The organism is Pseudomonas oryzicola, assembly GCF_014269185.2.
GTDB classification, from domain to species: Bacteria; Pseudomonadota; Gammaproteobacteria; order Pseudomonadales; family Pseudomonadaceae; genus Aquipseudomonas; species Aquipseudomonas oryzicola.
In genome coordinates this window covers 2,974,628-3,089,970 of sequence record NZ_JABWRZ020000001.1, presented here as the reverse complement: position 1 = coordinate 3,089,970, position 115,343 = coordinate 2,974,628, and the positions used below count along the sequence as shown (strand labels likewise).

Here is a 115,343-nt window from a genome sequence, read left to right as displayed (position 1 = left end):
ACGAATGTGCAGATAGTGCCCCGTCGGCAGGCCCAGGCACTTGGCCTCGGCTGCTGCGAGATCGGCGTTTTCACAACCGATGCGCAAGGTGCCGCCCAGCGGCATGGCGTCACGGGCATTGATGCACAGGTTGAGCAGAGTGTTCTCCAGCTGTTGCGGGTCGATGCGGATCGACCACTGCGCGGCCAGCGTCCGGTCCTGGAAGTCAATGTGCGGGCCGGTCGAACTGCGGATCAGGTCATGCATGTCGGCGACCAGGCATCGCACATCCACCGCTTGTGGCGTCAGCGTCTGCTGGCGCGAAAAGGCCAGCAACCGTTGCACCAGGGCTACGGCGCGCATTGCGTTGCTGCGGCACAGCCCGAGCATGCGGGTGGTCTCGGCAAGGTGTTGCTCGCCCAGGCGTTGCTCTGCCAGCTCCAGTGCGCCAAGCAGACTACCCAGCAAGTTGTTGAAGTCGTGGGCTATGCCCCCGGTCAACTGGCCGACCGCCTCCATTTTCTGCGACTGGCGCAGGGCTTCTTCGGCCTGGCGCAGGCGTTCCTGCTCGGCCATGCGCTCGGTGATGTCATAGGCGAACAGGTACCCGCCCTGGACTTGCTGTTGTGCATCGAGCAATGGGTGGTAGCGGATTTCGTAATGGCGGGGAGCATCGGGGGAGCCGAGGGAGATGATGTCGATGAAGGCCTCGCCGGCCAGCACGCGTGGCCACACCGGTGCCAGGCGGCCCATGATGTCCGGCTGGTTGAGCAGAAATTGTGGCACGTAATCGCCGATCTGCGGCACGAAGCCCCGGTAACGCTGGAAGGTTTCCCGGGCCGTGCGGTTGATCGCGACCAGGCGCATCCTGCTGTCGGCGGCAAACACGTTGGCCAGGCTGTTGTCGAGCAGTTCACCCAGCAACTGGATGTGGGCCTGTGCAGTGTCGTCGCGCTCTGCCAGGCGAGCTTCCAGTTCTGCGACACGCGCTTGCAGTTGTGCCAGTGACGGGAGCGAATCTGCTTGCATGGCAATGGCCCAGTGAGCGGATCGGGCAACTATAGCCGCCCACCGGGGCGCCAGCCATCAGAACGAGCGGATGATCCGCCCCAGGGTTTCCATGGCCCGTTCGGCATCCTCATGCCAAGGGCTGCCGTAGTTCAAGCGGATGCAGTTGCCGAAGCGCCGGGTGGGCGAGAAGATCGGCCCGGGTGCGATGCTGATGCCTTGGGCCAAGGCCATGTGGAACAACTTGAGGGCGTCCATCTGTTCGGGCAATTCCAGCCACAGGAAGTAGCCGCCGGACGGTTGGCTGACCCGCGTCTGCGCTGGAAAGTGCCGGGCGATAGCCGCCAGCATGTTGGCTTGCTGGCCTTCCAGGGCATAGCGCAGCTTGCGCAGGTGGCGGTCGTAGCCGCCGTGCTGCAGGTAGTCGGCGATGGCCGCCTGGGCCGGCATCGAGGCGCACAGCGAGGTCATCAGCTTGAGCCGCTCGATCTTCTGCGCAAAGCGCCCGGCCGCCACCCAACCGATGCGGTAGCCAGGTGCCAGGCTTTTGGCGAACGAGCCGCAGTGCATCACCAGCCCCTGGGTGTCGAAGGCCTTGGCCGGTTTGGGTGCCTGTTGCGCGTAGTACAGCTCGGCATACACGTCGTCTTCGATCAATGGCACCTGATGACGCGCCAGCAGCTCTACCAGTGCCTGCTTTTTCGCCTCCGGCATGCTGGCGCCCACCGGGTTCTGGAAGTTGGTCATGCACCATACGGCCTTGATCGGGTGCCTTTCCAGCGTTTGCGCCAGCAAGCCCAGGTCCATGCCTTCACGCGGGTGCACAGGGATTTCCACGGCCTTGAGCTTGAGCCGCTCCAGTACCTGCAAGCAGGCATAGAAGGCGGGGGCCTCGATGGCCACCAGGTCACCGGGCTGGGTGACGGCCTGCAGGCACAGGTTCAGGGCTTCCAGCGCGCCGTTGGTGATCAGCAGCTCCTCCATCGGCAGCATCAGCCCACCGACCATGTAGCGCAGGGCAATCTGCCGGCGCAGTTGCGGGTTGCCGGGTGACAGGTCGGTCACCACCATGCGCGGGTCCATGCTGCGGCTGGCGCTGGCCAGCGAGCGCGACAGACGTTGCAGCGGAAACAGCTCGGGGCTGGGGAAGGCCGAGCCGAACGGAATGGTGTTGGGGTCCTTGATCGAGTCGAGGATTGAGAACACCAGCGCGCTGACGTCGACATCGGTGGACTCGCTGACTGGCTGCAATGCCTGCGGCTCGCTGAACTGGCGCGGGACGTGGGCGTTGACGAAATAGCCCGAGCGCGGTCGGGCGCGGATCAGCCCGCGCCGCTCAAGCAGGTAGTAGGCCTGGAACACGGTGGACGGGCTGACCCCGTGGGTCTGGCTGGCATAGCGCACCGAGGGCACGCGCTGGCCGGGGCCCAGCACCCCGGAGCGAATCAGTTCGGCGATGTCGTCGGCAAAGCGTTCGTAGCGTTTCATTCTGGCCTTCTGTCGAAGCCTGGCAGGCAAGGTGGAATCAGTGTAAGGGATCAACGCTTCATCGGTGCGACGAAGCGGCTGTGGGCCACGCTGCGGATGGTGGGGTCGTTGCGCTCGCTGATTTCGAAGCTGAGCACCTGCGAGCTGCTGGCCGGGCGCTCGGCTAGCATCGCCACCGACACCGGCAGTTCACTCATTTCGCCGGCTGGAATCATGAATGAAGTCTTGCCCTGCAGGCTGAAGCCGTCGGCGTCCAGCAGGCGCAACTCGTAGTGCCGGATGCGCTCGGTCTTGTTGATGACCTTGAGCAGGTAGATGTTCTCGATCTGGCCCTGGGCATTTTCGCGGAACAGGCCGCGGTCCTTGATCACGTCCAGCGACACCATCGGGCGCAGCTGCAAGGCCACCACCAGCGCCGCGATCATCACCCCAAGCGCGATGGCGTAGCCCAGCAGGCGCGGGCGCAGCCAATGGGTGGTGCCGCCTTGCAGGCTGCGTTCGGACTTGTAACCGATCAGGCCACGGGCGTAGCCCATCTTGTCCATCACCCCGTCACAGGCATCGATGCACGCCGCACAACCGATGCACGCCATTTGCAGGCCATCACGGATATCGATGCCGGTCGGGCACACCTGCACGCACAAGGTGCAGTCGATGCAGTCGCCCAGGCCCTGGATTCGGAGGTCGCTGCCTTTCTTGCGCGGGCCACGGGCTTCGCCGCGACGCGGGTCATAGGCGACCGCCAGGGTGTCCTTGTCGAACATCACGCTCTGGAAACGTGCATAGGGGCACATGTGCAGGCACACCGCTTCGCGCAGCAGGCCTGCATTGATGTAGGTGGCGGCGGTGAAGAACAGCACCCAGAACAGCGCCACGCCGCCCAGTTGCAAGGTGAGCAGTTCCGCGGCCAGGGGGCGGATCGGGGTGAAGTAGCCGACGAAGGTCAGCCCGGTGAGCACGCCAATGGCCAGCCACAGGCTGTGTTTCAGCGTGCGCCGGGCCAGTTTGTTCAGGCTCCAGGGCGCGGCGGCCAGCTTGATACGCTGGTTGCGGTCGCCTTCGGTGACCTTTTCGCACCACATGAACAACCAGGTCCAGATGCTCTGCGGGCAGCTGTAGCCGCACCACACGCGGCCGGCATACACGGTGATGGCGAACAGGCCGAAGGCGCAGATGATCAGCAGTGCCGACAGCAGGATGAAGTCCTGCGGCCAGAAAGTGGCGGCGAAGATGTGGAATTTGCTGTTGCCCAAGTCCCACAGCACGGCCTGGCGGCCATCCCAGTTCAGCCAGGCGGTGCCGAAGAACAACAGCAACAGGGCGCCGGCGAAGCCGATGCGCAGGTTGCGGTACAGCCCGGTGAAGCTGCGGGTATGTATGCCATTGTCGGGGCGGCGCGGCTGAGGACTGGCTGGGGCGGTGGCGATCTCGGTGAAAGGGATTCTATCGGTCATGGCTCGGTGCTCGTCAGGCCTCGATCAGGCACGAGCACTATGGCCCTGGGGCTGTGATCAGCACAGGCTCAGGTTTTGCGATTAAAACCGTATCAGATTTCCGGGCAGGCCCCGCCAGGCCTCAGATTACCGAGCCTGGCGTGCTGGCCTTCAGATGCCTGCGGCTATCCACCGCACCCGCCACGGTCAGTGCATCGGCCTCGGCTTCGGTGATGGGCACACGCTGGCCGGCGAGCAGGGCCACGGACATGCGCAGCTGTTCGTCGGTGACGATTTCGATGGACGGGCCATCACCCACGATGCGCAGGTCTTCGGCGATCAGGGTGCAGCGGCGGGTGGTTTCGTCGATTTCAATGGGCATGGGGTGGTCCTCCTGGGGGTTACAGGGGTGGACCACAGGGCGGGGTGGGTTGCTGCATCCGGAAGCTGAGCGGCACTTTGTCATTTGCCCGGAGGTCAACCCTTGCAGATGGCAGGCCCGGCCTCTTCGCGGGTAAACCCGCTCCCACAGGGTTTGCACAGGTTTCAATGCAGTGCAGTACCTGTAGGAGCGGGTTTACCCGCGAAGAGGCCGGGCCTGACAACACAATGCTCCACATGGGAAGAAAGCAATGGACCTCATCTGGCAAGCAATCCAGGCCGAATTCGCCGATATCACTGATGAGCGCGAGGTCACGCAAATCCTCGTACGCCTGCTGATGGCAGCCCTGCTTGGCGCTGTGCTGGGATTCGAGCGCGAGCACAAGGGCAAGGCCGCCGGGGTGCGTACGCATATGCTGGTTTCGCTGGGCGCCGCGCTGTTCGTGCTGGCACCGAGCATGGCCGGGGCCGACGAGCAAGCGCTGAGTCGCGTTATCCAAGGCATTGTCGCCGGTATCGGTTTTCTGGGTGCGGGCACCATTCTCAAGGGTAACGGCCAGGACGCCAGCCATGTGAAGGGGCTGACCACTGCCGCCGGGTTGTGGATGACCGCCGCCATCGGCACGGCCGCGGGCATGGGCCGCGAAGCCACGGCGCTGATCAGCACGGTGCTGGCCCTGCTGGTACTGGGCACGATGCCGTTGCTGGTGGAAAAACTTGAAGGGCACGACGAGGGAAAGCAGGAGGAGGAAGAGGGCAGGAAGCACTGAGGGGAGCCGAAGCTCCCCTCAAAGCGTTGTTGCCTGCTCTTTTTTTATTATTGGGACCGGCCTGTTGTTGTTTTTGTCAGCCTGTCCTGGTGTTGCGGGCGACCCCCATGCGGGGTCAAGAGCAAACGTATTTTTTTGAGCGCTGACCTGCCTTCATCATTGCTGATCCGAACCTGGCTGCCGCTACCTGGAGGTAGTTTTATTGTTCTGTGCCAGACCGCGGGGCGTACCCCGGAAAAGCGTGTCGACTCCAAAAAAATCTGCTTGCTACGCCTCTGCCGTGTTGTTCTTGTTATGTCAGAGCCGTTACCTGTTGTTTTTATTGGGTGTCACATTCTTTTTGTTGTTGTGCCAGAGATATAGCAGGGTGCGTGCCAACTTTTGCAAATCCTTTAAAATCAAGCACTTGGCGATTCTGGTCGAAATCGACCGACCTGAAATTCTGCCGATTTGTTTCCCTGTTACCCGATTTTTTGCTGCAAAACGTGGGAGCGGTAACACTTCACCCACGCGCATGTGACACCCGTATGACTTATTGCGCGCTGCGCGCCCGCGCGACCCGCGACCCGTTGTCGCGGCCCAGCACGCTGCTGATGCGGCGGCCGGCGGCGATCAGCCGGTCCAGGTCGATGCCGGTTTCAATGCCCAGCCCCTGCAGCAGGTACACCACGTCTTCACTGGCGATATTGCCGGTAGCGCCTTTGGCATAGGGGCAGCCGCCCAGCCCGGCGACCGAGCTGTCGAACACGCTGATGCCTTCGAGCAGGCTGGCATACACGTTGGCCAGGGCCTGGCCATAGGTATCGTGGAAGTGCCCGGCCAGTTGCTCGCGCGGTACCTGTGCCGCGACCACCTCGAACAGGCGCCGGGTTGCGCCGGCGGTACCGGTGCCGATGGTGTCGCCCAGCGATACCTCGTAGCAGCCCATGTCGTGCAGGGCACGGGCCACCGGGGCGACCTGTTCGGCGCTGACCTTGCCTTCATAGGGGCAGCCGAGCACGCACGACACATAGCCGCGCACACGCACACCGTGGTTGCGCGCGGCTTCCATGATCGGCTCGAAGCGCTTGAGGCTGTCGCTGATCGAGCAGTTGATGTTGCGTTGCGAGAAGGCTTCGGAGGCGGCCGCGAACACCGCCACTTCCTTCACGCCGGCGGCCAGGGCGTCCTCGAAACCCCGCAGGTTGGGGGCCAGCGCCGCATAGGTGACACCCGGGCGCTGGTGGATGCCGGCGAACACTTCGGCGGAGCCGGCCATCTGCGGCACCCACTTGGGCGAGACGAAACTGCCCACTTCGATATAGGCCAGGCCCGCTTCGGTGAGGTCGTCCACCAGGCGCACCTTGTCGGCGACACTGATGGGCTGGGCTTCGTTCTGCAGGCCGTCGCGGGGGCCGACTTCGACCAGGCGAACGTGTTTGGGCAAGGACATGGCGGGTTTCCTGTGGCGTTCAGCGGTTGTCTTTGTTGTTCAGGGTGGCGGCCAGGGCCTGTTCGCAGCGCTCCTGGGCGGTGTCCAGTTCCAGTTGCATCTGGTGGATATCGAGCATCTGCTGTTCCAGCTGGGCGCGCCGCTCGGCGATTTTCGCCAGCATGCTGTTGAGCTGCTTGAGGTTGCCGCTGGACGGGTCGTACAGCTCGATCAGCTCACGGCATTCGGCCAGCGAAAAGCCGATGCGCTTGCCGCGCAGGATGAGCTTGAGGCTGACCTTGTCGCGCGCCGAATAGATACGCTCCAGGCCACGGCGTTCAGGGCTCAGCAGGCCCTGTTCCTCATAGAAGCGGATGGCGCGGGTGGTGATGTCCAGCTCGCGGGACAGGTCGGAAATGCTGTAGGTCTGGGTGCTCATGCTGGGGCTCGGCGTGGTCTATGCGGGTATCCTGACGGCAGGTTGACGTATACGTCAAGCAGGGCCGAGATGTAGCTTGCCCATGCAGGCCTGTTCGCGGGCGAATCCCACATCAGTCCCGTTGCACCGCCCGCCGATAGCCATTGGGTGTCTGCCCACTCAAGCGCTTGAACCAGCGGGCAAAGTACGTCGGGTCGGTAAACCCCAGGCTATCCGACAACTGGCCGATGCTCATCCGCGTGTAGACCAGATTGCGCCGCGCCTCCAGCAGTAGCCGCTGGTGCACCACCTGCAGCGCTGTTTGCCCACTCAGTGCGCGGCACAGCTGGTTCAGTTGCAGGCTGGGAATGTTCAGCCGGGCAGCAAAGTCCTCCACCGACAGGTGCTCGCGATAATGCGCCTCGACCAGGCGCAGATACTGCCCCAGCAAGTGTCGGTCACGCTCATCCCGGTTGCGCGGGGCCTGCCCCGACTGCTGGCGACGGCTGATCCACACCATCAGCGCGGTCACCAGGGCCTCGAGCAGCGCCGCGCGTGCCGGCGCGTTGCCCTGGTATTCCTGCTGCAGGGTGTCGATCAGGCTGCGCAGGCGCACACGGTCCTGGCCCAGCGGGTAACACGCCGCTTTCGCCAGCACGGCCAGTGGTGTCTCCAGGCGCTGTTCCAGGTTCGCCACCAACGCCGTACCGAAGGTCAGCACATGCCCCTGGATATCGGCGCTGAAGCGAAAGCCGTGCACGGTCATCGGCGGTACCACCTGGATTGCCGCTTCGCTGATGGCGCTGCGCACCCCCTCGATCTCCACCTCGGCCCGGCCGCGTTGCACATACAGCAACTGGAACAGCTCCGCGTGCTGGTGCGGTCTGATTTCCCAGTGATGCAAACGGCTACGCGCCGGGATCGACTCGCAGTGCAGCAGGTCGGTGCCGGGCCAGGCCTGGTTTTCGCCGTACAGCTTGAACAAGGGGACGCCGGGGAGGGTGGATTTCATGCGTGCAGGCCTGTCCGTTAATCGAACGTTTTTCGTAAAAGTGCAGGTTATGCATGGAATAGCACACTTCAATGGCTGTTTTTGCCAGTAAAAATGCAAGGGCAAACCCTAACAGCAGATGCCGCTCCACTGCCAGTCCAGGGCCGGCATCGTTCGCACAGAGACAACAACAATGAAAACTCAGGTCGCAATTATTGGTGCAGGTCCGTCTGGCCTGCTGCTCGGCCAACTGCTGCACAAGGCCGGTATCGATAGCGTCATCGTCGAACGCCAGACGCCCGAATACGTGCTTGGCCGCATCCGTGCCGGGGTGCTGGAGCAAGGCACGGTCGACCTGCTGCGTGAAGCCGGTGTGGCCGAGCGCATGGACCGCGAAGGCCTGGTCCATGAGGGCGTCGAGTTGCTGGTTGGCGGGCGTCGCCAGCGCCTGGACCTCAAGGCCCTGACCGGCGGCAAGACGGTGATGGTTTACGGCCAGACCGAGGTCACCCGCGACCTGATGCAGGCACGTCAGGCCAGTGGCGCGCCGATCATCTACTCGGCGAGCAACGTCCAGCCGCATGAACTCAAGGGCGAGCGGCCCTACCTGACGTATGAGAAGGACGGCCAGGTACACCGCGTGGACTGCGACTACATCGCTGGCTGTGACGGTTTCCACGGCGTCTCGCGGCAAAGCATCCCCGACGGTGTGCTGAAGCACTACGAGCGGGTCTACCCGTTCGGCTGGCTGGGCCTGCTGGCCGATACCCCGCCGGTCAATCACGAGCTGATCTATGCGCACCACGCGCGCGGTTTCGTGCTGTGCAGCCAGCGCTCGCAGACCCGCAGCCGCTACTACCTGCAAGTCTCGCTGGACGAGCAGGTGGAGGCATGGTCCGATGAGCGCTTCTGGAATGAGCTCAAAGCGCGCCTGCCAGAAGACGTGGCAGCGCGACTGGTGACTGGCCCGGCTCTGGAGAAGAGTATCGCGCCGCTGCGCAGCCTGGTGGTCGAGCCAATGCAGTACGGTCGCCTGTTCCTGGTCGGTGATGCCGCGCACATCGTCCCGCCGACCGGGGCCAAGGGCCTGAACCTGGCGGCCTCGGACGTCAACTACCTGTACCGCATCCTGCTCAAGGTGTATCGCGAGGGGCGCACCGACCTGCTGCAGCAATATTCGCCGCTGGCCCTGCGCCGGGTGTGGAAGGGCGAACGCTTCAGCTGGTTCATGACCCAGCTGCTGCATGATTTCGGCAGCCACAAGGACGCCTGGGACCAGAAGATGCAGGAGGCCGACCGTGAGTACTTCCTGACTTCGCCGGCGGGGTTGGTGAACATTGCCGAGAACTATGTGGGCCTGCCGTTCGAGGAAGTGGCCTGAAGCCGTGCCTGGCTGCCGGCAGGCTGGAAAAACCACGAGGACTTGCAGCCCGGTTCGCGGATGACCGACAGTGCCGTGCTGAACAGGTAATCGCAGGAAGCTAACGATGACATTCTTCACGCCCCTGACGGGCGCCCTGTGCCTGCTGGCTGCCAGTGGTTGGGCGTGTGCCGACCCGGTGCTGCCAGCCCCCCCGGAACTGGCCTCCGGCTACCGCTCAGGCCTGCAACCGGTGCACGTCAGCCGCCACATGGTTGCAGCCGCCAACCCGCTGGCCAGCGAGGCGGGGCGGGCGATGCTGCGTGCCGGTGGCAGCGCCATCGACGCGGCCATCGCCATGCAGATGGTGCTGACCCTGGTCGAGCCGCAATCCAGTGGCATTGGTGGCGGGGCGTTCATCCTTTACTGGGACGGCCAGCGTGTGCAGGCCTACGATGGCCGCGAGGCAGCCCCGGCGGCGGTATCGGAAAATCTCTTCCTGCAAGCCGACGGCTCACCCATGCCATTCAGGGCCGCGCAGATCGGTGGGCGTTCGGTGGGGGTGCCCGGGGTCTTGCGGGCGCTGCAATTGGCCCATGAGCAACATGGCAAGCTGCCCTGGCGTGAGTTGTTCACGCCGGCGATCACGTTGGCGCGCAACGGTTTCCCGGTTTCCGAACGCCTTCATGCCCTGGTGGCGAGCGACCCGTTCATTGCCCGGGCACCAGCCATGGCCCACTACTTCCTGGATGAGCACGGCAAACCGCTGGCGGTCGGCACGACCTTGCGCAATCCCGAGCTGGCGCAAACCTTCGAGCAGATTGCCACGCAGGGGCCCGAGGCGTTCTATACCGGTGCAATTGCCGAAGCCATCGTGGCCAGGGTGCGCAGTCATGCCAATCGCGGCTACCTGGCGTTGCAGGACCTGCAGCAGTACCAGGCCAAGGTGCGCGAGCCGGTATGCGGCCCCTACAAGGCCTGGCGCATCTGCGGTATGCCGCCGCCTTCGTCGGGTGGGGTAGCGGTGTTGCAGACCCTGGGCATTCTCGAGGCGCTGCAGCGGGCTTCGCCGTCACGCGACCTTGCCGCCCTGCGGCCGTTGCGCACGGCGTCCGCTGCCGGGCTGGAAGCTCCGCCGCTGGCCGTGCACCTGGTTGCCGAGGCCGAGCGCCTGGCCTATGCCGACCGTGCCCAATACCTGGCCGACAGCGATTATGTGCCGGTCCCGGTCAAGGCGTTGACCGACCCCGCCTACCTGGCCGCCCGCGCCGCTCAAGTCGGCGAATACAGTATGAAGCGCGCCCGCCCTGGCCAGCCGCAGGGCGCCGACCTGGCCATGGCCCCCGACCGCTCGCCACTGCGCATTGCCACTTCGCACCTCAGCGCAGTGGATGACCACGGCCAGGCCCTGGCCATGACCACTTCGGTGGAAGCAGCGTTCGGTGCACACCTGATGGTCAAGGGCTTTCTGCTCAACAACCACCTGACCGACTTCTCGTTCATCCCGCAGGAGCAGGGCAAGCCGGTGGCCAATCGGGTACAGCCGGGCAAGCGGCCGCTGTCGTCCATGGCGCCGACCCTGGTGTTCTCGCAAGCCTCCGGCGAACTGGTGGCCAGCCTCGGCTCGCCCGGCGGCTCGCAGATCATCGGTTACGTCAACAAGGCGCTGATCGGCCTGCTGGATTGGCAGCTTGATCCGCAGCAGGCCGCTGGCCTGCCCAACTTCGGCAGCCGCAATGCCGACACCGAAGTGGAGGCGGGGCTGGCCAGCCCGGCGCTGATCCGCCAGTTGGCAACCTGGGGCCATGCGGTAACGCCGATGACCATGACCAGTGGCATGCAGATCATCCAGCGCAGCGGCGAGGGCTGGTCGGGCGGTGCCGATCCACGGCGTGAGGGCGTGGCACTGGGTGACTAGCGGTGCGCGTTGCGGCATAGGGAGGGGCGTGATAGAAAACAGCCTTGCCATTCAGAAGTTGAATACCGGGATGTCTACTGGCGTGAAATCGAATAGGGCCCTGTTCGACCTCGACCTGCTGCGTGCAATCGTGGTGGTGGCCGATTGTGGCAGTTTCACCACGGCTGCGGCCCGCCTGCACTCGACCCAATCGACCATCAGCCAGAAAGTGCGGCGCCTCGAAGACATGGTTGGCCATCGCCTGTTGGTGCGAGGCAATCGTGATGTGTTGCCGACCGACGCCGGGCAGACCTTGCTCGGCTATGCCCGGCACATGCTGGCCCTGAACGACCAGATGCTCGAAGCCCTGGCCGGGGCGATGGTGGGAGTGACCGTGCGCCTGGGGGTGCCCGAGGACTTCGTCGGCGGGCGTACCACCAACGCGCTGTCGGCATTCAGCAGGCGCAACCCGCAGGTAAAGCTGGAGGTGACCAGCGGCCTGTGCCGCGACCTCAGCCAGGCCTACGACAACGGGGAGCTCGACCTGGTGCTGCTCAAGCAGCGGCGCAACGCCCGCGAGGGCGTGGCTTGCTGGCCGGAGCGCCTGCAATGGATCGACAGCGCGCGCACGCCGGCCTTCGAGCTGGACCCGATCCCGCTGGTGACCTTCCCGCCCCGGGGCCTGTACCGCGACGATATGATCAACGCCATCGAGGGCATCGGCCGGCGCTGGCGCATCAGCTTCACCAGCTCCAGCCTCAGTGGTATCCAGGCCGCAGTGGCCGACGGCATGGGCATCAGCTTGCTGCCACCGCGGGCGGCGACCGGCGAGCACCGAGTGCTGGGGGCAGGCCAGGGACTGCCGGAGGTCGACAGCTACGAAATCGTCATCGTCCACCGGCCGACGGCGGATGTCATGGTCAAGGCCCTGGCCGAGGTGATGACGCAATTGTTGGCGGGTGGCGGCATCTGAGCGCTGCAGCTGCGGTAGCGGGGTTCGGTGACGTGTCGAATGCGGTGTCTTTCCCTTGGAACGATGGCTGCTGCCTCGATCGTTCCCACAAGGTAGGAGCGGGTTTCTGATTGATTCGCGGGGAATCTGGCTAAAGCCATCCAGGCTGGGCGAAACATAGGATCTGCTGCGCAACCCCCTTTGATCTCATTCCGGAGACCCTATGAAAAAGATTGCAATCATAACCCTGCTGGCCGCCGCAGGCCTGGTTCAGGTAGCCCATGGCAACGAGCCTGAGGATGCGGATACTGCTGTCAGCGAAACGACTGCAGCGTCTACCGAGCAGCCTGAAGCCCGTCGCCGGACCATCCGCAGCGTTGGCGTGCCAAGCACATCCTGCCCTGACGGCACTTACCCGACTGGAGCTGGCCATTGCAACCCGTCCTACGAGTTTGACTGAGGCCCAGGCGCCCTGGCGGACGGCCGTCCGCCAGGCATTCGCCGGGGCGCTTGCCTTCCGCGCAGAACGCCTCAAGGTTGACGCTCGGCTACCGCCCTCAGGGTTCTGAGGGTGACCACCGGCGCATCCACCACGAACCGATTAGCCAGCCAACCCGGCACATCCCCTGCCGGGTCGGCTTGCAACTGGTAGATCACCTCGGTTTCCCGTTTGCCGAGCGGCTTCATGATCCATTCGCCCGCCAAATGCTGCACGCGGACCAACCCGGGCTCCTCTGGCAAACGGCCCGGCTCGGCGCTGAGATGCCGCACCAGGGTACCGTCGTCAAGCCTCTCGGTGGTTACCTTCAGCACGATGTCGCGCGGCATCGTTGGCCACGGCAGGTCGGTGGTCAGGTAGACCCAGGTATCGGCACCGTTTACCTCCAGCAGGCGCATCTGGGCACAGGCATACAGCCATTTGCAGGCGACCCGCAGGTTCTCCTGCAGGTCGGTGAGCGTGCGCAGGCTGGCTTTCATGGTGCTGACACCGCGAAATTGCTGGTACGGCGAACCGGCGACACCACTCAGGTACACGCGAATGCCTTCGCGATCATAGGCCAGGTTCCAGTCATCGGCGGCCGGGGCGCGGGACCACAGCAGCAGGGCGGCGAGCAGCAGGCAGCGGTTCATGACAAGTACCGCGCGGGGACGAGGTTCCAGTATGCGCGGTCAAAAGAAAGCCCGCCAGATTGGCGGGCTCGTGTGCATCAGCCTGGGCTCAGCGCTTGGGGTTCAAGGTCAGGTGCACGTGGCGGTTCACGTCCTTGTACAGCAGGTAGCTGAACTTGCCTGGGCCACCGGCGTAACAGGCTTGCGGGCAGAAGGCGCGCAGCCACATGAAGTCGCCGGCTTCCACTTCGACCCAGTCCTGGTTCAGGCGGTACACCGCCTTGCCTTCGAGCACGTACAGGCCATGCTCCATCACGTGGGTTTCAGCAAACGGAATCACACCGCCCGGCTGGAAGGTGACGATGTTCACATGCATGTCATGACGCATGTCGGCCATGTCGACGAAGCGGGTGGTGACCCAGCGGCCTTCGGTGCCTGGCATTTCGATGACGGTGGCGTTGTCGCGGTGGGTCACGAAGGATTCCGGAACGTCCAGACCTTCGACTTTCTGGTAATGCTTGCGCAGCCAGTGGAAGGTGACGTTGGCCTTGCTGTTGTTGCGCAGGCTCCATTCGGCGCCAGGTGCCAGGAAGGCGTAGCCGCCCGGTACCAGGGTGTGGTGCTTGCCTTCGACGGTGATGTCCAGTTCGCCTTCGACGATGAACACCACGGCTTCGGCGTTCGGGTCCAGCTCAGGGCGCTCGCTGCCGCCTTCCGGGGCGACTTCGACGATGTACTGCGAGAAGGTCTCGGCAAAGCCGGTCAGCGGGCGGGCGATGACCCACATGCGCATCTTGTCCCAGAACGGCAGGTGGCTGGTGACGATGTCACGCATCACGCCCTTGGGGATGACGGCATAGGCTTCGGTGAACATGGCACGGTCAGTCAGCAGCTCGGTCTGAGCCGGGTGCCCACCGTGGGGGGCGAAGTAGGAATGGTTCGACATGGACGATCTCGACTTGTTGTTCTCTCCCCATGCCGTGAACCGCACCGGCCGGTGCGGCGCAGGGGATGTGGCGACAGAATAGGGGCGAGTGCGTGCCATCCACAAATTAAATGTTGGAATACCCGGTATTTGCCAGCTAAATGCAGACCTGACGGCCTGGGTGTGCTGTCGGCAAATGGGCACCCTGGCCGAACAGCTTGTGACGCAAGCTGCCCTCGGCGTAGCTCAGCGGGTAACGGCCACGGCGCTGCAACTCGGGCACCAGCAATTCGACTACCTGGGCGAGGTCGTCCGGTTGCACGGCATAGGTCAGGTTGAATCCGTCGATACCGGTCTGCTCCAGCCAGTCTTCCAGCTGGTCGGCGACCTCTCCAGCAGCGCCGACCAGCACCGGACCACGGCCACCCAGGCCGATGAACCCGGCCGCCTCGCGCACGCTCCAGCGACGGTTCGGGTCGGCGGCAGTAAAGGCGGCCAGGGCTGCGCGGCCGGCATCGTTCTCGACGTATTCGATCGGCGCATCGGGATCGAGGCCGGCGAAGTCGATGCCGGTCCAGCCCGACAGCAGCGCCAGGGCGGCGTCCAGGTCCACATAACGGCGGTATTCGGCGAAGCGTGCTTCGGCTTGTTCCCGGGTGGGCGCGACAATCACCAAGGCCTGGGCGTAGATAAGTACTGCGTCACGGTCACGCCCGGCGGCCTCGCGGGCCTGGCGGATGCCGTCGACGTAGCGGCGCAGCACGGTGGGTGTCGGCCCGCTGATGAACACGCATTCGGCGTGCCGTGCCGCGAACTGCTGGCCGCGTGTCGAGGCGCCGGCCTGGAACAGCACCGGCGTGCGTTGGGGAGACGGCTGGCACAGGTGCATGCCGGGCACCTGGAAATGCTCGCCGGCATGGTTGATAGGGCGTACCCGGGATGGCTCGATATACCGCCCGCTGTCACGCTCCAGCAGCACGGCGTCTTCGTCCCAGCTCTTTTCCCACAGTTTGTACAGCACCTGCAGGTATTCCTCCGCCAGGTCGTAGCGCTGGTCGTGGCCCAGTTGCTGCGCCAGGCCCAGGTTCCTCGCGGCGCTGTCGAGGTAGCCGGTGACGATGTTCCAGCCGACCCGGCCATTGCTCAGGTGATCGAGCGTGGACATGCGCCGGGCGAACGGGTAGGGGTGTTCGTAGGTGAGCGAAAAGGTAACGCCAAAACCCAGGTGTTCGGTAACCCCGGCCATGGCCGGCACCAGCAGCAGCGGGTCGTTGACCGGTACCTGCACGCCGCCGCGCAGGGCGGCTTCGGGGCCGCCCTGGTATACGTCGTAGATGCCCAGCACATCGGCAATGAACAGGGCGTCGAACAGGCCGCGTTCGAGCAGGCGGGCCAGGTCGGTCCAGTAGTCCAGGCGGTTGAAGGCCACACTGGTGTTGCGCGGGTGACGCCACAGGCCGGGCGACTGGTGGCTGGCGGCGTTCATGCTGAAGGCGTTGAAGCGGATCGGGCGGGGCATGCTGGAGGCTCCGTTCAAGGCAACACGGAAGCCGGGTAGACCGCGTCGGCCACCTGCAGCTTGCGCGGAATCAGGCCCAGGCCCTGGAAGGTATCGGCCAGCTTCTGCTGCTCGGCAACGATCTGCGGGGTGATCGCCACGGCGTTGTAGTTGCGGCGTTCGCTGGCCACTTGCAGAACGCTGGCGCTGATCCCCAGTTGGGGGGCCAGCAGCGCGGCGACTTCGCCAGGCTTGGCATTGGCCCACTGGCTGACCTTGCCCAGTTCGCTGAAGAAGGTTTTCAGCAGGTCGCGGTGCTGGTCGGCGAAGCTGGCGGTGGACAGGTAGAAGGTGCGGTTGTTGGACAGGCCGCTGCCATCGCGCAGGTTTTTCAGGCCTGGCTGGCTTTCTGCCGCAGCCAGGAACGGGTCCCACAGGGTCACGGCCTGGACGCTGCCTGATTGCAGGGCGGCCACGGCATCGGCGGCGTTGTTGACGTAGGCTGGGGTGATGTCACGGTAGCTGAGGCCGGCCTGCTCCAGGGCAACCGCGAGCAGGTACTGGGCATTCCAGCCGCGACCTGTGGCGACGCGCTTGCCCTTGAGGTCCTGGACGCTGGCCAGGTGGTCCTGCTCGCGCACCACCAGGCCGATGCCACGTGGGTAGGGTTGCTCGGCAGCCAGGTACACCACCGGCTTGCCTGCGGCCTGGGCGAACACCGAGGGGGCGTCGGCGGCATGGCCAAGGTCGATGGCGCCGGTGCTCAGCGCTTCGAGCAGTTGCGGGCCGGCGGCGAACTCATGCCAGCTGACGGTCACGCCTTGAGGTGCCAGGGCCTTCTCCAGGGCGCCGCTGCCCTTGAGGATGTTGATGCTGTTGAACTTCTGGTAGCCGATGCGCAGGGTCCTGGTGTCGTCGGCCAGGGCTTGCGACCAGGGCAACAGGGTGCTGACGACACTGGCCAGCAAGCCGCCGAGCAACAGGCGGCGCAAGGGAGAGAAAGCACGGGCGGGCATGGGCGTGGCTCCTTGGATCGGTTGGGAAGCGATGCAACCAGACTAAGGAGGTGGCGTTTGGCTTTCAATTTTTATATTCCATTTAATTAGATCATTTAGGCATGCCTATATCGTTTTGTTTTATGTCGATCGGTCCACGCCAGCGGGCACTCCATCAACAGCGTGCTTCCCTGCGTGGCCGCGCTCACGGATAATCCGCTCAATCCAATAAGCAGCTTGTGAGTGGGTATGAGTGATTCCGTAGTCAGCCTCGGCCAGCCTGAAATCGAAGGGGGGCGCAAGACGCGCAAGAACAACCCCGAGAAAACGCGTGAGGACATCCTTCAGGCCGCCATCAACGAGTTCGTCCAGCAAGGGCTGGCCGGTGCCCGGGTTGACGCCATCGCCGAGCGCACCGCCACCTCCAAGCGCATGATCTACTACTACTTCGGCAGCAAGGAACAGCTGTACTGCGAATGCCTGGTCAAGTTGTACGGGGATATTCGCAAGACCGAGCAAAGCCTGGACCTGGAGTCGCTGCCGGCCGAGCAGGCGATCCGCCGGCTGGTGGAGTTCACCTTTGATCACCACGACCGCAACGTCGATTTCGTGCGGATCATCTGTACCGAGAACATTCACTACGGCGAGTACGTGAAGCAGTCGCCGGTGATCCGCGAAATGAGCAGCCTGGTGCTCGAGGCCCTGGGCAATACCCTGCGCCGTGGTGTCGAGGAAGGTGTGTTCCGCGCCGGCATCGAGGTACTCGACCTGCACATGCTGATGAGCTCGTTCTGCTTCTACCGGGTGTCGAACCGCCATACCTTTGGCGAGATCTTCCAGATCGACCTGTCCGCTGACGAGGTCAAGCAGCGCCACAAAGCCATGATCTGTGATGCGGTGCTGCGGTACATCCGCGCCTGATCGGCATTGGTGAATAGCTGAGCGGGCCCGGTCACTCGCCCAGCCGCTGCTCACGCGACGGCGGGTAGCCGAAGTACGCCGCATAGCACTTGCTGAAGTGCGATACCGAGACGAAACCGCAGGCCACTGCCACCTCCATCACCGAGAGGTCGGAGTATTGCAGCAGGCGGCGGCTCTTGGTGATGCGCAACTCCATGTAGTAACGCCGCGGCGAGGTACCCAGCTGGGCCTGGAACAGACGGTCGATCTGCCGGCGCGAGCGCCCGCTGTAGGCGGCCAGCTGGTCGAGGCTGAGGGTTTCCTCGAGGTTGTTCTCCATCAGTTCGACGATGGTGCGCAGGTGCAGGCTCATGGATTTCTTCGCCCCCGGGCCAACCTGGCGGTAGCGGGCGCCGGAGAACGACAGGATCTCTTCCACGCCTTCGGCCAGGCCGTCGCCATACAGCCGGCGCACCAGGCCCAGCATCAGCTCCATGGCGCCATTGGGGCTGGCGGCACTGAGGCGGTCGCGATCGAGGGTGAAGCTGGCCGGGGTGATGCGCGTTTGCGGGCTGCGTTCGCACAGGCTGGCGCGCTGCTCAGGGTGGATACTGCAGCCATAGTCGTCCAGCACCCCGGCGCGGCCAAGGAACCAGGCACCGTTCCACAGGCCGCCCAAGGCCATGCCGTGGGCAGCGCAGTCACCCAGCAGGCGGTCCAGCTCGGGGTACTTCAGCGGTGTGCGCAAGCCGCCGCAGATAATCAGCAGGTCCAGTTCTTTCAGCGCCTCGGCAGCCACCTCGGTGGCCACCAGCTCCAGCCCCAGGTCGCTGAGCACACGGTCGCCATCCAGTGACAGCGGGGTGAAGCGGAAACTGTCGGCACGCAGCAGGTTGGCCGTGACCAGCACGTCCATGGCCACGGTGAAGCTGGCCATCGAGAAGTGTTCGAGCAATACGAAATCGACCCGGTAAGGGGCCTGGGCACTGGCGCTGGTGGACTTCAGCCTCAGCATGTTGCTGGTACTGGTCTTCTTGCTGAACTGGCGTGGCGTGGGCACTCTGGACTCCGCTTCCGGGCTGGCCTGGAGAGTGTGGCGGGCGGCCGTGAGAAAGACAATCTCGTGGGTGGCGCTGGCATATCGAGGTCGTGTTCAGACAAGCTGTCTGGCTTGGCCGGTTACCGTTATGCTGATGCTCCCGTCGCTGAGGATGCCTTTGATGAAATACGCCGCTGCCGTGTTGCTTTGCCTGATGCCATTGTTGGCCAATGCCCTGGAACCGGGTGAAAAGCTCGCACCGTGGACCTTGCTCGACCAATACGACCAGGCCTACAGCCTCGATGCCGGTACGCATATCCTGCTGGTGGCGCGCGATATGGACGGTGCCAGGCTGGTCAAGGCGGCGCTGGCCGAACAGCCCACGGGCTACCTGGAAGCGCGTGATGCGGTATTCGTCGCCGACATCCAGCGCATGCCGGCGCTGATCAGCAAGCTGTTCGCCATTCCCGCCATGCGTGACTACCACTACCGCGTGCTGCTTGACCGTGATGGGCGGGTAGCCAGCCGTTATCCCGGGCAGGACGGCCAGGTGCAGTGGCTGCAGCTGGAGCAGGGCAAACTGGTGAGCCAGCAGGCGTTTGCCGATGCGGCGGCGTTGAAGGCGGCGCTGGACAATGCACCCCGCCACTGAAACCGGCCTGGGGCGGCCTTGTTGTCGGTGAGCCCGGACAAATCAATCTGAACCCCTGGCGTCCTCCGGAACCCAAATGCATTACATGCCATTGGGAGGATGCTCATGGAAATCGGAACGATCTGGTTCATCGTCGCCATTCTGGTGATCGTGCTGGAAATCTGGGCCATCTGGCACATCATCGGCAGCGACCGGCGCGCCGAGCGCAAGATGCTGTGGATTGTCTTCGTGGTGTACGCGCCATTCCCCGGTCTGTTGTTCTGGGCCTGGCGTGGGCCGCGGGCGGTGAAGGGCAGGGCGGTACTGGAGGAAAAATAAGCTGATCGGCATCAGGCGCGGGGGCGCCTGATGCCATGCCGTACTAGCGGATATCAATGCGGATGGCCGGGCCCAGGCCACTCACCATCAAGCTGCCATAGAACTTGACGCTCGACAGTACATGCAAGCGCTTCAGCTCGGCATGGATCCGCTCGCGGACCACCCGCTCCGCTTCCCTGGCTCGATCATCCGTCGTTGTGCTTTCGAGCTGCACCAGGCCCAGCAGGGTGGTCTCGATATGCTCCACGGTGTCCAGGCCCAGGTTTTCCCGCAGGTGATGGCGCGCCTGGGCTGCATCCGGCTCATCCCGCTCAGGGTCACGTGGCTTGATGGTGTAGGCGAGTTGAAAGTCGTGTTTGCTCATGGTTTTTCCTTGTTGCGTGCAGGCCTCCGTGCCGGGGCATGCACTCTAGCGCGTAGCCGCCATCGCGCATACATACGCGTGGTTCACAGGCGGCTGTGCCCTGTGCGAAACATCCTACGCATCGCCCTTGACCTCGAGTTAACTCGAGGTCCGATACTGCGTCACGCTTTCAACCGATCGAGGACTGACCGTGACCCATTCAAGCGCGTTCCAACTGAGCAATCCCGAAGGCCTGTACGACCCCAGCGACAATGCCTATTCCCATGTCGCCGAGGTCCGGGCCGGCAGCCATCTGCTGTTCATCGCCGGCCAGGGCGGGGAAGACCGCAACGGGCAGCTGTCGCCGCTGTTTGCCGAGCAGGCACGCCAGGCGCTGGCCAACCTGGAGGTGGCCCTGGCCTCGAAAGGGGCCAAGCTGGCCCAGGTATTCAAACTGACGCTGTTGATCGTCGACCACTCCGAAACGCGCCTGCGAGAGTGGGTCGCCGAGGCTGACAAGGCTTGGGGCCCGCACCTGAAGCCGACCTGCACGTTGATACCGGTAGCGAGGCTGGCGCTGGACGGCATGTTGGTGGAGATCGAAGCGGTCGCGGCGCAGTAGAGCCCAGGTTGCGCTGGTGGCGGCAAAGGCACGGGCTGTTGTATATCGGTGCTGGTCATATCAGCATGGTCGCCATAACAATAATTCCTTCTCAGAGGTGACCACACCATGAGTACCGGCACCACCACGCTCTACCAACGCAAGGCGCGGCCCTGGTTGTGGCCCGCACTGTTCAGCCTGGTGGCCTTTGCAGCCAACTCGGTGTTCTGTCGCCTGGCGCTTAAGGACGGCGCCATCGACCCGGCATCCTTCACCGTGGTGCGCCTGGCCAGTGGCGCACTGTTCCTGCTTGTGTTGATACGCTTGCGCAAGCCCGCGTTAGCCATGGGAGGCAGCTGGCGGGGTGGCCTGGCCTTGTTCCTCTATGCGTTCCTGTTTTCTGCGGCGTACCTGCAACTGGGCGCCGGTGCCGGTGCATTGCTGCTGTTCGGGGCGGTGCAGATCACCATGTTCGGTTTTGCCTGGTACACAGGTGAACGCATCACTGCGCGGATGTTGCTGGGCATGCTGATTGCGTTTGCCGGCCTTTTGCTGCTGCTGTTGCCCGGCACTGCAGCGCCACCCTTGGCCAGTGCCTTGCTGATGGCCGCGTCCGGCGTGTCCTGGGGGGTGTACTCGCTGCTGGGCAAAGGCTCGCCCAGGCCGCTGGCGGATACCGCTGGCAATTTTGTTCGGAGCTTGCCGTGCCTGGTACTGCTGGCGCCGATGCTGTTGCTGGACGCCGGCCTGCATCTGACCCCGCTCGGCCTGTTATATGCCCTGGGCTCTGGCGTCCTGGCATCGGGTGCGGGTTATGCCGTGTGGTACAGCGTGGTCAGGCAGATCAGCGCACAGCAGGCGGCAACCTTGCAGCTCAGCGTGCCAGTGATCGCCGCACTGGGTGGGGTCACCCTGATCGGTGAAACGTTGTCTTTGCGCTTGCTGCTGGCGTGCGTCGTTGTGCTGGGCGGTATAGCCCTGGCGTTGATGCAGAAACGCTAGGCTCTGTGTGCAAAGCCTTGATACTCGGTGATGCTGCGTTGAAAACAGCCTCGGAATGCTCATTTACAACCCGTAAACTCCGCTTCCTCGGCTGTTTTCGCCTTGCCTGACCTTCGTCTCAAGACTTTTCACACAGAGCCTAGAAGAACCTGCGTTGCGCCTTGAGCGTGACCATGCTGTCGCAATAGGTGTTGCTGCCGGAGTACGCATCGCAACCACTACCACTGAGGTCGGAGTCGCTGTAGATCAGGTCCAGGTCAATGCCAAGCCAGGGCCGGGAAAACGCCAGCGACCAGTCGGAAAAGCCGGTCACCTGGCTGCCATCGCCAAGGGTGAAGGGTTTGCCCAGGCGGTGATGGGCGAGCTTGGCGGTAACGTCGACGCCGAGCAGCGGCAATTGACCGAAGTCAGCGAACAGCGTGCCGGTGCGATGATCAGGGGTATCGCGCAGCGCACCACCGAAACGGCTGCCCAGTACCGACACCCCACCGTACAGGGCATAACTGTCGGGGCCGGCGATGTTCGGCTGGCTATACTGGATCAATCCGACCTCGTAGCCCAGGCTGCTGTCGAAGCGGTGCTTGTAGCCCAGGTAGCTGTCCAGGCGCAGGGTGGAATCAGGAGATAGGCCCATGCTCGGGGCGTATTGGCCGAGGTACCAGCCGCTGGGGTGGCTGAAGTCGAGACCGCCGTGGAACGCACCGATGGCACCGGGCGAGATCAGCCCTTGGGCCATGCTGCGTGAGGGGGTAGTGCCGAGCGTGAAGTCGAAGTCGCCCAGTTCGCGTTTGATCTGTTGGGCCAGCAGCACAGGGCAGAACAGCAGTGCCGCACCCAGCAACAGAAGGGGCCTGGTCATGGTCTCCGTCCTGGAAGGCTTGCGGTTGAGCGGTAAAGCATACCGGTGCAGGTGCGCGGAGGGAACCTTTGGCTGGTCCGTTCAGCCTTTGCTCGAACCGCCGCTGTCGGCGGCTTCGGTGACCACCGGCAGGCTGCCGGCACGCTGGATCACCCGCCGTTGCTGCTCGTAATCGTCCAGCGACAGGCCACGCCGTTGCAGCGCCTCGAGTTGCAGTTGGCGGGTTTCTTCGGCGCTGTAGGGGCGCAGTTCGGGGTGGTTGGCACAGCCGCTGGCGCTGGCGATCGCAACAGTGGCAAGGGTGGCGGACAGCAGGCGGGCCAGGGTGTTCATCGGGCAGCTCCAGGGACCGGTGTGGGGAAGGTCAAGTCGATGAAGTCAGGGTATTCGGCCAGGCCATCGGGCAGAAATTGCCATTCTCGATAGTGACTATCGATGGTTCCTGCGGAACCGGGAGGGCGTGATGGGGCAAGACGAGCAACCGCGCAAATGGGGTGTGCTGGAGCCGATTGACCGGATTACCGAAGTGATCTTCGGGCTGTTGATGGCCATGACCTTCATCGGCTCGCTGAGCGTGGCCACTGCGGGGCGCGAAGATGCCCGACTGATGCTGATTGCCGCGTTCGGCTGCAACCTGGCCTGGGGCCTGGCCGATGCGGTCATCTACCTGCTGCGCACCTGGACCGAGCGTACCCGTAGCCGTACGCTGCTGGCCCGCATGCAGGCCAGCGAGGGCAGCCAGGGGCGCAGCCTGATTGCCGCTGCGTTACCGGCGCGCATCAGCCTGGCACTGGACGAGGACGGGCTCGAAGTGCTGCGCCAACGCATGCTGCGCGATGCCGCCCGCCCCATACCGGCACGCCTGGGCCTGGATGATTTCAAGGCCGCCCTGGCCACGTTCCTGCTGGTGGTATTGGCGACGTTCCCGGTGGTGATCCCATTCTTGCTGATCGATACCACCGCCACGGCCATCCGCGTATCGCATCTGGTGGCCCTGGCCATGCTGTACCTGGCGGGCTGGCTGCTGGCACGTTATTCCGGTGGTCGCACCCAGTTGACCGGTGTGGTCCTGGCGGCTGTCGGGGCGGCGTTGATCCTGGCGATCATTGCCCTGGGCGGTTGAGGCGCCTTCACCCACTTCCTGAGCGGGGTTGCGGCACCTGCACTCCACGGCACCCTTGGTGCACGAAAAGTTTGCGCCCGCGCATCTGGCCAAAAGCATGGCCGTTGCTACCCTTAACCCACGCAGTCCGACCTCACGGAGAGAAGCGATGCGCATGCCATTGTCAGCGGTGTTGTCGGTAGCCTTGTATCTGATCGCGATGCCTGGCCTGGCATCGGCAGAAGACGTGCCAGCCCCGAACCCGGCACCGCAAGCCGAGACGGTGGTGGCCAAGGACCCGGTGTTCACCGAGGAACAACTGGACCAGATGCTCGCGCCCATCGCCCTGTACCCCGATGCCTTGCTGGCTCAGGTGCTGATGGCATCCACCTACCCGGGGCAGGTCAGCGAAGCGGTGACCTGGTCCAAGGCCAACCCCAAGGCCTCCGGCGACGATGCGGTCAAGAAAGTGGCGAACCAGCCCTGGGACCCGAGCGTACAAGCCTTGGTCGCCTTCCCCCAGGTGCTGGCCACGCTGGGCCAGGACCCGGTCTGGGTGCAACGCCTGGGTGACGCCTTCCTCGCTCAGCCCGACGATGTCATGGGCGGCGTGCAGCGCCTGCGCCACCAGGCCCAGGCCGCTGGCAACCTGCAGAGCAACCAGTACCAGAACGTGACTGTGCAGGCCGCCCCGGCGCCAGCTCCAACCGCCAGTGGAGGCACGACCCAGGTAGTCGCGGCCAGTAGCCCGCCTACCACCATCGTCATCGAGCCGGCCGACCCGCAAGTGGTGTACGTGCCCAGTTATAACCCGACCACTACCTATGGCACCTGGGCCTACCCGGCCTCGCCGCCGCCCTATTACCCGCCGCCGCCCATGTATTACCCCGGTTCTGCGCTGGTTGCCGGCCTGGCCTTTGGTACCGGCGTGGCGATCGTCGCCTCGTTGTGGGGCGACTGCGACTGGGACAACAACGACATCGATATCGACGTCAACCGCTACAACAACATCAATGCCAACAACCGCATCGGCAACAACCAGAACAAATGGCAGCACAATGCCGCCAACCGCGACGGTGTGCCTTACCGCGATGCCCGTAGCCGCCAGCAGTATGGCCGTCAGCTCGACGGTGCCAGCCAGCGCACCGCCTTCCGCGGTGACGATGCCCAGCGCGCCCAGGCCCGTGACAAGGCCCGCGCGTCCATGGACCGGGCCGGCATCGAACGGCCAGCCACCAGCAACCGCCAGGCTCGCCAGCAGATGCGCGAGGCACAAGCAGGCAATACGGTCGGCAACCGCATGCAACCGCGTGACGACAACAGCAGGGTAGCTGAGCGCCGCCAGGAGGCCCGCAGCACCCAGGCCCGCCAGCAGAACAACCAGGTGACCCCGCGCAGGCAGGGTGAAGGCCAGGCGCGGCAGCTTGCGCAGAGCCGGCCCGGCAGCAGCGCCGGTCGGGCCCGCAACAATGCCTTTGATGGCGTACGTGCACCGTCGCGCACCAGTATGCAGGCCAGCCGTGGTCGCACCAGCCAGTCGTTCGCCCAGCGGCCGAGCGCGTCGCGAGCCGCCGGGCATACGATTTCTCGGCCCAGTGCGCCTGTACGCCGCAGCGGAGGTGGCCGTCGATGAACCGTCAATCGATAGCGGCACTGGCAATCGCGGCCGGCATGCTCTGGTCAACCGTGGTTGCTGCGCAGGAAGCCTTCCCGACACCGGAAAAGGCCGTGGAAGCCTTCGTCGCGGCGCTCGGCCAGGCGCAACCCGACGAAGCCCGCCTGGCCGAGTTGCTGGGCGATGACTGGCGTATCTACATACCGCGCGGGGGTGTGCAGCGCGCTGACGTGGACACCTTCCTGGAACAATATCGCGCCCGGCACAGTATCGACATGTCAGGTGAGGGCAAGGCCATCCTCGCGGTCGGCAGCGAGCACTGGACCCTGCCCATTCCGCTTACCCGAGGCAGCCAGGGCTGGCGTTTCGACCTCAAGGCCGGCAGTGCCGAGATCCGCGCCCGGCGCATCGGCCGCAACGAGCTGGGGGCCATGCAGTCGCTACTGGCCTACCACGACGCGCAAATGGACTATGCCTCCCAGGACCATAATGGTGACGGCGCGCTGGAATACGCGCAGAAGATCTTCAGCGAGCCCGGCAAGCATGACGGGTTGTATTGGGATGATGACGGTGACGGGCAAGTCAGCCCATTGGGCCCGCTGTTTGGCCAGGACGTGATCGGCGACGCGTGGTATGGCTACCATTTCCGCATCCTCGACGGCCAAGGCCCATCCGCCCCCGGTGGCGCCTACAGCTACCTGATCGGCAACCACATGAGCCGCGGCTTTGCCATGGTCGCCTGGCCGGCGAAGTACGACGACAGCGGGGTGATGAGCTTCATGATCAGCCATGACGGCGAGGTGTTCGAAAAGGACCTCGGGCCGCACGGTGACCACCTGGCCAGGCAGATGAAACGCTTCGACCCGGATGACAGCTGGAAGGTGGTGGAGGTGCCGGCGGGGGATTGAGTGCTCGAGTCCCGTGATGGTTCAGGGTGCGGTTCGCGATTCCAGGTCCATGCCGGCTGGCCAGGTAACCTTGGGGGCCAGGCGCAATGCGATTTCACACCACAGCAGATCGTTGTGGTCCTTGGGTTCGCCGGGAAGCGGCAAGGCGGACGGGCCTTTCTGCATGTACGTGCAGATATAGGCCCAGGCGTACTGGTCGGCGCCCATCGTCACCAGAGGGAAACGGTCGATCACATTGTTTGTGCCGGGCGCGACGATGGAAAGTGTGACACCCCATTTGAAAATGACCCCATTTGGCAGGGGACTGGCCTGGGACCAGCGCTCGGCGCGTACTTGCGACCAGTCGTAACTGACCGGAACGACCTTGCCTTTGTCGAACGGATTCCACCATTGGTGTTTGAAGTTGTAGGCGTAGATTTTCTGGCGGGCTCGGTTGAAACGGATGGGGAGATCCCTGGGTGGGGCAAGATCAGCACGGAACAGGATAATGATGCTCATGAGTACAATGCGTACATGAACACTAGCAGGAGGACACTCTCAAGAATTGTTGGGTCCGTATGGTTGATCATCCAAGGGAGATCGCTCAAGACCCAGATAAAATGGCGATGTGGATGGTCTTGCTGATGCTCATGAGGAGTTCCTTTCCAGTGATCTGACGCAATGGCCAGAACACTAGCGAGGAACGCCTTCGCCGGGGAGCAATGGGCTTCCTAAAACGTTGTAGGAATCTTCGGTTTAACGCCCTTGAATGCAAAAAAAATGAGGCATGCCATTGCTGGCATGCCTCATTGTTCAAACCGCCGAGGCGCTTCAGGCGACTTTGACGATCCAGCCTGCCGGTGCTTCGATATCACCGCTCTGGATGCCGGTCAGCTCGTTGTAGAGCTTCTGGGTAACCGGGCCGACCTTTTCCAGGTCATGGAACACGTGCAGCTTGCCGTTGTACTCGATGCCGCCGATCGGGGTAATCACCGCAGCAGTACCGCAGGCGCCGGCTTCGACGAAACGGTCCAGCTTGTTGATTTCGACATCGCCTTCGATCACGGTCAGGCCCAGGCGCGATTGCGCCAGTTCCATCAGCGACAGGCGGGTGATGCCTGGCAGCACCGAGGCCGATTTCGGTGTGACGAACTCGTTGTTGGCGGTGATGCCGAAGAAGTTGGCCGAACCGACTTCCTCGATCTTGGTGTGGGTCAGCGGGTCGAGGTAGATGGCATCGGCGAAGTTGGCCTTCTTCGCTTCGGCACCCGGCTGCAGGCTGGCGGCGTAGTTGCCACCGACCTTGGCCGCGCCAGTGCCTTGCGGGGCCGCGCGGTCGAAGCTGGAAATCTGGAAGTTGTGCGGCTTCATGCCGCCCTTGAAGTACGAGCCCACCGGGATGGCGAAGATCGAGAAGATGAACTCGGGGGCGGTGCGCACGCCAATATTGTCACCGGTGCCGATCACGAACGGGCGCAGGTAGAGGGCGCCTTTGCCGTGTGGCGGGACGAACTTCTCGTTGGCCTTGACCACTTGCTTGCACGCCTCGATGAACACATCGGTCGGCACCTGCGGCATCAACAGGCGGGCGCAGCTGCGTTGCATGCGCGCGGCGTTCTGGTCCGGGCGGAACAGGTTGATCGAGCCGTCCTTGCAGCGGTAGGCCTTCAGGCCTTCGAAGCATTGCTGGCCGTAGTGCAGGGCCGTGGAGCCTTCACTGATGTGCAGCACGTTGTCTTCGGTCAGGGTGCCTTTGTCCCACTCGCCATTGCGCCATACGGACAGGTAGCGTTTGTCGGTCTTGATGTAGTCGAAACCCAGCTTGTCCCAATTAATGCTTTCGTTGCTCATGACACCCTCATTGTCTTGCAAGTGCCCAATCACTCGGGCTGCTGTTATATGCGCACCACGCCACCATAATACATCCGCGGCAGATCGGGAACGGCCAGTCACGAAACTCCCTGCTGACCGGAGGTCCTTCAGCGCCCGGTCTCCCGGCGCTGAACATATCGAGGCAAGCCCCAGCGGCAATGGTTGACCACCCGCCAACCACTGCGTAGCCTTGCCACTTCGAGGTTCTTCGGCGAGGCCGAAGCTAAGACGGGAACGCGGTACAAGCCGCGGCTGCCCCCGCAACTGTAAGCACCGACAACGGATCGACACAGCCACTGCGCCAGCGCGCGGGAAGGCGTCATCCTGCCAGCCTGCCGCATTGGCGAGCAGCTGGAACGGTGCGAGCCAGGAGACCTGCCTCGTCACGTTTTCGACTTTCAACCGGGCGGGGTGATCCGGTGGCGAACAAGCCCGGCCGGCCTGGCCTGCGGGCTGTCGTCCTGCATGCCCGCGCCATTCTGCCAAGGGCACCGCGACATGAAAACACTGGCCAAGCTCCCCGTCACCATCGTCACCGGCTTCCTCGGCTCGGGCAAGACCACCTTGCTGCGCCACATGCTCGACAACGCCCAGGGCCGCCGCATCGCGGTAATCGTCAACGAGTTCGGCGAACTGGGCATCGACGGTGAAATCCTCAAGCAGTGCAGCATCGGTTGCACCGAGGAAGAAGCCAGCGGTCGGGTCTACGAACTGGCCAACGGCTGCCTGTGCTGTACCGTGCAGGAAGAGTTCTTCCCGGTGATGCGCGAGTTGGTGGCACGCCGTGGCGACCTGGACCATATCCTCATCGAAACCAGCGGCCTGGCGCTGCCCAAACCGCTGGTGCAAGCCTTCCAGTGGCCGGAAATCCGCAATGCTTGCACAGTCGACGCGGTGATCACTGTGGTCGACAGCCCTGCGGTGGCCGCCGGCACCTTCGCCGCCTACCCGGACCAGGTCGATGCCCAGCGCAAGCTCGACCCCAACCTGGACCACGAGTCGCCACTGCACGAACTGTTCGCCGACCAGTTGGCCAGCGCCGACCTGGTGGTGCTGAACAAGGCCGACCTGATCGACGCCGAAGGCCTGGCCAAGGTCCGCACCGAGGTGGCCGAAGAACTGCCTCCGGCGGTCAAGGTTGTCGAGGCCAGCAGCGGCAAGCTGCCGCTGGAGGTGCTGCTGGGTGTGGGCGCCGAGTCCGAGGCGCACATCGATGGCCGCCGTACCCACCATGATTCCCACCATGACGGTGATGACCATGACGATCATGACCACGACGCCTTCGACTCCATCTCAATCGACCTGCCCGAAGCCGACGAAAGCCTGCTGCTCGATGCCCTGACCCAGCTGGTGGTGGAGTTCGGCATCCTGCGCGCCAAAGGCTTCGCTGCCATCCCGGGCAAACCGATGCGCCTGCTGGTGCAAGGCGTGGGTACCCGTTTCGACAAGCACTTCGACCGCGCCTGGCGCGCCGACGAGCCGCGCATCACCCGCCTGGTGCTGATTGGCCAGGACCTCGACGCCGCCCAGCTGGAAGCGCGCCTGCGCCAGGCACTGGGCGCCTGACCCATGCACCTGCTGCGGACCCAGCCCGGCGGCTTCGTGCCGGATGACAGCATTGCCGACCTCGGCCAGACGCCCGCCGAGCTGGTGATTCTCTGCAGCGGCGATTCGCACCTGGCATTGCTCGCCGATACTGCCGAGCAATTGCCCGAGGATTACCCCAGCCTGCGCCTGGCCAACCCGATGCAGGTACAGAACCATGCCTCGGTCGACCTGTACGTCGACCAGGTACTGCGCCATGCCAAGGTCATCCTGGTGTCGCTGCACGGTGGCGTCGGTTACTGGCGCTATGGCGTCGAGCAACTGGTCGAACTGGCCGGCCGTGGCGTGCAACTGATCCTGGTGCCGGGCGACGACCGCCCGGACCCGGAGCTGACCAGCCTGGGCAGTGTCAGCGGCGAGCAGGCCGAGCGCCTCTGGCACTACTTGCGCCAGGGCGGCAAGGCCAATGCCATCAACCTGTTCAACTGCCTGGCCAGCCAGTGGCTGGGCCGCGACTATGCCTGGGACGAGCCGCAGCCTTTGCCGCGCACCGCCGTGTATCACCCGGCCAAGGGCAGCGCCACGCTGGAGGACTGGTACCCGCAGTGGCATCCCGAACAGCCGGTGGCGCCACTGCTGTTCTACCGCTCGCACCTGCAGGCGGCCAACACCGCGTTCATCGATGTGTTCTGCCAGCGCCTGCAGGCCGCCGGGCTCAACCCGTTGCCGATCGCCGTGGCCAGCCTCAAGGAAAGCGCCTGCCTGGAGCAGGTCGAAGCCTGGCTGGACGAGGTGGGTGCCGAAGTGCTGGTCAACACCACCGGCTTTGCCCTGTCCAGCCCCGAACGCCCCAACCTGCGCCCGTTCCGGCGCGACATCCCGGTGCTGCAGGCCATCTGTGCGCAAGACAACCAGCCCGGCTGGGAAGCCAGCGAGCAGGGCCTGGGGGCGCGTGACCTGGCCATGCACATCGCCTTGCCCGAGCTGGACGGGCGCATCATCACCCGCCCGGTCAGTTTCAAGGACATGGCCTGGCGCAGCGAGCGCAGCCAGTCCGACGTGGTCTGCTACCGCGCCCACCCCGAGCGCATGGACTTTGTCGCCGAACTGGCACGCCGCTGGGTCGAACTGGCGCGCCTGCCGAATGCGCAAAAGCGCGTGGCCCTGGTGCTGGCCAACTACCCGACCCGGGATGGCCGCATTGGCAACGGCGTTGGCCTGGACACGCCAGCGGCCGCGCTGAACATCCTCAAGGCCCTGCAGGCCGAAGGCTATCCGCTGGCCGACTTGCCGGGCAGCGGCACGCAACTGATCCACCAGTTGCTTGGCGGCGTGACCAACGACCTCGACCATCTGGACCTACGCCCCTGCGCGCAGAGCCTGAGCCTGGCCGACTACCAGGCTGCCTTCGAGCGCCTGCCAGAGGCCAACCGCCAGGCCGTGCTGGAACGCTGGGGGCCGCCGCAGCAGGACCCGATGTACCGCAGTGGCCGGCTGATGGTGGCCGGCCTGCGCTTTGGCTTGACCTTCGTCGGCATTCAGCCGGCGCGGGGCTACCAGGTGGACCCCAGCGCGGTGTACCACGACCCGGACCTGGTGCCGCCGCACGGCTACCTGGCGTTTCACTTCTGGCTGCGCCATGCCTTTGCCGCCGACGCGGTGATCCACGTCGGCAAGCACGGCAACCTCGAATGGCTGCCCGGCAAGGGCGTCGGGTTGTCGGCGCAGTGCTGGCCGGACGCCTTGCTCGGCCCGCTGCCGAACATCTACCCGTTCATCGTCAACGACCCGGGCGAGGGTGCCCAGGCCAAGCGCCGCACCCAGGCAGTGATCATCGACCACCTGATGCCGCCGCTGACCCGTGCCGAAACCTATGGCCCGTTGCGCCACCTGGAGCAATTGGCCGACGAGTTCTACGAAGCGCAGCTGCTCGACCCGCGGCGCGCCCGCGAGCTGCAGCGCGACATTCTCGAACTGGTCAAGGCCAACCACATCGACCGCGAACTGCAGCTGGAAGGCCAACTGGACGATGCTGCCGTGTGGCTGCCGCGCCTGGACACCTACCTGTGTGACCTGAAGGAATCGCAGATTCGCGATGGCCTGCATGTGTTCGGCCAGTCCCCGGAAGGCCGGCTGCGCCTGGATACCCTGCTGGCGCTGTTGCGGGTCGAGCGTGGTGACGGTCGCGGCGGCAATGCCAGCCTGCTGCGTGCCCTGGCCAAGGTGCTGGTGCCGGGTTTCGACCCGCTCGATTGCGAACTCGGGCAGCCGTGGCAGGGCGCACGCCCTGAGCAGTTGCAGGCCATGAGCAGCGAGCCCTGGCGCACCTGTGGCGATACCCGCGAACGCCTCGAACTGTTGGCGCTGCAGGTAATCGACCAGGCGCTGGGCGGCACCGCACAGTTACCTGCCCTGAGTGAATGGCAACCAGTCCACGACGTGGTGCAGGCCCTGCGTGAAGCGGTGGCACCCAGCCTGGACGCCTGCGGTAACGCCGAAATCAGCGGCCTGCTGGCTGCGCTGGCAGGGCGTTTCGTGCCTGCCGGACCCAGTGGTGCACCTAGCCGCGGACGCCTCGATGTGCTGCCCACCGGTCGCAACTTCTATACCGTGGATGTGCGCAACCTGCCCACCACCACCGCCTGGCGCCTGGGCTTCGCCTCGGCCAACCTGATCCTCGAACGCCACCTGCAGGACCACGGCGACCATCTGCGTCAGCTCGGCCTGTCGGTATGGGGCACGGCGACCATGCGCACCGGCGGCGACGACATCGCCCAGGCCATGGCGTTGATGGGCGTACGCCCGGTATGGGCCAGCGGCAGCCAGCGCGTCGACGATTTCGAAATCCTGCCGTTGAGCCTGCTCGACCGTCCGCGGGTGGACGTGACCTTGCGCGTTTCCGGGTTTTTCCGCGATGCCTTCGGCAACCTTATCCGCCTGTTCGATGCCGCTGTGCAGGCAGTCGCTGCACTGGATGAGCCGGACGATCTCAACCCCTTGGCTGCCCGTGTGCGCAGCGAGCGTGCCGCGCTGCAGGCGCAAGGGCTGGATGCCGAGCAGGCCGCGCGCCAGGCCGGTTGGCGGGTGTTCGGCGCCAAACCCGGGGCCTACGGCGCCGGAGTACAGAACGCCATCGACGGGCGCCTGTGGCACAGCCGCGACGACCTGGCCGAGGTCTACCTCAACCATGGTGGCTATGCCTACGGCGGCAGCGACGACGGGACACCGGCCCGCGCCCAGTTCGCCGAGCGGCTGGCCAGGGTGCAGGCGGTATTGCAGAACCAGGACAACCACGAGCACGACCTGCTCGATTCCAACGACTATTACCAGTTCCAGGGCGGCATGCTGGCGGCGTCGGAAACCTTGTCCGCTACGGCCGTGGCCAGCTATCACGGCGACCACAGCCAGGCCGACCGACCACGCATCCGTACCCTCAAGGAAGAGCTGAACCGGGTGATCCGCGCCCGTGCGCTCAACCCGAAGTGGATCGACGGGGTCAAGCGCCATGGCTACAAGGGCGCGTTCGAGATGGCGGCGACGGTCGACAACCTGTTTGCCTTCGATGCCACCACGCATCTGATCGACGATCATCATTACCAGTCGCTGGCCGATGCCTATGTGCTCGATCCGGCGACTCGCGACTTCATGCGCGAGCACAACCCCGAGGCCTTGCGCGACCTTACCGAGCGCCTGCTGGAGGCCCAGCAGCGGGGCCTGTGGCAGGCGCCGGGCGATTACCGCGAAGCCCTCGAGGAGCAACTGCTCGACGGCGAGGAACAGGCTTGAAATGAGTGAACCCGTGCAATTTCCGCTGGCAGCCGTAGTCGGTGCCGATGACCTCAAGCTGGCGCTGTGCCTGACGGCCATCGACCCGAAGATCGGCGGAGTGCTGATCGAGGGGCCGCGTGGCATGGCCAAGAGCACCCTGGCCCGTGGCCTTGCCGACCTGCTGGGGGAGGGGCCGTTCGTTACCCTGCCTCTGGGGGCCAGCGAGGAACGGCTGGTCGGCACGCTCGACCTGGATGCCGCGCTCGGGCAGGGCAAGGCGCAGTTCTCCCCGGGCGTGCTGGCCCAGGCCGATGGTGGCGTGTTGTATGTCGACGAGGTCAACCTGCTGCCCGACACCCTGGTCGACCTGTTGCTCGACGTGGCGGCCAGCGGTACCAACCGGGTCGAGCGTGACGGCATTTCGCACCGGCACAGTGCCCGCTTCGTATTGATCGGCACCATGAACCCGGAGGAAGGCGAGCTGCGCCCGCAACTGCTCGACCGCTTCGGCCTGAACGTGGCCCTCGAAGGCTTGCCCGAGCCCGCGGCGCGTCAACAGATCATTCGTCGCCGCCTGGCGTTCGACAGCGACCCGCAGGCGTTCTGCGCGCAATGGGCCCAGGCCCAGGCGCAATTGCGCGAACGCTGCCAGGCCGCCCGCCACGCCCTGGCCGCCATCGCCCTGGACGACCAGGCGCTGGCCTGGATCACCGAGCGCTGCTATGCCGCCGGGGTCGATGGCCTGCGCGCCGACCTGGTCTGGCTGCGGGCTGCGCGCGCGCACTGCGCCTGGCGCGGCGGTGCAGCCATCGAAGAGGCCGATATCGAGGCGGTGGCCGAGTTCGCCCTGCGCCATCGTCGCCGGGTTGCACCCCAGGCCAACCCGCCTTCGACGCCGTCGCAGGCTCAACAGCAGCCTGTGCCGCAGGGTCCCCGCGCCCCGGGCGAGCAGGCCGGGCAGGGCGACTGGGGGGCATTGCCGGCGCAGCCAGTCGCCAGCGGCGCCCGCCGCGAGGTGCCGAACTGGGCAAAAAAGCCCTGAGCATCCCCCAGCCAACTGCCAAGGGGTCGGATGCCAAAGCAGGCGCAGGCAAGCAGGACGGCACCCGCGCAGGCCGTGCGCGCATTGCCACCACCGGTCGGGTGGCCTGGCTGCCGACCTTGCTCAAGGGCCGGCCACGGCTGCGCCAGGACCTGTGCTGGCAGCTGCGCCAGGCCAGGCCTGCCGAGTTGTGGTTAGTCATCGTCGATGCCTCGGCCTCGACCCGGCGTCACCAGGCGTTGACGCAAACCAAGGGGCTGCTGGCGACACTGTTCGACCAGGCGTACCGCCAGCGCGCCAGGCTGGCCCTGCTGACTGCCAGCGGGCGCACGCCGCAGTGGCAACGTCACGGCCTGAAGGCTTCGGCCGCCTTGCAGCCGTGGCTGCACGCCTTGGGTGCCGGTGGCGGAACGCCGTTGCTTGCCGCACTGGAACAGGCCCGGCATTGGCTCCAGGTACGGCAACGCGCCCACCCGCAGGAAGCGTTGCGTTGCCTGGTGTTTACCGATGGCCGCCTGCAGCATTGCAATGGTGTACAGCCGATGCCGTGCACCACGTTGCTGGTGGATATGGAAATGGCGCCGGTGCGCCTGGGGCGCGCGCAGCGTCTGGCGGAACAACTGCAAGCGGATTATCAGCACTTGCAACAGTTCAAGATCCGGGACTGAAAAGTACCGGCGCGACACAATGTCGCAACAAGCAGCGTTGCCAGAACAGCAACTGAGGAAGTTATACAAGTGCGTGGCAAGCACGCACTTGGTTTTTGCCGGCTTATATTATTTCGGCATCGACCACGGTTGCAGGTCGTAACCTTTTTCGCAGAGTTCCGCGCGCACTTCTTCAATCAGGCTGGCCCACTGGGCCGGGTCGGAATAGATGCTCGACGACACTTGCTTGCTGCCGATGCGGGTGCTGGTCCGGTCGATCACTGCCAGGCTCAGTTCACCAGTACCGTTGGGGGCATCCCAGGCTACGCACTGGAAGGGTTCGAAGGCGTGGTCGGCAATCAGCAGTGCTTCGTTGACACGGAGCGGGGCATTCATGGTTCGGTCTCTCTATGGTCCCAAACATCCAGATGAAGTCCGCGTTGCTTTGAAGTCGCCTCGGTGATCGCGAAGTGCAGCGCGGGGTTATGTGTACTGATGCTCAATGTCCGGGGGCAAGTCACACAGGGGTTGTAAAAAATTTTTCGGGGCGGGTTTTCATCCCGACCCTTGCCGCCATGTGATGTCGATAAAATGCGAAAATTCCCATGGCGGATTGTAAAAAAATGATTCGGCAGACAGACGGTACTGGGCACCGTCAACTTCGTTGCTACTGTTAATCGGGCGCCACAACTTGCTGTTTTATTTCACAAAACCAAAAACTGGCGCCAAGGATCGGTCATGCAACAGCCTGCCGCCCAACGCCGTTTGCTCATCGTCGACCCTTGCGACGACTGTCATCGCTTGTTGCCTGGCCTGCGCAGCGCAGGCTGGGATGTGGACAGCTGCAGGCTTGGGGACGCGCTGGATCAGCCTTGCGATGTGGGCCTGTTACGCTTGCAGGCTGTGCACCTGAGGCATCCGGATGCGGTCAAGGACCTGATCACCCGCAGCAATACCGAATGGATTGCCGTGCTCAGCGCCGAACAGTTGCGCATGCCGGCGGTCGGCGATTTTGTCTGCGAGTGGTTTTTCGACTTCCATACCCTGCCATTCGACGTATCCCGGGTGCAGGTAACCCTGGGCCGTGCCTTCGGCATGGCCCGCCTGCGCGGCAGGGGCGTGCGCAAGGTCGAGGAAACCACCCACGAGCTGCTGGGTGAAAGCCGCCCGATCCGCGAGCTGCGCAAGCTGCTGGGCAAGCTGGCACCCACCGAGTCGCCGGTGCTGATCCGGGGTGAAAGTGGCACCGGCAAGGAACTGGTGGCCCGCACCCTGCATCGCCAGTCGCAGCGCAGCGAGCAACCGTTCATCGCCATCAACTGCGGGGCGATACCCGAGCACTTGATCCAGTCGGAATTGTTCGGCCACGAAAAAGGCGCGTTCACCGGTGCTCACCAACGCAAGACCGGGCGCATCGAAGCCGCCCACGGCGGCACGCTGTTTCTCGACGAAATCGGCGACTTGCCGCTGGAGCTGCAGGCCAACCTGCTGCGCTTTCTGCAGGAAAAGCATATCGAGCGCGTGGGCGGCAGCCAGCCGATCCCGGTGGACGTGCGGGTGCTGGCGGCTACCCACGTCGACCTGGAAAAGGCAATCGAGCAAGGGCGCTTCCGCGAGGACCTGTATTACCGTCTCAACGTCCTGCAGGTGGTCACCGCGCCACTGCGTGACCGGCATGGTGACTTGTCCATGCTGGCCAGCCACTTTGCCCAGTTCTACAGCCTGGAAACCGGGCGCCGCCCGCGTTCGTTCAGCGACAACGCCCTGGCGGCCATGGGCCGGCATGATTGGCCGGGTAATGTGCGTGAGCTGGCCAACCGGGTACGCCGCGGGCTGGTCCTTGCCGAAGGCCGGCAAATCGAAGCGCAGGACCTGGGGCTGGAGACGCTCGACCCGGCACAACCGCCACTGGGCACGCTGGAGGAGTACAAGCACCGGGCCGAGCGCCAGGCGCTATGCGACGTGCTCAACCGGCACAGTGACAACCTGAGCGTGGCGGCCAGGGTGCTGGGCATTTCGCGGCCGACGTTCTATCGGTTGCTGCACAAGCACCAGATACGCTGAGGGCGGGTTCGCCCGGCCCTTGCCGGATCGGGCGAACCCGCTGGCGCTACGCTCAATGCGGCCCGCGTGGAATGGTCTTGAGCAGGTCTTCCGGGCTGATGTGCCCCACCACCTGGGCCACCGCGCTGCCTGGGGTCGGCAGGTCGATGATGTGGCTCTTCATCTTGCCGATCACATGCATTTCGCACGGTTTGCAGTCGAACTTCAGGGTCAGCACTTCGTCGCCCTGGATCAGCTGCATCGGCGCCACCTTGGTGCGCACGCCGGTCACGCCCTTGGCCTGCTTGGGGCACAGGTTGAAGGAGAAGCGCAGGCAGTGCTTGGTGATCATCACCGGCACTTCGCCGTGCTCTTCATGGGCCTCGTAGGCGGCGTCGATCAGTTGCACACCATGGCGGTGGTAGAAGTCACGGGCTTTCTGGTTGTACACGTTGGCCAGGAACGACAGGTGCGACTCGGGGTACACCGGCGGTGGCGTGGTCTCGGCCTTGCGCCCACCACGCGGGTGCGCCTGGACACGTGCGGCGGTCAACGCCTCGATGGCTTCGCGGCGCAGGGCCTTGAGCTGCGAGTTGGGGATGAAGTACGCCTGCGGGGCGTCCAGTTCGATGCTGTCGGCGTGGTACATCGTGGTCCCCAGCTGGCCGAGCAGGTCGTGCAACTGCTCCAGCGCCCGCTGCGGCTTGTTGGCCGGGCCGAACGGGCCGTCCAGCGCCACCTGCGCGCTCACGCCTTCCTCGCTGGTGACCGTCAGCGCCAGGCGCTGTTCACGCAACACCGCGTGCCATTGCACGCCGACCCGGCGTTCGGCCGAGGTGCGTTGCAGGGCCTGCTGCCAGTTGTGGTCGAGGTTGCGCGACAGCGGGTGGTTGGGCCGCAGCTTGTGCAGGCCTTCAGGCATCTCGTTGGGCTCGACGCGGTAACGGTAGCGCTTCTCGCCTTCTTCCTCGAACGCGCTGCGCAGCTCAGCGATGTTGGCGCGAAAACCCACCACTTCGCGCTTGACCAGCACGTTCAGGCCGTCGCCATTGGTCAGTGGCACTTCGGTGACTACTTGCAGGTCGCGCTTGCCGACCTTCTCCACCACACCCACCGGCAGGCCGGTGAAGGTTGGCGAGTCGAAGGCGCCGATGTCGACCTTGCGGTCGGTGACGAAGTAGTCGGTGCTGCCGCGATGGAAGGTCTTGTCCGGGTCGGGCACGAAGAAGTGTTCGGTGCGGCCGCTGGAAGCGCGGGCCAGGTCCGGGCGGTCCTCGAGGATGGCGTCGAGTTCCTTGCGGTAGTGGGCAGTGATGTTCTTCACATAGCCCATGTCCTTGTAGCGGCCTTCGATCTTGAACGAGCGCACGCCGGCATCGACCAGGTCGCGCAGGTTGGCGGTCTGGTTGTTGTCCTTCATCGACAGCAGGTGCTTCTCGAAGGCCACCACGCGGCCCTGGTCATCCTTCAGGGTGTAGGGCAGGCGGCAGGCCTGGGAGCAATCGCCACGGTTGGCGCTGCGGCCGGTCTGCGCGTGGGAGATGTTGCACTGGCCGGAGAAGGCCACGCACAAAGCACCGTGGATGAAGAACTCGATGGCGGCGTCGGTCTCGGCGGCGATGGCACGGATCTGCTGCAGGTTCAGCTCGCGGGCCAGCACCAGCTGGGAGAAGCCGGCCTGGTCGAGGAACTTGGCCCGTGCCAGGGTGCGGATGTCGGTCTGGGTACTGGCGTGCAGCTCGATCGGCGGGATGTCCAGTTCCATCACGCCCAGGTCCTGCACGATCAGGGCGTCGACGCCGGCGTCGTACAGCTGGTGGATCAGCGTGCGCGCCGGTTCCAGCTCGTTGTCGTGGAGGATGGTGTTGATGGTGGTGAAAACACGGGCGTGGTAGCGATGGGCGAACTCGACCAGTTCGGCGATATCGCTGACTTCGTTGCAGGCGTTATGGCGCGCGCCGAAGCTCGGGCCGCCGATATAGATGGCGTCTGCGCCGTGCAGGATCGCTTCGCGGGCGATGGCGACGTCACGGGCAGGGCTGAGCAGTTCCAGGTGATTCTTTGGAAGGGACATGTCGTTATAGGTTCGGGCTGTCACGGTTTAGGCGGGCATTGTAGCGGTGAAAGCGGCTGGCGGCATCATTGCGGTGCCGAGAGGTGCAATGCCCGCACTGGCCCTATCGCCGGCAAGCTGGCTCCCACAGGTACTGCAGCGCGGTCGGGGTGGGAGCTGGCTTGCCGGCGATAGGGCCCTTGCAGGTGAATCAGCGCTTGGCGGCCATCGCGGTCACTTCCACGCGCATGCCTTCGACTGCCAGCGCAGCCACGCCGACGGCGGCGCGTACCGGCCAGGGCTTGCTGAAGTAGCGCTGGTACACCTCGTTGAACGCCGCGCGGTCGGCCATGTCGGTCAGGTAGATGGTAAGGTGCAGCACGCGGTCCATGCCGCTGCCGGCTTTTTCCAGCGCCACCTTCAGCGCCTGCAGGGTGCACTCGCTCTGCTCGACGATGCCACCCAGCTCCAGGCTGCCGTCGGCGTGGGTCGGGATCTGAGTGGTGACCAGCACGCCATTGTATTCGGCGACGTCAGAAGAGATCGACTCGGCGTCCGGGTCCGGGGTGTAGATGATGTCTGCATTTGCCATGGTGTGTCTTGCCTTGCAACGGAAGGAAAGCGGCAAGCCTACGCGAGCGCGCTGGCCCGGTCGAGGGCGCCCCGGTGTTTGAAATGCCTGGCGTTCGCCGTCACAATCGCGCCCCATTGCAAAGCCAGGGGTTTACCGTGAACGAACAGACATTGTCCAGGCGCCTGGAGCGCGTGGCCGCCTATGTGCCACAGGACGCGCGCCTGGCCGACATCGGCTCGGACCACGGCTACCTGCCGGTGGCCTTGATGTTGCGCGGGGTGCTGGCGGCGGCAGTGGCCGGCGAGGTGGCACAGACGCCATTCGCCTCGGCCCAGCGAAACGTGCGCAGGAACGGCCTGGAAGGTCGGGTCAGCGTGCGCCTGGCCGATGGCCTGGCAGCGATCGAGCCAGAGGACCGCATCTCGGTGGTCAGCATCTGTGGCATGGGCGGCGACACCATGTGTGACATCCTCGAGGCCGGTAAGCAACGCCTGGCTGGCGTCACCCGCCTGGTGCTACAGCCCAATGGCGGTGAGCGCGAACTGCGCCAATGGCTGATGGACAATGGCTTGCGCATCGTCAACGAAGAACTGTTGCGGGAGAACCGCTTCGACTACGAGATCATCGTCGCCGAGCCAGGGGCGGCAGCGTACAGCGCTGAACAGCTGTATTTCGGCCCGATGCTGCTGCAGGAGAAAAGCGAGGCGTTCCTGGTCAAGTGGCGGCGCATGCTGCGGCAGAAGCAGCAGACCCTGGCCAACTTCGAGCGGGCTCGCGATGCCGTGCCTCAAGCGAAGCTCGACAACTTCAGGCAACAGGTGGGCTGGATCAACGCAGTACTGGCCTGATTCATTGCTGCGAGCAGTTGCCCATCTCCCGGTAGTCGATTTCACGCTGCTGGCCCTGGTGGTCGACATACACCATGTGCGCGGTGCCGACCTGGCAGTCGGCGGCGTTGCTGGCCGGGGTGATGGAAATGACCTTGGCCACGTCCAGCGGCATGCCGTATTCGTAGTGGGTACTGGCGGGCTGGCTGCTGGCGGTGTCGGCGAGAGCGCCGAACGAGGCGAGGCTGGCGGCTATGGCAAGGACAGTGATCGAGCGTTTCATGGCAGGCTCCTTTCAGTGGATGACTCATGATCCATTCATTGGTCATCCACAATAAATGGGCTAATCCGTGATAGATTCCTGCCTATGGCGCAAGAATAATGTAAACGAGGAGCCCATTCATGGACATGCTGCATGCCATGCGTACCTTCGCCCGGGTAGTGGAATGCGGCAGCTTCGCTGCGGCTGCCAACGCCCTGGACATCTCCGCGGCGCAGGTGTCGCGCATCGTGGCAGAACTGGAAAACCAGCTGCAGACCCGCCTGTTGCACCGCACGACGCGGCGTTTGCGCATGAGCGAGGCAGGCGAGCGGTTCCTCGAGCGTTCGCGGCAGATCTTGTTGCTCACCGAAGAAGCCGTGGGCGAAGCCCGTGGTGCGCACCTGACCCCGCGTGGGCACCTGCGTTTGCATTGCCCGCATGGGCTGGGGCTGCTGCTGATGCCGCTGGTGGCCGGCTACAACGCGCTATGTCCGGAAGTGGTGATCGAGCTGACCCTGTCCCAGCGCAACCCGGATCCGCTGGCCGAAGGGCATGACGTGGTGATTACCGTAGACGGGGCGCTGCCGGATTCGCAGTTGATCGCTGTGCCGCTGGGCAACATCTTCAGCATCCCCTGTGCGGCGCCCAGCTATCTGCAGGCCCATGGCGTACCCGAACGCCCGGAAGACCTGCATCAGCACCGTTGCCTGCGCATGGCCTACCCGATGTACGAAGGGGACTGGGTATTCCCGCAAGGGGTGGACCAATGCGTGATCGCGCCGAGCGACAGTTTTTCCACCAACGTCGCCGACGCCATGCTGGTGGCCAGCGAACTGGGCATGGGCATTGGCCTGCTGCCGTTCTATACCGCCAGCCAGGCGATCGAACAGGGGCGCTTGTGCCGGCTGCTGGCCCCGTACCGGCTGAGGGAGAACGCGCTGTACGCGGTGTACCCGTCACGGCATTACCTGGATGCCAAGGTACGGACCTGGATCGACTACCTCAAGGAGCAGCTGCCAGCGTTGTTCGAGGGGCATGCCCAGGTGGTAGATGATGCGCGTTATTGGCGCTGACCTGCGGTCTGGTAGTGGCCCTGGCGCCGGCAAGCCGGCTCCCACAGGCACTGCACAAGGCTTGAGATCGATGCAGTCTGAGGGCTGGCTTGCCGGTGATGGGCCGCACAGCGGCCCCGCCATTGCGGCTACTTACAGCGGATAGTGCTTCAGCTCGCGCGCAATCAGCATGCGCTGGATTTCGCTCGACCCTTCATAGATCTGCGTGATCCGCGCATCGCGGTAATAGCGCTCCACCGGGTAGTCCTCCAGGTAGCCATACCCGCCATGCACCTGGATCGCCATCGAGCACACCCGCTCGGCCATTTCCGAGGCGAACAGCTTGGCCTGTGACGCCTCCGACAGGCATGGCTTGCCAGCGCTGCGCAGGCGCGCGGCATGCAGGATGAGCAGGCGCGCGGCATTCACCTGTACCTGCATGTCGGCCAGCAGGTTGGCGATGCTCTGGTGCTCGTTGATCGGCTTGCCGAACTGCACGCGGTCACGTGAGTACAGCAGCGCGGCTTCGAATGCGGCGCGGGCTATGCCCAAGGCCTGGGCGGCAATGCCGATTCGGCCGCCTTCGAGGTTGGACAGGGCGATGGCCAGGCCCTTGCCACGCTCACCGAGGATATTGGCAGCGGGGATGCGGCAGTTGTCGAAGGTCACCGCACAGGTATCGGACGCGCGGATGCCCATCTTGTGTTCGCTGCGATCAACCTTGAAGCCCGGGTTGTCGGTAGGCACCAGGAATGCCGAGAGGCCCTTCTTGCCCAGCTCGGGATCGGTCACCGCGAAAACGATCGCCAACCCGGCGCGGCGGGCATTGCTCACGAACTGCTTGGCGCCGTTGATCACCCACTGGCCATCCACCAGTTCGGCGCGGGTGCGCAGGTTATGCGCCTCGGAGCCGGCCTGCGGTTCGGTCAGGCAGAAGCAGCCGATCACTTCGCCACTGGCCAGGCGCGGCAACCACTGCTGTTGCTGTTCGGCAGTGCCGTAGGCCAGCAGCGGGCCGCAGCCCACCGAATTGTGGATGCTCATCATCGCCCCGGTGGCGCCGCAGCCGGCGGCAATCTCTTCGACGGCCAGGGCGTAGGCGACATAGTCGGTGTAGCTGCCACCGAACTGTTCCGGCACGACCATGCCCAGCAGGCCCAGTTCGCCCATCTTGCGCACCACGCCATCGTCGATCCAGCCGGCCTTTTCCCAGGCCTGGGCATGCGGGGCGATCTCGCCACGGGAGAAGTCCCGGGCCATGTCGCGGATCATGATCTGTTCTTCGCTCAGTTCCAGGTCTTGCATCTGTGTACTCCCCGGCTCACAGGCCTTCGAAGAATTGTTCGACTCGCTGGCGCTGCAAGGCAGCCAGGGTCGGTGGGTTCCAGCGCGGCTGCTTGTCCTTGTCGATGATCAGCGCACGCACGCCCTCGATGATGTCGCCGTGCTGGAACCACTGACGGTCCAGGTGCAGCTCCATGGCAAAGCAGTCCTCCAGGCTCCGGTGGCGGCCACGGCGCAGCATCTCCAGGGTAACCGCCATGGCCAGCGGCGAGCGGCTTTCCAGCTGGTCGGCGGTGGCCACGGCCCAGGCGTGGCTGTCGCCAATGCTGACAGTGCGCAGTTGTTCGACGATGGCCGGCACATCGGGCAGGGCGAAGAAGTGGTCGATGACCGGGCGCAGTTTTTCCAGTGGGGCATCGTCGAGCACCTGGGTGCCGAGCCCGGCCAGCAGGTTCTGCAGGTCCTTGAGCGGGTGGTCGCCAAAGCGCAACTGGTCGAGGCCGTGGTCGAGGGCGGCGAGCTTGTCGCTGGCCAGGTACCAGTCGGCCAGGCCGCAGTACAGCGCATCGGCTGCCTGGATCTGGGCGCCGCTGACGCCCAGGTAGGTGCCCAGCTCGCCAGGGATGCGCGACAGGAAGTAGCTGCCGCCTACATCAGGGAAGTAGCCGATGCCCACTTCGGGCATGCCCAGGCGGCTGCGCTCGGTGACCACGCGCAGGTCGCAGCCCTGGGCCAGGCCCATGCCGCCGCCCAGGGTGAAGCCGTCCATCAGCACCAGCACCGGCTTGCGGTAATGGTGGATGACCAGGTCGAGCGCGTATTCCTCGACGAAGAACGTCTCATGCAGCGTTTCGCCCGCTTTGAAGCTGTCATGCAGCGACCGGATGTCGCCACCGGCACAGAAGCCTTTGGGGCCCTCGCCACGCAGTACCACGGCCTGCACCTGCGGGTCGTTGGCCCACAGGTCGAAGTGCCGGCGCAGGCTGCGCACCATGTCCAGGGTCAGGGCATTGAGGCCGGCAGGGCGGTTCAGGGTCAGGTGGCCGATGTGGTTGCGGACTTCGGCCAGCACAGGGTCGGTGGCTGAGGTAGTAGCGTGCGCAGTCATTGCGTTCTCCCTGCTTTGTTATTGATTTTCCAAGTGAAGTCTGGAATTCGCTGGAGGATCGCAGAATCCTGTCATGCGAATTTGCCGTGCACAATCGACATATCTGCAGGGGGATTCTGCATTTTTGCCTTGGCCGACGCTACCGCCACTCTACCAAGGTTTCGGTTGCTCCTCGAACTGGGCGGGGCCCCTGGGGCAGGTAACGCCGCGTGACTGCCAAAGGTCAGTCGGCCCGGGTCTTGCCCCAGCCATGCACCACGCAGCCACCAGATGACGCCCAGCCTTTTCTCGCGCACACTGCGGAAAATTCCCAAGCCCGTTCCCCGCCACCTTGTGGGGCACAGCCGGAGTAGAAAATGGCGCGACAACTCATAACAAACGCCCACGACCCGTTGCATGAATCCCGCCAGGCCCGTCTGAAGCTGGCCAGCGAAGGCGAGCTGCCGCTGGGCATGCTGCGCGACGAGATAGACGCCTCCTGGCGCCGCAGCCTGGGCCATGGCCTGGACTGCCTGCAGGGCGAGCAGGTTGGCCTGGGCCTGCAGCAAGGCCATGACCTGCGCATGCTGCTGGAGCGTAACCGCCTGCTGGTCGACGCCGTCACCCCCGAACTGGATTACCTGGTCGCGCGCCAGGGCAAGGCCGGGATCGTCATCCTCGGCGATGCCCAGGCCAATGTGCTGGCCATCGAAGGGCAGAAGCACGTGCTGCAGCGTGAAGGCCTGCGCGACCTGCACCCGGGCAGTTGCTGGAGCGAGTCGCTGCGTGGCACCAATGCCATCGGCACGGCAGTGGTGGAAGGCCGGCCAACGCTGATCAACTGCGGCGAACACTACCTGGACCGCCTCAGCCCGTTTTCCTGCACCTCCGTGCCGCTGCGCGACCCGCGAGGCGAAGTGATCGGTGTGCTCGACATCACCCGCGAAGGGGTGATGGCCCAGCCCCAGGACAGCTTGTCGACGCTGATGCTGGCGGCCGGCAACATCGAAAGCCGGTTGTTCGGCCTGTGCCACCCGGAGCAATTGGTGCTGGCCTTTCACAGCCGCCCGCAGTACCTCAACAGTGCCTGGCATGGCCTGCTGGCACTGAGCCTGGACGGCGCGGTACTGGCCGCCAACGACAGCGCCTGCCAGCTGCTGCAGGTGGCGCGCCATGAGCTGATCGGGCGGCGCAGCAGCGAACTGTTGGGGGACCGCGCACCGGCCTTCATCGCCCGCCTGTGGCAGGGCGGGGTGAGCAGTGTGCAAACGGCCAAGGGCGAGTTCTTCTTCCGCGCCCAGCAGCTACCGCGCCATGGCCGGGTCAATGGCAGCACGCCGGCCGGCAAGCCAACGCCGAGCAAGCAGGCGCCGGCACTTGATGCCTTGGCCGGTGGCGACCCGCGCCTGGCACGCAACCTGCGCATGGCCGGCCAAGGCTTGGGCAATGGCCTGCCGGTGCTACTGCTGGGTGAGACCGGTACCGGCAAGGAGGTGGCCGCCCGAGCCTTGCACCAGGCCAGCGCGCGGGCCGGCAAGCCGTTCGTGGCGGTCAACTGCGCGGCCATTCCCGAAGGGCTGATCGAATCCGAACTGTTTGGCTATCGCGAGGGGGCATTTACCGGTTCGCGCCGGGGCGGCATGGTCGGGCGACTGATGCAGGCTCATGGCGGCACGCTGTTCCTCGATGAGATCGGCGACATGCCGCTGGCCCTGCAGGCGCGCCTGCTGCGCGTGTTGCAGGAGCGGCGGGTGGCGCCGCTGGGGGCGGGTGACGAGCAGGACATTGACGTGGCGCTGATCTGCGCCACTCACCGCGACCTCAAGCGCCTGGTACAGGAGCAGCGTTTCCGCGAGGACCTGTACTACCGGGTCAATGGCGTATCGCTGCGCCTGCCGGCGCTGCGCGAGCGCGCTGACCTGGTCGCGATCATCCAGGGGCTGCTGGACAAGTCCGAGGCGCGCGGTGTCACGCTTGACCCGGCGCTGAGCGCACTGCTCGAAGGGTTCAACTGGCCGGGCAACATTCGTCAACTGGAAATGGTCGTGCGCACGGCGCTGGCCATGCGCGAGGACGGCGAGCAGGTGCTGACCCTGGACCACCTCACCGATTGCCTGCTGGACGAACTGGCCAGTGGCACGCCGCCCTCCGGCAGCCTCAAGGACAACGAGCTGGAGCTGATCCGCGGCGCCCTGGCGCGCCACCAGGGCAACGTTTCGGCCGCCGCCGAGGCGCTTGGCATCAGCCGGGCCACGTTGTACCGCAAGCTCAAACAGTTGCGTGGCTGACATGGGCAGCCTGTTTGCCCGGCTGGTGGAGTCCAGCGACCCGGTTCTCATGCGCCAGGCGTTGGCCTGGTTGTACGGTTTCGTGCGCCCGCATCGGCGTGCCATCGGTTTGTTGCTCGGCTTGTCGCTGGGCGCCTCGCTGCTGGCCCTGGCGCAACCCTGGCTGGTCAAGACGCTGATCGACGAGGGCTTGCTGGCCAAGGACTACCAGACGCTGTGGCACATGGCGGCGATCATGATCGCTGCCGGGCTGCTGGGCACTGTGCTGGCCGGGGTCAACCGCTATCTGCACACGCGCTTGTCGGGGCGCATCCTGTTTGCCCTGCGCGATGACCTGTATCGGCACCTGCAGCAATTGTCGCCAACGTTCTATGGCCGGCGACGTATCGGCGACCTGCTGTCGCGGCTGGATGGTGACGTGGCGGAGATCCAGCGCTTTGCCGTGGATTCACTGTTCTCGGCGGTGTCCGCGGTGATTGGCCTGGTGGGCGCGTTGGCGTTGATGCTGATGCTGTCGTGGCAGTTGTCGCTGCTGCTGGCGCTGCTGGTGCCGATCGAAGTGCTGTGGCTGCGCTGGATGCGGCGCAAGGTCGAGCATGAAGTGCGCAACCTGCGCGAACGTTCGGCGGATGTGTCGGCGTTCCTGGTGGAAACCTTGCCGGCGATGAAGTTCATCCAGGCGGCCGGCCAGCAGGAGCGCGAGGCCGGGCGCCTGGACCAGCTGGGCCAGGGCTACATGCGTCAGTTGCTCAAGGTACAGGTGACCGAGTTCTTCACCCAGGCCATCCCCGGTACGCTGACCTCCTGGTGTCGCGCCTGCGCGTTCCTGGTCGGCGGCTGGTGGGTGATCCAGGGCACCTGGCAGCTAGGTGCGCTGATCGCTTTTTCCACCTACATGGGCATGGCGGTCGGGCCGGTGCAGAGCCTGCTGGGCCTGTACGTGGCGGTGCAGCGCATGGCCGTGAGCCTGGGGCGGGTAATGGAACTCAAGCAGCAGGCCGTAACCGTACGCTCGCCGGCCAACCCGCAGCCGATGCCTGCTGGCCCGGGCGAGCTGCGCCTGGAGGCGCTGAGCTTCGCTCATGAAGGGCGCCAGGGCGCGGTGCTGAACAATGTACAGCTGTGTGTGGCCGGTGGCCTGAAAGTGGCCATCAGCGGTGCCTCGGGGGTCGGCAAGTCGACCTTGATCGATCTGTTGCAGCGCTTCTACGACCCGGATGCCGGGCGCATCCTGCTCGACGGCACCGACCTGCGCGAGCTGGACCTGGTCGCATTGCGCCGGCGCATCGCCGTGGTCAGCCAGGACATCGTGCTGTTCCGTGGCAGCCTGGCGCAGAACCTGGCCTACGGCATGCCCGAGGCCACCCGCGCAGAGCTTGAGCGGGTCGTGCGCCTGGCCCGGCTGGACAGCCTGGTCGAAAGCTTGCCGCTGGGCCTGGACGGCCTGCTCGGTGAGCGTGGCCAGCAATTGTCCGGCGGCCAGAAGCAACGCATCGCCATTGCTCGCGCGGTGCTACAGGCGCCGGCGATCCTGGTGCTGGACGAGGCCACGTCGGCGGTGGACGAAGCTACCGAGCGCGAAGTGATCGCGGCTATCGACCAGTTGTTCGCCGGCCGCACGCGGATCCTGATAAGCCACCGCGCTTCGACCCTGGCCGATGCCGACCTGCACCTGCAGTTGCATGATGGCCAACTGCAGGTGTTGCCCCGGGAGGTGCTCACCCATGGGCACTGATCTGTGCGTCGGCATCATCGACAGCGGCTGCTCGCCGGAGCAGGCCAGCGCGCTGCTGCGGGCGCGACGCTTCTGGCTGGAGGATGGCCAGTTGCGCGAAGGTGCAACATTGCCCGACCCGCTCGGGCACGGGGGCGCGGTACTGGATGCCTTGCAGCGTGAGGCCGGGTCGGTGCCGGTGCTGGTGGCCCAGGTCTTCAGTGGCCAGGCCAGTACCAGTGCGTTGCAGGTCGCGGCCGCGCTGCTATGGCTGGTAGAGGCGGGGGCCAGGTTGGTCAACCTCAGCCTTGGCCTGCAGCAGGACCGGCCCGTGCTGCACCAGGCGTGTGCCGAAGCCATTGCCGCCGGCGTGCTGCTGTGTGCGTCCAGCCCGGCACAAGGTGGGCCGGTGTATCCGGCCAGTTACCCGGGGGTGATTCGGGTCACCGGCGATGCCCGCTGCGCGCCAGGCCAATGGTCGTGGCTTGGCAGCCGACAGGCAGACTTCGGCGGCTATGTGGGGGCGGGTGGCAGGGCCGGTGCGAGCCTGGGATGCGCGGCGCTGAGCGGCCGGGTCGCCGCGTTGCTGCGTGAGGAGCCTGGCATGGGCCGCCAGCAGGTCCGTGACTGGTTGCGCCAGCACGCGGCGTTTGTCGGCCCCGAGCGACGGGGGGGCGGGCATGCCTGAACCGCGCATCGTGGTGCTGGGCGCAGGCCCGGCTGGGGCGGCCACGGCGATTGGCTTGCGGCGCCTGGGCTACCCGGTCACGGTGGTGTCCGAGTGGCGGCGCTTCGCGGCGGTCGAAGGGGTTTCACAACGAGTGCTGGAGGGGCTGCGTCACGCTGGCCTTGGCGCTGCCCTGGGCCAGGCGGCCATGCCGGCCACGCGACGGGTGCAGTGGAACGCCCGGCAACTGCAGCTGAACCAGGAATTCCTGCTCGACCGGCAACGGTTTGATCGGGCGCTGCGCGACGATCTCCAGCAGGCGGGCGCAAGCGTGGTCGAGGGGCGCGTGCGTGACGTCTCGCACGACGGCGTTCATCAGGTGCGTGTGGACGACGGGCAAGTATTGCTGGCCGATTTCCTGGTGGAGGCCCGCGGCCGTCAGGCGCCTTTGACGGCTGACCGCCTGCGCGGGCCGGAGACGGTCAGCCTGCTCAATGTCTGGCAGGGCAGCCCGGGTACGCCAGCATCGGCGGTGGAGAGCGTGGCGGATGGCTGGGCGTGGATGGCGCGACTGGAAGATGGCCGCTGCTACTGGCAGGTCACCCTGGACGCCGCCGGCCTGCCGGGCAAGGCCGGGTTGGCAGCGTACTGTGCAGCGCGGCGGGCGCGCAGCGCTCTGGTCGCAGAGCTGTTCGACGCCCAGGCATTGGCGCCGGCGCAGGTGCATGCGCGCAGTAGTACGGCAATTCTGGCCGGCGAATGCGTCGGGCCGGACTGGATACGGGTGGGCGATGCCGCAATGGCCGTTGACCCGTTGTCGGGCAACGGCATATTCCAGTCGCTGTCTTCGGCGTTGCAGGCGCCGGTGGTGATCAATACGTTGCTGTGCCGGCCCGAGCGGGCTGCATTGGCGCGGCAATTTCACCAGCAGCGGGTCGAACAGCTGTTCTTGCGCTTTGCCAGGATCGGGCGGGATTTCTATGGCCAGGAACAGACTCGGATGGGGCAGCCGTTCTGGGACCGACGCCAGGCATGGCCGGATGGGCAAGCGTTGCATGTGGCGGCAGACTGGCAGGCGCTCAGGGTTGAGCGGCGGCCGGTGTTGCGCGATGGCTGGGTGGACGAGGCCGAGGTGGTGGTGACGGCGGATCAGCCGTTGGGGGTGTGGCATTTGCAGGGGCTGGAGTTGGCGCCAGTCGTGCGGGCGTTGCAGGCTGGCCGGCCACTCCAGGCAATCTTGAACGGTCGCCCGGTAGGGCAGCAGATGACGTTGCGGCGTTGGCTGGCCGAGCAGGGCTATCGCTGAAAATCCGCGGCCGTGTTGCGCCCCGATCACCGTTAAGCCAGCCCCACCGGGGCAGCACAGGCTGCGAGAGCAGTGGTTTACCTGTGGAGCTGGCTTGCTGGCGCCAGGGCCAGACCAGGGGCGTCGTCAGAGCTTGATCAGCACCGACTTCAGCTCGGTGTAGTGCTCGATGGCCGCCGCGCCCATCTCGCGGCCGACACCGGACATCTTGTAGCCACCAAACGGCAGGGCCGGGTCCAGCGCGCTGTGGCAGTTGACCCACACCGACCCCGACTTGATACGTGGGATCATCCGGTGCACGGCGGCCAGGTCGTTCGACCAGATGCTCGCGCCCAGCCCATAGGGGTTGTCATTGGCCAGGCCGACCACTTCGTCGATGTCGTCGAACGGCATCGCCACCAGCACTGGCCCGAAGATTTCTTCCTGTACCAGGCGGTGACGCTGGTCGACGTCGACGATCACCGTTGGCTTGACGAAATAGCCCGGCCCGAAACCTTCGCCGCCACAGGCGATGGTCGCGCCCAGTTCGCGGCCAAGCTCGATGTAGCCGGTGACGCGGTCCTGCTGCTTGGCCGAGATCAACGGCCCCATCTGCACCGCCGGGTCCAGGCCGCTGCCGAGTTTCATGCCATTGGCGATGCCGGCGATGTCAGCTACCACATTGTCGAAGTGCTTGCGGTGTACATACAGTCGGGAGCCTGCGCAGCACACCTGGCCCTGGTTGAAGAAGATCGCCGTGGCGGCACCGGCAGCCGCCTCCTGCAGGTTGGCATCGGGCATGACGATGGTCGGCGACTTGCCGCCAAGTTCCAGGGTGACACGGGTCATGTTGTCCATGGCCGCCTTGCCGATCAGCTTGCCAACTTCGGTGGAGCCGGTGAAGGTCAACTTGTCCACGCCGGGGTGGCGGCTGAGCGCGGCGCCGGCGTTCAGGCCGGTGCCGGTAACCACGTTGAACACGCCAGCCGGGTAGCCGGCTTCGTCCACCAGTTCGGCCAGCTTGAGCACGCTCAGCGGTGTTTCGTCCGCGGGCTTGAGCACGACGGTGCAACCGCTAGCCAGGGCCGGGCCGAGCTTCCAGCAGGCCAGCAGCAACGGGAAGTTCCAGGCGACGATGGCGCCGACCACGCCGACTGCTTCGCGGCGAACAAAACCGTGGAACTGCTCGTTGGGCAGCAACGGCAGCGAGGGTTCGACGGTGCTACCCTCGATCTTGGTGGCCCAGCCGGCCATGTAGCGCAGAAAATCGATGGCCAGCTGCACGTCCATCACTTGGGCCACGGCGGCGCTCTTGCCGTTGTTCAGGCATTCCAGTTCGGCCAGCTGGCGGGCGTCGCGTTCCATCAGGTCGGCCAGGCGCCACAGCAGGTTCTGCCGTTCGCGTGGGCGCAGGCGGCTCCACGGCGAATCGTCGAAGGCCTGGCGCGCGGCGCGCACGGCCCGGTCGACATCTTCGGCGTCGGCGGCGGGCACTTCACCCAGTACCTCACCAGTGGCGGGGTTGCGGAACGACAGGGTGCGACCGCTGGCGGCATCCTGCCAGTCGGCGCCGATGCGCATCTTCAGCTTGCGTTCGAGAAAGGCGCGGGTGGCGGGCAGGATGGGCAGTTCGGAAAGCATTGGGCTGTGCCTCTTGTCATTGGATGTGACAGGCAGAGGCGCAATGGCCGTGCCAAGCTGGGCAAGTGCCGGTAAAGCGTTGAAGGCGTTGGGTTTTGTCTGCGAGCAAGGCTGGGATTGCAAGGTGGCGCTGTTACACATTGAGACGCTGTGAGACGGTGTTGCAACAGTGGCCTCCCTGGCCAGTCCTTGCCGGCGAGTGGCCTGCGTAGCGGTCCTGTCTCAACCTGACACACGCTGTCGCGAAATGGCACGCTGCAGTTGGCCATCGCTGCTGGCATCAAGCGCCCGAAAACCGGCTAACAGGTTGAAAGAAAACACTTTCATAACATCTGGCACAGTTCCTGTATCGCAACCGTCACATGCACACCTGCTGTTCCAAAGCGTGCGAAAACGATAAGAACAACAACCGTGGAGGTCTGACCTTGAAGACGACTCGACTCCGGCGGCATGCGGGCAAACTGGCGCTGGTCGCCGCCGCGCTGCTGAGCACCCAGGCCATGGCGGCCGAGCAGGGCCCGAGCCTGTTGCAGAACAAGTGCATGGGGTGCCATATCCCCGAAGGCAACGATAGCTACAGCCGTATCAGCCATCAGCGTAAAACACCGGAAGGCTGGCTGATGAGCATTGCGCGCATGCAGGTGATGCACGGCCTGCAGATCAGCGACGACGACCGCCGCACCCTGGTCAAATACCTCGCCGACAAGCAGGGCCTGGCGCCCAGCGAGACCGATGGTGTGCGTTACGCCATGGAGCGCCGGCTGAATACCGTCGAGCAGTTCGATACCCAACTCAGCGAAACCTGTGGCCGTTGCCACTCGGGTGCCCGTGTTGCCTTGCAGCGGCGCCCGGCCAAGGAATGGGAACACCTGGTCAACTTCCACCTCGGCCAATGGCCATCCCTCGAATACCAGGCCCAGGCGCGTGACCGCGACTGGCTGCCGATCGCCCTGCAGCAGGTGGTGCCCGACCTGGCCAAGCGCTACCCGCTGGAAAGCGCGGCGTGGGCCGAATGGCAGAAGGCCAGGCCCAAGGCCGATGCGCTGCCGGGCCAGTGGGCGTTCAGCGGCCACATGCTGGCCAAGGGCGATGTGCGCGGGGTGATGAGCGTCACGCCTGACCAGGGCGACACCTTCAAGGTCGAGGTCAAAGGCGCTTATGCCGACGGCACGCCGTTCAATGGCAGCGGTTCGGCGATCCTCTACAACGGCTATGAGTGGCGTGGCAACGTCAAGGTCGGCGACGCCAACCTGCGCCAGGTGTTCGCCGCGCTGGATGGCGAAATGAAAGGCCGCATGTTCGAGGCCGAGCACGACGAGCGTGGCCTGGACTTCACCGCAGTGAAGGAGGGCAAGGCGCGCCTGCTGGCGGTACAACCGGCATTCATCAAGGCCGGTGGCGAAAGCGAGATCACCCTGGTCGGCAGCGGCCTGGCCGGTAAACCGGAGCTGGGCGCTGGCGTGGAAGTGACCGAAGTGCTGGAGCAGACCCCGACCCTGGTACGGGTGAAAGCCCGCGCCGCAGCCGATGCCAAGCCAGGCCAGCGCGAAGTCGCCTTGGGGGCGCTCAAGGGCGTCAACCTGGCGGTGTACGACAAAGTCGATGAAGTGAAAGTGGTGCCGGCGTTCTCCATCGCCCGTATCGGCGAAAACGGCGCCTCGGTGCGCAAGGTGCAGGGCCGCTTCGAGGCCGAAGCCTGGGGCAAGGACGCCAACGGCCAGCCACTGCGCATCGGCTACTTGCCGGCCAGCTGGAAGGTCGAGCCGTTCAACGAGCGAGCGGTCGAGGACGAAGACGTCAAGTTCGCCGGGCAAATGCAGGCCGATGGTGTGTTCGTGCCCGGCGGCGCCGGCCCCAACCCGGCGCGCAAGATGATGACCAACAACGCCGGCAACCTGAAGGTCATCGCCACCCTGGCCGACGGTGGCCAGACCGGCGAAGGGCACATGATCGTCACCGTACAGCGCTGGAACAACCCGCCGCTGCCGTAACGGCAGGGGGCTTACGGTTTTCCAACGGATCGATTATCGGGAGGTCGCCATGGGCGCACTACTGAACCTGGTCGAACGCAACCTGCATGAAGTGCAGGTCGATGCCGACCGCATGCTGTTCCATATCCCCAGCAGTTCGCTGTTCACCGCCGATGCGGTGACCGCCGGCATCATCGACACCCTGCGCCAGCAAGGCTGCTCGGCCGAAGAGCTGATGCAGCGCCTTGGCCAGCAGTTTGCCGGCGGCGATATCCAGGACACCCTGCGCGAGCTGATCGCGCTGGAGCTGGTCAGCGACGGCTCGCCGCTGACCCCGGAAATCGCCCTCAAGCAGGTCGAGCGCACTGCGCTGAACACTGTAGTGCTCAACGTCAACACCGGCTGCAACCTCAGTTGCACCTACTGCTACAAGGAAGATCTGGACAAGCCGTCCGCAGGCAGGAAGATGAGTACCGCCACCGCCGAGGCTTCGGTGGAGATGCTGCTCAAGGAGTCGCCCGACGAGCAGCGCTACAGCGTGGTGTTCTTCGGTGGCGAGCCGCTGTCCAACCGGCCACTGATCGAGCACATGGTCGCCTACTGCGAGCGGCGCTTCGCCGAGGCGGGCAAGCAGGTGGAGTTCATCATGACCACCAATGCCACCTTGCTCACCGAAGAGATCGTCGACTGGCTCGACGCCCACCGCTTCGGCCTGTCGGTCAGCATCGATGGCCCCAAGACCGTTCACGACCGCAACCGCATCACCGTGGGCGGGCAGGGCACCTATGACGTGGTGCGGCGCAAGGTCGACATGCTGCTGTCGCGCTACCACAGCCGCCCGGTGGGCGCGCGGGTCACGCTGACCCGTGGCATCACCGACGTCGAGACCATCTGGAACCACCTGTTCAACGAGCTGGGCTTCGCTGAAGTCGGCTTTGCCCCGGTCACCTCCGGCGACATGGCCAACTTCAACCTCCGCGGCGAAGAGTTGGTGCAGGTGTTCGCCAACATGAAGGCGCTGGGCCGGCGTTACCTTGAGGCTGCGCTGGAGCACCGCAACATCGGCTTCTCCAACCTGCACCAGCTGATCACCGACATCCACGAAGGCCACAAGAAGGCCCTGCCGTGCGGCGCCGGGCTGAAGATGCTGGCCGTGGACCACGAGGGTGAGCTGAACCTGTGCCACCGCTTCACCGGTTCCAGCCTGCCGACCTTCGGCAATGTGCACCAGGGCGTGAAGCAGGCGCACCTCAACGACTTCCTGTCGCAGCGCCTGGACCGCAGCAACACCGGCTGTGACAGCTGTCGCATCCGCAACCTGTGCTCCGGCGGCTGCTACCACGAAAGCTATGCCCGCTATGGCGACCCGCAGCACCCGACCTACCACTATTGCGAACTGATGCGCGACTGGGTCGACTTCGGCATCGAAGTCTACAGCCGCATCATGGCCGCCAACCCGGCCTTCATCGATCGCTACATCACTCCGCGGAAGGCGCACTGACATGAAGCACTTGAAGCCCCTGAACAACAAGGCGCGCATCCTCGAACAGGCCGCCGCCGAAGACCGCGTCGAAGAAGTCATGGCCATGAGTGCGGTGGCGGGCTGCACCGCCACCACCGACCCGGGCTGGGAAGTGGACGCCTTTGGTGGCGTGAGCTCGCTGTGCCAGCCGATGGAGGCCGACCTGTATGGCTGCTCCGACCCTTGCTGGTGGCCGGCCCAGGTGCCGGACATGATGAGCACCTACCAGGACTGGAATGCCCAGGCGAGCAACTCGGCGCAAGACTGGCGCAACCTCGGCACCGTGTTCCCGAAAGACAAGTGACCGGCCCAACAAGAATGACAAGGGGAAACCGCATGAAAGCTGGACGCTGCGCGTCACTCGCGCTCACCATCGCCGCCACGGCCTGTGCCGGGCTGGTACAGGCCGCCGACACCGGGCCGGCGCTGAAGGCTGGCCACGAATACATGATCGTGACCAACTACCCGAACAACTTGCACGTGGTCGATGTGGCCAGCGACACGGTGTACAAGAGCTGCGTGATGCCCGACAAGTTCGGCCCAGGCACCGCGATGATGGCGCCGGACAACCGCACCGCCTACGTGCTCAACAACCACTACGGTGACATCTACGGCATCGACCTGGACACCTGCAGGAACACCTTCCACGCCAACCTGTCCAGTGTGCCGGGAGAGGTGGGGCGGTCGATGTACTCGTTCGCCATCAGCCCGGACGGCAAGGAGGTGTACGCCACGGTCAACCCGACCCAGCGGCTGAACGACCACTACGTGGTCAAGCCACCACGGCTGGAGGTGTTCAGCACCGCCGATGGCCTGGAGGCCAAGCCGGTGCGCACCTTCCCGATGCCGCGCCAGGTGTACCTGATGCGTGCGGCGGACGATGGCAGCCTGTACGTCGCCGGGCCGGACATCTACAAGATGGACGTGAAGACCGGCAAGTACACGGTGGCCTTGCCGCTGCGCAACTGGAACCGCAAAGGCTACAGCGCCCCGGACGTGCTGTATTTCTGGCCGCACCAGAGCCCGCGCCATGAGTTCTCGATGCTGTACACCATTGCCAGGTTCAAGGATGACAAGCAGGACCCGGCCACTGCCGAGCTGCTGTATGGCTACCTGAGCGTCGACCTGAAGACCGGCAGGACCCACACCCAGGAATTCGCCGACCTGACCGAGCTGTACTTCACCGGGCTGCGTTCGCCAAAAGACCCGAACCAGATCTACGGCGTACTCAACCGCCTGGCCAAGTACGACCTCAAGCAGCGCAAGCTGATCAAGGCGGCTAATCTGGAGCACACCTATTACTGCGTCACGTTCGACAAGAAGGGCGACAAACTGTACCTGGGCGGCACCTTCAACGACCTGGCGGTGTTCAACCCGGATACGCTGGAGAAAGTGAAGAACATCAAGTTGCCGGGTGGTGACATGTCGACCACGACGCCGCAGGTGTTCATCCGCTAAGCAGGTGTTGGCTTCATCGCAGATAAATCCGCTCCTACAGGTTGAGGTGATTCTGTAGGAGCGGATTTATCCGCGATAGGGCCGGTACAACCAACACAAGAACAACAAGAGAATACCCATGCCCCAGCCAAGCTACTCCCAGGGCGACCCGGAAAAGCCCTTGCTCAGCCAATGCATCGGCGATGCCTTCGACGCCACCGTCGCCCGCTTCCCCGATCGCGAAGCCTTGGTAGTCCGCCACCAGGCCCTGCGCTACACCTGGCGCCAACTGGCCGCTGCAGTTGACCAGCACGCCCGCGCCCTGATGGCCCTGGGCGTGCAACCCGGCGACCGCCTGGGCATCTGGGCACCCAACTGCGCCGAATGGTGCATCACCCAGTTCGCCAGTGCCAAGGTTGGCGCGATCCTGGTCAACATCAACCCGGCCTACCGCTCCAGCGAGCTGGACTACGCCCTCGGCCAGTCCGGCTGCCGCTGGGTGATCTGCGCCGATGCGTTCAAGACTTCCGATTACCACGCCATGCTGCTGGGCCTGGTTCCGGGCCTGGCCAGCGACCAGCCGGGCGCCCTGATCTGCGAACGCTTCCCCGAGTTGCGCGGTGTTGTCAGCCTGGCTGCCGCGCCACCGCCGGGCTTTCTCGCCTGGCACGAGCTGCAGGCTCGTGCCACGGCTGTCAGCCGCGAAGCCTTGGCCGAGCGCCAGGCACAGCTGCGCTGCGACGACCCGATCAATATCCAGTACACCTCGGGCACCACCGGTTTCCCGAAAGGCGCCACCCTGAGCCACAGCAACATCCTCAACAACGGCTACATGGTCGGTGAAAGCCTGGGCCTGACCGAGCATGACCGGCTGGTGGTGCCGGTGCCGCTGTACCACTGCTTTGGCATGGTCATGGCTAACCTCGGCTGCATGACCCACGGCAGCACACTGATCTACCCCAACGATGCCTTCGACCCACTGGCCACGCTACGCGCTGTGTCAGAGGAAAAGGCGACCGCGCTGTATGGCGTGCCGACCATGTTCATCGCCGAGCTGGACCACCCGCAACGTGCGGAATTCGACCTGTCGAGCCTGCGCACCGGGATCATGGCCGGTGCCACCTGCCCGATCGAGGTGATGCGCCGGGTGATCGGCGAGATGCACATGGCCGAAGTGCAGATTGCCTATGGCATGACCGAGACCAGCCCGGTGTCATTGCAGACCGGGCCGGACGATGACCTGGAGCGCCGGGTGACCAGTGTCGGCCGTACCCAGCCACGGCTGGAGAACAAGGTGGTCGACGCTGACGGCAACACCGTGCCGCGTGGCGAGATAGGCGAGCTGTGTACCCGTGGCTACAGCGTGATGCTCGGTTACTGGAACAACCCCAAGGCCACCGCAGAAAGCATTGATGGTGAAGGCTGGATGCACACCGGCGACCTGGCGGTGATGGACGAGCAGGGCTATGTGCGCATCGTCGGGCGCAGCAAGGACATGATCATTCGTGGCGGCGAAAACATCTACCCGCGCGAGCTGGAAGAGTTCTTCTTTACCCACCCGGCGGTGGCCGATGTGCAGGTGATCGGCGTGCCCTGCAGCAAGTACGGCGAGGAGATCGTGGCCTGGGTGCGGCTGCACCCGGGGCATACCGCCAGTGAGGATGAGCTGCGTGAGTGGGCGAGGGCGCGGATAGCGCACTTCAAGGTGCCCCGGTACTTCCGCTTTGTCGATGAGTTCCCGATGACGGTGACTGGCAAGGTGCAGAAGTTCCGCATGCGCGAGATAAGTGTCGAGGAGATGCCTGCCGGGTGATGTGTCGCCTGTGCTGGCCTCTTCGCGGGCACGCCCGCTCCCACAGGTACTGCACTGGCCTTTAGGCCAGTGCAGTACCTGTGGGAGGTTGAGGTTTGACTAGATCATGGTGGTGGCGCTGACCAGGGAGAAGGCGACTCCAACGCTGTTGGCTTCGACGGTCTAGTCGCGAGTTTGACCTAGTCAAGGGGAAAAAACTTCTGGTTTGTAATTTGGGTTGGGGTGTCTTCTCAAAAAATTTTTCCACAGGCGAATATGCTTGTAGCGCACAACCTGCCGGAAGTTGCCAGAAGAAATGATGGCGGTTCTTTGCTTGGTAATCCAATCAAGTGGTTTTACGCCAAGGGGTGGGTTTTGGAAAAGCTCGGTTACTGCTTCTGAGCTCCAGCTGACATGAACCTTTCCATGATAGGCTTTTACATTTTTTTTCGCCAACCTTGCGAAGGTCGCTGCAAATGATTCGTTCTTGGATGTGGCGTCGGCCGAACTGCACATTAATAAACGCACGTGATCAAAATTTTGCGGATCTATACCGTTTGACTTCATGCTGCTCAATAATTTTGATGGCGTATAATTAGTGTTTTCGCCTGCCATTAGCCAAGTATCCAGGAAGTCATCATAAACACCATGTCCCGTTATGGATATGCGCTTGCCTCCTTTATGAGTGTCGACAATATAATGTATTTCTTTATCCAACGGATTGATATCCTCAATGGCACCCCCCATTGCCATCGCGCCTCTCTTGCCCTTGAAGGGCAGTCTCGCCGAGCGGCTGGTTATGGCCGAAGCTGCGCCCTTCTGAATACCTGCAAATCCTGCAGCCAAGCTACTCATGCCGAAGGCGAACCCCATGAAACCCATTACCTTGGAGAGTTGCGGATCACTTTCTTCGGTCATGATCGAGGCAATCTCGAACCCCGCAGACACTGCAGCAAGCCCCGTGATCGCGATTGTCATCTGCAGCGATGCACCTCCGGTAAGTGGTGCCATCACCACTCCAGCCACCGCCATGCCAATTCGAAACTCCTTGGTGTACATCGCGGGTAGAGCTTCCTGGCGCTGATAGTGCGCTACCATCTGGTGCCCACTTGGATCGTGATAGTTTACCGGGTCCCCCCCGCAGTAGGCGTAGCTCGCGGGCCCCCCAGCATCAAACGGACTCCAGCTGTCAGGGACCTGGAAACACATGAAGCGCGGGTCATACACTCGCCGGCTACCTAGGTAGTAGGTACCATCTGGAAGTACAGCTTCGCCTTTGAAACCTAGCAAATGACTGGTCGTGTCGTCCGATAGTTTATCGCCATACGGCGTGTAATAATGATATTTAATGGTTCCTTGATTACTTACTGTGGCAAATACCGTGCCTGCGGCGTCACGCAGTTCAAAGCTGTTAGCCGTGTTTCCGCCATCCTCGCGCGAGACCTGCAGAAGGCAGCTTGGGCTATCGTTGAGTAGAGCCAGGACACGCTGCTCCACCTGCTGACATTCAACCAATTTGATAGTGCGTTGTGTCCGTGCGTAGATCTTGCCGTCGCGGTAATGGTACTGATAGCCACGACATGAATCCTTGTCCGACCTAGTGAGCATGCATAGGCGGCCGATGTTATTGTATTCATAACAATAAAGAGGGCTGTTGGCGGAGGTTCCTGAATGTATCTGTAGTTGCCCGTTGGGTGCATAAATATTAAGACTGCTGTCAACTTCAGACCAGCGCCCTTGATTGTCACCCTTTATAGAATGGTCATTATGTTTGGATAATAATCCGGGCTTTCCTGTCGCGTATTCACGCTTTATTAATTCATTTAAAGGCGTCTCGTGCTTGCGCTTCATCAGCTCAGTTGATGGTATTGCGTATCGGCGTTGAATTGAGTCGAATGGTGGTCTCGCGCCACTGCGGTGTAATAATTTAATTAAAGACAGTGCTCGGTGAGGTGTGCGGGTTATCTCAACGGTCTCGATATTGCCGAGGACGTCATAGTCATAATGATATTTAGTATTGAGTGGCAATAGAATATTATGACTGTTATGTGCGACGCTGTCAGTCATACGGCCTTGTACATCGTAGACGTATGTGTTGCTGGAATGTTTCACCCCGTTCACCGTGAGTACGCTCGCTTTTAATCTCCCATCCGCCAATAGCTCTCGGCTCAAGGTGTGGGTTGCCATGCCAGGAGATTCGAATGTTCGAGACAGTTCGTTGCCCATCACGTCATAACGGTAGGTCACCGTTACGCGACAATCTGACGTGAGATCGTTGACTACCTCTTGGGACAGTAGGCCATTGGCCGTGTAGCTGAAAGATGTTTCGCAGCATGCATTTGACAGCTTGGCCACCCTGCCATGAACATCGTAGCTATAGGTGGTTATATAACCGAGCAGGTCGGTAATAGTGAGTAGTCGCCCGCGACGGGTGTATCGAGTAGAGGTCGTTGCCCATTCGCCTGTATCCCAACGCGTCACTTTTAATGGACAGGTTTCAGTGTAGGTCAAGGTATTCTCATCCCATGAGGACGAGTAGCCATCTAGCACCCCGGGGCCATCTGCTTCGTTGGTTGCCCCCCAACTTTCGGCCCCCTCATACCTGAAACGGGTGGCTGTATCATTAACCGTGCGCGTCTTGACCCGTCCCAGACCATCGATAGTCTGTTTCCCGAGCATGGTTGCTTCGGTGTGATCGTCTCCACCTTCGATGCTTGTGGCCGTTGCCGCTGACGACAAGCTGTTGGGCGAATATTGATTGCGAATCACGATGCCGTTATTGTCCTGCATGGTGGGACGGCCAAAGCGGTCATATTCGTAACTGTACTGTTGCCCTGAATCCATCTTCAGGTTGCTGAGGAGGCCATTTGAGTTGAAGCCGAACGTCATGCCCTGGATCTTGTCCTGCGTTTTGCCAGTGACCGACGTCGTTGTGGACGACCGCGGCAAGCCATCTGCCGCGAACAGTATCTGCTGCTTGAGCTGAGCACCCTCGCCATTTGTATTACCCTGAGTCAGGGTCAGACTACGGCTTTTGGGATCGTAATGACGATGCTGTCTCCACAGCCCGTTGGTGCAGGTAATACCGTTTTCATCCGAGGATACGATATCGACACTGCGGTCGATTTCAACGCCATCTGCGCCCTCCAATATTCGGGTTATGGTACAACTGCCTGTGGCCTCATTGTAATGCCAGGAAGTACTATGGACGAACTGGCAGTCATCTGTAGCGTTATAATCATATTCGATGATGCTGTTCCGACGTCCTTGTTCATCCCGGCCAAATTCCGTCCACAGTAGCCAGTTCTTGCCATCCCACGAAACCTCTGTGCTGTGCTCGCGCCCCAGGCCATCCACCACGACACGCTCTCCTGCACCGGACTGACTATCGATGGCCTGATAACGGAACAGTCCCCTATCAAGCAGTGTGGTGCTGTAGATTACCTTTTCCATGGTTTTCGTACGGTGGCTGATCTGTTCGTCCTTGACCAAGCCATTTTTAGCAATGGTCCATGTGTTCTCGATGCCTTTGCTATCAACGGTCTCCAGTACCAAACCAGCGAACCCGGCACGCGTCTGGCGGGTGGTTAATTCAACATCCTGGCACTTCAATGTGGTTGTAACTGAGGCCTTGCGATTGTCCGTGGCGTCGGCACTGTACTGTAACGACGTGACAGTCTTCGAGTCCGACACCTCTTTGCCATCTTGATCCAGCAGACAGAGTGTCTGTGAGTTGACTTGGCCATAACCTGGTCGTGCAGGGTCAGTTTGGTACTCTAGCTCTTCCACCTGAATCCTTGAGGCTTTTAGACTCTTGAGTTTGAAACCAGTGGCATTGAGTTTACTTTGTGCCTTCAGGCTTTCCTTCAAGTTGGCTTTCATCGCCTGGTACGCTTTTTTCTCATCGTCTCCATGTGCTTTGGCTATCTGCTTGTCCAGACTATTCAGCCAGTCCTGCGCAGCGGCTTCCGCTATTTTTTGCTGGATCTCGACGAGGTCGATCGTCTCAAGGTCGGGGTCGAGGACCGTAAGTTTCACCTTGGGTACAATGACATGAGTCCTGGACAGCCCTTTGCGAGGGGCGCAGTCCAGCGACCGGTAGCCAAAATAGGTCACTTGCTCAACGTGTGTCTGACCATCGGCGATGCGGCTGATCTTCTCGGATTCCACATGCGTGGAGAAACCATAGAAATCCCCGGGATACTTGAGATCTACTGGCAGATTGAATGCTTGCTTGGCATAGTCGCAGGCGCTAGCCGACGCTCGAACCGAGGATAGCGTCCAGATGCTGGAGGTCAGACCACTCTCACTTCCCAATCTCAAAGGCAGCACATCACTGAACATGACTCCGCATAAGGCCTTGTACAGCAAGGCGCTAAATCCGGGCTCGTGCTTGACGGTCCGCCATTCTTCTACTTCATAGTGCTTGTAGTTATTGTAGTAGCTCCATTCCGTGATCTGGTTACCCTCTGACAGCTGGACCAAGTTGCCCATTGCGTCAAAAGTGGCCGAACTCTTCGACGCGTCCTGTTCACCTACAGCGTGCGTGGTGGTCAACGTAACGGTGCCCTTAACTTCATCAACAGTGACAGCCTGGCGACTGACCGTGGTGACACCGCCGGACGTCACTGTGCTAGCCACTAAACGCCCGTCCTCGAACTCTTGAACGTGGGTGGTAAGTGTTTGCAGGTCTCGCTTGAAGACCTGGGTCGTCTTGTTTTCTTCGTAAGCGTATTCACAGCACTCTTTTACTAGCCCACTTGCCAGTGATAGGCTGCGACAGGTGATCTTGCCATCCTTGTAGGTGAGCGCTTCGCTGTCGACACGCACTGTTTCTTGCTTTTCATCGACCCTGTAGTGAGTCTTGAGCTCGACACCGTTGATTCTGCCTTGGCTAGTATCAATACGGTAAACCTGTTTCTCTGCAAGTGGATCGGCCCCCCTGACCTCAATTGCCCATGCCTTGTCCTCGATACTGCAGTCGTACTTCTTCTGTTCGGCACTATCAGGATAAATTTTTATACAGAACCTGTGATCAGACGTCCAAGTGACCGAAACCAATCGACCGATGTCATCGTCGATTGCAGTCAAGCGAGGTGGGGTAACTGATCGGTCCCAGGTAAAGGTGAGTGTCCTACCGACTGCTGGAACGAAGTGGGTAAGCAAGATATTTGAATTGCTGCCGGCCTTGCCGGTACCTACACAATCGAAGATTTGAGCGATTCCGCTCTTGGCAATCAGGCTGATCTGGCAGTCGTCAATCTCTTTAAAATATGAAAATTGCTCCTGGCGTGCTTGAAGTTGCGCATCCGAGAGTGCATCAAGCTCCGCTTCACTTAACCTGCGGTCCCCGGCCTCCTGGCTGTTGACGAAGGCAAGGCGCTTCTGTACGAAAGTTTCAGCATCCAGAACGAAACCTGGCCCCTCATCCCGTCCGTGATTATTCAAGGTTGCGTTGATTGAACGCCCGTCAGAGTGAGGCAGTGAAGTGATCTTCAGGGTGTAGTCCCAATCAGCCTGCCTTCCATCCCATTCACTCAACATTTTAAAGGACTGAGACCATGTGCCTACTGGCAGGAGGGATATACAGGGTTTACAGCATGCGCTGCTGATAGCCAGTTCAAACGCCGCCCCATGTTCCTCGTCTCCCAAACGCGCAAGCAGCAACTTGAAATGGCCACTACCAGTCGCCGGATCGACGGAAATGCAATTCAGGCTCGGCAAGTTGAGATACAGCCCCTCATGCTGCATGGGATAGGGCGTCGGCAATGCGCTGACACTCGCGCTGTTCTGAGGCATGACAATCTTCCTGTTCAGAGGCATAAGGGGGCGGACAATCGAATGACAGGTGCTCTGAACGGTATTAAGGAGGCTTTGTGATTTAGCCACAACTGACAAAAATATCAGGCGTAGCATGCTTGACAATATGCGGAGAATGCGAGGGAGTTTGCGAGGCGTGCGGTGTATGAAGAGCGGTTTACCTGTTTTGAATGACCTGTCCTGGCTTCTTCCCCTACAAGTGGCTTGGCAACAACTCCGGGCTGTTGAGGTTGCTCAACCTGCGATCATCGTCACTACATTCCAGCCCTTGCACCGCTTCACGCAGCAAGGCCTTCTGCAAACTCCGTTCACCCGCTGCCCAGGCTTGCTCCAGCACCGGCAACAGCCGGCGCGGCAGCACGCTGAACATCGGCTGCCAGTACCCACCCTGGCGCACCATGGCCGCACTGTCACTGATTACCGCCAGCCGTAGCAGGTCCTCGATCAGCCCCCGGTCAACCAGCGGCGCATCACAGGCCAGCAGCACCACCCATTCATGCCGCGCCACCTTGAGCCCGGCAATCACCCCCGCCAGCGGCCCGGGGTAGTCCGCTTCGGCATCGCCCACCAACTGGTCGGCATACGCCTGGTAGGCCTGCTGGTTACGGTTGCAGGAAATCACCAGGTCATCGCTGAGCGGCCGTACCACGCGCTGCACATGCGCCACCAACGGTTCGCCCCGCCAGTCGACCAGGCCCTTGTCACGGCCGCCCATGCGCTGGCCGCGGCCACCGGCAAGAATGAGGATGGAGCAGGGGGGCAGGGCATCAGGCATGAAAAAGGGCTCCGGGCAGTCGTTGCCGGGAACCCTCCCATTTCACACGGGGCTTGTCCAGTCAGCTGTCGTTGGTCACGGCCTGCGTGTCGGCATTACCCGCCTGGCGGCGCCCGGCAAGGCGCGTCACCACCACGAAGAACACCGGCACGAACACCACCGCCAGGGTGGCGCTGAGCATGCCGCCGATCACCCCGGTGCCGATCGCCTGCTGGCTGGCCGAGCTGGCGCCGCTGGCGATGGCCAGGGGCACCACGCCGAGGATGAACGCCAGCGAGGTCATCACGATCGGGCGCAGGCGCAGGCGCGCAGCCTGCACGGCTGCGTCGACGGCATCGACGCCCTGGTCCACCAGGCTCTTGGCGAACTCGATGATGAGGATGGCGTTCTTCGCCGACAGGCCGATCAGGGTAATCAGGCCGACCTTGAAGAACACGTCGTTGGGCATGCCGCGCAGGGTCACGGCCAGCACCGCGCCGAGTACCCCAAGCGGCACCACCAGCAGCACTGCGGTCGGGATCGACCAGCTTTCGTACAGCGCCGCCAGGCACAGGAACACCACCAGCAACGACAGCGCCATCAACATCGGTGCCTGGCTGCCGGACAGCCGTTCCTGCAGCGACAGGCCGGTCCACTCCAGGCCGGCACCGGCCGGCAACTGGGCCACCAGGCGCTCGATCTCGGCCATGGCTTCGCCCGAGCTGTAGCCGGCTGCCGGTTCCCCGGAAATCGACACCGCCGGGTAGCCGTTGTAACGCGTCAGTTGCACCGGGCCGCTGATCCATCTGGCCTGGACGAAGGCGCCCAACGGCACCATCTTGCCGCTGTCGTTGCGCACATGGATTTTCAGCAGGTCTTCGACCTGGCTGCGCTGGTCGCCTTCGGCTTGCACCACAACCCGCTGCATGCGGCCCTGGTTGGGAAAGTCATTGACGTAGCTGGAACCCACGGCCACGTCCAGGACCGTGCCGATATCGGCGAACGACACGCCAAGGGCATTGGCCTGAAGGCGGTCGATTTCCAGCTGGACCTGCGGGCTTTCCGCCAGCGACGCTTCGCGCACGTTGGCCAGTACCTTGCTCTTGCCGGCCTTGGCCAGCAGCTCGTCGCGGGCAGCCATCAGCGCGGCATGGCCCATGCCACCGCGGTCCTGCAGGCGGAACTCGAAGCCGGTCGACTCGCCCAGGCCATCGATCGGTGGCGGCAACACGGAGAACGCCACGGCGTCCTTGAGCTGGGTGAAGGCCAGGGTGGCTCGGTCGGCGATCGATTGGGCGCTGTCTTCGGCACCGCGTTCCGACCAGTCCTTGAGCGTGGTGAAGGCCAGCGCCGCGTTCTGCCCGCTGCCCGAGAAGCTGAAGCCCAGGATCAGCGTGGTGTTGCCCACGCCCGGCTCCTCGGCGTTGTGCGCCTCGATCTGGGCTGCCACCTGTTCGGTGCGCATGCGACTGGCGCCCGGCGGCAGCTGGATGTCGGTGATGGTGTAGCCCTGGTCTTCGGTGGGCAGGAACGCCGTCGGCAACTGGCTGAAGCCATAGCCCAGCACTGCCAGCAGCACCGCGTACACCAACAGGTAGCGGCCACTGCGCTTGAGCGCCTGCATTACCCAGCGCTGGTAGCCGTTGCTCATGCGCTCGAAACGGCGGTTGAACCAGCCGAAGAAGCCTTTGCGCGCATGCTGCTCGCCCTTGGCCACCGGCTTGAGCAAGGTGGCGCACAGTGCCGGGGTGAGGCTGAGGGCAAGAAACGCCGAGAACAGGATCGACACCGCCATCGACAGCGAGAACTGCTGGTAGATCACGCCCACCGAGCCTGGCATGAAGGCCATGGGCAGGAACACTGCGACCAGCACCAGGGTGATGCCGACGATCGCGCCGCTGATCTGGCCCATGGCCTTGCGTGTGGCCGCTTTCGGCAGCAGGCCTTCCTCGGCCATGATCCGCTCGACGTTTTCCACTACCACGATGGCATCGTCGACCAGGATGCCGATGGCCAGCACCATGCCGAACAGGGTCAGCACGTTGACCGAGAAGCCCATGGCCAGCATCACGGCAAAGGTGCCCATCAGTGCCACCGGCACCACCAGGGTGGGGATCAGGGTGTAGCGCAGGTTCTGCAGGAACAGGAACATCACCGCGAACACCAGCAGCATGGCCTCGAACAGGGTATTGATCACCTGCTCGATCGACACCTTGACGAATGGCGAGGTGTCGTAGGGGATGTCGTACTTGACGCCTTCGGGGAAGTAGCGCGCCAGGTCCTGCATTTTTGCCCGCACCAACGTGGCGGTTTCCATGGCGTTGGCCCCCGGCGCCAGCTGCACGCTGAAGGCGGTGGCGGGCTTGCCGTTCAGGCGGGTGCCGTACTGGTACTCCTGGGCGCCGATCTCGACCCGGGCGACATCACCAATGGTAACGCTGGAGCCGTCCGGGTTGGCGCGCAGGACAATGGCGGCGAACTCCTCGGGGGTACTCAGCTGGCCCTTGACCACCACGTTGGCGGTGATTTCCTGGGTGCCGCGGCCGGGCAGGTCGCCGATGCTGCCAGGCGCAACCTGGATGTTCTGCGCCGCGACGGCCGTGGCCACGTCGTTGGGCGTGAGGTTGAAGCCGATCAGCTTGCGTGGGTCGATCCAGATGCGCATGGCGCGCTCCGAACCGTACAACTGGGCCTTGCCGACGCCCTTGAGGCGGCGGATTTCGTCCATCACGTTGCGCGCGAGGATATCCGACAAGGCGGTTTCGTCGAGCTTGCCATCTGTCGACGTGAGGGTGGCCAGCAGCAGGAAGCCGGTGGACACCTTTTCCACCTGCAGCCCCTGCTGGGTGACCGGGCGCGGCAGGCGTGACTCGACCACCTTCAGGCGGTTCTGCACGTCGACCTGGGCCAGGTCCGGGTTGGTGCCCGGGGCGAAGGTGGCGGTGATGGTGGCGCTGCCCAGGCTGCTCTGCGACTCGAAGTACAGCAGGTTGTCGGCGCCGTTGAGTTCCTGCTCGATCAGGCTGACCACGCTTTCGTCCATGGTCGCGGCCGAGGCGCCTGGGTACACGGCGTAGATCTCCACCTGTGGCGGTGCCACATTGGGGTACTGGGCCACTGGCAGTTGCGGGATCGCCAGGGCACCGGCCAGCAGGATGAACAGTGCGACCACCCAGGCGAATACCGGGCGGTCGATGAAGAATTGCGGCATGAATCAGGCCCTCACTGGCCGGTGTGCTGTGCGATGGGCGCTGCCCCTGATGCGTCGTCGACCTGCACCTGGTCACCGGCCTTGACGTGTTGCAGGCCCTCGACCACCACCCGTTCGCCGGGGGCCAGGCCTTCGCTGACGATCCAGCGGTCGCCTTGTGCGCTGCCCAGGACCACCTGGCGGTCGCTGACCCGGGCCTGCGGGTCGACCACCAGCACCTTGGGCACGCCAGCGCTGTCGCGCAGGATGGCGCGCTGCGGCACGCTCAGGCCCTTGGGCTGCACGGCCTGCTCCAGGCGCACGCGCACGTAGCTGCCGGGCAGCAGGTCGAGGTCCGGGTTGGGGAACTCGCTGCGCAGGGTGATCTGGTTGGTGCTGGGGTCGACGCTGATGTCGGAGAACAGCAGCTTACCCGGCAGTGGGTAAGCACTGCCGTCGTCCTGGATCAGCGTGGCACGGGCCTGACCGTCGCCAACCTGCTGCAGCTCACCGGCCCGCAGGGCACGGCGCAAGGCATTCAGCTCGCGGGTCGACTGGGTGACATCGGCGTGGATCGGGTCCAGCTGCTGGATGGTCGCCAGTGGCGTGGTCTCGTTCTGCCCGACCAGCGCACCTTCGGTGACCTGGGCGCGGCCGATCCGGCCGGAAATCGGCGCGGTCACGGTGGCGTAGCCGAGGTTGAGGCGGGCGCGCTCCAGGGCGGCCCTGGCTTCGGCGACGGCGGCGTCGGCCTGCAGGAAAGCGGCCTTGGCGTTGTCGTATTCCTGGCGGCTGACGGCCTTGTCGTCGACCAGCTCGCGGTAGCGCTGCTCCTGCAGGCGCGCCTGGTACAGGGTGGCCTCGGCCTTGGCCAGGGTGGCGCGGGCGCTGTCATGGTCGGCCTTGAACGGCGCCGGGTCGATCAGGAACAGCACATCGCCCTGCTTGACGTCGCTGCCTTCGCGATACACCCGCTTGAGCACAACGCCCGCGACACGCGCCCGCACTTCGGCGGTGCGCGGCGCGAGGATACGGCCGCTGAGCTCACTGCTGATGGCCAGTGGCTGCAGTTGCAGGGTTTCCACCCGCACTTGCGGGGTGGGGGCCTGTTCTTCCTGTTCGGCGCTGTCGTCGCAGCCGGCCAGGGACAGGCTCAGGAACGCCAGAAGCGCCAACGGGCGCAAGCGTGGGGGGAGGGTAGTAGACATACGGATCTTCCGATGATGACCGCCGGTATGCTACGGCAGGCGTTCCTTGCGTGGCTGTTAATACCTGTAGGACGAGTGTTAAAAAGTGTGAAGAACAATCCTGTCTGCCTGTAGTGTTCTATATCCTGAGTATTCCTGTGCCGGCCTCTTCGCGGGCTTGCCCGCTCCCACAGGGACTGCACAGCTTTCAAGTGCTGTTGGGTCCCTGCGGGAGCGGGCAAGCCCGCGAAGAGGCCGGTGAGGTCTTACCCCAACCCAGATTCCCAAGCGCCTATGCCGAATATTTTCCTGGTCGAAGATGACAGCGCCCTGTCCGAACTGATCGCCAGCTACCTGCAACGCAACGACTTCCATGTCCAGGTGATCGCCCGTGGCGATCATGTGCTGGACGAGTACCGCCGGCAAAAGCCCGACCTGGTGATCCTCGACCTGATGCTGCCGGGCATCGATGGGCTGCAGCTGTGCCGCCTGTTGCGCCAGGAATCGCAGAGCCTGCCGATCCTGATGCTGACCGCCCGCGATGACAGCCACGACCAGGTGCTGGGCCTGGAAATGGGCGCCGACGACTATGTGACCAAACCCTGCGAGCCGCGCGTGCTGCTGGCCCGCGTGCGCACCCTGCTGCGCCGCAGCAGCGTCCATGAACCACGCCTGGACAACGAGCTGATCCTGATCGGTGGCCTGCGCATCGACCTGGCCGAACGTACGGTGAGCTGGCGCGGCGAAGAGGTGGAGCTGTCCAGTGGCGAATACAACCTGCTGGTGGTGCTGGCGCGCAATGCCGGCGAGGTGCTGAACCGTGACCGCATCCTGCAGCAGTTGCGCGGTATCGAGTTCAATGGCACCGACCGTTCGGTGGACGTGGCCATTTCCAAGCTGCGGCGCAAGTTCGACGACAACGCCGGCGAAGCGCGCAAGATCAAGACCGTGTGGGGCAAGGGTTACCTGTTCAGCCGTGTCGAGTGGGAGTGCTGACCGCCCATGCTGAAGATTCTGGTGCGGCTGTACCTGGTGATCATCGTGGCCTATGCCGGTGCGCTGTTGTTGATCCCGGACAGCATCGTCGGCCTGTTCCAGGACCGCTTCATGGCCTACAACCTGGACCAGGCCAAGGGCGTGCAGTCGCTGATCGTGCGCCAGTTCCGCCAGGCCCCGCGCGAGCAGTGGCCGGCGGTGGAACAGGAACTGGCCAGGGATTTCGCCCCGCTGCAGTTGCAGCTGCTGCGCATGGACCAGGCCGGCTTGAGCGAGGCCGAGCGGGCACGCCTGGAGCATGGCCTGTACGCGGTGCGCATCGCCGAGTGGGGCTACTACGAGACGGTGCTGGCACCGCTGGACAAGGAATGGCTGGTGCGCCTGCACTCGCCCCCCGACCCGCTGGACATCAACGTGCTGTCGTGGGGGGTGACCGTGCTGATCGGTGCGGTCATGCTCGGCTGCCTGCTGCTGTGGGTATGGCCGCACTGGCGCGACCTGGAGCGTTTGAAAGAAACCGCTCGGCGCCTGGGCCAAGGGCAGATGGCCGAGCGCACGCACATCTCGCCGCATTCCAACATCGGTGAGCTGGCCCGGGTGTTCGACACCATGGCCGGCGACCTGGAACGCCATGTCAACCAGCAACGCGAGCTGCTCAATGCGGTATCGCACGAGTTGCGCACACCGCTGACCCGGCTGGACTTCGGCCTGGTGCTGCTGTTCGACGAAGTGCCACCGGCCTGCCGCAAGCGCCTGCTGGAACTGGTGGGGCATGTGCGTGAGCTGGATGAGCTGGTGCTGGAGCTGTTGTCCTATAGTCGGTTGTACAACGCCGACCAGGCCCGCGAGCGGGTCGAGGTGTCGCTGCTGGAGTTGGTCGACAGCGTGCTGGGTGGCTTTGCCGAGGAGCTCGATGGCCGGGGTATCCAGTGGGAGGTACGGGCCGAGGGTGACTTGCCGCGATTTGTGCTCGACCCACGGTTGACGGCACGGGCGGTGCAGAACCTGGTGCGCAACGCCATGCGTTATTGCGACGAGAGTTTGTTGCTGCGGTTGCGTCGGGAGGAAGATGGTACCTGCCTGGTGACGGTGGAAGATGACGGCATTGGCATACCGGTAGCAGAGCGCGAACGGATCTTCCAGCCGTTCTATCGGCTGGACCGCAGCCGTGACCGCAATACCGGCGGGTTTGGCCTGGGCCTGGCGATCAGCCGACGGGCGATCGAAGGGCAGGGCGGGACCCTGACCGTGGCACAGTCGGCGCTGGGCGGGGCGCAGTTCCGGATTCGCCTGCCTGCCGGTTGATGTGTCGCCTGTGCCGGCTGCTATTCGCTGTCTGCCAGCCGGGCCGACCACAGCACAAAGCGGTCCTTGCCACTGTGCTTGGCTTCATACAGCGCCTGGTCGGCGCGCACCAGCGCCGTGGTCAGGCTGTCTCCCAGGTCTACCCGGGCCAGGCCGATACTGACGGTCACCGGGTGTTCGGCAATGTCCTCGCGTACCCGTTGGCACAACCCCGCCACCCGCTGCTCGACGCCTTGCTGGTCCAGCCCCTGGAAAAACACCGCGAACTCCTCGCCGCCCAGCCTGGCGAATTCGAAACCGGTCATGCTCGCCTTGATATGCATGGCCACGCGCTTGAGCACTTCATCACCCACGTCATGGCCAAAGCGGTCATTCACCCGTTTGAAATTGTCGATGTCGATCATCGCCAGGTACTGCCCGGCCTTGGCCAGGCGCAGCTGTTGGCCGGCCTGGGTCATGAACGAGCGGCGGTTGGGGATTTCCGTCAGGGCGTCAACATAGGCCTGCTCCAGCAGCACCTTGGACAGATAGAAATTGTGCAGCTTGGCCTTGCGCATCTGCACGTAGCTGTAGATGACCAGGCCGCTGAGGAACACTGCGTAGCTCAGCAGCATGGCGCCTTCCAGCTCGTCCGCGTCGATACGGGTGTGATAGAACGGGTTGAGCATCACCCAGGTGATGGCCATGGCGCAGAAGAACGACCAGCGCCGAACCGGTAGCACCGACACGGCATACAGCACGGTGGACACCCCGAGTACCAGCCACACCGGGCGCTGGGCCACCGGGATGCCTTCGATCACCAGGCGCATGCCCAGGGTGATAACGGTGATGAACAGCAGATTGAGCACATCGAAGTGATGGCTACGGCGGGTGAACCGCAGCACCAAGGTGAGGCAGCCGAGCAGGGCGAGGAACACGCACGACAGCCAGGTGAAGCCCTGGCCGCCGAGGAAACTGACGATCAGGTCGAAGACCAGCCAGATCAGGATACTGACGCAGAACACCAGCAGGCAGAACGGGCGCATGGACTCGAATTCGTGCTGGCGGAACTCGGCGCGCAGGGCGGCGGGGGCGACCTGCTTGCGTACGTGCGCTTCGATGGTCTTGAACATCGCTAGCTCCTGGGTGTACTGCGAAGGGGCCGGGTCTGACGCCTCAATTGTTGGGCAGAATACCCCGCGCCCAGGGGCGATAGCGCAAGTCGAACACCGCCTCGGCATGGCAGCTGCCGCCCAGCTTCGGTTCGGCAGGCTCGGCCCGGAACGCCTGCCCTGGCGCACTCACCTGGCGGAACGCCTCGCGCACTACACCCACCCGGCACGGCAAGGCCTGCTCATAGCCCTGGCGCACCAGCGCGGGCAAGCGCCCGGTGCCCGTGCCGTCCTGCCACCACACGGTCATGCCCAGGCCGGCCAGTTGATCCAGCCAGGCGGCATTGACCCGTGGCGACAGTTTGCCCGCGCTGAAAGCACTGATGTGCAGGGGTTTGTCGAGCTGGCGGTTGAAGGCCTGCAATTGGCTGAACAGCGCTTCGCGCCGCTCGGCTTGACGAAAATGCAGGTCGTCCAGTTCCATCGGCAGGTACCAGCCATCCACCGGCAACTGCCACGTCTGGCGCAGTTGCCGGTAGTGGCTGAGCGAGCGCCCCAACTGTGCCTTCCAGTACGAGTCGAGGCCGTCACCATCGAGCTCGTCGAGGCGCTGGTAATAGGCCGGGTCCATGTACAGCCCCAGCACCAGCTGCAAGCCTTCGGCGCGGGCGCTGCGCAGGCTGTTGGCCAGCCAGCCGTTCGCGCCGCCGAAATCGCTGTCGCCGTAGGCGCTCCATTGCACGATCAGGGTCTTGCCGCCCTGGGCTGCGGTGGCGCGCCACAGCTGTTGCCATTGGGCAGGGGTGATACCGGCATCGCGGTTGAGGGGTTGGTAGAACAGGCGCTGGTCGGCGCTGGCCGGCAGACACAGGGCGAGCAGGCACAGGGCCAGGATCGTACGCATCAGAAGGTCATCTCCGCACCGACCAGCACGCCATTGGCGCGCTCGTATAGATTGCCGCCCAGCGATTGCTGGTACTCGGCCCGCACTTTCAGCGAACCGCGGTAGGCGTTGTAGCGGTCGTCATCGAACCACCATTGCCAGCGCACGCCGACCCCGGCCCGCGCGTCCTGGCGCCAGTCGTTGCTCGGGTCCTGGCTGGAGAATTCGACAAAGCCATACGGCATGAGGGTTTGCGGTGAACTGCCCGGCAGCTTCCAGGCATGGCCCTGCTGATAGCGCGACAGCCAGGCGTGGTCACCGGCGCGGGTCCACCAGGCAGCGTCGAGGTACAGGAAGCGCTCGTTCCAGTCGTCTTCATCAACCCGCCAGTCGTTGCGCCAGGCGCCCTGGTCGAGGAACGAGGCGGTGGCGCGCAGCAGCAGGTCATTGCTCGATTCGGCATGGTGGCGCAGGTCGCCCCAGTTACCACCGACCTTGGCCGGGCTCAGCAGCTGGCCCAGGCTCAGGCCGCGATAGTGCGTTTCGTCGATCTGCCGCTGGTGATACAGCTCGGCATACAGGTTGAGGTTGGCCTGGCCGAGTGGCTTGTAGCGCAGGCCCACCCCCGTGCCCACGCTTTGTGCATAGTCGGTGCGGCTTTGCCCGCCGAACAGCACCCGGCCATACACCGACAAGGTGCTGCCGTTGCGGCTTGGCTCCTCGCCCAGGGCGTGGTCCCACATGGCCAACTGCACGTTCTGCGATTGCGCGCGGCGCGAGGTGCCGCTGCGCTGGCCATCGTCGAGGAACTTGTCGTTGGTCGAGGTACCGGCCGGCGACCAGGTGCTGGCCAGAGTGATGGTGTCGCGCCGCGACAGGCTCTCATGGGCCCGCCGCTGGCGGTACTTGCGGGCTTCCAGGCTGCCGTATTCATCATCGCCGTCGACCAGGTTCTGCTCCACATCGAGCACGCGGCGCAGCTCGCGACGTGCCGCGGCGCTGTCTTCGACCTCGTCGTAGCGCAAGGCCAGCGTCTCGCCCAGGCGGTAATCCTCGGGAAAGTCGTGGGTGGCACGTTCCAGCAAGGGGATCGACTGGCGGCGCTGGTGCTTGTCTGCCGAGCCGGCCAGGCGCATGCCATAGTCGGCGCGGTAGCGCGGCTGGTCGGGGGCCAGGCGTACGGCTTCGGCCAGCCAGGCGCTGCTTTGCGCGGTGTCGCCGGCCAGTTGCGCGGTGCTGGCGGCGGCGTAGTAATGGTCGGCTCGCGGAGCATGCGCCAGGGCCTGGCGCTGCAAGCCCAGCGCGCCCTGATAGTCGCCTTGCTGCTGGGCGATGGCGGCACCCAACGCCCAGTCGTCGGCGCTATGGTGCCCGGCGGCCTCCCAATAGCGTCGGGCCGCCTGCGGGTCGCCGGCATTCAGCGCGCCACGGGCAGCAGTGAGGCGGGCGTTTTCGGTCCAGGTACTGTCCGGCAGGCTGCGCCAGATGGCCAGGGCGGCCTCGGAATCGCCGGCGGCCTCGAGGGCATAGGCCAGCGGCAGACGGCTGCCACGGTCGCCCAGGCGCTCGGCAGCCTGATAGTAGACGACCGCTTCACCGGGCTGGTCGGGCATGGCGCAGCGGCCCAGCGCGCGGTACTGGCCGGGTTCGCTCGGGGCGGCTGGCATGGCCTGGCGCACAGCATCGCAGTGGCCGGCCTCGGCCAGGCGGCCGAGCAGCTGGGCACGGGTATTGGCGTCAACCCGGGGGGCCAGGCCGAGCATGCGGCGACGGTCCAGCGGCCCGTCGTTGCGTGCATACAGGTTGCCCAGGCGCTGCAGCAGCGATGGGGCAAGGCGGCCCTGGTGGCGGTCGTAGGCTTGCTCCAGCAATTGCCGGGCGTGATCCGTGTAGCCCTGTTGGGTCAGCAGGAAGGTGGCTTGCTCCAGGGCGGCCAGGTCACCGCTTTGCCGGTAGCGTTTTTCCCATTCGGCGGCAGTGTGTGGTTGCGGTGGCTGTGGCGGGTCACCGTACAGACGCTGCCTGAGCACGGCGTAGGCCTTGGGATCGGTGCCGGCAGTGCAACCCTTGAATTGTTCGCGGGCCAGCGCCGGGTCCCGGCGCGACAGCCAGTCGACGGTTTCCAGGCAGGGGCGCTGCAGTTCATTGCTCAGGCGCTGCACCAGCGCGGCGTCCTGGCCTTCGCGGGCCAGTTCCCACAGCTGCTGGCGCTGCACTGGCTGGTTCAGTTGCTCGGCCGGCAGCGCCTGCAGCCAGCGCTGGGCCTGTTGGTTCTGGCCGACGGCGATGGCCCGGTTGGCCATGGCCAGGCGGGCCTGGTCGGCGGCTGCGGCGGATGGCGCACTGGGCAGCAGTGCGTTCAAGCCGTTTTCGTCAACCTGCTGGACATAGGCATTGGCCAGGCGCTGCCAGTCCTGGGCAGGCAACTGGCGCTGGTCGGCGAGCGGCTGTAGCTGCTCGATGGTTTCCTTCCAGTTGTGCAGCTGTTCGGCGAAGTTGGCCCGGGCCAGGCGCAGCACTTGGCCGTCCTCCCGTGGTGGCAGATGATTGAGCCACTCCAGGGCCTTGGCGGCGCCACCGGACTTGGCCAGGCTCAGGCTGTAGGCCTGCCACAGGCGCACGCGCTGGCTGCCATCGCTGCTGGCCAGCCAGCGCTCCACCTGGCTGGCCGGGGGCGGGTCCTGTTCGATCCAGGCCAGACGCAGTTCGAGCAGGGCGTTGGCATGCGCAGGGTCGTCAGCCAGTTGTTCAGCCAGCGCTTCGGCTTCCTGGTAGCGGCGTTGGTGGGCCAGGGCCTCCATCAGCAGCGCGCGGGCTTCGTCATTGTTCGGTACCCGGTCGAGGACGTGACGGGTCAGGCGCTCGACCTCGGCCCAGTTGTCCTTCTTCGCCTCTCGGTAGCTACGTTCCATGAACGGGTAGCTGGTGAACCGCTGGAAGTCGGTCATCGGCGTCGACGCCGCGCTTGGCAGGGCAGCGGAACACAGCAACAGGCCAGTGAAAGTGAGGGAAAAGCGCGGCTTCATGCCACCTCCCGGGTCAGGTCAAAGGCGGCCTGCTGTTCGCTGGCCTGTTCGATCAGGGCCTCATGCAGCACCTGCTCGGTGATGATGCCGCGGGTGATCAGGTATTCGCCCAGGCTTTGGTGGTCTGGGTTGTAGTCGATCAGCGCCTGGTTGAACAGGGTAACTGGCACCATGCCGCGCACCTGCAGCAGGGCACCGAGCATCACCTGGTGATGGCTGACCCGTTCCAGCAGCGCTTCATCGTCCTGGCAGCGTTCCAGAACGGCCAGCATCTCGCGGGTTTCCGGCTTCTGCCAGGGGCTCGGGTAGTGATAACGCAGGCCCAGGGTCACCCGGCCCTGTGGCGCCAGTCGCGCGCTGACCGGGCGTTTCAACTGGCGGCTTATCACCCCCAGCGATACTTGGCTGACTGGGCTTTCGCTGGCCAGGATCAGCGTGTCGCCGGCTTCGGCTACCGGTAGCACACCATAGTGCGTGGCCAGCTTGCGTGGCAGCTTGGCGATCAGGTGTGGGTCGAGCTTGAACGGGTTCAGCGGTGCCCAGGGCAGGTCGAGTTGTTCGGCCAGGGTAGCCACCAGCTGTTCGCTGTTCAGCCAGCCGCGCAGCAGCAATTCGCGGCCCAGGCGGCGGCGTACCGGGCCGGTGATCGCCTGTTGCAACTGTTCGTCGCTGATCAGGCCCTTGGCGATCAGGCGCTGGCCCAGCGGGGTACGGGCTGGGGCGGCGATGGCGGGGAATTCGTGAGTGGTCTTGTCCCAGGCCACGCGCCGCGAGTCGCCCATCTCCATCACCTGGCGCAAGGCGCGCAAGTTGGCGAAGAAGTTGACGAAGTTGCTCCACATCATCCGTGGTGCCGACAGTAGGCCCTCGCCGATGCCATAGAAGCGGGTGACGAACCAGGCGCGCTGGAACAGGCGGTTGACCAGCAGCAGCCCGTTCAGCCAGAGCAAGCTGGCCAGCAGCGGGCTGTCATCGAGGATCGACATGAAGCGCCACGACTCCGGTGCAATTACCGTGACCAGCCACATGGCCAGCAACACCAGCAGCAACAGGTTGACCAGGAAGCTCAGCAGGTAGGCGAACAACCCGCGGCGGTCACGCCAGAGAAAGTAGTTGAGCGCGCCCTTGCGGCTCCAGCCAAGGTTGCTGGTGCCCTGGAACACGATGCCGACGATCCACCGCGACTTCTGCCGAATGGCGTGTTGCCAGTCGCGCGGGAAGTGCTCGCGCACGCAGATCACCTGCGAGAATTCGCGGCTCATGCCCGGGCGCCACTCCTGCTGCAGGGTCAGGTTCGGGTCGGTGATGGAGTAGCGGGCGAAAATGCACTTCATGCCCTTTTGCTTCAGGCGAAAACCGATGTCGTAGTCTTCGGTAAGGCTCTGCACGTCGAAGGCGATGCCGTCGCCGTCCTCAAGCAGTGCGGCGATGGCGCGGCGGCTGAAGCAGGTGCCCACGCCTGCACTGGGCACCTGGCCGGTCAGGGCTTCGCGCACGATCACGTCCTTGCCGTGGTTCTCGGCAAATTCGTCGACATAATGGCCGGCGGTGAAGCCTTTCCATTCCGGTGCGTAGGGGTATACCGGGATCTGGATCATGTCCTTGTTCGGCAGCAGGTAATTGAACAGGCGCAACTCCATGGGTGAAATCACGTCTTCGGCGTCATGCAGGATGAAACCGGCGAATTCGATGCCGGCGTCCTGCTGGAAGCGCAGCAGGGCGTCGATGATGTTGTTCAGGCAGTCGGCCTTGCTGGTGGGGCCGGGGCGCGCGCAGACCACCTTGTGCACGTTGGGGTAGTGCAGGCACACCGCGTCGACATCGGCCTGGGTTTGCGGGTCGTTGGGGTAGGTACCGACGAAGATCTGGTAATTCTCGTAGTCGATGGTCGAGGCTGCGAGGCGCGCCATTTCTCCCACCACGCCCACTTCGTTCCAGGCCGGGACCATGATCGCCAGGGGCTTTTCCGGTACTTCGAACAAGCGTTTTTCGTCGGCTCTTTCGTACTTGTCGTAGATACGAAACCGCCGGACCAGCTTGCGGCACCAGAAGCACAGGTCGATGAACAGGTCATCCAGGCCCAGCAGGAACATCAGCGAGGCCAGCACGATGGCGAAGATCTTCAGGCCGAACAGCACGTAGGTCAGGAAATCGATGAATGCCAGGCTCATGTGCCGGCCACCAGTAATAAGGCGTAAGCCATTGTCTTTATCCTCGTTCGATTCCTTGGACGAAGTAGTACGACATGTCGGCGTCTGTCCTCGATAGATACAAGCAGCCGGATGCAGTGTTGTCCAAATTTCAGGCTTTTTCTTGCAAGCCACTTCGAGTAGTTTACAGGTCGTTCACCCAGGGAGCAGAACATGCAAGGCAAGGCACGCAAGATCGTCCAGGCCATTCTCTACGAAGCCATCGCCGTGGCCTGTGTGGCACCCGCGCTGGAGCTGGCGTTCGGCGCAGGTATGGCGCAGTCGACCGTGTTGTCGGTGCTGATGTCGGGTATCGCGATGAGCTGGAACATGGCCTACAACTGGGTATTCGAACGCTGGGAAGCGCGTCAGCGCCGACCTGAGCGTACCTTCCTGCGGCGCCTGTTGCATGCCCTGGGCTTCGAAGGCGGGTTGGTGCTGATCCTGCTGCCGCTGGTGGCCTACTGGCTGGATGTCAGCCTGTGGGCGGCGCTGCTGACCAACCTGGCGTTGTTCGTGTTCTTCTTCGTTTATGCGTTTGTCTTCCAGTGGGGCTTCGACAAGGTGTTCGACGTGCCGCTTTCGGCGCAGCACGCCAAGTGTTGACTTCATGCCGCAGGACCGGCTAAGTTCTTGTCCATGAAAACCTTCCCGCACACCCACGCCATTATTATTACCGCCATTATCAGCTTGGCGGGCTAGCGCGTACGTGCACCGAACCCGCCCTGGAGGCGGGTTTCTTCTCTCTGACTCCTGGGCAACGTGAATAAGAGCCAAGGAGTTGCAATCGATGACCAGCCTCACTGTCGGCCCTCGTACCCCGACCACCGCGCAGCAACTGCTGTCGGAACAGGTGCGCCGTATTCTGTCCGCGCCGGTATACGACCTGGCTATCGAGACGCCTTTGCAAGCCGCCCCGGCGCTGTCGGCAAGCCTTGGCAACCAGGTGCTGCTCAAGCGCGAAGACCTGCAACCGACCTTCTCGTTCAAGATCCGTGGTGCCTACACGCGTCTTTCGCGGCTGAGCAGCGTACAGCGCGAGCGCGGGGTCATCACCGCATCGGCGGGCAACCATGCCCAGGGCGTGGCCCTGGCGGCCTCGCACCTGGGCATGAAAGCCACCATTGTCATGCCTACCACGACACCGTCACTGAAAGTGGAAGGTGTGCGTTCGCGCGGCGGCCATGTCGTGTTGCACGGTGAGAGCTTCCCTCATGCGCTGGCCCATGCGCTGCAACTGGCCGACAGCGAAGGTGCTACCTTCGTGCCACCGTTCGATGACCCGGACGTGATCGCCGGGCAAGGCACCGTGGCCATGGAAATCCTCCGCCAGCACCCGGGCGCGCTGGACGCCATCTTCGTGCCGGTCGGTGGTGGCGGGCTGATCGCTGGTATTGCAGCCTATGTGAAGTACCTGCGCCCGGAGGTGAAGGTGATCGGCGTCGAGCCAGAAGACTCAAACTGCCTGCAGGCCGCCATGGCCGCTGGCGAACGGGTGATCCTGTCGCAGGTCGGCACCTTCGCCGACGGTGTGGCGGTTGCGCAGATTGGTGCTCATTGCTTCGAGCTGTGCCGGCATTTCGTCGATGAAGTGCTGACTGTGAGCAGCGACGAGTTGTGCGCAGCGATCAAGCACATCTACGACGACACTCGTTCGATCACCGAGCCGTCCGGCGCGCTGGCTGTGGCCGGGATCAAGAAGTATGTGGCGCGCGAGGGCGTGCAGGGGCAGACCCTGGTAGCCATCGACTCCGGCGCCAACGTCAATTTCGACCGCCTGCGCCATGTGGCCGAGCGCGCCGAGCTGGGTGAACAGCGCGAGGCGATCATCGCGGTGACCATCCCCGAGCAGCCCGGCAGCTTCCGCGCATTCTGCCAGGCGCTGGGCAAGCGGCAGATCACCGAGTTCAACTACCGCTACTATCCGGGTAAGGAGGCGCGCCTGTTCGTTGGCGTACAGACCCACCCCGTGCACGATCCGCGTGAGCAACTGCTGGCCAGCCTGCGTGAACAGGGCTACAGCGTACTCGACCTGACCGACAACGAACTGGCCAAGCTGCACGTGCGGCATACCGTGGGTGGGCATGCCGCGTCGGGGACCAATGAGAGGGTGCTGCGCTTCGAATTCCCCGAACGACCAGGGGCTTTGCTGGGCTTTCTGGAGCGGTTGGGCAAGCGCTGGAACATCAGCCTGTTCCATTATCGCAATCATGGCGCGGCCCAGGCGCGGGTGTTCGCGGCGCTGGAAGTGCCGCTGGATGAGCAGGCCGGCTTGCCACAGGCGCTGGACGAGATGGGCTACCGCTACTGGGATGAGACTGATAACCCGGCGTATCAGCTGTTCTTGGGATAAGGTATTTTGGATCGGCCATTCCAGCGGGCGTCCCACAGTTATGCACGCCTTTGCTGGCCATCCAGTCGGGATACCGGTTCGCTTTCAGTGCACCGATATTCCGCGCTGTAGTCAGCCTATTGCAGGCGTTGGCTTTATTTAATGACTTGGTCGGTGGGCAGATAGGCAAAGGAAGCATGCTTGCTAAGTTCTGTAGGTAGCGCTATTTGAACGATAGGGATGATCTGCCGGTAGGCATCGTAATAGCGCTGTTGATCCCTTCTCGCCGCAGTCAGCCCGTTACTCCCTTTAAGATAGAAGAATGAATGGATGGGCAGTGTATTGCCTATGCCGCGAGACCAAGTAGAAAGGCGGAGTTCGTTTTGACTGATCCTCATGGTGTCAGAGTAGTTCATCCAGCCACGCGCCCAGAGGCTTGCCCAGAAAAAATGCGCGGACAGATGTTTAGTCCCAGGGTCCTGCATGCCGAACCCGCAAGGACCAAGATGCTTATTAGTGGCGGGGTTATATGACATTTTGATCCATTCGCGGGAATCCCAAATGCCTTGTTTCTGGCACATGCCGCTCTTGGGGTAACTGGAATAGGCCCCGCAACCCTTGTCCGCGCGATGATCTGTCGCCGCATCCATTGGGAATGCGCAGAGCACAGCAATATCGTTCTTCTTGCCGGGTGGCGTAAGTCGGCTGGGGTAGAATACGAGGCCGTTGGTGCCACCCCAGGCGAGTTTCAGGAATCTGGAATTATTTCTTAACCATGAGAAGGATACACCGCCACTTGCCACTGACTTGTCGCTAGGGTCCCACGGATAAAAGCTACCCATGCTGTCTGTAACGCGCAGCATGATACCACTGCATTCATAAGCTGGTTTGTCATGAGCGCCGCAGTCGAATACCCTCGAATTATACCAGTCCGTCAGTTCTGCTGCCGGGTCCGTCGTGCTTGTCAACGAAGCCGACGTTGAGAGGGTGGTTTTTTCAGGAGGAGGTAGCGTGTTACTGTAGGCTGAAAGCGCCGAGAGGGTTAGCGTTAATATTGCCAGTTCGCGCAGATATTTAAAATTCATCGCAAGATCCGCCATGTCGAAGATTGTATTGGCAGTAGTGTGTGGCGAATCTGATTGTTTCTGAGGTAATGGCTGGCGGACAACTGATAAAAATGTCAGTTGTTTATAAGGATGGGAGCGTTTACGGTTGGGGCTCAAGGAGTGATGCCGAGCACGGTGAGTTAGGGCACCGGGGGCTACCTTGATAAGACGCGACCGTTCCCGTTGCCGGCAACAGCCTCTTCGCGGCCAGGCGGTGCTCAGTCTCAGGTATGACCCCGACGACAAACTTGCGGAAGGTCTCCAGGACTTGAAGTCCGCCTGGCGCTGGAAGTTCCCGGTATCCGGCGCCGGCCTCAATGCGTCGACTGTTCAACGTTCGCGCATGAAGAAGCCGGCCACAAATTTGCGGAAAGTGTTCAGGCTCTTGAAGTCGGCATAGCGCTTGAAGTTCTCGGTATCCGGCTCGGGCCCGACTGGCTGTTCCAGCAGTGACACGGACAACACCCGATCCTGGTCCGAGGTCAGCACCAGTTCATCCATCACCTGCCCACCGATCACTGGCCGGCGCATCTGCACCTTCACGCCTTTGCTGGCCATCCAGTCGATCAGTGACACCAGCGCCTTGAGCGGTTCGCGCTCTTCATCGCGGTATACCGGGAACAGGTGCGCCCGCGACAGCACCGGCACGCTGGCCACATGGATCAGTTCGTAGTACTGGCTGCCAGCGCTGGTCGGCGAGTACAGCGCCAGGGCCAGCAACGGCCCGGCGGTGCGGCTGCCACCCCAGTACAGGTGGTGCCCCTGGAAGTCGAAGCCGTCTGCATTGCCGTGGTTGAACAGCTTGCGCCCTTTGACCTGGTCCAGGCAGTCCAGCAGCAGGCCGTGGCGGCGATGGTTGCCGAATACCGTGGCTTCGCGCAGGCGGGACTTGAGCATCATCATGTGCTTCATGTCCAGGTGGGTTTCCAGGTAGTTGCTGGCCGGCACCCGCTCCAGCAGCGGGTAGCGGCTGGCCACGCTGCGCAATTCGGCAAACTGCCCGGTCAGGTCACGTTTCAGGTGGCTGGCATACAGGTTGAGGCCGCTGGTTTCGATCCAGGTCAGCAGCAGCGCCAGCAGGCGCTGCTGCTCGCGCCGATCATTGCTGTCGCCGCCAGCACCGGTCGCGCCGCTGTGGAAATCACCGATCAGGCGCAGAGGGGTATCCGGAGGCAGCCAGGCAGCAGGCGGCGCGGGGTGGTTTTCGCGCTCGACGGCTTCCCGCTCGTCCTTGGTGAACGGGCAGCCGGGCGCATGCTCGGCTGTACCCGGGTTGTTCTTGAGAAACAGCGTGCCGGTGTTGCCGTTGAGGGTGACATTGAGCACCGGCAAGGCATCGCTACGGCAGTCGCAGGCCAGCCACTGGTTGGCGCTGCGCACCTTCATCAGCATCTGGTTGGCTTGCAACAGGCGCGGGCCGGCGAGGGTGCCGCTGGCAAAGCCGACCAGCAGCTCCTCTTCCGCGGGGGTCAGGCTCCGCACCAGTGTGGCGGTTTTGTCGATGATTCGCATGAAGCGGCTCCAGGCTACGAGCGCCAAGCTTCAGGCAAAGTCGCGCCGCTTTCAACCTGCCGCTCAGTTGCCGCCGAACAGCTTCGCGGCGCGGGCGCGAATTTCCTCGGGGGTCAAGTCCTCCTTATGGGTGGAAACGAACCAGATATTGCCGAATGGGTCTTTCAGGGTGCCGCTACGGTCGCCATAGAACTGGTCCGTCACTGCGCTCAGCTGGGTGGCGCCGGCGGCCAGGGCCTGGGCATGGACCCTGTCGCTGTCCTCGACATACAGGTGCAGCCCTACACCCGCGCCGGTGAGCTTCTGGCTGGCGGTGAGGCCGCCTTCCATGTCGCAGGGGTCGCCAAGCATCAGCGACGAATCACCGATCTTCAGTTCGGCATGACCAACGCGGCCACCCGGGGCGTCGAGGCGGAACATCTCGACAGCACCAAAGGCCTTTTTATAGAACTCGATGGCCTTGGCGGCATCGTTGATGGCCAGGTAGGGGGTGATGCTGTGCTGGCCTTCGGGAATGGGTCTGGCTGCCATGGTCGACTCTCCTTTGCAATGGGCGCCGGCGGGCGCCCTGTTGCTTAGAGTCGTTTGCGCGGATGGAAAATCGACACGATGGGTAGATCGATTGTCTATAAGCGCGGTGATCAGAAGATGTAGTCGGTGGTCAGGAAGCTCGACTGCCGGTTGCGGATGATCTCGCTGATCAGTTCCTTGTTGGCTGCCTGGAAGCGCGTTGCCACCAAGGTACGGATCGAGAACACGCGCAGGGCGTCATGCACCGACAGGGTGCCCTCGGCGCTGTTCTTGCGGCCATTGAACGGGTAGGTGTCCGGTCCGCGCTGGCATTGCGCGTTGATGTTGATACGCCCGACCTGGTTGGCGAAGGTGTCGACCAGGTGGCCAATGGTTGCCGGGTCGTTGCCGAACAGGCTCAGTTGCTGGCCGTAGTCGGAGTCCAGCACGTAATCGATCACCGTCTGCAGGTCGCGGTAAGGCACCACCGGCACCAGGGGACCGAATTGCTCCTCGTGATAAACGCGCATGTCGGGCTGCACGGGGTACAACACCGCCGGGTAGAAGAACGAGCCGCGGCTGGACCCGCCACCTTCGTTGAGCACCCGTGCGCCTTTGGCCTTGGCATCGGCCACCAGGCCGTCGAGGTAATCGACCTTGCCGGGCTCCGGCAGTGGCGTCAGCGCTACGCCAGGCTCCCAGGGCATGCCGGGCTTCAGTGCGGCCAGCTTGCGCTGGAACTTGTCGAGGAACGCATCCACCACGTCCTCGTGGACGAACAGGATCTTCAGCGCCGTGCAGCGCTGGCCATTGAACGACAGCGCACCGGTGACGGCTTCCTCGACGGCGTTGTCAAGGTCCACCTGCGGCAGGACGATGCCCGGGTTCTTGGCATCCAGCCCCAGCGCGGCGCGCAGGCGGTGTGGGCGCGGGTGGAGTTTTTTCAGGTCGCTGGCGGCCTTGTGCGTGCCGATGAAGGCGAACACATCGATCTTGCCGCTGGCCATCAGCGCGCTTACCGTTTCCCGGCCGCGGCCGTAGATGACGTTGATCACGCCTGGCGGGAAGCTGTCGCGGAACGCTTCGAGCAGGGGCCGAATCAGCAGTACGCCGAACTTGGCCGGTTTGAACACCACGGTGTTGCCCATGATCAGGGCCGGGATCAGGGTGGTGAAGGTTTCGTTGAGTGGGTAGTTGTAAGGCCCCATGCACAGGGCTACACCCAGCGGCGCGCGGCGGATCTGCCCCAGGGTGCCCTGTTCCAGCTCGAAGCGGCTGGAGCGGCGGTCGAGGTCCTTGAGGGCATTGATGGTGTCGACGATATAGTCGCAGGTACGGTCGAATTCTTTTTCCGAGTCTTTGAGATTCTTGCCGATTTCCCACATCAGCAGTTTGACCACTGCCTCGCGTTGCTCGCGCATGCGCGCCAGGAACGCCTCGACGTGCTGGATGCGCTCGGCCACGCGCAGGGTCGGCCAGGCGCCGCGGCCTTTGTCGTAGGCCTGCACGGCGGCATCGAGGGCGGTGAGCGCGGTATCGGCATCAAGCAGCGGCGCGCTGCCCAGTACCACCTGCTGGTCTTCGCTGCCTTGCTTGAGCCAGACTGGGCTGCGCACCGTGGCCAGGGGGCCGTCCCAGCGCCTTAGCTCGCCATTCACCAGATAGTCGCGTTGTTCCAGAGGGGCTTCCAGGCGCCAGGTTTCCGGGATGTTTTCGGCACTGGGGAAGAGTGAATCGAGCAGACGGTCCATGGGTACTGCACCTCACATTGCAGGGCGGGTTTAGAGCCAGGTGAAACGCTTCAGCTGCGAGCATGCACCGGCTGCCGGAAAAACACCAGTCTGGCCTAACATTGCCCCGGATGCCCGCCGGTTGCGCCGGCAGGCACCCGGGCAAGCTCAAAGCGGGAGGTTGAACAGATCGTATGGCGGGTGCGTCAACCATTGCTGGCGCAGGGCGGGGTCTGCGTCGATCACGGCCAACCGTCGCCAGAACTCCGCACGGGCATGCCTTGGACGGGACAGGAACGGTTCAAGCTCAAGCAAGGGCCTGAGATCGCGGCGGTACTGCAGCGGTAACCGCTGCCACAAGGCCGCTTCGGCCGGGCCGGTCTGTTCGAAGAACTCCAGGTAGTCGCCTTCGCACACCAGCAGGTCCACCTGATGCATGGCGTTATAGGCTTCGATCTGGGCAAGCAGCGGCGCATCCAGCCAGTCGCTCTCCAGGCGCAGGGCGTCTGCGACCGGGCGTGGCACATTGAAACCGTTGGGTAGCCGCAGCAGTTGGTTGTCGCCAATGTCGAGGATGATCGGCTCGGTAACCAGCTCCAGGCCTTGCGGCAACTCGCTGAGGAAACAGTTGTTCAGAAACAGCGTGGTCAAATTGCCCAGCCCGCGCAGGTCGGGGGCTTGCAACAAGGGGTTGCCCGACAGGTCCAGGACTGCGAGCCCGGAGCACCGGTCCAGCACTCGCTGGGCCTGGGCATCCCAGGTGATGCGGTTGCCATCCATATCCAGCCACCTGAGCTGCGCAGGGTTGCCCAGGCGGGGTAAGGTGTCGAACCGGCAGTCGCTCAGCAGCAGGCGCTTCAGGTTTGGAAAGCGTGCGTAGAACCCGACCGGCAACTGGCTGAGCAAACGGTTGTTGCTGAGCGACAGGTGCTCCACATGGGCGAAGTCGTCGGGCAAGGGCAGACTGGCCAGCGCCTGGTTGTCCAGTTCCAGGCTGGACAGGTCGAGGCTATGCAGGCGGTCACCCCCTGCAAGCGCTACGGTCGACAGCCGCCGCCAGGCGTTGAGGATGGGGCGGATCGCCTGATGCCGCTGGTGGGGACGCTGCGGGTCGGGCCGGGCCCATCTCTGCAGGTCGTGACGCAGGGTATCCAGGCGTTGCTGCAGGTCGCGCAGGCGCTGTGCAGGTGAGCGAATGTCATCAGCAGCCGGGGTATCCTCATCGTTGCCAAGCCAGTTTTCGAATTCCTGATCGGTGGCGTCCGGATACAGGCGGCGATAGGCCCCGGCCAGCGAGCCTGCCAGGCGCGGCTGATGCGGTTCGGGGGCGAGTGGCCGGCCGCCATGCAGACTACCTTTGGGCCTGCGCAGCAGCGCGCGCTGCCCCCACAATCGCTGCGCCAGTGTTGCCCTGTGCTGGTCGGCCCAAGCCAGCACACGCTGGCGTAGCGCGCTGCCATCGTCGGTGGAGATACCCAGCGTCCGGCGTTGCGAGGGCGGCAGGGCCTGCTCTACTGCCCGGCACAGGTCTGGGTCGCGCGCTGCAGCCGCAGGGCGCTCGCCCAGGTCGGCCTCATAGCCATGGGCTGTTTTGAGCACACGACAGAGGGTAGTGGCCTGGTCGTTGCCGACCTGATCCAACCGGGGGCCTTCGGGGCTGGCGCTGCGCAACTCCAGGCGCAGGTCGCCAGGCCAGCCGGGCATAGCGTCCAGTGCGCTGAACAGCAGGCGTTCGCTGTCGCTGCTGGCACGGGCCGGCTGAAGTACGCCTTCGAGCGCGCGTACCAGCGGCAGATCACTGTGCACCTGCTCCAGCGCCTGGCGAACCGGCGCAGGTAACTGGCTGCTCTGTTGCCAGGCGAGCATTTCGGCTTCATCCAGCGCTGCCAGAAAGCGCCTGGCCAGGGCGGGGGAAAGCCGTGGATAGGTGTCGAGCAGTTTCTGTGTCGACGGGGTAATGGCTGCGGTACCGTTGTACAGCCGTTCGAACAGGCCCGGCGGGACGCTGTCTGGCAAAGCCTCTACTTCGGCCTGTGCCGCCATGCGTTGCAGGGCATCGAGCAACAGCGGGGGCGTTGGCAGGCCCTCCAGGTGCACCCGGCGCAAGCGCGCGGCATCTAGGCCACAGAGCCGTCCAGCCTGCTCCAGCTGGTCTGGAGTGAAGGCGGTATAGGCCTCGCCAAGGCGGCGCGCCAGCTTCGCAAATGGCCACTGGCCGGGATGTTCATGCTGGCCGCGCCAGGCGCCTTGGGCATTATGCGCCAGCGGTGGCTGCCAGGCATCTGGCGTCTCGGGGTGAACCAGCCGCCACTGCTGCAGGGCGTTGTCGAACCGTTGTTCGAAGAGATGGCCGTCCATGCGGATGAAATGGCGGCCCTTGTACAGGTATTGGCCAAAGGTATTGGGCTGCAGATTTTCCGGCAGGACCATGGCACTGCGGTAGGGGGTGAGGTCTGCATTCCACAGCCGGTAGCGCCCATCGCTGCCGCGTACCTGCTGGAGGCTCTCCATCAACGGGCTGTTGAACAGCTTGGGTACTACCTTGCCAGCGGCCACGAAGCCGCCGATCAGGGCCAGGTTCAGGCCGACCGCCTCCAGGTGACGCAGTGCCAGGTGCCGGTCGCCTTCCTGCCAGGCCTCGTAGCCCTCGAAGGCTTCGCCGAGCAGTTGGCATGCGGTAACGGCCAGCATCAGGGTACCCACACACGGGATGAAGAAGCCGGCGATGTTCAGTACATCCAGGCCAAGGCTTTCCCATTCCTCCAGGCGCCTGGCTCGTGCGCTGGCATCGGCTGCTGCAGTCGGGACCGCCAGCAGGCTGGCTTCGTGCTTGAGGCGGGCCAGGTGCTGGTCCTGATAGAGGCCGAAAGGCTCGGCCGTGATGGCCCGACGCGTGGGACGCAGGTCTGCGTGTGCTGCACGTTGCCAGGTGCGGTCGTAGGCGGTGTTACCGGCAGCGTCGAGGTTCTGCTGCAGCAGGTCGAGAAAGTGCACGCGCTCGTCCTGGCTGATATAGGCCATGAAGGCCTGGCGGGCATCGGCATCCAGCAGCAAGGTCGCCAGTGCATCGTGCACCGCGCCCAGGTTGCTGCACTGCCGCAGTGCCGGGTCATGGCCGGGCAGGTACAGCGCCAACCCGGCGTGGCCGGCATCGATCAGCATGACTTCGTGCAGGGGCGTGCCGCACAGCGCCAACTGCCAGCACTTTACCTCGCCACCCTGCAACAGCCGCTCGACCTGATCACGCGTGCCGCCGTCGATAAGGTGCTGCAGGTAGGCAAGGTCGGCAGCCAGGCGCAGGCGGCATTTTTGCACCGCGATGGCCAGCGCCCGAGTGGCGGGCTGGGCGAAATGTTGTTCCAGGTGGGCCTGGTACGCGCCACCCAGGTCCAGTTCACGGCACAGTGTGGCGAAAGCGGCAGGGGCAACTGGCAGGCGCTGCACCCGGTAGTGCTCGGACTTCAGCGGAATGTGGGCCACAGGTACCTGCATGCCCAATGGTACAGAGCCTGATACATCGACCGCCGTCACCTGGATGTTGCCGCTCAGGGCAATGGCGCTCTCGGCGGTGAACGCCTCGTCGTCGGCGAAGTTCTGCAGGGCGGCCTGGAGCAGGCCATGGCGCTGATGACGATAGAGATAGCGCAGCCCAGCCCAATGCCAACTGCGTTCGACCCGCAGCAACTCGACGGTGTGCAACGGGGCGTGAATGCCTTGTTCGGCAAGGCGGCCCTGCAGCAATGGTTCAGCGAATTCAGTGGTCTGTTTCAGGCCCTTCAATGCGTGGGCCAGGGCCGCTTGCGCTCGCAGCAGGCGTGTGCTGCTGTCGTGCACGGCTTGGCGCAGGTCGGGGGGGGAGTTGGCGAACCAGCCCTGGGCCTGCCACGGGGCGATCTGGGTTCGCTGTAACGTAGTCCACTGCTCGGGTGTTACCTGATGGGTCCAGTGCGGCAGTTGCGCTTCGAGCATGGATTGATGGGGGTTGCTGGCAGGCATGGCGATGCTCCCTTTATGCAGAGATGGCATCAAATGTCATTTCTCAATAGCGAAGTGGTAAGGGGATAACGCAGGAGGGCTGGTTGATGAAAGTAGTCATTGGGCTGAGCCATTCAGGCAGGAAATTTGGCGCCATGAAAGGTTGTAATAGCTCGAAGAGGTGTCAGGAAATGCAATCAAAGGGTCGCTTGCGAAACGGTTTATGCACACCTTAAATTGAATCGATAGCAGACTTTGTGGATAAAACGCGCATATCCACAAGCCGTTGTTGCTCAGTAGTTGTCCTTTTCCGATAGACCAAGAGCACATCGAAGGACGTCGAAGAAGAAATGAAAGCAACCTTGACGGCATTGGCGCGAAAACACGTGTCGCCCTCGATACGCTACGAAATGAGACACCTGGCCAGCAAATTGCGTGAAGGGCTGGCGCGTGCCTGTTTCTGGCGCTGGGAAGTGGCCAGGTTCCGCTTGCAACAGGAAAGCCCCTACGAAATTGTCTATGTCGGGCGCAAGCAGCAAAGAGAAATGGCCAAGCTGCTGATCGCCGGCAAGGGCCAGGCCAGTACAGCAATCATCGACAGCACCAGTGCAACGACGGCAGCCGATCATGTGGTGCTGGTTAGCGAAATGCCCACGACAGGGGCGTTGTCGGTGCCGCATTACCTGAGCGCCGTGGTACCGCTGGGCCGCCCGCTGGAGGCCATCACGGCGCGCTACGACAGTGAGCTCAGACGCAGCATCCGCAAGCACCGCCCACTGTACCGCATGCGCCAGGCCCTGACGGACGAGGAAATCGCCATGGCCGACCGCGACCTTCTGCGCCCCTACGCCAGCGCGAGGCAGGGTATCCATGCTGCGCAGTTTCCCACACCGGAAGTGTTTCGCATTGCCAGGGGCGTCGGCCGGCTCGACCTGATCACGCTGAACGATGAAGTGATTGGCTGCCACTTGGGCTGCGAAGTGGTGCGCGGCGGCAAGCGTTATTGGAGCACATTGCGTTTTGGCTATTGCGCGGCGGTGTTTTCCGATGCGCGCAAGTTACGCGAGGTGAACTCGATCACTACCTTCATGGCGCTGGAATGGGCCCTGGAGAAGGGCTTCGATTATTACGACATCGGCCTTTGCCTGGCACGCCCGGACGACGGTTTGTTGAAATGGAAGCGCCGCCGCGGTGGCGATATCGATTCGCTGGGCAATTATGCCTGTCTGTTTGTTCGCTTACCCAGGACTGGCACCGCGAAGTTTCTCTGGGACACCCCGATGTTTGCGATCGAAGGCGACAAGCTCACCTTGCATCTGGGGTTGCCCGAGGGCCCGAATGACGAGGAAGTTGCCAGCCGCTACCAGGAAATGGTGTTTGGCGGCCTGCACAAGATCTACCTCTATGGTCGCAGCGGTGCAGGCGAACCGTTCATAGAGAACTTGCGCAGCCGCTACGCCAGCTTGCAGTCACCGCCCACCATGGAGCGGGTCATGTGCAGCTGAAAGGCTGCCAGGGAGGCATTGATCTGGCATCCAGCGCCAAGTCTGTGGCCACGTTAGCAAGGGAGAACGCCTCATGGGCAGCGACATCTCGCAGTTCAGCGCATCACCGCCCGCCCGGCAGCACACCTGGACCTTGGCCGCCTACCACTACATGCTGCGCAAACGGCTGGGCAGGCGCAGCGTCATCGATCTAAAGAGCGTCGCGGCCAGCAGTTGGGACATCGCTCCCGGTGAGGTCACGGTCTCGCCCCCGGCCATTTATCTGCCAGGCCAACTGGAGCGGGTGACGGGCTGGGAAGGCAAGCGGTTCTATCCGTACGTGCATCCGGGGCCGACCATGCGCGGCGGCATCAGCATGCAGCAGGGGCCGACCCGCGGGTACCTGATCAAGGATGTGTGGCTGGTCGAGGGGGCACTGTACAAGGGCAAGGCCAGCCATTGGCTGTCGCTGAAGCCAAGCACTTTCCCGACCATCAGCGTGGACCACGAAATTGATCGCGGGGCAGTCTACTGCACGCAGAATGGCAATACCTGGTTCGGCAACTGGCTGACGGAAGATTGCCCGACCTACGCGTTGGCCTGCAACGAGGGCGTACCGGTGACCACGGCGCCTTCGGCCAGATTCCCGCTGTACCCCCAGGTGCCGGCCTATGAAGACTGGCTGGAGATGAAACCGCTGCGCTTGCGCAGTGCGTTCTTCCGAGAACTGGTGCTGTTCGAGGACCAGGCCAACAACCGCAGTCGGCATGCCCGTTACCGGGCCATGAGCAACAAGTTGCTGGCGCATGTGGTGCATGCCCCGCACCCCGGTGTGTTTGTGCTGCGTGGTGGCGAAGGTGACCGGCGCCTGTTGCGCAACGAACTGGCGCTGGCCGAGCACCTGCGCGCGACCCGCGGCTTTCGCATCGTCAACCCGGCGAAGGCCGACGTAGCGAGCATCGTGGCAGCCTGTGCAGGTGCGCGCGTGGTCATCGGCGTCGAAGGTAGCCAGCTGGCGCACGGGGTCAATGTACTGCAGCCGGGTGGCTGCCTGCTGGCCTTGCAACCGCCCAACCGGTTTGTCAGCTACTACAAGTACCTGACGGATCGTGACCAGCAGCATTTTGCCTTTGTGGTGGGGAGGCCGGACGGCGATGGTTTCACGGTCGATATCGGCGAAGTGGAACGGACGCTGGACCTGGTTGCACGACAGGCGTGTAGTATCCTGGGTCGTGGCGGTGACCAGCGGAGCGAGGGATGATCGAAGTATCAAGGTTCTGGCGTGATCCGGCGTTGCCCTTCGTCGAAGCTCGACGGGTAGGGGATGGGCGCCAGGTGTGCTATGCCGCGCATTCTCACGAGAGCTTTTCCCTCGGGGTGATCACCGGCGGGCGCAGCACCTACCTGAACGGTGACCGGCAGTTCGAGGTGGCAGCGGGTACCACGGTGCTGATGAACCCGGGCGTGGTGCATGCCTGCAACCCCATTGCCGGGGAAGCATGGTCGTACCTGATGCTGTTCGTCGACATGCCCTGGTTGCAGGCGCAGGGGTTTGCCTTGCCGGCCCAGGCCTGGAGTCGCTCGCCGGAATTGTACCGGCGGCTGTTGCAGCTGTTTGCCGACCTGTTCGATGCCAGCGTGCCAGACCGCGAACAACGCCTGGCGACGCTGTTTGCCGCGTTGCCGGGCCTGCTCGGCGGCCATGGTGGTGTGCCCGAGGAGGGTAACCCGCGGTTGGCCGCCGCGGCTGCGTTCATCCGTGCCCATCGCAGCGACCCGCTGAGCCTGGAGGACATCTGCGCCGCCTGCGGTCTGTCACGCTCCTACCTGATCCGCGCATTCCGCCAGCGCTTCGGCCTGACGCCGCATGGCTACCTGCTCGACCAGCGTGTGCAACTGGCCAGGGCGCAGTTGCGCCAGGGCCGGGCGATTGCCGAGGTGGCGCAGGAAGCCGGGTTTGCCGACCAGGCACACCTGCAGCGGGCGTTCAAGCAGCACCTGGCGGCGACCCCCGGGCATTACCGCAATGCCGCCACTTGCTGGCCCTGAAGCACCAGGTAGATCGCGCTGCCCACCAACAGCACGGCCAAGCCCCGGTTCAGCCGGCGCAGGTGCCGTGGGTTGCCCAGGTATTGCCGGATCACGCTGCCTGCCCACGCCCAGCTGGCCACTGAAAGGAAGCAGATCGGCCCATAGATCCAGGCGAACAGCCACAGCAGCTGCTGCTCACCGCCGGTGTAGGCACCCACCCCGGCCACCGCTGCCAGCCAGGCCTTGGGGTTGAGCCATTGCATCGCCGCGCCGTGCCACGCCGAAGGGGCCTGGAGCGGATGGCTGCCCCCCAGTTGCCCATCGTCGGCTGCCAGCTTCCACGCCATGTACAGCAGGAACGCCACACCGCCCCAGTGCAGTAGCAGGCCCAGTAGTGGCCAGCGCAGCAGCAACTGGTGCAGGCCCAGGCCGACCAGCACCAGCAGCAGACAGAAGCCCAGCGTGGCGCCGGCCACATGGGCCAGGCTGGCGCGCAGGCCATGGCGGGCACCGCTGCCCAGCGCGACGATGTTGACCGGGCCGGGGGAGATCGAAGCCGCCAGTGCGAAGGCGGCCATGGACAGGGACAGGCTCATGAGAAAATCCGTTTGGTTGAGGGAGGGTTTCATCCTCGGGTAATGACGGCTGGTGGTATTGAAGAAAAGTACCCATCGCCGGGCCAGCGTTTCGCTACGGTTAGTGGCTACAGGTTTTGTAATAGTTTTGTGTTATCAAGATCAGCTGCTCAGCCGGTACGATCGTTTTCCCTGTTTGCTATCAAGGTCCCTATGAGCACCTTTGCGGAGCCCCCCAGTCCCCGGCCTTCACGGCCTTCCTTTTCTCGTCCTCGTGACGTTGCCCACATGAGTATCCGCTAATGGAATGGCTAGCCGACCCCACGGCCTGGCTGGGCCTGTTGACGCTTATCGTCCTCGAACTGGTGCTGGGCATCGACAACCTGGTGTTCATCGCCATCCTCGCCGACAAGCTGCCGCCGCATCAGCGCGACCGCGCACGGGTGATTGGCCTGAGCCTGGCGCTGATCATGCGCCTGGGCCTGCTGGCCAGCATTTCCTGGATGGTCACCCTGACCACGCCGTTGTTCGAGGTGTTTGCCAAGAGCTTCTCCGGCCGGGACCTGATCATGCTGTTCGGTGGTGTGTTCCTGCTGTTCAAGGCCACCATGGAGCTGCATGAACGCCTGGAGGGCCATGTAGCCCAGGCCAGCGGCGCGGTGCGCCATGCCGCGTTCTGGCCGATCGTTGCGCAGATCGTGGTGCTCGACGCGGTGTTCTCGCTTGATGCGGTCATCACCGCAGTGGGCATGGTCGAACAGTTGTCGGTGATGATGATCGCGGTGATCTTCTCGATCGGCATCATGATCGTCGCCAGCAAGCCGCTGACCCGCTTCGTCAACGCCCACCCCACGGTGATCATGCTGTGCCTGGGCTTCCTGATGATGATCGGCTTCAGCCTGACCGCCGAAGGCCTTGGCTTCCATATCCCGAAAGGCTACCTGTACGCGGCGATCGGCTTCTCCATCCTGATCGAACTGTTCAACCAGCTGGCCCGCGCCCGCCGCAAGCGCAGCCTGCAACAGCACCGGCCGCTGCGCGAGCGTACTGCGCATGCCGTGCTGCGCCTGCTGGGTGGTCGCCGGGTCGAGGCTGACGAGGTGGGTGAAGAGATCGCCGACCTGGTTGCGGGCGGCGAGGAGCAGGTGGTGTTCGACCGTCGCGAGCGGGTGATGATCAGTGGCGTGCTGAACCTCGCCGAGCGGCCGATCCGCACGGTGATGACGGCACGCGCCGAGGTCGATGTGATCGACCTGGCGCAGCCGGCCGACGCCATTGCCCAGGCCCTGGCCAATTCGCCGTACTCGCGCCTGCCGTTGATCCGCGATGGGCGCGTGGACGAGCCACTGGGCTTCGTGCACAAGAAGGAACTGCTCAAGGAGCTGCTGGCGGGTAACCAGCCGGACCTGGAAGGCATGGCGCGGGCGCCATTGAACCTGCTGGAAAGCTTCAGCATCCTCAATGCCCTGGAACAGATGCGTGGCCAGTCCACCCACATCGCCTTCGTGGTCAACGAGTTCGGTGACTTTATCGGCCTGCTGACCATGACCGACATCCTCGAGTCGATCGCCGGTGAACTGCCCGATGCCAGCGAGGTTGAAGGGCCGGGCATCGTCGAGGATGGTGAGGGCTTCGTGGTCAGCGGTGCGGTGAACCTGAGCCAGGTGCAGGCACGCACGGGTTTCAGCGCCCGCGCCACCGAGGACTACCAGACCCTCGCGGGCCTGGTCATGAGCCTGCTTGACCGCTTGCCGGTGGTCGGTGACCGCCTGGCCTGGAACGGCTGGACGCTGGTCGTGGAGGCCGTTGAAGAACGGCGTGTGCGCCAGGTTCGGCTTACACCGAACGGCGCCGTTGACGTAGCAGGTGCCTGAACCCTTCGAGGATCAGCACCAGTACCGCGGCCCAGATCGGCAGGTAGGTCAGCCACTGGTCCGGGCCGATGGTTTCGCCGAGCAGCAGTGCCACACCTACCAACAGCACCGGTTCGACATAGCTGAGCAGGCCGAACAGGCTGAAGGGCAGCAAGCGGCTGGCCAGCACATAGGCAATCAGCGCCGAGGCGCTGATTGCCCCGAGAATCGGGATCAGCGCATACAGCCCGGGGTATGCCTGCAGATCGGCTGTGGACAGCGGGCCCTGGATCACGAAATACAATGCCCACGGCAACAGCAGGCACATGTCGCACCACAGGCCACCGAGGTGGTCTGTGCGGCAACGCCGGCGCAACACGAAGTAGATCGGGTAGCCGATCGTTACCACCAGGGTTTCCCAGGCAAAACTGCCATGCTGGAACAGTTCGTGGCCTACGCCCAGCGCGGCACACGCCACGGCCACCTTTTGCAGGCGGGACAGCCGCTCGCCGTAGACCAGCCGCCCGGTCAGGACCATGGCCAGCGGCAACAGGAAGTAGCCCATCGACACTTCCAGGCTGCGCCCGTGCAGGGGCGCCCAGAGGAACAGCCACAACTGCACACCCATCAGCCACGATGTGCCGAGCATGCCCAGCGCCAGCAGCGGCGTGCGTTTTACCCGGGCGAGGAGTTCGCCCACCCGCTTCCAGTCTTGCGAGACAAGCATGAACAGGGTGAGGCAAGGCAAGGTCAACAGCGTGCGCCAGCCAAAGATTTCCTCGCCGTCGAGTGGCGTGAGCAGCGAGGTATAGAAGTACATCACGGCGAACAGACAGGACGCCATGACCGACGAGAGAATGCCTTTTGACACGAATGCCTCGAATTGGAGTTGAGCGGCTGGATCAGCCGCGCATGATCTCAGGGGGCGCAGCCTGCGGCAACCGTGATGCGCTGGCCTGTGCGACCAGCGCTTCGAGGAATGCGGCTGCCGGCATGGGCCTGGCGTAGAGGTAGCCCTGCTGGAAATCCACGTCGTGACGAGCCAGGTAGTCGCGCTGGGCTTCGGTTTCGACCCCCTCGGCGACGATGCCCAGCCCCAGCTTGGCCGACAGCTCGACGATGGTGTCGAGGATATGCACCGAGAGTGCGTCGCCGCCGATCATGGCGACGAAGCTCTGGTCGATCTTCAGGTAATCGACCTTGAACTGGCGCAGGTAGTTGAGGCTGGACTGGCCGGTACCGAAGTCGTCGAGGGCAATTTTCACGCCCATGGCGTCCAGCTTCTCGAACAGTTCCAGGGTCACCGGTGTGGCCTCGACCAGCTTGCGCTCGGTCAGCTCCAGGGTCAGCACCACCCGGCCGGGCGGGAAATGCTGAAGGAAGGTGCGGCAGTCATCCAGCAGGCTGAAGTCGCGGCAATGGTCTGCGGTGATGTTGATACCGATATGAAAACCGTCTTCCAGCAGCCCGGCATACGGCGCCAGGCTCTGTGCAGTGTGGGTCATCAGGGCGCGGGTCATGGCGACGATCTGCCCGCTGTGTTCGGCGTAGGGGATGAACAGATCAGGCCTCACCAGACCTTCCTGCGGGTGGTTCCAGCGCATCAGCACTTCGGCGCCGGCCCAACGGTAGTCACCCTTGCGTACCACCGGCTGGAAGTACGGCAGGAATTCGTCGGCCTCCAGGGCCCGGCGCAATTCGGCACGGGGCGAGGTGATGCGGCGTATCTGCCAGCGGCACGCCAGGGCGGACACCGCGCCCAGCACCAGCAGCAGGCCGAACAGGGCGGGGTAGTGGCTGCGCCATAGCTGGCCTTGCCTGTCGCTGCCATAGCCACCGTGCACGCTGAACGGGTAACGCGTCGAGCCCACCTGTACATTCGCCTTGGCGGCGGCGGGTGGCTGGCCTTTGTGCACGATGCCATCCTTGCCCAACCAGGCATTGCCCACGCGAATCTGCAGCGTTTCGTCGGGGCCGATCAGGCGCAGCGCAGTGAGCAGGTGCTCACCGTCCACTGTGCTGATCGCACCCTGGTCACCGTCGCTGGCCCGATAGACCAGCAGCGGGTGGCCCGGGGTTACCGAATTGCCATCCATCAGCCACAGCTTGCCATCAGCGTAGTCGCCGGCGTTGACCGGTTCGTCGAAGTCGCCGAACAGTGAGGTGCAATAAAGGGTGTTGTGCCTGAACAGGTTGGTCGAGCGTACGAAGGCGTTGCGCGTGACCTCGGCGCGCAATCTGAGCTGGGCCTGCCCGCACGGGCTGCCGGCAAGCGGCAGCAGAGCATCGGCAGCGCTGGACAGGTTGTCGAGAATGCGTTCGACATGGGTCACCACCTGGCGGGTGGTGGCCTGGCTGGTGGCCTGCATTTCGCGTTCGAGCTGCCAGTTCATCACGGCCAGGCCACACACCACCGGCAGCACGCCGACGACCCAGGGCAGCAGGGTGCGCCAGCTGAGGCCGACGCGGCGCTTGACAGTAAGGGGCATGCTGACCTGATCTGTATTGACAATAACGAGAGGATAGCCGTTTGTCGGGCCGCACGGGTAACTAAAACGCGACAAACGTTTTTACGCCCTGTAGAATCGATTTACGAATACAACAATAAGGTCCTTCAATGCCGAAGGATCAAGCCCGCCGAGAATGGGTCCATATGACATACCATGGGTTCAAGCTGATCATAGGTGACTTCCTCGCCCGCAGCGTGCGTGGAATTCCCTGCTCACCGCCGTTTCTGTTCGACATCCCACGCAATCAATAATTTTTCGCTGCAGATGAGGACACGAACATGGCTGATATTTTCGACAATCCAATGGGCCTGATGGGCTTCGAATTCATCGAGCTGGCTTCGCCGACGCCTGGCGTACTCGAACCGGTATTCCAGATACTGGGTTTCACCAAGGTGGCTACCCACCGTTCCAAGGATGTGCACCTGTATCGCCAGGGTGGCATCAACCTGATCCTGAACAACGAGCCCAAGAGCATCGCTTCCTACTTCGCCGCCGAGCATGGCCCGTCGGTGTGCGGCATGGCGTTCCGCGTGCGCAACGCCCATGAGGCTTATGCCCGTGCCCTGGAACTGGGCGCGCAACCGGTGGAAATCGAAACCGGGCCGATGGAACTGCGTCTGCCGGCCATCAAGGGTATCGGTGGTGCACCGTTGTACCTGATCGACCGCTTCGAAGAGGGCAGTTCGATCTACGATATCGATTTCAAGTTCATCGAAGGCGTGGACCGTAATCCGGTGGGTGCCGGCCTGAAGATCATCGATCACCTGACCCACAACGTTTATCGTGGGCGCATGGCGTACTGGGCCGGCTTCTACGAAAAACTGTTCAACTTCCGCGAAATCCGCTACTTCGACATCAAGGGCGAATACACCGGCCTGACTTCCAAGGCCATGACCGCACCGGATGGCATGATCCGCATCCCCCTGAACGAAGAGTCTTCGAAGGGCGCCGGGCAGATCGAAGAGTTCCTGATGCAGTTCAACGGCGAAGGCATCCAGCATGTGGCCTTCCTGACCGACGACCTGCTCAAGACCTGGGATGCCCTGAAAGGCCTCGGCATGCGCTTCATGACGGCACCGCCGCAAACCTACTACGAAATGCTCGAAGAGCGCCTGCCTGGTCATGGCGAGCCAGTCGATGAGTTGAAGGCACGGGGCATTTTGCTCGATGGAGCCTCGCAGCCTGGCGACAAGCGTCTGCTGTTGCAGATCTTCTCGGAAACACTGCTCGGCCCGGTGTTCTTCGAGTTCATCCAGCGCAAAGGGGATGATGGCTTTGGGGAGGGCAACTTCAAGGCGCTGTTCGAATCCATCGAGCGTGACCAGGTGCGTCGTGGTGTACTGAACACCGACTGACAGCCCTGGGTACCGCCGTCACGAATCGATGGCGGCGGTATTGGCCGTCCTTTTGCGCGTTCTGGGCAGGCCCAGGTATGTAATGAACATGCTGGCGACCCCGACCAGTACCAGTGAGGGGAGTACCTGATGCAGGGATAGGCGAAACTCCTGCGCGGTGTAGCCTTTGGCGTAGCCACCGATCACTACGTAGCCATATTTTTTCGACACTGCTCGCTGGCTGAATTCGGCTTGAGAGGGGCGTTGTGGATCGCGGCTGTCCCCATCGCTCCAGATGTACAGGTCGTTGAATTCCAGCAGCAGCGTCAAGCCGTCCTGGAAGGCGCGCAGTTCGTCGCGCAGCAGTCGACCGTAGGCTGTTGCGATTACACCGGGGTCGCTGTGCGGTTTCTGGATCTTGATGATCGCCGCGTTGGGCGACGAAGGGGCGTCGAATGCCAGTTGTGTCTGCAGCCCGGACCCGGAAAAAGCGGAGAGATACTCCAAGGGGTCCATGTCCGTCGCACAATACGCTTGTTTGCCGCGGGTCAGCACCAATGAGCGAAGGTGCGGGCTGCTGGCGACTCTCTGGTCCAGCGCACCCAGCACTTCGACACAGGGTTTGCCGGCCAGCGGCAGAGTTTTCTCCAGGCTGGCCTCCATGCGGTCCAGTGCCTGATCGATGCTGAACACCGCCTCCTGAACGGAAATCCTGGCGTTCTCTTCAAGTTTCCTTTCCAGCTGATAGTCCATCACCAGCAACCCGGATAGCACGGGTATCATGCCGATTGCCAGAATCAGCAACAATTTCCGCCAGTTGATAATGTGAGTCTTGCTAGTTGCCATAGGCGTGCCGCTCCGTTGACCCTTGCTGTTCGGGGTGAACAGGTCGACATCGATCCTATGTGCTTGATGATGCTTCGGCTGTAGGCGACAAGTGTTGCGACTTTACAGAAAAGCCGAACTTCGTTGTCAGCTTCACCTCTGTTTCAGTTTCGCCAATACCTTCTCGGCCAGCAGGGCGGTGGAGGCCGGGTTCTGCCCGGTAATCAGGCGATCATCGACCACCACGTAGGGCATCCACGGGTCCTCATGCTTGCTGTAGTCGCCGCCGCGCGCACCCAGCTCGTTCTCCGTCAGGAACGGGACCACCTTGTCCAGCTCGGCGAGCTTTTCCTCGGTGTTGGAAAAGCCGGTCACCTTGCGCCCCTTCAGCAACAGGGTGTGGTCGCTGAGCTTGATGTTCAGCAGGCCGACAACACCGTGGCAGACTGCAGCGATAATGCCGCTGTTCTCATACACCTGGCGCGCCAGTTCCTGCAGCGGCTGGTTATCGACAAAGTCGTACATCACCCCATGGCCGCCGGTGTAATAGATGACGCAGTACTCGCTGGCCTTCACCCGGCCGGGGCTCAATGTGCTGCCCAGGCGAGTCATGAAGCGTTTGTCGTCATACCACTGCCAGTCCAGGTCGGGGGCCATTTGCAGGCTGTGCGGGTCGACGGGGACATAGCCGCCCAGCGGGCTGACATAATCGACCTTGTAGCCGGCTCTTTCGACCGTTTCGACAAAGTGCACCGCTTCCCCCAGCCACAATCCGGTTGCCCGCTTGAGGGTCGGATACTTGGCCGTATTGGTCAGCACCACCAGCATTTTCTTGCTCATGACCATGCTCCCGTCGGCAACCTGAGTGGGCCGTTGCTCCCTGGCCCCAGGGGAAACCTAATGAGCATAGCCGCCCTGTGCACGTGCGCCATAGCGCATGGCGCATGCTGTGCTTAACTTGAACTCCATTCATGGTGCAGCCCTGCACAGCGGGAGTAAGAATAATTGGTCGCAAACGCTACGCCGCACGAACCTGCGTCGCCGGTCATCCTGCAACCGCAGGTTGCGCCATTGGCCGAGACGATGGCCGAACAGATTTCGCAGTTCGATTGGGGGCGTACTTCGCTCGGGCCCTGGCCGCGCTGGCCGGCATCGTTGCGTATCGCCGTCGACATGATGCATTTGTCACCGTTCCCGTGTGCCGTGGTCTGGGGGCCGGATCTCTGCGTGGTCCACAATGATGCCTACCGGGCGTTGCGGCCTGTCTCGCCGTATGCCTTGGGCATGGCCTTCGATACATTGTGGAGCGATGTCTGGCCGCACATGGGGCCTTGGGTGTTCAAAGCCCTTGAGGGGCGCTCGAGTTTCGTCGAGGATCCACCGCTGCGTATCACCTGCGGCGCAGGTGCCGAAGCGCTTTGGTGCGCGTTCGGGTATGCCCCGTTGCACGATGAACTGGGCAGCGTGGCGGGGTTCCTGCACACCGTCATCGAGACCGCCGCCGACCGTGAGGCCCACCGTCATTGGCGCGAACAGGCACGAAGTTTCGAATTGCAGATCGAACGACATGTGGCTGAGCGCAAGCAGTTCTGGCAACTGTCGCGTGACGCAATGATGACCGTTACCCCCGATCTCAGGATGTATGCTGCCAATCCCGCCTGGTACCACACTCTGGGCTGGACGGAAGAGCAGGTGCGCGATGTGCTGGTGCTGGACCTGGTGCATCCGGCCGATCGGGCTGAAGTACAGGTGGCAGTCAGCGGGTTCCTGCAGTACCGCAATACCGAGCAGATCGAGACCCGCCTGCGTCACCGCGATGGCCATTACCACTGGTTTCGCTGGAGCGCGCGCTTCGATGGCAACCTGCTGACTGCGGTTGGTCGGGACATCACCGAGTGCCGTGAGGAAGCCGCTCGTCAATCCGAAGCACTGATGCGCAACCACCAACGCCTGGAGGTGGTTGGCCAGTTGGCCGGAGGCATGGGCCACGAAATGAACAATTTGCTGTCTGGTATTGGCGGTAGCCTCGAACTGTTGCAGCGCCGCCTTCAGGAAGGGCGCCTGGACCGGGTCGAGGCCTATGTAGAGGTGGCGCGCGATTCGGTGCTGCGCGCGATGGAGCTGACTCGTCGCCTGCTGACGTTTTCACGCCACCAGCCCCTGGCTCCGAAGCTGCTGGATTTCAACCGGCAGTTGCGCTTGAGTGAACCTCTGCTGCTCAGGGCATTGGGCGCAGAGATGTGTTTGCACTGGCAGCTGGATGTCACACCGTGGGCGGTATGCGTCGATGTGGGCCAGTTGGAAAATGCCTTGATCAACCTCTGCACCAATGCGCGCGAAGCCTGTCTGGAGCGGGGCAATGTCACGTTGCACAGTGTCAACATGCGGCTGAACGCCTGGTTTCCTGATGAGCATGGCCTGCCACCAGGCGACTATGTTGCCTTGCATGTCGAGGATGATGGGCATGGCATGGCGGCAGCGGACATTGCCAGGGCCTTTGACCCTTTCTTTACCACCAAGCCCGTCGGGCGTGGGTCCGGGCTTGGCTTGTCGATGGTGTACGGCTTTGTCGGCCAGTCGGGTGGGTATGCCTGGATCGAATCGGCGCCGAATCAGGGCACCCGGGTCTCCATGCTTTTTCCACGGTGCCCTGAGCCGGTCCCCGAGGTGCCCCCGGTGATACAGCGCGCGCAGCGCATGGGCAGTGGAGAGCGCCTGCTACTGGTTGATGACGAACTGAGTCTGCGCGCAGTCATGCGCGAGTACCTGGCCGAGCGTGGTTTCGACATCACTGAGGCTGGCGATGCCAATGCTGCGCTGGAGCGCTTCCGCCATGACGGCCCGTTCGACCTGGTGATTACCGACATCGGCCTGCCGGGTGGTTTCAGTGGCCGGCAAGTGGCCAAGGCCATGCGCATGCAGCTTCCACAGCAGAAGATCCTGTTCATCACCGGCTACGCAGATCAGCAGATCGAGGCGCAGTTGCTCGAACAGCCAGGCACGGCGTTGATGAACAAACCGTTTCCGCTGGCGGACCTTGCGGGCGAGGCACTGCGCCTGCTCGATGAGTAAAACAGCTCAGGGCTGCCCCAGAATCTGCTTCACCAGCGCCTGCAATTGCTGCAGTTCGAACGGTTTGCCCATGAGGTACATGCCTGCTTCCAGGAAGCCGTCGCGGGCCATGGCCGTTTCCGCGTAGCCGGTAATGAATAGTATCGGCAAGCGCGGGCGCAAGTTACGGGCAATCTCGGCCAGTTGTCGGCCGTTCATGCCGGGCAAGCCTACATCAGTGAGCAGCAGGTCAACGGGTTGGCTCGAGCGCAACGCCTTCAGCCCATCATTGGCATTGGCGGCACTGTGGCAGGCGAAGCCGTCTTCACGCAGGGCCTGGCACAGCAATTGGCGTACATCCGGGTCATCTTCGACCAGCAGCACGTGACGGCCCCGGCCGTCCTGCACCGGCAACATCGGCTCATTCACTGCCTGGGCCGGGCCCCGGTAGCGTGGCAGGTACAGCTCCACCCGGGTCCCTTGGCCGATCTGGCTATGCAGGGTGACATGGCCGCGGGACTGCTTGCTGAAACCGTACACCATCGACAGGCCCAGGCCGACGCCCTGGCCGATCGCCTTGGTACTGAAGAACGGCTCGAAAGCGTGCTCCAGCGTGCTTTGCGCCATGCCTTGGCCGTCATCGATGATACGCAGGCGCACATAGTCACCGGCACACAAGGCGCCGTCCGTGCCATGCCCGGCATCGATTGGCTGGTTACTCGCCTCGATGCGCAGATGGCCACCACTGGGCATGGCTTCGCAGGCGTTGAGCAGCAGGTTGTCGAGGGCTTCCTGTAATTGCGCGCCATCGGCTTCGACAGGCCATAGACCTTGGGCGATGTCCAGTTGCAGGGTCACGGTCGGGCCCAGGCGGGCCGTCAGGTGCTTGGTCTGCAGCAAGTCGTGCAGGTCGATGCGCTGACTATGCAGCGATTGCCGGGAAGAAAAGGCCAGCAGACGGTGGGTCAGCCGGGCGGCGCGTGACACTGCCTCGCGGCCCATGCGCAGCATGGTGTCCAGGCCGTCGTAGCGGCCCTGCTGCAGGCGCCTGTCGATCAGCTCGAAACTGCCGCCGATGCTGGTGAGCAGGTTGTTGAAATCATGTGCAACCCCTGCGGCGAGTTGGCCGATGGCTTCCATTTTCCGTGCCTGATAGCGGGCGAACTCGCTGCGCTCCCGAGCCTCGCCGGGTTTTACGCCCTGGGCTTGCAGGCGTAGCTGCAGGTCAAGCAACTGGTCGCGTACCTGGTACTGTCGGCGCCGGTTGCGCAGCGCGCTTTCGGCCATCCGCAGCAGTTGGGCGCCTTCGAACGGTACAGCCAGCCACATCAGATTGCCCTGCGGAAGGTGACATGAAGCCGTGATGCTGTGATCGCCTTGGGTGAGCAGCACGATGGGCAGGTCCGACCAGCTGGGTTGCTGATCGAGGAACGCCTGCAGCAGCGGGTCAGGGCCAGGGGCGAATGTTTGCTCGGCAATGAATGCCAGGCCTGCGCCTTCAGCCAGGCCAGCCTGTAGCTGGGCCAGGTCGAGCGCACACAGGCTATCGATGCCGGCGCCGGCGAGCAGCCGAGCGATATCGGCGGCCAACGGCAAGGGCGCCAGGATCAAGGCACGTTCGTCCAGCGCCAACGAACTGGCCACGACGATTCTCCCGTAAGGGTGGTCCGATATCCACTGGACCTTGGCTACTGCCCCAGGGTTCAACCCAGTTGCAACACCGCCTACTGGCCCTGTTGCAACACGGGGTCGTCCGGGTTCTGCTGCTCCAGCTCCGCCAGCAGCACTTGCACGTTCTGCAACTGGCCGGTTTCTTTCCAGTACTGGATCAGCAACACCCGTGCCCGGCGATTGGCCGGTTGCCGATTGATCACGGTTTCCAGCTGTTTCTGCGCCGCATCGTACTGTTCCAGCTCATGCAGAGTGACCGCCAGGGTGTAGCGGTAATCGGTGTTGTCCGGGTCCAGCTCGACCGCACGGGACAAGGCCAGCAGGGCGTATTCGCGCTGTTCATGGCGGTTGAGCCAAAGGCCTAGCTCGTACTGCAAGAATGCCGAGTCGGGGCTCAGGGCCAAGGCCTTGGCCAGGACCTGCCGCGAGGCATCGTGATGACCCTGGCGTTCCAGCAGGCGAACCTGGGTAGCCAATGCATCGAGGTTGCCAGGGGCTACCGCCAGGGCGCGCTGCAGGGCGGTGGCGGCGTGCGAGTAGTCGTTTTCGTGCAGGTACAGGCGCGCCAGGTGTACTTGGGCGTCGGTATCCTCGGGTTGGTCCTCCAGGGCCTGTTGATATTGTTCGAGGGCTGCCTGCAGCGGGCCGAAATACAGGCCGATGGCGTCCGGGTCGAGGCCTAGCAGGGCATCCACGGCGGCAAAGCGCACGCTTTGCTCGTCATCGTCCAGCAGCGGGCCGAGCACCAGGCTACGCTGCGCCGCTGGCAGCAGGCGGCGGATGCTGGCGATGGCCGCCCGCCGTACCAGCGGGTCACCGTGCTCGAGGTCCTGGCGGGCAAGTTTCAATGCTTGCGGCGAAGGGTAGTTGGGCAATTCGGCATACAAGGCGGCACGCCGAACCGCAGGCAGATCGTTGCGTTGCAGTTGCTGGTACAGCACCCGCGCAGCGCCGGGCTGGCCTTCGTGGGCCTGGCGCAAGGCCTTGGCGTAGCTGTGCGCAGGCAAGGTGGGCGGGGGAGGCTGGTCGCCGTGCCACAGGTAGCCGAACAGGGCCGATACCAGGATCAACAGCAGCAGGGCGATCAGGTAGCGGTTGCGTCTGGGCATCGGACGATCCGTGGCGGCGGGAAGCGCAGAGCTTGGGGCAGGTGAGGGGTAAATGCAACCGGGAGAGGACTGCCAGGTGCCTGGCTTGGGTTTTGCGGTGGGGCGGGAATCGAGCGCCGTCCGCTCTGCCTCCCAGGCCATAAAAAAGCCCCGCAGGCTTCGCCTGCGGGGCAAACGGTTGGGGGAGGTACCAACCAAAGGAGTCGTTGAAACAGGTCGAATCAGGGCGCGCTGGCGACGGTCTCCGGTTGCCAGCCGCCGCCGAGGGCCTTGTAGATCGAGACGATGCCGCGGTACAGCTCGACTTCACCCTGGGCTTGCGCATCTTCCGCACTGAGCCGCTCACGCTCGGCATCGAGCAGCACCAGGTAATCCACCGTACCTTCGCGGTAACGAATCGATGCCAGCTCCGCTGCCTTGCGGCTGGCATCGCTCTGGCGCATCAGCGACAGCAGCCGCTGCTGGGTCTTGTCGTAATCGCTGAAGGCGTTGGCCGATTCTTCCAGGGCCAGCAACACGTGCTGTTCATAGTTGGCTAGCGCCCCTTCGGCATCGGCCTTGGCGCCACGCAGGCGAGCCCGCACGCTGCCCAGGTCGAAGGCCGCCCAGGTAATGCTCGGGCCCAGTGCCCAGGCGTTGGCCGCCGAGGAACCGATCTGCGAGCCACGGGCGGCAGTGAAGCCAAGGAAGCCGCTGAGGCTGACGCGGGGGAACAGGTCGGCCGTGGCCACTCCGACATTGGCCGTGGCTGCCGCCAACTGGCGCTCAGCGCTGCGGATGTCCGGGCGCCGGCGCAGCAGTTCTCCCGGGTCACCTACCGGTAACGCCTTGGCGATCGCTGGCAGGGCCTTGGGCGACAGGTCGACGCTGAGCGCCTCGGGGCGCTGGCCAAGCAGGGTGGCGATACGGTGCCGGGCGCGGGCCTGTTCCGCCTGCAGTTGCGGCACCGTGGCCTCGACCCCGGCCAGGCGCGCATCGGCACGCACCACGTCAAGGTCATTGCCGACTCCGGCGTCACGCAGGGTTTCAGTGATGGCCCGCGATTCCTGTTGAGTCTTGAGGTTGGCCAGGGCAATTTTCTCGCGCAACTGAGCACCGCGCAGCTGGCCGTAGGCATCGACCAGCTCGGCGATAAGGCTGACCTGCAACTGCTGCAGGTCGGCTGCAGCCACCGCCTCCTGGGCCTCACTGGCCTCGATCTGGCGCTGGATGCGGCCGAACAGGTCAAGTTCCCACGCCATGTCCAGGCCCAGGTCGTAGCGCTCGCTGTTCACCCGCTGCGTGGTCTGGCCGGGAATCTGGCCCTTGCCGATATCGCTGCTGACGCGGCTGGTGACCACCGGGAATTGATCGTTCTCGGCGTCTTCACGAATCGAGCGGGCCGACTTCAGCCGGGCGAAGGCCACGCGCAGGTCACGGTTGCCGTCCAGCGAGGCCTGCACCAGCTGGTTAAGCACCGGGTCGTCGAACTGCTTCCACCACAGGCTTTCGAAGCGGCTACGATCGTAGGCCTTGGCCTGGATATCGCTGGCCAGCTGCGCAGGCTCGGTGGCCGGTGCCTGGTAGTCCGGGCCGACCGCGCAGGCCGCCAGGGCCAGCGCCAACAGGCTCGGGGTCAGGGGTTTGAGCAGGTTCATGCATGGCTCTCCAGCGAGTTAACGCGTTCGGCCTTGCGGGCCTGGCGGCGTTCGACGAAACGGCGGATCAGGAAGAAGAACACCGGGGTCAGGAACAGGCCAAACACGGTTACACCGATCATCCCCGAGAACACCGCGACACCCATGGCATGGCGCATTTCCGAGCCGGCACCGGAAGAGAACACCAGCGGTACCACGCCCATGATGAAGGCGATCGAGGTCATCAGGATCGGCCGCAGACGCAAGCGACAGGCTTCCAGCACCGCGGCCAGCGGATCGAGGCCCTCGGCCTGCTTGTCCTTGGCGAACTCGACGATCAGGATTGCGTTCTTGCACGCCAGGCCCACCAGTACGATCAGGCCGATCTGGGTGAAGATGTTGTTGTCACCGCCGGAAATGATGACCCCGGTGATGGCCGACAGCAGGGTCATTGGCACGATCAGGATCACCGCCAGCGGCAGGCTCCAGCTTTCGTACTGGGCGGCCAGCACCAGGAACGCCAGCAGTACGCACAGCGGGAAGACGAACAGCGCGGTGTTGCCTGCCAGGATCTGCTGGTAGGTCAGGTCCGTCCATTCGAAGGTCATGCCGTTGGGCAATTCCGCTTTCAGCAGCTTCTCCATCGCCGCTTCCGCCTGGCCAGAGCTGTAGCCTGGCGCCGCAGCGCCGTTGATTTCTGCGGTGATGAAGCCGTTGTAGTGCATCACCCGGTCCGGCCCGGAGGTGTCGCTGACCTTGAGGAAGGTCGCCAGCGGGATCATCTCGCCGAGGTTGTTGCGCACCTTCAACTGGCCGATCTGTTCGGCATCGAGGCGGAACTGCTGCTCAGCCTGGACATTGACCTGGTAAGTGCGACCAAAGCGGTTGAAGTCGTTGGTATACAGCGAGCCCAGGTAGACCTGCAGGGTATCGAAGATGTCGGTGATCGCCACCCCGTGGGTCTTGGCCTTCTCCCGGTCGATGGCCGCATCCACCTGTGGCACGTTGACCTGGTAGCTGGTGAACAGGCCCGCCAGCTCCGGCACGTTGCGGCTCTTGGCAATGACGTTCTGGGTTTCCTTGTACAGCGCTTCGTAGCCCAGGTTGCCGCGGTCCTCGATCTGCAGGCGGAAGCCGCCGATGGTGCCCAGGCCTTGTACCGGTGGTGGCGGGAAGATCGCGATGTAGGCGTCCTGGATATCGGCGAACTGAGCATTCAGCGCGGCGGCGATCGCGCCAGCCGACTGGCTGGGGTCCTTGCGCTCGTCGAACGGCTTGAGCGGGGTGAACACGATGCCGCTGTTCGGGCTATTGGTGAAACCGTTGATCGACAGGCCAGGGAAGGCTACCGAGTCGGCCACGCCAGGCTGCTTCAAGGCAATTTCGCTCATGCGCTTGATGACCGCCTCGGTGCGGTCCAGGCTGGCCGCGTCAGGCAGTTGGGCGAACGCCACCAGGTACTGCTTGTCCTGCGCCGGCACGAAACCGGTCGGGGTGGACGAGAAGCCCAGGTAGGTCAGGCCCATCAGGCCAGCATACACGAACAGGGCGATACCGCTGGAGCGGATGACCCGGCGCACACCGCCGACGTAACGGTTGGAAGCGCGGTCGAAGAAGCGGTTGAACGGCGCAAACAGCCAACTGCCCAGCAGCTTTTCGAGGAACCGCGAGAAACGGTCCTTGGGCGCATGGTGGTCCTTGAGCAGCACGGCCGCCAGGGCTGGCGACAGGGTCAGCGAGTTGAAGGCCGAGATCACCGTGGAGATCGCGATAGTCAGGGCGAACTGCTTGTAGAACTGCCCGGTCAGGCCGGAAATGAACGCGGCAGGCACGAACACGGCGCACAGTACCAGGGCGGTGGCGATGATCGGGCCGGTCACCTCGCTCATGGCCTTTTGCGTGGCATCCAGCGGTTTCAGGCCGAGGCCGATGTTGCGCTCGACGTTTTCCACCACCACGATGGCGTCGTCCACCACGATACCGATGGCAAGGACCAGGCCGAACAGTGACAGCGCGTTGAGCGAGAAGCCGAACAGGTGCATGACCGCGAAGGTACCGATCAGCGAGACTGGCACAGCCAGCAGCGGGATGATCGAGGCGCGCCAGGTCTGCAGGAACAGGATCACCACCAGCACCACCAGCACCAGGGCTTCGAACAAGGTGTGCACCACCGCTTCGATGGAGCCACGGACGAACACGGTCGGGTCATAGACGATGCTGTAGTCCATGCCTTCGGGGAAGTCCTTTTTCAGCTCGGCCATTTTCGCCCGCACTTCGTCGGAGATCTCGATGGCATTGGAGCCTGGGCGCTGGAAGATCGGGATGGCGACCGCCGGCTGGTTGTTCAGCAGCGAGCGCAGGGCGTACTGGCTGGAGCCGAGTTCGACCCGGGCGATGTCCTTCAGGCGGGTGATCTCGCCGTCGGCGCCGGCACGGATGATGATGTTCTCGAATTCTTCCTCGCTGACCAGACGGCCCTGGGTGTTGATCGACAGCTGGAAGCTGGTCGAACCCGGGGCGGGCGGGGCGCCCAGCTGGCCGGCGGCCACCTGGCGGTTCTGCTCGCGAATCGCGGCCACCACGTCGCTGGCAGTGAGGTTGCGCGAAGCGGTCTTGTTCGGGTCGAGCCAGACGCGCAGCGAGTAGTCACCCATGCCGAACAGTTGCACGTCGCCCACGCCGCCCAGGCGCGCCAGCTCGTCCTTGATGTTGAGGATGGCGTAGTTGGACAGGTAGAGCATGTCGTAGCGGTTGTCCGGCGAGGTCAGGTGCACGACCATGGTCAGGTCGGGCGAGGCCTTGTCGACGGTGATACCGATGCGGGTCACTTCCTCGGGCAGCTTGGGCTGGGTGCGGGTGACGCGGTTCTGTACCTGCACCTGGGCGTTGTCCAGGTCGGTGCCCAGGGCGAAGGTGATGGTCAGCGTCAGTTTGCCGTCAGCGGTGGACTGGGAAGACATGTACAGCATGTTCTCCACACCGGTGATGGCCTGCTCCAGCGGCGCAGCCACGGTTTCGCCGATAACCTTGGGGTTGGCGCCGGGGAAGTTGGCGCGCACCACCACGGTTGGCGGCACGACTTCGGGGTATTCGCTGATCGGCAGCTGGAACAGCGAGATCGCACCCGCGATCAGCAGCACCAGCGACAGCACTGCGGCGAAAATCGGCCGGGTAATGAAGAATTTCGAGAAGTTCATCGGAGGGGTCCCTTAACCGCGTGGCGCCGGGGCGCTGGCGACTTTCACGTTGTTGCCCGCCACCTTCGGCGCCGGGTTGCTGGCCTCCAGCGCCTGGCGCTGCTGGGCGAGGGCAGCGAGGGTCTGTTCGCTGGCCATCGCGGTCTCTTCCGGTGTTACCGGCGAACCTGGGCGTACACGCTGCAGGCCCTTGACCACGATGCGATCGTCCTTGCCCAGGCCGCTGCGCACGATGCGCAGGCCTTCCAGCTTCGGCCCCAGCTCCACGGCGCGGTAGGCGGCCTTGTTGTCCTTGTCCATCACCAGTACGAACTTCTTGCCCAGGTCGGTGCCCACGGCTTCGTCATTGATCAGTACGGCTTGGTACTGGGCGCTGCCCACCAGCTTCAGGCGGGCGTACAGGCCCGGGGTGAACTGGCCGTCGCTGTTGTCGAACACCGCGCGACCACGGATGGTGCCGGTGCGCGGGTTGACCTGGTTGTCGACGAAGTTCATCTGGCCCAGGTGCGGGTTGCCGGTTTCATTGGTCAGGCCCAGGTACACCGGCGTGCTCTGGCCACGCTGGCCTTCGCGGGCCAGCTGGGTGTACTTGAGGTACACGCGCTCGTCGGCATCGAAGTAGGCGTACACCTTGTCGGTAGACACCACACTGGTCAGCGGCGTGACATCGGCAGTCACGATGTTGCCGGCAGTGAACTGGGCACGGCTGACACGGCCGCTGATGGGCGCGGTGACACGGGTGAAGCTGAGGTTGAGGCGCGCGAGGTCAAGCTGCGCCTGGATCGCGTCGACCCCGGCGCGGGCTTCGGCGGCGGCGCTGCTGCGCGACTCGGCCAGCTCTGCAGAGATGGCGTTGCTGTCACGCAGGCGTTCGCCGCGGCGGGCTTCGTTGGCGCTGCGGATGGCAGTGGCCTTGGCCTGCTGCAGTTGTGCTTCGAGGCGGCGGACCTCGGCCTGGAACGGGCGCGGGTCGATCTGGAACAGCAGGTCGCCTTTCTTGACCTGGGCGCCTTCGGTGAATGCCACCAGGTCGATCTGGCCGGACACCCGTGGGCGCACTTCGACGGTTTCCGGGGCCTCGAGGCGGCCGGTGAACTCGTCCCATTCGTTGATCGGTTGCTCGATCACCTTGGCCACACTGACCTTCGGCGCGGTGGGAGCCTGCACAGCGTCGGGGGTTCGGCCGCAAGCGCTGATCACCACCACCGCCAAGGCAGCGAGGGGAAAGCGCATGGGTTTGAGTGATTGTTCCATGGAGAACTCCGCCAATGTATAAGTAGTGGGCGGAGTGTGAGTGTCTTGCGCGCGAGGCACGAATCGAACGGGACGAAGGTTATTATCACGCTGAATGATATCTGCGGATCAATCATCGACGGCGGGCATGGCCAGGCGGTCAGGGCGCGTGCCAGAGCGCCCCGCTGTGTGCAAACAGGGCGACGTGCGACTTGGTCAATTAGCAGGGTCAAGGCACCCACTACAAGCTGGAACAGTGGGCAAGTCCGCGCTTCAACGCTGACTGTCGCCTGGGCCCTGGCGCCCGCTGCCTTCCGAGCCACTGCCATCCATTCCCGGCAAGTCGCGGTTATCGTTCTGCTTCGCTGGCGGGCTGTCGGGGTCGTTGCCCTTGATGCGCGGATCGGTGTCCCGTGGCACGGGCTTCTCGATCGGATTGAGGGTGCTGTCCACGCCCGGCTTGGGCGCCGGGCTGTGCGGGTCGTCGGGGTAGGTGGGGCCGGTACCGGCCGCCAGGGCCAGCGGCGTAGCGAGCAGGGCGATCAACAGGATGCTTGGGCGGTGCATGGCAGTCTCCTTTGCTTCGGGTAGGGCTGGTACTCCGTTTTGGCCCTACCCGAAACTTCAGGGTGCCATCACCCCGATCAACGGTCACACCACCAGTGACAGCAACAGGATGAAGATGATGCCGACGATCGACAGGATGGTCTCCATCATGCTCCAGGTCTTGAAGGTTTCCGCCACGGTCATGTTGAAATACTGCTTCACCAGCCAGAAACCGGCATCGTTGACATGGGACAGGATCAGCGAGCCGGCACCGGTGGCCAGCACCAGCAGTTCACGGTTCACACCCGGCACCAGGTCGATCACTGGCGCGACGATACCGGCGCCAGTGATGGTGGCGACGGTGGCAGAGCCGGTGGCGATGCGGATTACCGCGGCTACCAGCCAGGCCAGCAGGATCGGTGAAATCTCAGCCTGCACGGCCATCTGCCCGATCACGTTACCCACGCCGGTATCGACCAGCATCTGCTTGAAGCCGCCGCCGGCACCCACGATCAGCACGATCGCGGCGGTCGGTGCCAGGCTCTGGTCAAGCATTTTCATGATCTGCTGACGGTTGAAGCCACGGGCCGCGCCGAAGGTGTAGAAGGCCAGCAGCAGGGCAGCGAGCAGGGCGGTGATGGGATGGCCGATCAGGTCCATCCACTGGCGCACGATGTGCTCGGCGGGCAGTACCACGTCGGCGAAGGTTTTCAGCAGCATCAGCACCACCGGCAGCAGCACGGTGACCAGGGTGATGGTGAAGCTCGGCAGGTTGCCCTGGTCGGACTCCTTGGCGATCTGGTCCATCAGCTCTTGCGAGGGGCTGCCCGGGATGTAGCGGGAGATGAAGTTACCGAACAGTGGGCCGGCGATGACGGCGGTAGGCAGTGCCACTATCAGGCCGTAGAAGATGGTCTTGCCGATGTCGGCGTGGAAGATGCCAATGGCCAGCAGCGGGCCCGGGTGCGGTGGGACCAGGCCGTGCACCACCGACAGGCCGGCCAGCAGCGGGATGCCGATCTTGATCAGCGACACCCCGGAGCGCCGGGCAACGATGAACACCAGCGGGATCAGCAGTACGAAACCGATCTCGAAGAACAGCGGGATACCCACCAGAAAGGCGGCGAACATCATTGCCCAGTGCACGTTCTTCTTGCCGAAGGCGCGAATCAGCGTTTGCGCGATCTGGTCGGCGCCACCGGAGTCGGCCATCAGCTTGCCAAGCATGGTGCCGAGGGCAAGCACGATGCCGACGAAGCCCAGAACGCCACCAAAACCGTCCTGGAACGATTTCATCACCTTGGCCACCGGCATGCCGGAGGTCAGGCCAAGGAAGCCGGCCGCGAGGGTCAGGGCGACGAAGGGGTGGACTTTGAAGTGGGTGATCAGCAGGATCAGCCCGACGATGGTAACCAGCGCGTCGAGCAGCAGGAAGGTATCAGTAGCCAGTCCGAACATGGTTTGAAGGCCTCGGTATTATCGTTGTTTTGGCGTAGATTTTTTGAAACTTTGCCCGCATATACGGGTCGGGTAGCGCTGTCTTTGCCAAGCCGGTGAAGCCGCCGGGTCAGGCGGTTTGTGCCAGGCTCCGCTCACCGTGCTGCTTTAGCCAGCTGTCCACCGCTTCGGCAAGCGCTTCCACGGGCTGGGTGGCGTCAAGAGCCAGGGTCAGGGGTTCGCCACGTGGCGATTCCAGGGCGGCGAACTGGCTGTCGATGAGGCTTGCCGGCATGAAATGCCCAGGGCGGGCCAGCACGCGTTTTTCCGCCTCGGCGGGGGACAGTTCGAGGAACACGAATACCAGCCCGGGCATGGCCTGGCGCAGGGTTTCGCGGTAGCGGCGCTTGAGTGCCGAGCAGGTCAGGATCGGACGCTCACCCGCCTGGGTGGTTGCCTGCAGTTCCTCGCCGAGGCGCACCAGCCAGCCAGCACGGTCGCTGTCGTCCAGGGGGATGCCAGCGCTCATCTTGCGGATATTTTCGGCAGGGTGGAAAGCGTCGCCTTCGATCAGGCGGCCACCGCTTCGGGCGGCGATGGCTGCGCCGATGCAGCTCTTGCCGCAACCGGCCACGCCCATCACCACGATGGCAGACAGGGGAGAATTCATCAGTACCTCCTGCGGGTGAGATAGCGCTGTCTCGTCGCCGACGAACAGTCACCTCCCCGGTGTTATTGATCTTGTCTTACGCAGTATGGACGCTCGGCGGCGAGCCGATGATGGCTGCGACCAAAGATTACGTTGCCTGCGTCCTGAGACAGCGCTACCTTAGTGGCCGTTCCCTTTCCTTGCAAGTAGTAAAATTACAACATTCATGTCCCGCATCGGCTCTCGCACTACAGGTCGTCCTACCCTGGCAGAAGTTGCCAGGCATTCCGGGGTTTCCCCGATTACCGCA

90 protein-coding genes and 1 riboswitch (2 of these 91 running past the window's edge) are annotated in these 115,343 nt (G+C 63.7%); of the genes, 40 read left to right on the top strand and 50 right to left on the bottom strand.

Translation table 11 applies throughout. The features are described from left to right. The 4 genes from HU760_RS14235 to HU760_RS14220 form a co-directional block, all read right to left on the bottom strand. Positions 1-1,008: the 5' portion of a PAS domain-containing hybrid sensor histidine kinase/response regulator family protein gene (locus tag HU760_RS14235; RefSeq protein ID WP_186676605.1), read on the bottom strand. Its footprint begins 645 nt before the window's first position; 1,008 of the gene's 1,653 nt are visible here — the first part of the coding sequence; it begins with the start codon at positions 1,006-1,008; its stop codon lies beyond the left edge, outside the window. A gap of 57 nt (positions 1,009-1,065) precedes the next feature. After that, complete coding sequence (gene mapR, locus HU760_RS14230) at positions 1,066-2,475, bottom strand: GntR family transcriptional regulator MpaR (RefSeq protein WP_186676607.1); 1,410 nt, start codon at positions 2,473-2,475, stop codon at positions 1,066-1,068. Positions 2,476-2,525: 50 nt separating this feature from the next. After that, entirely contained in the window at positions 2,526-3,929 is a 1,404-nt protein-coding gene (ccoG, locus tag HU760_RS14225; protein ID WP_186676617.1) for a cytochrome c oxidase accessory protein CcoG, read from the bottom strand. A gap of 121 nt (positions 3,930-4,050) precedes the next feature. Beyond that, a complete protein-coding gene (locus tag HU760_RS14220) occupies positions 4,051-4,290 on the bottom strand; it encodes a DUF3203 family protein (RefSeq protein WP_186676620.1) in 240 nt (79 codons plus the stop codon). Between the two features lie 250 nt (positions 4,291-4,540). On the opposite strand from HU760_RS14220, the gene HU760_RS14215 reads away from it, so the two are divergent. Then, positions 4,541-5,059 (top strand): MgtC/SapB family protein, encoded by a 519-nt coding sequence (locus HU760_RS14215; RefSeq protein WP_186676623.1) that lies wholly within the window; start codon positions 4,541-4,543, stop codon positions 5,057-5,059. Positions 5,060-5,591: 532 nt separating this feature from the next. Here HU760_RS14215 and HU760_RS14210 read toward each other — a convergent pair. From HU760_RS14210 to HU760_RS14200, 3 genes are all read right to left on the bottom strand, one after another. Beyond that, complete coding sequence (locus tag HU760_RS14210) at positions 5,592-6,491, bottom strand: hydroxymethylglutaryl-CoA lyase (protein ID WP_186676626.1); 900 nt, start codon at positions 6,489-6,491, stop codon at positions 5,592-5,594. A 19-nt stretch (positions 6,492-6,510) separates the two neighbouring features. Further along, positions 6,511-6,909: a MerR family transcriptional regulator gene (locus tag HU760_RS14205; RefSeq protein WP_013972930.1), complete on the bottom strand. Its 399-nt coding sequence runs from the start codon at positions 6,907-6,909 to the stop codon at positions 6,511-6,513. Between the two features lie 112 nt (positions 6,910-7,021). Next, positions 7,022-7,900 (bottom strand): helix-turn-helix domain-containing protein, encoded by an 879-nt coding sequence (locus HU760_RS14200; protein ID WP_186676629.1) that lies wholly within the window; start codon positions 7,898-7,900, stop codon positions 7,022-7,024. Between the two features lie 172 nt (positions 7,901-8,072). On the opposite strand from HU760_RS14200, the gene pobA reads away from it, so the two are divergent. From pobA to HU760_RS14180, 4 genes are all read left to right on the top strand, one after another. Further along, the gene (gene pobA / locus HU760_RS14195; RefSeq protein ID WP_186676632.1) at positions 8,073-9,260 is read left to right on the top strand and encodes a 4-hydroxybenzoate 3-monooxygenase; all 1,188 of its coding nucleotides are present in this window, start codon (positions 8,073-8,075) and stop codon (positions 9,258-9,260) included. A 106-nt stretch (positions 9,261-9,366) separates the two neighbouring features. After that, entirely contained in the window at positions 9,367-11,157 is a 1,791-nt protein-coding gene (ggt, locus tag HU760_RS14190; RefSeq protein WP_186676634.1) for a gamma-glutamyltransferase, read from the top strand. A gap of 70 nt (positions 11,158-11,227) precedes the next feature. Then, positions 11,228-12,109: a LysR substrate-binding domain-containing protein gene (locus HU760_RS14185; RefSeq protein ID WP_170030193.1), complete on the top strand. Its 882-nt coding sequence runs from the start codon at positions 11,228-11,230 to the stop codon at positions 12,107-12,109. A 202-nt stretch (positions 12,110-12,311) separates the two neighbouring features. After that, the gene (locus tag HU760_RS14180; protein WP_186676636.1) at positions 12,312-12,548 is read left to right on the top strand and encodes a hypothetical protein; all 237 of its coding nucleotides are present in this window, start codon (positions 12,312-12,314) and stop codon (positions 12,546-12,548) included. A 71-nt stretch (positions 12,549-12,619) separates the two neighbouring features. Here the strand turns inward: HU760_RS14180 and HU760_RS14175 are convergent, their stop codons facing one another. The 4 genes from HU760_RS14175 to HU760_RS14160 all read right to left on the bottom strand — a co-directional run bounded on the left by HU760_RS14175 (position 12,620) and on the right by HU760_RS14160 (position 16,637). Then, positions 12,620-13,219, bottom strand: a complete 600-nt coding sequence (locus HU760_RS14175; protein ID WP_186676638.1) for an START domain-containing protein — start codon at positions 13,217-13,219, stop codon at positions 12,620-12,622. A gap of 88 nt (positions 13,220-13,307) precedes the next feature. Continuing rightward, positions 13,308-14,144, bottom strand: coding sequence for a bifunctional allantoicase/(S)-ureidoglycine aminohydrolase (locus HU760_RS14170; RefSeq protein ID WP_170030190.1), 837 nt, complete (start codon positions 14,142-14,144; stop codon positions 13,308-13,310). A 136-nt stretch (positions 14,145-14,280) separates the two neighbouring features. After that, the gene (locus HU760_RS14165; protein WP_186676640.1) at positions 14,281-15,642 is read right to left on the bottom strand and encodes an LLM class flavin-dependent oxidoreductase; all 1,362 of its coding nucleotides are present in this window, start codon (positions 15,640-15,642) and stop codon (positions 14,281-14,283) included. A gap of 14 nt (positions 15,643-15,656) precedes the next feature. Continuing rightward, the gene (locus tag HU760_RS14160) at positions 15,657-16,637 is read right to left on the bottom strand and encodes an aliphatic sulfonate ABC transporter substrate-binding protein (protein WP_170030188.1); all 981 of its coding nucleotides are present in this window, start codon (positions 16,635-16,637) and stop codon (positions 15,657-15,659) included. A 228-nt stretch (positions 16,638-16,865) separates the two neighbouring features. Between HU760_RS14160 and HU760_RS14155 the strand changes: the two genes are divergently transcribed. Continuing rightward, positions 16,866-17,537, top strand: a complete 672-nt coding sequence (locus HU760_RS14155) for a TetR/AcrR family transcriptional regulator (RefSeq protein ID WP_186676642.1) — start codon at positions 16,866-16,868, stop codon at positions 17,535-17,537. Between the two features lie 31 nt (positions 17,538-17,568). Here HU760_RS14155 and HU760_RS14150 read toward each other — a convergent pair whose 3' ends face one another. Then, positions 17,569-18,576, bottom strand: a complete 1,008-nt coding sequence (locus HU760_RS14150) for a GlxA family transcriptional regulator (protein ID WP_186676648.1) — start codon at positions 18,574-18,576, stop codon at positions 17,569-17,571. Between the two features lie 160 nt (positions 18,577-18,736). Here HU760_RS14150 and HU760_RS14145 point away from each other — a divergent pair, with 160 nt between their 5' ends. Both HU760_RS14145 and HU760_RS14140 read left to right on the top strand, forming a co-directional pair. After that, positions 18,737-19,207: an FAD/FMN-containing dehydrogenase gene (locus HU760_RS14145; RefSeq protein ID WP_186676651.1), complete on the top strand. Its 471-nt coding sequence runs from the start codon at positions 18,737-18,739 to the stop codon at positions 19,205-19,207. Positions 19,208-19,312: 105 nt separating this feature from the next. Beyond that, positions 19,313-19,525: a PLDc N-terminal domain-containing protein gene (locus HU760_RS14140; protein WP_186676653.1), complete on the top strand. Its 213-nt coding sequence runs from the start codon at positions 19,313-19,315 to the stop codon at positions 19,523-19,525. A gap of 43 nt (positions 19,526-19,568) precedes the next feature. Here HU760_RS14140 and HU760_RS14135 read toward each other — a convergent pair whose 3' ends face one another. Next, positions 19,569-19,889: a hypothetical protein gene (locus HU760_RS14135; RefSeq protein ID WP_186676655.1), complete on the bottom strand. Its 321-nt coding sequence runs from the start codon at positions 19,887-19,889 to the stop codon at positions 19,569-19,571. A gap of 190 nt (positions 19,890-20,079) precedes the next feature. Here HU760_RS14135 and HU760_RS14130 point away from each other — a divergent pair, with 190 nt between their 5' ends. Together HU760_RS14130 and HU760_RS14125 are read left to right on the top strand one after the other, a co-directional pair. Beyond that, entirely contained in the window at positions 20,080-20,490 is a 411-nt protein-coding gene (locus HU760_RS14130; protein ID WP_186676657.1) for a RidA family protein, read from the top strand. A gap of 108 nt (positions 20,491-20,598) precedes the next feature. Next, positions 20,599-21,471 carry a DMT family transporter gene (locus tag HU760_RS14125; protein WP_186676659.1) on the top strand — a complete coding sequence of 291 codons (873 nt, stop codon included), beginning with the start codon at positions 20,599-20,601 and terminating at the stop codon, positions 21,469-21,471. A 139-nt stretch (positions 21,472-21,610) separates the two neighbouring features. Here HU760_RS14125 and HU760_RS14120 read toward each other — a convergent pair whose 3' ends face one another. Then, positions 21,611-22,330, bottom strand: a complete 720-nt coding sequence (locus tag HU760_RS14120) for a TorF family putative porin (RefSeq protein ID WP_186676661.1) — start codon at positions 22,328-22,330, stop codon at positions 21,611-21,613. A gap of 81 nt (positions 22,331-22,411) precedes the next feature. Beyond that, positions 22,412-22,663, bottom strand: a complete 252-nt coding sequence (locus HU760_RS14115) for a hypothetical protein (RefSeq protein WP_186676664.1) — start codon at positions 22,661-22,663, stop codon at positions 22,412-22,414. 130 nt (positions 22,664-22,793) lie between these two features. Between HU760_RS14115 and HU760_RS14110 the strand changes: the two genes are divergently transcribed. The 3 genes from HU760_RS14110 (at position 22,794) to HU760_RS14100 (ending at position 25,955) form a co-directional block, all read left to right on the top strand. After that, a complete protein-coding gene (locus HU760_RS14110; protein WP_186676667.1) occupies positions 22,794-23,453 on the top strand; it encodes a VIT1/CCC1 transporter family protein in 660 nt (219 codons plus the stop codon). A gap of 148 nt (positions 23,454-23,601) precedes the next feature. After that, positions 23,602-25,065, top strand: coding sequence for a DUF3300 domain-containing protein (locus HU760_RS14105; protein ID WP_186676670.1), 1,464 nt, complete (start codon positions 23,602-23,604; stop codon positions 25,063-25,065). Next, positions 25,062-25,955, top strand: a complete 894-nt coding sequence (locus HU760_RS14100; protein ID WP_186676673.1) for a DUF2950 domain-containing protein — start codon at positions 25,062-25,064, stop codon at positions 25,953-25,955. The genes HU760_RS14105 and HU760_RS14100 overlap by 4 nt, the downstream gene beginning before the upstream one ends. A gap of 21 nt (positions 25,956-25,976) precedes the next feature. Here HU760_RS14100 and HU760_RS14095 read toward each other — a convergent pair whose 3' ends face one another. Next, the gene (locus HU760_RS14095) at positions 25,977-26,453 is read right to left on the bottom strand and encodes a DUF6708 domain-containing protein (RefSeq protein ID WP_186676676.1); all 477 of its coding nucleotides are present in this window, start codon (positions 26,451-26,453) and stop codon (positions 25,977-25,979) included. Positions 26,454-26,765: 312 nt separating this feature from the next. Beyond that, on the bottom strand, positions 26,766-27,785 hold the full coding sequence (locus HU760_RS14090) for a branched-chain amino acid aminotransferase (RefSeq protein ID WP_087501753.1): 1,020 nt from the start codon (positions 27,783-27,785) through the stop codon (positions 26,766-26,768). A 205-nt stretch (positions 27,786-27,990) separates the two neighbouring features. Continuing rightward, a riboswitch (cobalamin riboswitch) is annotated at positions 27,991-28,203 on the top strand. Between the two features lie 101 nt (positions 28,204-28,304). Between HU760_RS14090 and cobW the strand changes: the two genes are divergently transcribed. The 4 genes from cobW to HU760_RS14070 all read left to right on the top strand — a co-directional run bounded on the left by cobW (position 28,305) and on the right by HU760_RS14070 (position 34,829). Then, entirely contained in the window at positions 28,305-29,372 is a 1,068-nt protein-coding gene (cobW, locus tag HU760_RS14085; protein WP_186676679.1) for a cobalamin biosynthesis protein CobW, read from the top strand. A gap of 3 nt (positions 29,373-29,375) precedes the next feature. Next, on the top strand, positions 29,376-33,137 hold the full coding sequence (cobN, locus tag HU760_RS14080; RefSeq protein ID WP_186676682.1) for a cobaltochelatase subunit CobN: 3,762 nt from the start codon (positions 29,376-29,378) through the stop codon (positions 33,135-33,137). A 1-nt stretch (position 33,138) separates the two neighbouring features. Continuing rightward, positions 33,139-34,161: a magnesium chelatase ATPase subunit I gene (locus HU760_RS14075; protein ID WP_186676685.1), complete on the top strand. Its 1,023-nt coding sequence runs from the start codon at positions 33,139-33,141 to the stop codon at positions 34,159-34,161. Between the two features lie 101 nt (positions 34,162-34,262). Further along, positions 34,263-34,829 (top strand): vWA domain-containing protein, encoded by a 567-nt coding sequence (locus HU760_RS14070; RefSeq protein WP_186676688.1) that lies wholly within the window; start codon positions 34,263-34,265, stop codon positions 34,827-34,829. 108 nt (positions 34,830-34,937) lie between these two features. Here HU760_RS14070 and HU760_RS14065 read toward each other — a convergent pair whose 3' ends face one another. Further along, positions 34,938-35,204, bottom strand: coding sequence for a hypothetical protein (locus HU760_RS14065; protein WP_186676691.1), 267 nt, complete (start codon positions 35,202-35,204; stop codon positions 34,938-34,940). Between the two features lie 342 nt (positions 35,205-35,546). On the opposite strand from HU760_RS14065, the gene HU760_RS14060 reads away from it, so the two are divergent. Beyond that, complete coding sequence (locus tag HU760_RS14060; RefSeq protein WP_186676694.1) at positions 35,547-36,872, top strand: sigma-54 dependent transcriptional regulator; 1,326 nt, start codon at positions 35,547-35,549, stop codon at positions 36,870-36,872. Between the two features lie 52 nt (positions 36,873-36,924). On the opposite strand, the gene HU760_RS14055 is transcribed toward HU760_RS14060, so the two are convergent. Then, complete coding sequence (locus HU760_RS14055; protein WP_186676697.1) at positions 36,925-38,925, bottom strand: peptidase U32 family protein; 2,001 nt, start codon at positions 38,923-38,925, stop codon at positions 36,925-36,927. Positions 38,926-39,115: 190 nt separating this feature from the next. Then, entirely contained in the window at positions 39,116-39,496 is a 381-nt protein-coding gene (locus HU760_RS14050) for a RidA family protein (RefSeq protein ID WP_186676698.1), read from the bottom strand. 137 nt (positions 39,497-39,633) lie between these two features. Here HU760_RS14050 and HU760_RS14045 point away from each other — a divergent pair, with 137 nt between their 5' ends. Then, complete coding sequence (locus tag HU760_RS14045) at positions 39,634-40,326, top strand: tRNA (adenine(22)-N(1))-methyltransferase (protein ID WP_186676699.1); 693 nt, start codon at positions 39,634-39,636, stop codon at positions 40,324-40,326. A gap of 1 nt (position 40,327) precedes the next feature. Here HU760_RS14045 and HU760_RS14040 read toward each other — a convergent pair whose 3' ends face one another. Next, on the bottom strand, positions 40,328-40,588 hold the full coding sequence (locus HU760_RS14040) for a DUF2790 domain-containing protein (RefSeq protein ID WP_186676700.1): 261 nt from the start codon (positions 40,586-40,588) through the stop codon (positions 40,328-40,330). Between the two features lie 119 nt (positions 40,589-40,707). Here HU760_RS14040 and HU760_RS14035 point away from each other — a divergent pair, with 119 nt between their 5' ends. Continuing rightward, complete coding sequence (locus HU760_RS14035) at positions 40,708-41,640, top strand: LysR family transcriptional regulator (RefSeq protein WP_186676701.1); 933 nt, start codon at positions 40,708-40,710, stop codon at positions 41,638-41,640. A 132-nt stretch (positions 41,641-41,772) separates the two neighbouring features. On the opposite strand, the gene HU760_RS14030 is transcribed toward HU760_RS14035, so the two are convergent. Together HU760_RS14030 and HU760_RS14025 are read right to left on the bottom strand one after the other, a co-directional pair. After that, complete coding sequence (locus tag HU760_RS14030; RefSeq protein ID WP_186676702.1) at positions 41,773-42,924, bottom strand: acyl-CoA dehydrogenase family protein; 1,152 nt, start codon at positions 42,922-42,924, stop codon at positions 41,773-41,775. A 16-nt stretch (positions 42,925-42,940) separates the two neighbouring features. Next, positions 42,941-44,011, bottom strand: coding sequence for an enoyl-CoA hydratase/isomerase family protein (locus HU760_RS14025; RefSeq protein WP_186676710.1), 1,071 nt, complete (start codon positions 44,009-44,011; stop codon positions 42,941-42,943). Positions 44,012-44,367: 356 nt separating this feature from the next. Here HU760_RS14025 and HU760_RS14020 point away from each other — a divergent pair, with 356 nt between their 5' ends. Genes HU760_RS14020 through qhpG form a run of 4 tightly spaced genes read left to right on the top strand, consistent with a single transcriptional unit; the run spans position 44,368 to position 49,965 of the window. Then, positions 44,368-46,278: a sigma-54-dependent Fis family transcriptional regulator gene (locus HU760_RS14020; RefSeq protein WP_186676712.1), complete on the top strand. Its 1,911-nt coding sequence runs from the start codon at positions 44,368-44,370 to the stop codon at positions 46,276-46,278. A gap of 1 nt (position 46,279) precedes the next feature. Beyond that, on the top strand, positions 46,280-48,013 hold the full coding sequence (locus HU760_RS14015) for an ABC transporter ATP-binding protein (protein ID WP_186676713.1): 1,734 nt from the start codon (positions 46,280-46,282) through the stop codon (positions 48,011-48,013). After that, positions 48,003-48,680, top strand: a complete 678-nt coding sequence (gene qhpE / locus HU760_RS14010) for a subtilisin-like serine protease QhpE (RefSeq protein ID WP_186676714.1) — start codon at positions 48,003-48,005, stop codon at positions 48,678-48,680. The genes HU760_RS14015 and qhpE overlap by 11 nt, the downstream gene beginning before the upstream one ends. Continuing rightward, positions 48,673-49,965: a flavin-dependent monooxygenase QhpG gene (gene qhpG, locus HU760_RS14005; protein WP_186676715.1), complete on the top strand. Its 1,293-nt coding sequence runs from the start codon at positions 48,673-48,675 to the stop codon at positions 49,963-49,965. The genes qhpE and qhpG overlap by 8 nt, the downstream gene beginning before the upstream one ends. Before the next feature lie 126 nt (positions 49,966-50,091). Here the strand turns inward: qhpG and HU760_RS14000 are convergent, their stop codons facing one another. After that, complete coding sequence (locus HU760_RS14000) at positions 50,092-51,585, bottom strand: aldehyde dehydrogenase family protein (RefSeq protein ID WP_186676718.1); 1,494 nt, start codon at positions 51,583-51,585, stop codon at positions 50,092-50,094. A gap of 425 nt (positions 51,586-52,010) precedes the next feature. On the opposite strand from HU760_RS14000, the gene peaA reads away from it, so the two are divergent. From peaA to HU760_RS13975, 5 genes are all read left to right on the top strand, one after another. Next, complete coding sequence (peaA, locus tag HU760_RS13995) at positions 52,011-53,576, top strand: quinohemoprotein amine dehydrogenase subunit alpha (RefSeq protein ID WP_186676728.1); 1,566 nt, start codon at positions 52,011-52,013, stop codon at positions 53,574-53,576. A gap of 49 nt (positions 53,577-53,625) precedes the next feature. After that, positions 53,626-55,056 (top strand): quinohemoprotein amine dehydrogenase maturation protein, encoded by a 1,431-nt coding sequence (gene peaB / locus HU760_RS13990; RefSeq protein WP_186676740.1) that lies wholly within the window; start codon positions 53,626-53,628, stop codon positions 55,054-55,056. Between the two features lies 1 nt (position 55,057). Further along, positions 55,058-55,381 carry a quinohemoprotein amine dehydrogenase subunit gamma gene (gene qhpC / locus HU760_RS13985; protein WP_186676745.1) on the top strand — a complete coding sequence of 108 codons (324 nt, stop codon included), beginning with the start codon at positions 55,058-55,060 and terminating at the stop codon, positions 55,379-55,381. A 32-nt stretch (positions 55,382-55,413) separates the two neighbouring features. After that, positions 55,414-56,535: a quinohemoprotein amine dehydrogenase subunit beta gene (gene peaD, locus HU760_RS13980; protein WP_186676755.1), complete on the top strand. Its 1,122-nt coding sequence runs from the start codon at positions 55,414-55,416 to the stop codon at positions 56,533-56,535. 118 nt (positions 56,536-56,653) lie between these two features. Continuing rightward, positions 56,654-58,327: a fatty acid CoA ligase family protein gene (locus HU760_RS13975; RefSeq protein WP_186676756.1), complete on the top strand. Its 1,674-nt coding sequence runs from the start codon at positions 56,654-56,656 to the stop codon at positions 58,325-58,327. Between the two features lie 183 nt (positions 58,328-58,510). On the opposite strand, the gene HU760_RS13970 is transcribed toward HU760_RS13975, so the two are convergent. From HU760_RS13970 to HU760_RS13955, 4 genes are all read right to left on the bottom strand, one after another. Then, a complete protein-coding gene (locus HU760_RS13970) occupies positions 58,511-64,105 on the bottom strand; it encodes an RHS repeat domain-containing protein (RefSeq protein WP_186676764.1) in 5,595 nt (1,864 codons plus the stop codon). A gap of 214 nt (positions 64,106-64,319) precedes the next feature. Then, positions 64,320-64,901 (bottom strand): molybdenum cofactor guanylyltransferase MobA, encoded by a 582-nt coding sequence (gene mobA, locus HU760_RS13965; protein ID WP_186676767.1) that lies wholly within the window; start codon positions 64,899-64,901, stop codon positions 64,320-64,322. Between the two features lie 61 nt (positions 64,902-64,962). Then, the gene (locus HU760_RS13960) at positions 64,963-68,091 is read right to left on the bottom strand and encodes a multidrug efflux RND transporter permease subunit (protein WP_186676770.1); all 3,129 of its coding nucleotides are present in this window, start codon (positions 68,089-68,091) and stop codon (positions 64,963-64,965) included. Between the two features lie 11 nt (positions 68,092-68,102). Next, positions 68,103-69,278 (bottom strand): efflux RND transporter periplasmic adaptor subunit, encoded by a 1,176-nt coding sequence (locus HU760_RS13955; protein ID WP_186676772.1) that lies wholly within the window; start codon positions 69,276-69,278, stop codon positions 68,103-68,105. A 273-nt stretch (positions 69,279-69,551) separates the two neighbouring features. Here HU760_RS13955 and HU760_RS13950 point away from each other — a divergent pair, with 273 nt between their 5' ends. Both HU760_RS13950 and HU760_RS13945 read left to right on the top strand, forming a co-directional pair. Continuing rightward, a complete protein-coding gene (locus tag HU760_RS13950) occupies positions 69,552-70,253 on the top strand; it encodes a response regulator (protein ID WP_186676775.1) in 702 nt (233 codons plus the stop codon). Between the two features lie 6 nt (positions 70,254-70,259). Continuing rightward, positions 70,260-71,558 carry an ATP-binding protein gene (locus HU760_RS13945; protein WP_186676779.1) on the top strand — a complete coding sequence of 433 codons (1,299 nt, stop codon included), beginning with the start codon at positions 70,260-70,262 and terminating at the stop codon, positions 71,556-71,558. 20 nt (positions 71,559-71,578) lie between these two features. Here HU760_RS13945 and HU760_RS13940 read toward each other — a convergent pair whose 3' ends face one another. The 4 genes from HU760_RS13940 to nfrB are packed head-to-tail and all read right to left on the bottom strand — an operon-like array spanning position 71,579 to position 78,729. Continuing rightward, on the bottom strand, positions 71,579-72,670 hold the full coding sequence (locus HU760_RS13940) for a GGDEF domain-containing protein (protein WP_186676781.1): 1,092 nt from the start codon (positions 72,668-72,670) through the stop codon (positions 71,579-71,581). A 43-nt stretch (positions 72,671-72,713) separates the two neighbouring features. Then, on the bottom strand, positions 72,714-73,553 hold the full coding sequence (locus HU760_RS13935; protein ID WP_186676782.1) for a DUF4434 family protein: 840 nt from the start codon (positions 73,551-73,553) through the stop codon (positions 72,714-72,716). After that, positions 73,553-76,558 carry a phage receptor gene (locus tag HU760_RS13930; protein WP_186676784.1) on the bottom strand — a complete coding sequence of 1,002 codons (3,006 nt, stop codon included), beginning with the start codon at positions 76,556-76,558 and terminating at the stop codon, positions 73,553-73,555. The genes HU760_RS13935 and HU760_RS13930 overlap by 1 nt, the downstream gene beginning before the upstream one ends. Further along, positions 76,555-78,729 carry a cyclic di-3',5'-guanylate-activated glycosyltransferase NfrB gene (gene nfrB / locus HU760_RS13925; RefSeq protein WP_186676786.1) on the bottom strand — a complete coding sequence of 725 codons (2,175 nt, stop codon included), beginning with the start codon at positions 78,727-78,729 and terminating at the stop codon, positions 76,555-76,557. The genes HU760_RS13930 and nfrB overlap by 4 nt, the downstream gene beginning before the upstream one ends. A gap of 192 nt (positions 78,730-78,921) precedes the next feature. On the opposite strand from nfrB, the gene HU760_RS13920 reads away from it, so the two are divergent. Together HU760_RS13920 and ilvA are read left to right on the top strand one after the other, a co-directional pair. After that, entirely contained in the window at positions 78,922-79,353 is a 432-nt protein-coding gene (locus HU760_RS13920) for a PACE efflux transporter (protein ID WP_186676790.1), read from the top strand. Between the two features lie 184 nt (positions 79,354-79,537). After that, positions 79,538-81,100, top strand: coding sequence for a threonine ammonia-lyase, biosynthetic (gene ilvA, locus HU760_RS13915; RefSeq protein ID WP_186676791.1), 1,563 nt, complete (start codon positions 79,538-79,540; stop codon positions 81,098-81,100). A gap of 134 nt (positions 81,101-81,234) precedes the next feature. On the opposite strand, the gene HU760_RS13910 is transcribed toward ilvA, so the two are convergent. The 5 genes from HU760_RS13910 to HU760_RS13890 all read right to left on the bottom strand — a co-directional run bounded on the left by HU760_RS13910 (position 81,235) and on the right by HU760_RS13890 (position 89,933). Further along, entirely contained in the window at positions 81,235-82,302 is a 1,068-nt protein-coding gene (locus HU760_RS13910; RefSeq protein ID WP_186676793.1) for an N-acyl homoserine lactonase, read from the bottom strand. Between the two features lie 213 nt (positions 82,303-82,515). Beyond that, a complete protein-coding gene (locus HU760_RS13905) occupies positions 82,516-83,697 on the bottom strand; it encodes a DUF8534 domain-containing protein (protein WP_186676796.1) in 1,182 nt (393 codons plus the stop codon). Positions 83,698-83,760: 63 nt separating this feature from the next. Next, positions 83,761-84,228: a VOC family protein gene (locus HU760_RS13900; protein WP_186676799.1), complete on the bottom strand. Its 468-nt coding sequence runs from the start codon at positions 84,226-84,228 to the stop codon at positions 83,761-83,763. Positions 84,229-84,338: 110 nt separating this feature from the next. Then, on the bottom strand, positions 84,339-85,958 hold the full coding sequence (locus tag HU760_RS13895) for an NADP-dependent glyceraldehyde-3-phosphate dehydrogenase (protein ID WP_186676802.1): 1,620 nt from the start codon (positions 85,956-85,958) through the stop codon (positions 84,339-84,341). 147 nt (positions 85,959-86,105) lie between these two features. Then, a complete protein-coding gene (locus tag HU760_RS13890; protein WP_186676804.1) occupies positions 86,106-89,933 on the bottom strand; it encodes a leucine-rich repeat domain-containing protein in 3,828 nt (1,275 codons plus the stop codon). Between the two features lie 329 nt (positions 89,934-90,262). On the opposite strand from HU760_RS13890, the gene HU760_RS13885 reads away from it, so the two are divergent. From HU760_RS13885 to HU760_RS13875, 3 genes are all read left to right on the top strand, one after another. After that, entirely contained in the window at positions 90,263-91,417 is a 1,155-nt protein-coding gene (locus tag HU760_RS13885; protein WP_186676806.1) for a GNAT family N-acetyltransferase, read from the top strand. Positions 91,418-91,490: 73 nt separating this feature from the next. After that, a complete protein-coding gene (locus HU760_RS13880) occupies positions 91,491-92,657 on the top strand; it encodes a glycosyltransferase 61 family protein (RefSeq protein WP_186676808.1) in 1,167 nt (388 codons plus the stop codon). Then, complete coding sequence (locus HU760_RS13875; RefSeq protein WP_186676810.1) at positions 92,654-93,445, top strand: AraC family transcriptional regulator; 792 nt, start codon at positions 92,654-92,656, stop codon at positions 93,443-93,445. Before HU760_RS13880 ends, HU760_RS13875 begins: the two co-directional genes overlap by 4 nt. Here the strand turns inward: HU760_RS13875 and HU760_RS13870 are convergent. Further along, a complete protein-coding gene (locus HU760_RS13870; RefSeq protein WP_186676811.1) occupies positions 93,415-94,023 on the bottom strand; it encodes a LysE family translocator in 609 nt (202 codons plus the stop codon). The two genes, HU760_RS13875 and HU760_RS13870, sit on opposite strands and share 31 nt — an antisense overlap. A 281-nt stretch (positions 94,024-94,304) precedes the next feature. On the opposite strand from HU760_RS13870, the gene HU760_RS13865 reads away from it, so the two are divergent. Next, entirely contained in the window at positions 94,305-95,876 is a 1,572-nt protein-coding gene (locus HU760_RS13865; protein ID WP_186676813.1) for a TerC family protein, read from the top strand. On the opposite strand, the gene rarD is transcribed toward HU760_RS13865, so the two are convergent. Both rarD and HU760_RS13855 read right to left on the bottom strand, forming a co-directional pair. After that, a complete protein-coding gene (gene rarD, locus HU760_RS13860; protein ID WP_186676821.1) occupies positions 95,839-96,726 on the bottom strand; it encodes an EamA family transporter RarD in 888 nt (295 codons plus the stop codon). The genes HU760_RS13865 and rarD overlap by 38 nt on opposite strands. Positions 96,727-96,757: 31 nt before the next feature. After that, a complete protein-coding gene (locus HU760_RS13855; protein ID WP_186676825.1) occupies positions 96,758-98,344 on the bottom strand; it encodes an EAL domain-containing protein in 1,587 nt (528 codons plus the stop codon). Between the two features lie 299 nt (positions 98,345-98,643). Here HU760_RS13855 and hppD point away from each other — a divergent pair, with 299 nt between their 5' ends. Next, on the top strand, positions 98,644-99,720 hold the full coding sequence (hppD, locus tag HU760_RS13850) for a 4-hydroxyphenylpyruvate dioxygenase (protein ID WP_186676827.1): 1,077 nt from the start codon (positions 98,644-98,646) through the stop codon (positions 99,718-99,720). Between the two features lie 18 nt (positions 99,721-99,738). Here the strand turns inward: hppD and HU760_RS13845 are convergent, their stop codons facing one another. Beyond that, entirely contained in the window at positions 99,739-100,545 is an 807-nt protein-coding gene (locus tag HU760_RS13845) for a CSS-motif domain-containing protein (protein ID WP_186676829.1), read from the bottom strand. Positions 100,546-100,677: 132 nt separating this feature from the next. Continuing rightward, a complete protein-coding gene (locus HU760_RS13840) occupies positions 100,678-101,364 on the bottom strand; it encodes a type 1 glutamine amidotransferase domain-containing protein (protein WP_186676830.1) in 687 nt (228 codons plus the stop codon). 165 nt (positions 101,365-101,529) lie between these two features. Between HU760_RS13840 and HU760_RS13835 the strand changes: the two genes are divergently transcribed. Next, the gene (locus HU760_RS13835; RefSeq protein ID WP_186676832.1) at positions 101,530-103,596 is read left to right on the top strand and encodes a hybrid sensor histidine kinase/response regulator; all 2,067 of its coding nucleotides are present in this window, start codon (positions 101,530-101,532) and stop codon (positions 103,594-103,596) included. A gap of 6 nt (positions 103,597-103,602) precedes the next feature. Here the strand turns inward: HU760_RS13835 and HU760_RS13830 are convergent, their stop codons facing one another. The 8 genes from HU760_RS13830 to HU760_RS13795 all read right to left on the bottom strand — a co-directional run bounded on the left by HU760_RS13830 (position 103,603) and on the right by HU760_RS13795 (position 115,054). After that, positions 103,603-105,219, bottom strand: a complete 1,617-nt coding sequence (locus HU760_RS13830; protein ID WP_186676835.1) for an ATP-binding protein — start codon at positions 105,217-105,219, stop codon at positions 103,603-103,605. 80 nt (positions 105,220-105,299) lie between these two features. Beyond that, positions 105,300-106,355 carry a HEAT repeat domain-containing protein gene (locus HU760_RS13825; protein WP_186676838.1) on the bottom strand — a complete coding sequence of 352 codons (1,056 nt, stop codon included), beginning with the start codon at positions 106,353-106,355 and terminating at the stop codon, positions 105,300-105,302. A gap of 221 nt (positions 106,356-106,576) precedes the next feature. After that, on the bottom strand, positions 106,577-107,992 hold the full coding sequence (locus HU760_RS13820; protein WP_186676840.1) for an efflux transporter outer membrane subunit: 1,416 nt from the start codon (positions 107,990-107,992) through the stop codon (positions 106,577-106,579). After that, the gene (locus tag HU760_RS13815) at positions 107,989-111,168 is read right to left on the bottom strand and encodes an efflux RND transporter permease subunit (RefSeq protein WP_186676842.1); all 3,180 of its coding nucleotides are present in this window, start codon (positions 111,166-111,168) and stop codon (positions 107,989-107,991) included. Before HU760_RS13815 ends, HU760_RS13820 begins: the two co-directional genes overlap by 4 nt. A 12-nt stretch (positions 111,169-111,180) precedes the next feature. Then, a complete protein-coding gene (mexE, locus tag HU760_RS13810) occupies positions 111,181-112,422 on the bottom strand; it encodes a multidrug efflux RND transporter periplasmic adaptor subunit MexE (protein WP_186676843.1) in 1,242 nt (413 codons plus the stop codon). A gap of 252 nt (positions 112,423-112,674) precedes the next feature. Continuing rightward, positions 112,675-112,968: a hypothetical protein gene (locus HU760_RS13805; RefSeq protein WP_186676844.1), complete on the bottom strand. Its 294-nt coding sequence runs from the start codon at positions 112,966-112,968 to the stop codon at positions 112,675-112,677. An 84-nt stretch (positions 112,969-113,052) separates the two neighbouring features. Beyond that, entirely contained in the window at positions 113,053-114,405 is a 1,353-nt protein-coding gene (locus HU760_RS13800) for a GntP family permease (RefSeq protein ID WP_186676845.1), read from the bottom strand. 109 nt (positions 114,406-114,514) lie between these two features. Then, complete coding sequence (locus HU760_RS13795; RefSeq protein WP_186676846.1) at positions 114,515-115,054, bottom strand: gluconokinase; 540 nt, start codon at positions 115,052-115,054, stop codon at positions 114,515-114,517. 205 nt (positions 115,055-115,259) lie between these two features. On the opposite strand from HU760_RS13795, the gene gnuR reads away from it, so the two are divergent. Next, a protein-coding gene (gene gnuR, locus HU760_RS13790) for a transcriptional regulator GnuR (protein ID WP_186676847.1) crosses the window boundary here: on the top strand, positions 115,260-115,343 show its 5' end (the start). Its footprint extends 936 nt past the window's final position; 84 of the gene's 1,020 nt are visible here — the first part of the coding sequence; it begins with the start codon at positions 115,260-115,262; its stop codon lies beyond the right edge, outside the window.

What these genes read in the sequence shown, in the direction of transcription:
- HU760_RS13815 (WP_186676842.1), bottom strand. Translation starts at nt 111,168, where the DNA reads ATGAACTTCTCGAAATTCTTCATTACCCGGCCGATTTTCGCCGCAGTG.
- HU760_RS14135 (WP_186676655.1), bottom strand. Translation starts at nt 19,889, where the DNA reads ATGAGCAAACACGACTTTCAACTCGCCTACACCATCAAGCCACGTGAC.
- HU760_RS13800 (WP_186676845.1), bottom strand. Translation starts at nt 114,405, where the DNA reads ATGTTCGGACTGGCTACTGATACCTTCCTGCTGCTCGACGCGCTGGTT.
- HU760_RS14050 (WP_186676698.1), bottom strand. Translation starts at nt 39,496, where the DNA reads ATGGCAAATGCAGACATCATCTACACCCCGGACCCGGACGCCGAGTCG.
- HU760_RS14210 (WP_186676626.1), bottom strand. Translation starts at nt 6,491, where the DNA reads ATGTCCTTGCCCAAACACGTTCGCCTGGTCGAAGTCGGCCCCCGCGAC.
- qhpC (WP_186676745.1), top strand. Translation starts at nt 55,058, where the DNA reads ATGAAGCACTTGAAGCCCCTGAACAACAAGGCGCGCATCCTCGAACAG.
- HU760_RS14220 (WP_186676620.1), bottom strand. Translation starts at nt 4,290, where the DNA reads ATGCCCATTGAAATCGACGAAACCACCCGCCGCTGCACCCTGATCGCC.
- HU760_RS13935 (WP_186676782.1), bottom strand. Translation starts at nt 73,553, where the DNA reads ATGCGTACGATCCTGGCCCTGTGCCTGCTCGCCCTGTGTCTGCCGGCC.
- HU760_RS13940 (WP_186676781.1), bottom strand. Translation starts at nt 72,670, where the DNA reads ATGTTCAAGACCATCGAAGCGCACGTACGCAAGCAGGTCGCCCCCGCC.
- HU760_RS13820 (WP_186676840.1), bottom strand. Translation starts at nt 107,992, where the DNA reads ATGAACCTGCTCAAACCCCTGACCCCGAGCCTGTTGGCGCTGGCCCTG.
- HU760_RS13920 (WP_186676790.1), top strand. Translation starts at nt 78,922, where the DNA reads ATGCAAGGCAAGGCACGCAAGATCGTCCAGGCCATTCTCTACGAAGCC.
- HU760_RS13945 (WP_186676779.1), top strand. Translation starts at nt 70,260, where the DNA reads ATGCTGAAGATTCTGGTGCGGCTGTACCTGGTGATCATCGTGGCCTAT.
- cobW (WP_186676679.1), top strand. Translation starts at nt 28,305, where the DNA reads ATGAAAACACTGGCCAAGCTCCCCGTCACCATCGTCACCGGCTTCCTC.
- HU760_RS14200 (WP_186676629.1), bottom strand. Translation starts at nt 7,900, where the DNA reads ATGAAATCCACCCTCCCCGGCGTCCCCTTGTTCAAGCTGTACGGCGAA.
- HU760_RS14000 (WP_186676718.1), bottom strand. Translation starts at nt 51,585, where the DNA reads ATGCTTTCCGAACTGCCCATCCTGCCCGCCACCCGCGCCTTTCTCGAA.
- HU760_RS14170 (WP_170030190.1), bottom strand. Translation starts at nt 14,144, where the DNA reads ATGTCGAACCATTCCTACTTCGCCCCCCACGGTGGGCACCCGGCTCAG.
- peaB (WP_186676740.1), top strand. Translation starts at nt 53,626, where the DNA reads ATGGGCGCACTACTGAACCTGGTCGAACGCAACCTGCATGAAGTGCAG.
- HU760_RS14020 (WP_186676712.1), top strand. Translation starts at nt 44,368, where the DNA reads ATGGCGCGACAACTCATAACAAACGCCCACGACCCGTTGCATGAATCC.
- HU760_RS13825 (WP_186676838.1), bottom strand. Translation starts at nt 106,355, where the DNA reads ATGCCCAGACGCAACCGCTACCTGATCGCCCTGCTGCTGTTGATCCTG.
- HU760_RS14110 (WP_186676667.1), top strand. Translation starts at nt 22,794, where the DNA reads ATGGGGCAAGACGAGCAACCGCGCAAATGGGGTGTGCTGGAGCCGATT.
- mobA (WP_186676767.1), bottom strand. Translation starts at nt 64,901, where the DNA reads ATGCCTGATGCCCTGCCCCCCTGCTCCATCCTCATTCTTGCCGGTGGC.
- HU760_RS14205 (WP_013972930.1), bottom strand. Translation starts at nt 6,909, where the DNA reads ATGAGCACCCAGACCTACAGCATTTCCGACCTGTCCCGCGAGCTGGAC.
- qhpG (WP_186676715.1), top strand. Translation starts at nt 48,673, where the DNA reads ATGCCTGAACCGCGCATCGTGGTGCTGGGCGCAGGCCCGGCTGGGGCG.
- HU760_RS13870 (WP_186676811.1), bottom strand. Translation starts at nt 94,023, where the DNA reads ATGAGCCTGTCCCTGTCCATGGCCGCCTTCGCACTGGCGGCTTCGATC.
- HU760_RS14165 (WP_186676640.1), bottom strand. Translation starts at nt 15,642, where the DNA reads ATGCCCCGCCCGATCCGCTTCAACGCCTTCAGCATGAACGCCGCCAGC.
- HU760_RS13795 (WP_186676846.1), bottom strand. Translation starts at nt 115,054, where the DNA reads ATGAATTCTCCCCTGTCTGCCATCGTGGTGATGGGCGTGGCCGGTTGC.
- HU760_RS14105 (WP_186676670.1), top strand. Translation starts at nt 23,602, where the DNA reads ATGCGCATGCCATTGTCAGCGGTGTTGTCGGTAGCCTTGTATCTGATC.
- ggt (WP_186676634.1), top strand. Translation starts at nt 9,367, where the DNA reads ATGACATTCTTCACGCCCCTGACGGGCGCCCTGTGCCTGCTGGCTGCC.
- pobA (WP_186676632.1), top strand. Translation starts at nt 8,073, where the DNA reads ATGAAAACTCAGGTCGCAATTATTGGTGCAGGTCCGTCTGGCCTGCTG.
- HU760_RS14140 (WP_186676653.1), top strand. Translation starts at nt 19,313, where the DNA reads ATGGAAATCGGAACGATCTGGTTCATCGTCGCCATTCTGGTGATCGTG.
- mexE (WP_186676843.1), bottom strand. Translation starts at nt 112,422, where the DNA reads ATGGAACAATCACTCAAACCCATGCGCTTTCCCCTCGCTGCCTTGGCG.
- HU760_RS14075 (WP_186676685.1), top strand. Translation starts at nt 33,139, where the DNA reads ATGAGTGAACCCGTGCAATTTCCGCTGGCAGCCGTAGTCGGTGCCGAT.
- HU760_RS13970 (WP_186676764.1), bottom strand. Translation starts at nt 64,105, where the DNA reads ATGCCTCAGAACAGCGCGAGTGTCAGCGCATTGCCGACGCCCTATCCC.
- ilvA (WP_186676791.1), top strand. Translation starts at nt 79,538, where the DNA reads ATGACCAGCCTCACTGTCGGCCCTCGTACCCCGACCACCGCGCAGCAA.
- HU760_RS14215 (WP_186676623.1), top strand. Translation starts at nt 4,541, where the DNA reads ATGGACCTCATCTGGCAAGCAATCCAGGCCGAATTCGCCGATATCACT.
- ccoG (WP_186676617.1), bottom strand. Translation starts at nt 3,929, where the DNA reads ATGACCGATAGAATCCCTTTCACCGAGATCGCCACCGCCCCAGCCAGT.
- HU760_RS13890 (WP_186676804.1), bottom strand. Translation starts at nt 89,933, where the DNA reads ATGCCTGCCAGCAACCCCCATCAATCCATGCTCGAAGCGCAACTGCCG.
- qhpE (WP_186676714.1), top strand. Translation starts at nt 48,003, where the DNA reads ATGGGCACTGATCTGTGCGTCGGCATCATCGACAGCGGCTGCTCGCCG.
- HU760_RS14090 (WP_087501753.1), bottom strand. Translation starts at nt 27,785, where the DNA reads ATGAGCAACGAAAGCATTAATTGGGACAAGCTGGGTTTCGACTACATC.
- HU760_RS13905 (WP_186676796.1), bottom strand. Translation starts at nt 83,697, where the DNA reads ATGCGAATCATCGACAAAACCGCCACACTGGTGCGGAGCCTGACCCCC.
- HU760_RS14125 (WP_186676659.1), top strand. Translation starts at nt 20,599, where the DNA reads ATGAGTACCGGCACCACCACGCTCTACCAACGCAAGGCGCGGCCCTGG.
- HU760_RS14030 (WP_186676702.1), bottom strand. Translation starts at nt 42,924, where the DNA reads ATGCAAGACCTGGAACTGAGCGAAGAACAGATCATGATCCGCGACATG.
- HU760_RS13950 (WP_186676775.1), top strand. Translation starts at nt 69,552, where the DNA reads ATGCCGAATATTTTCCTGGTCGAAGATGACAGCGCCCTGTCCGAACTG.
- cobN (WP_186676682.1), top strand. Translation starts at nt 29,376, where the DNA reads ATGCACCTGCTGCGGACCCAGCCCGGCGGCTTCGTGCCGGATGACAGC.
- HU760_RS14100 (WP_186676673.1), top strand. Translation starts at nt 25,062, where the DNA reads ATGAACCGTCAATCGATAGCGGCACTGGCAATCGCGGCCGGCATGCTC.
- HU760_RS14185 (WP_170030193.1), top strand. Translation starts at nt 11,228, where the DNA reads ATGTCTACTGGCGTGAAATCGAATAGGGCCCTGTTCGACCTCGACCTG.
- HU760_RS14055 (WP_186676697.1), bottom strand. Translation starts at nt 38,925, where the DNA reads ATGTCCCTTCCAAAGAATCACCTGGAACTGCTCAGCCCTGCCCGTGAC.
- HU760_RS13880 (WP_186676808.1), top strand. Translation starts at nt 91,491, where the DNA reads ATGGGCAGCGACATCTCGCAGTTCAGCGCATCACCGCCCGCCCGGCAG.
- HU760_RS14180 (WP_186676636.1), top strand. Translation starts at nt 12,312, where the DNA reads ATGAAAAAGATTGCAATCATAACCCTGCTGGCCGCCGCAGGCCTGGTT.
- HU760_RS14160 (WP_170030188.1), bottom strand. Translation starts at nt 16,637, where the DNA reads ATGCCCGCCCGTGCTTTCTCTCCCTTGCGCCGCCTGTTGCTCGGCGGC.
- HU760_RS13885 (WP_186676806.1), top strand. Translation starts at nt 90,263, where the DNA reads ATGAAAGCAACCTTGACGGCATTGGCGCGAAAACACGTGTCGCCCTCG.
- HU760_RS13960 (WP_186676770.1), bottom strand. Translation starts at nt 68,091, where the DNA reads ATGCCGCAATTCTTCATCGACCGCCCGGTATTCGCCTGGGTGGTCGCA.
- HU760_RS13895 (WP_186676802.1), bottom strand. Translation starts at nt 85,958, where the DNA reads ATGGACCGTCTGCTCGATTCACTCTTCCCCAGTGCCGAAAACATCCCG.
- HU760_RS14175 (WP_186676638.1), bottom strand. Translation starts at nt 13,219, where the DNA reads ATGAACCGCTGCCTGCTGCTCGCCGCCCTGCTGCTGTGGTCCCGCGCC.
- HU760_RS14145 (WP_186676651.1), top strand. Translation starts at nt 18,737, where the DNA reads ATGAAATACGCCGCTGCCGTGTTGCTTTGCCTGATGCCATTGTTGGCC.
- HU760_RS14065 (WP_186676691.1), bottom strand. Translation starts at nt 35,204, where the DNA reads ATGAATGCCCCGCTCCGTGTCAACGAAGCACTGCTGATTGCCGACCAC.
- HU760_RS13865 (WP_186676813.1), top strand. Translation starts at nt 94,305, where the DNA reads ATGGAATGGCTAGCCGACCCCACGGCCTGGCTGGGCCTGTTGACGCTT.
- HU760_RS13955 (WP_186676772.1), bottom strand. Translation starts at nt 69,278, where the DNA reads ATGTCTACTACCCTCCCCCCACGCTTGCGCCCGTTGGCGCTTCTGGCG.
- hppD (WP_186676827.1), top strand. Translation starts at nt 98,644, where the DNA reads ATGGCTGATATTTTCGACAATCCAATGGGCCTGATGGGCTTCGAATTC.
- HU760_RS13845 (WP_186676829.1), bottom strand. Translation starts at nt 100,545, where the DNA reads ATGGCAACTAGCAAGACTCACATTATCAACTGGCGGAAATTGTTGCTG.
- HU760_RS14155 (WP_186676642.1), top strand. Translation starts at nt 16,866, where the DNA reads ATGAGTGATTCCGTAGTCAGCCTCGGCCAGCCTGAAATCGAAGGGGGG.
- HU760_RS13900 (WP_186676799.1), bottom strand. Translation starts at nt 84,228, where the DNA reads ATGGCAGCCAGACCCATTCCCGAAGGCCAGCACAGCATCACCCCCTAC.
- HU760_RS14095 (WP_186676676.1), bottom strand. Translation starts at nt 26,453, where the DNA reads ATGAGCATCATTATCCTGTTCCGTGCTGATCTTGCCCCACCCAGGGAT.
- HU760_RS14115 (WP_186676664.1), bottom strand. Translation starts at nt 22,663, where the DNA reads ATGAACACCCTGGCCCGCCTGCTGTCCGCCACCCTTGCCACTGTTGCG.
- HU760_RS14035 (WP_186676701.1), top strand. Translation starts at nt 40,708, where the DNA reads ATGGACATGCTGCATGCCATGCGTACCTTCGCCCGGGTAGTGGAATGC.
- HU760_RS13855 (WP_186676825.1), bottom strand. Translation starts at nt 98,344, where the DNA reads ATGCCCCTTACTGTCAAGCGCCGCGTCGGCCTCAGCTGGCGCACCCTG.
- HU760_RS14060 (WP_186676694.1), top strand. Translation starts at nt 35,547, where the DNA reads ATGCAACAGCCTGCCGCCCAACGCCGTTTGCTCATCGTCGACCCTTGC.
- HU760_RS14120 (WP_186676661.1), bottom strand. Translation starts at nt 22,330, where the DNA reads ATGACCAGGCCCCTTCTGTTGCTGGGTGCGGCACTGCTGTTCTGCCCT.
- HU760_RS14040 (WP_186676700.1), bottom strand. Translation starts at nt 40,588, where the DNA reads ATGAAACGCTCGATCACTGTCCTTGCCATAGCCGCCAGCCTCGCCTCG.
- peaD (WP_186676755.1), top strand. Translation starts at nt 55,414, where the DNA reads ATGAAAGCTGGACGCTGCGCGTCACTCGCGCTCACCATCGCCGCCACG.
- nfrB (WP_186676786.1), bottom strand. Translation starts at nt 78,729, where the DNA reads ATGAGCCTGGCATTCATCGATTTCCTGACCTACGTGCTGTTCGGCCTG.
- HU760_RS13975 (WP_186676756.1), top strand. Translation starts at nt 56,654, where the DNA reads ATGCCCCAGCCAAGCTACTCCCAGGGCGACCCGGAAAAGCCCTTGCTC.
- HU760_RS13840 (WP_186676830.1), bottom strand. Translation starts at nt 101,364, where the DNA reads ATGAGCAAGAAAATGCTGGTGGTGCTGACCAATACGGCCAAGTATCCG.
- HU760_RS14025 (WP_186676710.1), bottom strand. Translation starts at nt 44,011, where the DNA reads ATGACTGCGCACGCTACTACCTCAGCCACCGACCCTGTGCTGGCCGAA.
- HU760_RS13930 (WP_186676784.1), bottom strand. Translation starts at nt 76,558, where the DNA reads ATGAAGCCGCGCTTTTCCCTCACTTTCACTGGCCTGTTGCTGTGTTCC.
- HU760_RS13805 (WP_186676844.1), bottom strand. Translation starts at nt 112,968, where the DNA reads ATGCACCGCCCAAGCATCCTGTTGATCGCCCTGCTCGCTACGCCGCTG.
- mapR (WP_186676607.1), bottom strand. Translation starts at nt 2,475, where the DNA reads ATGAAACGCTACGAACGCTTTGCCGACGACATCGCCGAACTGATTCGC.
- HU760_RS13875 (WP_186676810.1), top strand. Translation starts at nt 92,654, where the DNA reads ATGATCGAAGTATCAAGGTTCTGGCGTGATCCGGCGTTGCCCTTCGTC.
- HU760_RS14015 (WP_186676713.1), top strand. Translation starts at nt 46,280, where the DNA reads ATGGGCAGCCTGTTTGCCCGGCTGGTGGAGTCCAGCGACCCGGTTCTC.